This is a genomic window from Kribbella sandramycini, from assembly GCF_013131805.1.
GTDB classification, from domain to species: domain Bacteria; phylum Actinomycetota; class Actinomycetes; order Propionibacteriales; family Kribbellaceae; genus Kribbella; species Kribbella sandramycini.
This window is the reverse complement of record NZ_JABJRC010000005.1, coordinates 395778-510714: the sequence shown is the minus strand read 5'-3', so window position 1 is coordinate 510714 and position 114937 is coordinate 395778. Positions and strand designations below refer to the sequence as shown.

Here is a 114937-nt window from a genome sequence, read left to right as displayed (position 1 = left end):
CCGTCGGTCCGCGGGTAGAGGTCGATCCGGCTGATCGAGCGGGTCGCGCCGAAGTCCAGTTTGACCGACTGCTGGTCGGTCGCGCTCGCCGCGGCGGCCGACGTCCAGCCCATCGAGCTCGGGTCCGACGTCCGCCGGCCGTCCACGACGGTCGAGGGGCGCCAGCCGTCGCCGTCGTACGACGAGGAGACGGTGACGGCGGATCCTTCGGCCGGGTTGACCTCCGGGTTCAGCCGGACGTTGTCGAAGGACACGTTCACCCCGCCGCTGGCGAGGCCGACGCCGCCGGCCTTGAAGGCCGCGTCGGTCACGGTCAGCACCGGGGCCGACCCGGTCCCGGCGTACACGGTGATCTTGTTGCCACGGGCAATGACGCGGAGCCGGTTGACGGCGCCGGGTGTGTAGCCGGGCGCCTGGGCTCGGCCGAGGGTCGTGCCGGACCGGTAGACGAAGACCTCGCCGTTGTTGCGCTGGGCCACCAAGTAGCCGCTGTCCAGATCGGTCGGGTTCAGGTTCCGGACGACGAGCCCGGCCCAATTCGTGTTACCGCCGTTCGAGTTGACGCCCTTGATCTGCAGATCGACACTCGCGGCCACATCGCCGTACGCACGAGCCTCCAGACCCGCGACGTAGTTCCAGCCGTCGGTCGCCGTCTGGTTCAGCGTGCCGCCGGAGGCGGACCACGAGCCGGACGTCGCCTGCCAGGACTGCGAACCGGCGGCGAAGTCGTCGGCGTACGGGTAGGCCTGGTCGGGGCCGCCGGAGGCGAGCGCGTCGAGCACCTGCCGGTGGACGGCGTCGGCCGCGGCCCCCGAGCGGTCCATCGTGTAGGAGTTCGTCAGCAGTGAGTTGGCGAGCGCCTTCGCCAGCACCGGCTTGGTCTTGGCCAGCTGAGTGAACAGCTCGAAGTCCTCGACGCCGTCCAGCTGGGCTTCGCTGCGAACGCTGTCGTAGACGTCGTACGCCGCGCGGTTCGGGCGGACGATGAAGGCGTCCCCGTTCTGCGCGCCGTCGAAGGTGTCGAACCGCTCGTGGAGATCGTTGTGGAACCAGTAGTTCCAGCCCCAGTGCAGGTAGCCGACCGCCTCGGTCTTCCAGGCCAGCAACGGCGTCAGCCGGGTCTTGGCCAGGTGCGACATGATGAATCGGTTGAGATAGGTGCCCCGGGGGCTGATGCAGTTGTAGATCCAGAGCTCGTTACCGTTCAGCCGCTTGTTCTGGAAGTGGCCGATGTTGTTCTCGTAGAGGTCCAGGATCGGCGTGTTCGCGGTGACGTTGGCGGTCGGGTTCAGGACCGCCAGCTCGGCCTCGTTGAGCTTCGGGTTCGGGAAGTACCTGCGGTAGATGTCGTACATCCAGTTCGCGGCGTCGGTGTCGGCCCGGTGCACCGTCTCGTCGTTCGCGCTCATGTAGAAGATGTCGGTCAGGCCCTTGGCGTCCAGGTGCTGCTTGAGCGCCGGGAACAGCTTGTTCAGGTACGCCGTCCCCTCGGCGGAGCCGGACGGTACCTCGACCTTTTGCGTCGATCCGTCGGCCGCGCGCTTCAGCATTTCCAGCTTGCTGGGAGTAGCAGGGTTGGTGTTCGGATTGCTGCTCATCAGCAGGTGCGGGGTGTGGATCCACTGCAGGGCGCCGGCGTCCCGGTAGATCTGGATGAACCGGTCGAAGGTCTCCCAGCCGAACGTGTAGTTGCCGGCCGCATCGATCGTGGTGTTCGGGATCAGCAGCGCCTGGAAGTCCGCGAAGACGACGTTGTTCCGGTGCCGGGCGTGGTTGCGGGCCATCGCCTCGATCACCTTCCACCAGTTCGCGTCGTACATCTGGACGCCGTACTGGAGCGGGATCGCACGGATGGTTCCTTGGTAGTCCCACCCGGCCGACGTCGTCCAGTTGTTCAGCTTGAACGTCGACTGATTGGTCGGCGGCAGCGTTGCGTTGTAGACGGTCAGCCGGACCGGTACTACGACGTTCCCGGCGCTGCTCTGGACGGTCGCCGTCCCGGTGTACAGGCCGGGCGTCGCGCCGGTGGGCACGCGCACGCTGTAGTGATACGGCTGGGTGACGTTGGCGTCCAAGGTCCGGGGAGTGTTCTCGACGAGGGCGTCGTAGTACCTGGAGCCGGTGCCCTCGCGCTCGGCGGCGGGGGGCCAGTTGTCGGCCAGCGTGACATTGGGGTGCAGGTACTCGCGCCGGACGGTGACGTCGGAGATGGTCGAGCCGCCCGGTCCGGTCAAGTTGCTGACGGCAACCGAAACGTTCCCCGTCGACGCGGTCGGCCGGACGGCGATCTGCGCCGCCTCCGTCTCGTTCCGCGCGGCGTACAGGTCGATCGTGGCCGGCGCGCCCGCGGGCCGGGCGGTGTCGGCGAACAGCCGGTCGGCCGCGTTGTGCGTCCAGACCGGTGGCGGCGCGGCCTGAGCGGGCAGCGGTAGCAGCGTGCTCAGGACGACGGTGGACAGGGCTGTAGCGAGAGCCGGCTTGCGCATTCATGTCCTCCGGACGGAGAGGCAGAGTCAACAACGCAAGCAGTCTGAGCAGCCCGCTCAGAACGGGTCAAGACAAGTCCCTGACCACAATCGGTCAGGTCTCTTGACCATCCCTCGCCGAGGCGGCCATTTCCCCGATCGTTAGACCACTCAGCATCGATCGAGGTTCGATGCTGGTGATATCCCGTTCCGGATCGGCGTCGTCATCGCGGACCTTCACCAGCAGCCAGTCGGCGCCGGTGCGGGTGAAAGCCCAAGCACCGGTCAGCTTCACGCCGTACAACTGGAACTTGAAATGACCGCGCTCGATCGCCGTCGCGGGTTCGACCAGCTGCTGCCGGTCGTCCCGCGTGAGGTTGGTGTAGACCCCGGCGTCCCACACGATCACCGCGCCGCTGCCGTACTTGCTGTCGGCGTGGACGCCTTCGTACGACGCGTACTCGAGATCGTGGTCGGTGGTGAACACGGCCAGTCGCTTGACCGAAGGGTCCAGCGACGGGCCGCGCGGTACCGCCCAGGACTTCAGGACGCCGTGCACCTCCAGCCGGATGTCGTAGTGCAGTCGCCTGGCGTCGTGCAACTGCACTACGAAGATCGGCCGGTGGCTCAAGCGGCGGCTGCCGCGGGCGGTTCGAGTTGGTCGCGGAGGCGGTCGAGGATGCCGCGGAGCAGGCGGGAGACCTGCATCTGGCTGACGCCGATCTCGGCGCCGATGTCGGCCTGCGTCTGCCCTTCGACGAAGCGCAGCTCGAGGATGCGCCGTTCGCGGGGTTTCAGCTGGGTGAGCACCGGCTCGAGGACGGCGACCGCCTCGGTCCGCTCGAAGGGGCTGTCCTCGTCGTCGGCGATCGTGTCACCCAGCCGGGTGGCGGCGTCGCCGTCCAGCGGACGGTCCAGCGAGAGCACGGTGAAACAGCCGTCCGCGGCCACCGCGTCCTCGACTTCGTTGACCTCGGCCCCTATTTCGTCGGCGATCTCCTGCTGGGTGGGCTCGCGGTGCAGGTCCTGCACCAGCTGCGGCCGGACGGACGCGATCGAGCCCTGCAGCTCCTGCAGGCGGCGCGGGATCCGGACCGTCCAGGAGCAGTCCCGGAAGTACCGTTTCACCTCGCCGCGGATGGTCGGCACGGCGTACGCCAGGAACGGCGTCCCGCTGCTCGGGTCGAAACCCCGAGCGGCCTTGACCAGGCCCAGGTACGCGACCTGGTCCAGATCGTCGGTCTCCACACCGCGGCCCCGGAATCGGGACGCGATGCTGTGGGCGACTCCGAGATGCAACTCGATCGCTCGATCGAGGAGCTCGGAGCGCAGATTCTCATCGGTGCTGGCGGCCCGCCGGCTCAGGAGCTCCTGAGTCTCGGCGTCGCGCTGCTGATCGGCGCGCTGGGCGCCCTGGCTGGCAACTGCGGTGGGGTTCATGTTCTGACCTCGCGACGTGAGTCACGGCGCGGCACATGTCTGGACCACGGTCAGGACCTCTCGACATCATTCCTACCCCACCCGGATGCTCGTACACATCTCGATCAATCCGAGTTATCGCTAACACCGCGTCACAGAGCGGTTGTAGTCTTGTCGCTGCCACCCCTCGTCTCCGCCCCTGTTCCGAAGTCAGGTGCCATGCCTCTCGCCTCTTTCCCGGCCAAAGGTGTCCCAACCCCTACTGACAACGCCACGTCCGGTGACGTCCAGATCCGCGTCGGCGGCCGCTGGATCGCCGGTCACGAGCTGGGCCGCCGGTCCGGCGAGGTTCTGGTCAGCCATCACGGTCACCTGGTCTGGGTCGACAACGAATCCGTGCGCCCCGCCTCCTCCTAGTGTCGCGTGAGCGACACTGGTGCCTGCGCGGTGACAGACTGCCGTCGTGGAACTGCGGCAGTTGGAGTACTTCGTGGCGGTGGCGCACGAGCGCAGCTTCACGCTGGCCGCCCGCCGGTTGCACGTCGTCCAGAGTGCGGTGAGCGCCGCGATCGCTGCGCTGGAACGTGATCTGAAGGTCACGCTCTTCGAGCGGAACGCGCAGCGCGTCGTCCTGACCGAGGCCGGTACGGCGTTGCTGCCCGAGGCGCTCGCGGTGATGGACGCCGTCCAGGGCGCCCGCGATGTCGTCGACGAGCTCGGCACCGGGATGCGCGGTACGGTCCGGGTCGGCCTGTTGCCGGGTCTCGGTCTGATCGACCTGCCGGCCGCGGCCGGTGACTTCCGGCGCCGGTATCCGAACGTCGAGCTGCAGTTGCGGGTAGACGCCGAGGGTTCGGCCGGCATTGTGGTCGCGCTGCGTAACGGCGACATCGATGTCGGCTTTCTGGGGGTTGCGCAGGGTAGCGTCCCGCGTGAGCTGACCACCTGGGAGTTGCTGCGCGTTCCCCAGGCGCTGGCCGTCCCGGTCGGGCACCGGCTGGCCCGGCGGCGCTCGGTCACGCTGGCCGATCTCGCCGACGAGGCGTTCGTCGACTTCCCGCCGGGGTTCGGAACCCGGACGCTGATCGACCAGACCTTCGAGGCGGCCGGGATCGAGCGCCAGGTCGTCGTCGAGGCGCTCGGGATCGAGAACGGCGTCCAGTTCCTGGCGCATGGGGTCGGTCTCGGGATTCTCCCGGCGTACGCCGTCGCAGGGCTGGACACCGTCCGCGTCGTGCCGATCGCGGACCAGACCTTCGAGTGGTCGCTCTACATGGCGACGCTGCGGAAGCGGAAGCCGACCGCCGCGCTGCGCGCGCTGCTCGGGCTGGTCGGCGCGCATCTGCGGCAGCCGCCGGGGACCGAGTTGGGTGCGCAGATGCATCAACAGAACTGATCCATTCATCGACTTGAGTCGTTGGACTTGATCCATTGTCCGGAGCACGATCGAGGTGTCAGCAAGAACGACACCAAGATCAGGAGCACAGGACGATGACAGACAACAGCACTGCCGGGAGGGTCGCGATCGTGACCGGCGGCTCGAGCGGGATCGGCCGCGAGGCCGCGGTCCGGCTCAGCCGCGACGGTTTCGCGGTCGTGATCGGCTACTCCGGCAGCCAGGAGCGCGCCGAACATGCCGTCCAGGAGGTCGTCGCGGACGGCGGCCGGGCGATCGCCGTCCAGGCCGATGTCGCCGACGAGACCGCCGTGACCGCGCTCTTCGACCGGGCCGAGCAGGAGTTCGGCGGGGTCGACGTGGTCGTCAACGCGGCCGGCATCATGCCGCTCGCTCCGCTGGCCGAGCTCGACCTGGAGGTCTTCGACCAGATCGTCCGGACGAATCTGCGCGGCACGTTCGTGATCGACCAGCAGGCCGTCCGCCGGGTCCGCAGCGGCGGCGCGATCGTGAACATCTCCAGCTCGCTCACTCTGCTCGCGCGCCCCGGTTATTCGGCGTACGCCGCGAGCAAGGGCGGCGTCGAGGCGGTCACGCTGATCCTGGCCCGCGAGCTGCGCGGCCGTGACATCACCGTGAACGCCGTCGCACCCGGCCCGACCGCGACCCCGCTGTTCCTGGACGGCAAGCCGCAGGAGCTGATCGACCGGATCGCCGCCGAGCCGCCGCTCGAACGCCTCGGACAGCCGTCCGACATCGCCGAGATCATCGCCTTCCTGGCCGGCCCCGCGCGCTGGATCAATGGCCAGGTCATCTACGCCAACGGAGGTTCCGCAGCATGATCGTCCTCATCAGTGGCGCGTCCAGCGGGTTCGGCGCGCTCACCGCCCGCGCCCTCGTCGACGCCGGCCACCTCGTGTACGCCGGAATGCGCGACCTCGCCGGCCGGAACGCGACCGCCGCGGCCGACGCCACGGCCTACTCGCCCCACCTGCGAGCCCTCGAACTCGACGTCAGCTCGGAGGCGTCCGTCCAGCAGGCTGTCGACGCCGTCGTCCGCGAGCAAGGGCGAATCGACGTCCTGATCCACAACGCCGGGCACATGGTGACCGGGCCGTCCGAGGCGTTCACGCCCGAGCAGATCCTGGACATCTACGACACGAACGTCGTCGGCGCGCAGCGGCTGAACCGCGCGGCGCTGCCGGTGCTGCGGGGGCAGCAGGATGGGCTGGTCGTCTGGGTCGGCAGCTCGAGTACCCGGGGCGGAACCCCGCCGTACCTCGGCCCGTACTTCGCGGCGAAGGCCGGGATGGACGCGCTGGCGGCGACGTACGCGCTGGAGCTGGCCCGGTTCGGGATCGAGACGACCATCGTCGTCCCGGGCGCCTTCACCCACGGCACGAACCACTTCCTGCACAGCGGATCGCCGTCCGACACGGACGTCGTCGCGGCGTACGAGACGAAGTACGCCGGGCTGATGGACCAGGTCGGGCAGCGGCTGGCCGACCTGGAGCCGGAGTGGTCGGACGTCGGCGAGGTCGCGAAGCTGATCGTGTCGGTCGTCGAGACCGAGAAGGGCAAGCGGCCTTTCCGCGCCAGCTACGACCCGTCGGACGACGGCGCCGTCGTGGTCAACGCGGTCGCGGACCGGGTCCGCTCCGAGTTCCTGCACCGGATCGGCCTGGAAGATCTCCTCCACCCGACAGCATGACGATCCACCAGCACTACCTCCCGCCCGAGTACGTCGTGGCGGCGGAGCGAGCCGGGCATCTCCGTCCTGACGGGTTGCCCGGCTGGCCGGCCGCGCCGACCCCCGCCCCCGGCGTCCTGCTTTCGCTGCCGTCGCCGGGGGTGCATTTCGGCGACGATTTCCGGGCGCGGATCCTGGCCCGGCGGGTCAACGAGTACGCCGCCGGGTTGTCGTCGGGTTTCCTGGCCAGCCTCCCGCTCCCGGACGTCGAGGGGTCGCTCGTCGAGCTTGACCACGCCTTCGGGGCCCTGCGTGCGGACGGCGTCGTCCTGCTCACCAACGCGGCTGGGCAATACCCCGGTGAACCCGCCTGGGAACCGCTCTGGCGCTCGCTGAACGACCGTCGTGCGTTGGTGCTCCTGCATCCGACCTCACCGCCGCAATGGCGACAGGTAGCGCTCGACCGGCCGCGAAACCTGATCGAGTTCGGGTTCGAAACCGCTCGCGCGGTCACCGATCTGACGCTGACCGGCATCCTCAACCGCTACCCCGACATCCGCTTCGCCGTCGCTTCGGGCGAGCTCTTGCCGGCCCTCGCCGCTCGGGTCGAAGCCGCCGGCGGTGATGTGTCGGCGTGGCAGCGCTTCGACCCCGTGGACTGCTGCGCGCGTTAGGTACCCCGGCGGGCCCTGACAGCTCCGCCGGGGTGGCTCTGTTGATCACTCAACAAGCACCGGATCGTATGCGGTAAACCCTCTCCCGGGGAGGGGGTGTCTCAGAAAACCTGACGACGCGGGCTTATCGTTGGTAGTTGCAACCAAATCTGGCTGGGTGAGGACGACGCCGGCCGCTTCCGCCCCGGAGCAGCGAGTTTCGCTGCCCCGGCCGCAGCGACCCCGCGTACGAACGGAACCCGATGTCAGCCACCGCCACTTCGCGGCCCTCGCAGTACCGATCGATGTACGCCGCCGCGCCCCGCCCGGCCGCCGATCCGCCCCCGCCTCCGCCCGCGGATCCCGAGCTGACGCATCGGCAGATCCTGGAGATCCTCTCCGGGCTGCTGGCGGCGCTGTTCACCGCCGTGCTGAGCTCGACGATCGTCAGCAACGCGCTGCCGACGATCATCGCGGATCTCGAAGGCAGCCAGACCCAGTACACCTGGGTCGTCACCGCCAGCCTGCTCGCGATGACCGTCTCGACGCCGGTCTGGGGCAAGCTGTCCGACCTGATGAGCAAGAAGCTGCTCGTGCAGCTCGCGACCGTCATGTTCGTGATTGGCTCGGCGCTGGCCGGCCTCGCGCACAACGTGCCGTTCCTGATCGGGGCGCGGGTGTTGCAGGGGCTCGCGATGGGCGGGCTGATGGCGCTCGCGCAGGCGATCATCGGGGCGGCGATTCCGCCGCGCGATCGGGGCCGGTACTCCGGCTACATGGGCGCGGTGATGGCCGTCGCGACGGTCTCCGGGCCGCTGGCCGGCGGCGTCATCGTGGACACCTCGTGGCTCGGGTGGCGCTGGTGCTTCTACGTCTGCGTGCCGCTGGCCCTGGTCTCGATGGTGATCCTGCAGCGGTACTTGCAGCTGCCGGTGGTCAGGCGGCCGATCAAACTCGACTACTTCGGCGCGGTGCTGATCGCGGGGGCCGCGAGCCTGCCGCTGATCTGGGTCTCGTTCGCCGGGCAGCACTTCCCGTGGTGGTCCTGGGAGACCGGCGCCTACCTGGGCGGTACGGCGGTGCTCGCGCTGCTGGCCGTCGTCGTTGAGACCCGTGCGCGGGATCCGCTCGTCCCGGTCGCCGTCGTCCGGGAGCGGACGACGGCGCTGGCGATCCTGGCCAGTCTCGCGGTCGGGATCGCGATGTTCGGCAGCGCGGTCTTTCTCGGGCAGTACTTCCAGGTCGCGCGCGGGTACAGCCCGACCGAGGCCGGGCTGCTGACGATCCCGATGATGTTCGGCTCGTTCCTCGGATCGGTCGGCTCCGGGCAGCTGATCACCCGGACGGGGAAGTGGAAGCGCTACCTGGTGCTCGGCGGCCTCTTCTTGACGGCCGGGCTCGGCGCACTCGGCACCATCGACCACGAGAGCCCTTACTGGTACGTCGGCGCCGGCATGCTGGCGATGGGCGTCGGCATGGGCATGATGATGCAGAACCTGGTGCTCGCCGTCCAGAACAACGTCGACGTCTCGCAGGTCGGGGCGTCGAGTGCGACGGTCACGTTCTTCCGCAGTCTGGGCGGCGCGGTCGGGGTGTCGGTGCTGGGCGCGGTGCTCGCGAATCGGGTCACCGAGCTGATCGCGTCGAACCTGCGGGCCCAGGGGATCGCGCCGCCGAGTGGGGCGAGTGGTTCGGTCCTCGATGTGAACGCGTTGCCGGCGCCGGTGGCCGAGGTCGTTCGGCATGCGTACGGCGATGCGACCGGGCGGATCTTCGTCATCGCGGCGGCGTCCGCGGTGGTGAGTCTGCTGGCTGTGCTGTTCATCCGCGAGGTGCCGCTTCGGCGTACCGTCGCCATGACCGACGAGCTGGAGGCCGACGTGGCCGACGTGCCGACCCCGGAAGCTCCGATCGACCCGGCCGAACGGGCCGCGATCGTCGCCCTCGACGTCATCACCGCGGCCGAACGCACGGCCCGCGAACGCGAGCGCGAGGCGAGTGAACGCGTCCAGGCCGCGGCCAACACGATCCGTCAGATGCGCACCGACGTCGCCGACCTCTTCACCCGCGTCGACCAGCAGATCGCCGCCCTCGAGACCACCCTCCCCGACGCCGTCCCCCAACCCGCCGCCGCCCTCCTCGAGGCCCACCGCACCGACACCGAGCTGGCCACCGAACTCCGCCGCTACGAGCTCAGCGTCCTCAGCGCCAGCCAGCGCACCGCCGACCACCTCCGCGCCACCGCCAGATCCGAAGCCGACCACCTCCTCGCCGAAGCCCGCGCCGAAGAACAAGAAATCCGCACCCGCATCACCGAACTCCAAGCCGTAGAACACCACCTCCTCACCAAAATCCACGAAAGCCTCACCCCCACCCCAAGTCAGTCACCCCCGCCAGCACCTCCCGCCCCGGCAACTCCCCACACACCACCAGTCACCCTCCCCACCCCGACCTCCGAGCACCAGGTGCTTCCCCCCGCCCACCTGCACTACACCGGCAACGGCTACCCCGAACCCGACCCAGCCCACCGCCAACCCTTCGGGTGACAGGCGGCGCCAAGGACAGGAAGTAGCCGGCCATTCGCAGCTCCGGCGCAACCTCCCAGGCGGGGGAGGTGGCCGCCGCCGGACGTACTACCTGTCCTTCGTGTCGGTGGGACATCCGCTCGCGACTCGGGCGGACCGGCTGCAGCCGCCGTGGTCGCGTCGGCGCCCGACCATCAGATGCTTCCCCCGCCCACTTCCAGCGGTCGACCGGCAGCCGTTCGGGTGATGAGGGGCGCTAAGGACAGGTGGTAGTCGGGGTTTCGGGGTTGCGGCGGGTGCTTGGTGAGCGTGGGGAGGTGGGTGGGGGTGGGTGTACTACCTGTGCTTGGTGTCGGTGGGGGATGGTGGAATGTGGGGGTGGAGGTTTGGGGGGTGGAGCAGGTGCTGGGGTTGGCGCCTGATGCTGCGTCGGCCAAGGCTGGCCAGGGGTTGGGGAAGGCGGGGAAGTGGGCCGGGGTGGGGGCTTCCGGGCGGGCGGTGTGGGGGTTGTGCCAGGGGAGCGGGAAGGCGCCGTACCAGACCGCGGTGGATGTGAGTGGGCCGGCGTACAAGTGCTCGTGCCCGAGCCGGAAGTTTCCTTGTAAGCATGCGCTGGGGTTGTTGTTGCTGTGGGCCGGTGGTGAGGTCGCGGCGGGGGAGGAGCCGGAGTGGGTGGCTTCCTGGGTGGGGAAGCGGGCTGAGCGGCCGGAGCGGAAGCCGGGCGAGGTGGCTGATCCGATCGCGGCGCAGGAGCGGGCCGCGCGGCGGGCGGATCGGGTGTCGGCCGGGATGGCGGAGTTGGCGAGCTGGCTGGATGATCAGATGCGGCAGGGGCTGGGCGGGTTCGACCAGCGCGCGTACACCGAGCTGAGCCGGTTGGCGGCGCGTATGGTCGACGCGCAGGCGCCGGGGGTGGCGAACGCCGTACGCCGAGCCGCCGCGGTCGTCGGCCGTGGTCACGGCTGGCCCGGCGAGCTGCTCGAAGAGCTGTCGCTGATCCACCTGATCGTTGCCGCTCATGCCCGGCTCGACGAGCTCCCGCCTGCCCTCGCGGACACCGTCCAAGCGCGCATCGGCCGGACGGTCGAGACCGCGCGCGTCCTCGCCGAGGGCGAGCAGGTCGCCGACGACTGGCTCATCCTCGGTCGCGTCATCGAACCCGACGACCGCCTCACCACCCGGCGGGTCTGGTTGCGTGGAGCAACAACCGGCCGGGTTGCCCTGCTGCTCTCCTTCGCCGCTGCCGGCCGCCCCCTCGACCCGCTCCCCGCCCGCCCCGGCGAATACGTCCCTGGCACGCTCTCCTTCTATCCCGGCGCCCTCCCCCTCCGCGCAGTCCTCACCCAGTCCGCCCCGCGCCTCCCCGCCCCCACTCCCATCGGCTCCACCGCCCGCCAAGCCCTCGCCTCGTACGTCGAGTCCCTCGCCGCCGACCCCTGGAACGAACGCTGGCCCCTCGTCCTCCAAGACGTCCGCCCCGCCCCCCACGCCAACGGCTGGGCCCTCGTCGACCCCACCGGCGAAGCCCTCGAACTCCTCCCCGCCACCAACCCCTGGAAACTCCTCTCCCTCTCCGCCGGCGCACCCCTCACCGTCGCCGGCGAATGGAACCGAGCCGGCCTCCGCCCCCTCACCTGCTGGCTAAACAACCGCCCGGTGATCCTGTGAGGGGGTGGGAGGGGTTGGTTAGTTCGGCCTTGTTAGGGGTTGATCGGCGGCCGACGGATGTGGGGGCGTTGCCCGAGGAGGTTCGGGAGCGGCTGGGGGAGGGCGGATTGCTGGATGCGGCTGCGTTGGCGACTGTCTACCGGCGGGCTGGGCGGCGGCCGTTGCGGGGGGTTGAGGTGTTGGGGGTGGCTGGTGGGGAGGATCGGCCGTTGCCGGGGGCGGCTGCGGTGCGGCGGTTGGCGGCGATGCTCGGGGGGTTTCAGACGACTGCGTTGGGGGAGTGGTTGCGGGCTGCGGAGACGCGGGGGTGGGGAGTGCCGCCGGAGTACTTGCCGGAGTTGGCTGATCATGCTCGGCATCGGGCGGAGTACCGGCCGTTGGTGATTGCGGCGGCGGGGCGGCGGGCCAGTTGGCTGGCCGATCTGAACCCGGAGTGGCGATTCCTGCACGCTGTGGTTGCTGAGGGCAACAATACTGAACTGTGGACGCATGGGGACGGCGTCCAGCGGCGCAGCTGGTTGCGCGATCGGCGGCGGGCGGAGCCGGCTGATGCGCTGGAGGCGTTGCGCGAGGTGTGGCCGACGGAGTCGGCTGCTACCCGGGCCGACTTCCTGACGTTACTCGTCGACGGCCTCTCCCTCGACGACGAAGACTTCCTCGAGGCCGCGCTCGACGACCGGTCCCGAGAGGTACGCCGAGCCGCCGCGCGACTGCTCACCCAGCTGCCCGGTAGTCGCCTCCAGCAACGAATGACCGAGCGCCTGCACACACATCTCCTGGTCACCCAAGGTGTCCTGGCCATCGACCTCCCGCGCACCCTGACCCCCGCGATGGAGCGCGACGGCATCGAAGCCCGAGTCGAGGGCCTGGGCCAGCGAGCCGGGTTGCTCCGTCAGCTCATCGCGGCGACTCCCCTCGCCGAGATGGACCTCGAATGGTTAAGGCTGCCGGCCGAAGGGGTTGCGGTCGGGGTGCTGCAGAGTGGATGGACGGAGGCGGTCATCCGCGAAGGTAGCCAATCCGCGCCGAGCCGAGAGCAGGCAACAGCCTGGGCCCGCGAGCTGTTGCGCAGCTCGGCCAACACCGGCACACGCAGCCCGGCCGAGCTCCTGCGGCTGCTCCCACCCGACGAATGGGCCGCGGCAGTCGCCGCCCTCCGGAAGACCGTCGACATCACCGAGCTGGTCGGCGGCCTCCCCGTGCCCTGGCCCGAAACCCTGGCCACCGACCTGCTCGATCAGCTCGCCAAGGCCGGCACCGGCCGCGACTGGGCGCGCCTGGCCAGCGTGACCGCCCGCGCCGTCCCGCCCGAAGTACTCGATCACCCGATCACCCGCGAATCCACCGGCGAAGAAGACACCTGGCGTCGCCGCCTCGTCGAAACCCTGACCTTCCGCCGCGAAATGTACGAGGAGCTCTCATGACTGAAGTACTGCGGCCGCACGCCGAGACCGAGTACGCCGAGGAGCTCGCGGCCCTCGCAGCAGCAGACGATCGCGCCCGCCCACCGGCTTGGCAGCTGTCGCCGAGCGCCGTCGTGACCTATCTCCTCGGCGGTCAGGTGAACGGCGTCGAGATCACCCCCAAGTACGTCGGCCCGCGCCGGCTGATCGAGGTCGCGGTGGCCACGCTCGCGACCGACCGCGCGTTGCTGCTGCTCGGCGTCCCCGGGACGGCGAAGACCTGGGTCAGCGAACACCTGGCGGCTGCGATCAGCGGTGACTCGACGCTGCTCGTCCAGGGCACGGCCGGCACCGCGGAGGAGGCGATCCGCTACGGCTGGAACTACGCGCAGCTGATCGCGCAAGGCCCGAGCGAGGGCGCGCTGGTGCCGAGCCCGGTGCAGCGGGCGATGGCGGATGCCAAGATCGCCCGCATCGAAGAGCTGACCCGGATGCCCTCCGACGTCCAGGACGCGCTGATCACGATCCTGTCCGAGAAGACGCTGCCGATCCCCGAGCTGGCCACCGAAGTCCAAGCCCGCAAGGGTTTCAACGTGATCGCCACCGCGAACGACCGGGACAAGGGCATCAACGAACTCTCCAGCGCGCTCCGCCGCCGCTTCAACACCGTCGTCCTCCCGCTCCCGGAGTCCGCCGAGGACGAGGTCGGCATCGTCTCCCGCCGCGTCGCCCAGCTCGGCTCCGCACTCGAACTGCCACCCGCGGACGACGCCCTCGACGAGATCCGCCGGGTCGTGACGATCTTCCGCGAGCTGCGCGAGGGCCGCACCGAAGACGGCCGGACGGCGGTGAAGTCGCCCTCCGGCACGCTGTCGACGGCCGAGGCGATCAGTGTGGTCACCGGCGGCCTGGCCCTCGCCGCGCACTTCGGCGACGGCGTCCTCCGCCCGACGGACGTCGCCGGCGGCATCCTCGGCGCGGTCATCAAAGACCCGGCGGCCGACCGCGTCGTCTGGTCGGAGTACCTGGAGACCGTCGTCCGCGAACGCGACGACTGGGCGCCCTTCTACCGAGCCTGCCGAGAGATCTCCGGATGACCGTTCACCTGTTCGGGATTCGGCATCACGGGCCGGGGTCGGCTCGGGCGGTTGCGACGGCGCTGGCCGAGCTGCAGCCGGACGTCGTCCTGATCGAAGGCCCGCCGGAGGCTGACAAGGTGGTCGAGTTGGCCGCGTCGGCGGAGATGGAGCCGCCGGTGGCGTTGCTGGCGTACGCCGTCGACGACTCGACCCGCGCGGCGTTCTGGCCGTTCGCGGTCTTCAGCCCGGAGTGGCAGGCGATCAAGTACGGGTTGACGGCCGGGGTGCCGGTGCGGTTCTGCGATCTGCCGGCCGCCCATCAGTTCGCGTCGACCAAGGGCGAGGGGCGCCGCGGCCTGTCGATCGACCCGCTCGCGACCTTGGCGAACGCCGGCGGGTACGACGATCCCGAGCGCTGGTGGGACGACGTCATCGAATCCCGTCGTGAGGGCGCGGAGCCGTTCACTGTGATCGCCGATGCGATGCGCGAGCTCCGGCATGGCGAGGAGGCGACTGGTCGGGAGGCGCAGCGCGAGGCCTACATGCGAACCGTGCTGCGCAAGGCGATCCGCGAAGGGTTCGAGCGGATCGCGGTGATCTGCGGCGCCTGGCACGTCCCGGCGCTGGAGCAGCCGTTGCCCCCGGCAACTCACGACGCCCGCATCCTCAAAGGGCTACCCAAACGCAAGGTCGCCTGTACCTGGGTGCCCTGGACACACGGCCGGCTCGCGGCGACCAGCGGGTACGGCGCCGGCATCACCTCACCCGGCTGGTACCACCACCTGTTCACCGCGCCCGACCAGATCACCACTCGCTGGCTGACCAAAGTCGCCCAGGTGCTCCGCGCCGAAGACCTCCCGGTGTCGAGTGCGCATGTGATCGAAGCGGTCCGGCTGGCCGACACCCTGGCAGCGCTCCGCGGCCGGCCGCTCGTCGGGCTCAGCGAGGTCACCGAAGCAACGAGAGCAGTGCTCTGCAACGGGAACGATGTTCTCCTCGACCTCGTCACCCGCGAAGCCGTCGTCGGCGAGCTGCTCGGAACGGTCCCCGGCGCCACCCCGCAAGCGCCGGTCGCGGCCGACCTCGCGGCCCAGGCCCGACGGCTGCGGATGAAACGCGACGCGACCGAGCGCGTGATCGAGCTCGACCTGCGCAAACCGAACGACCTGGACAAGTCCCGCCTCCTGCACCGCCTGCGCATCCTCGGCGTCCACTGGGGTGTCCCCGCCACCGACGAACGCCGCACGCAAGGCACCTTCCGGGAAATGTGGCGCCTGGCCTGGGATCCGGGCCTGGAGGTCGAGCTGGTCGCCGCCGGCGCCCACGGTACGACGGTCGCCGGCGCCGCGACCACCGTCATGCTCAAGGTCGCCGCCGACTCCGCAACGCTGGCCGAAATCACCGCAGCGCTGGAGAAATCGCTCCTCGCCGACCTCGCCGGCGCCCTGCCCGAGCTACTCCGCGGCGTCGACACCAGAGCTGCCGCCGACGCCGACGTCGGCCACCTGATGGAGGCCCTGCCCGCCCTCGCCCGCTCGTCGAGATACGGCGACGTCCGCGGCACCGACGCCGCCGGGCTCGGCACGGTCGCGAGCCGGATGGTCTCCCGAGTCTGCGCCGGCCTCGGCCGAACCGTCCACGGCCTCGACCCGGACGCCGCGGCCGCCGTCCAAGAGCTGATCGACGGCGTCCAAGACGCAACCGCTCTACTCGCCGAACAGGTCCGCGACGAGTGGCTGACAACGCTGGAAGCGCTGAGCGACCGGCGGTCGGTCCCGCCGCTGATCCGCGGTCGGCTGACCCGGCTGATGCTCGACACCTCCCGCCTGCCGGACGACGAGGTCGCGCTCCGCCTCGGCCGCGCGCTCACCCCGGGCACGCCGACCGCCGACGCAGCCGGCTACGTCGAAGGTTTCCTGGCCGGCGGCGGCCTGCTGCTCATCCACGACGAGCGCCTGCTCACCCTCGTCGACGCTTGGCTCGGCGCGATCCCGGACGACGCCTTCACCGAGGTCCTCCCCTTGCTCAGAAGGACTTTCGGCACCTTCGCCGCCCCCGAACGCCGAACCATCGGCGCCCGCGCCAAAACCCTCACCGACCCGGCCGGCGCCGCCACCACCGAGGACGACGACCTGGACGCCGAGCTTGCCGCAACGACGCTCCCGGTCGTCGCCCAACTCCTGGGGGTCGGATGACCGACGAACGCCTCCGCCGCTGGCGCCTGGTCCTCGGCAGCGAAGCCGAGGAGGAGACCGGCGCAACCCTCTCCACGGCCGACCAGTCGATCGACAAGGCGCTCGCCGCCCTGTACGACGCCGTCCCCGGTGAACCCACCGGTCAACGGGCCGCCGGGCTCGGGTCGTCCGCGCCGCGGGTGGCGCGCTGGCTCGGCGACATCCGGCAGTACTTCCCGAGCACCGTCGTCCAGGTCATGCAGCGGGACGCCGTCGAGCGGCTCGGCATCACCCGGATGCTGATGGAGCCCGAGCTGCTCGGCGCGGTCGAGCCCGACATCCACCTGGTCAGCACGCTGCTCGCGCTCAACGAGGTGATGCCCGAGGAGACCAAGCAGACCGCCCGTGAGGTGGTCGGCCGCGTCGTCCGCGAACTGGAGGCCCGCCTCGCCGAGCGGACCCGCGCCGCAGTGACCGGAGCCCTCGACCGGGCCGGGCGCACCGGCCGGCCGCGGCACTCCGATATCGACTGGGACCGGACGATCCGGGCCAACCTCAAACACTTCTCGCCGACCCTCGGAACCATCGTCCCGGACCGGCTGGTCGGCTACGCGCGCCGCAACCACAGCGTCCAGCGCGACATCGTCCTCGCCATCGACCAGTCCGGCTCGATGGCCGAGTCGGTCGTGTACGCCGCTCTGTTCGGCGCGGTGCTCGGATCGATCCGCACCCTCCGGACCAGCCTGGTCGTCTTCGACACCGCCGTCGTCGACCTGACCGATCAGCTCGACGACCCGGTCGACGTCCTGTTCGGCACCCAGCTCGGCGGCGGCACGGATATCAACCGCGCGCTCACGTACTGCGAATCGATCGTCACCAAACCTTCGGACACCGTTCTCGTGCTGATCTCCGATCTCTACGAGGGTGGGGCGCGGGCGGAATTGTTGCGGCGGGCCCGTGGTTTGGTGGAGTCAGGGGTGCAGGTGATCGCGCTGCTGGCCTTGGCCGACTCCGGCGCCCCGTCGTACGACGCCGAGAACGCGGCCGCGCTCGTGGAGCTCGGCGTACCGACTTTTGCCTGTACCCCGGACCGGTTCCCGGATCTGATGGCGGCCGCCATCAGGCACGAGGACATCACCGGCTGGGCCGCGACCAACCTGACCTGAGAGGAACCCGATGACCACCGTCGAACTGACCCGCTTCCGCGTCCGGCCGGAGCAGGCCGAGGAGCTGCTCGCGGCGCGGGCCGACATGCTGGCGGACTTCGCGACCGACCGCGCCGGCTTCCGGAACGCGCGCCTGGTCCGCCTGCCGAACGACGAATGGCTCGACATCGTCGAGTGGGAGACCGCCGAGGACTTCGCCGCCTCCCGCGAAAAGGGCGGCAACCTGCCCGGTATCGCCCGCTTCTTCGCCGCGATCGACTCGCTGGTGACAGCGGAAGAGGGGACGATCGATTGAGTACTCCGGGGGCCGGCGCGGCCCCCGGAGTCAGCAGCCTCAGCTGTGGCTGACGCTCACGTTGTAGACGACGACCTCGCCGTAGTTGCTGGTGTCACACGGCGAGGAGTTCGTGCAGTTGGCCTGCGTGTAGACGCCGGCCTTGAAGTAGCCGCCGGTGAACGACTTCGGGATCGTTGCCTGCAGCACGTTGTTGTAGTACGCCTTGATCGAGCCGTTGCCGACCACGAACTTCGCCTGGAACCTGGTGCCCAGCTGGTAGTTGCTGGTGATCAGCTTGTAGCTGGAGTTGTTCTCGTCGGTCACGTACAGGCTGGAGCCGTTCAGGCGGAAGGTCGCCATGTCGTTGCCGTTGTGGATCTGCCCGGCGACGACCTGCGGTTTGTCGTTCGGCCGACGGGTGATGGCCTGGTCGATGACGAGTGTGTGCGTACCGGACGTCGACGACCAGGAGGCGGCCGACGAGCCGTTCATCTCGCGCAGCTCGGAGCGGGCGTACGTCGTGTTCGGCGTGGTCACGCCGTTGACGGCGTTCCGGAAGCGGACGCCGTTGCAGTTCGGCTGGTCGTTGAACCAGGGCGACAGCTCGAAGCTGTCGAGCTGCGGCTGCCGCACCTGGCGGACCTGCGTGCCGGACTGGTTCGGGTCGTCGACGGGCAGTTGCAGCGTCCAGTTGGTCAGGTTCAGTACGTCACCAGGTACTGAACAGGCGGCCGGGGCTGCGGTCGCCGTACCGGTGAGGGCCGTGGCGCTCACGAGGGCGGCGGTGAGGAGTGATCGGACGAACATGCGGTTCTCCTTCGGGGCGGGTCCTACCTGTCAATAGCGCTGGGCCTTGTCGACCTGGTTGATCAACGGTTCCCCAGCGAGGAATCGGCGTGCGTTCTCCAGCAGTACGGCGAAGCGGCGTTCTTCGGCGTGCGGCCCGGCGCCCGCCACATGTGGCGTGATCAGCACCTCGGGCCGGGCCCAGAGCGGATGGTCGGCGGGCAGCGGCTCGGTCTCGAACACATCGAGTGCCGCACCACGCAGCCGGCCGTCCTGCAAAGCCTGATCGAGGTCGTCGAGCCGGACCGTCGGCCCACGCCCCACGTTCACGAACAGCGCGCCCGGCTTGAACTGCCGCAGCCGCGCGGCGTCGATCAACCCCTCGGTCGCAGGTGTGTGCGGGACGGTCAGTACGACGACATCGGCGTCCGGCAGCGCGTCGTCCAACTCGTCGACCGGTCGCACCCGCGCAAACCCCGGCGGCGGCTCCGTGACCCGCGGATCAACCCCCTCGACCCGAGCCCCGAACTCGCTCAACAACCGGCCGATCTCGGCCCCCACCGCGCCTGCTCCAACCACCAGCACCCGCGACTCCCCGAGCACCAGCACACTCCCCGGATCCCAATCCGGAGCCCACGTCGCGGACTGCTGGGCGCGCACGTACCGCGGCAACCCCCGCGCCATCCCCAAGACCAGAGCCAACGTATGCGCCGCCACATGATCCGTGTACGTGTCGCGCATGTTCGTCACCACGACCTGATGCGTCACCAGCTCGGGGTAGTAGAACTCCGGCGCCGGGCCGGCCTGCGGCGCCTGCAACCACCTGAGCTGCCGGCAAGTCGCCAGCAACTCCGCAGGCAGCACCCCATAGACCGCATCCGCCTCCGGAAGCGCCTCCACCTCACGAACAACCCGTAGCCCAGGAAGCGCCGCCTCCAACCGGCCCGGCCAGTCGGCCGTCTCCGGAGTTGCAGGCTGCAGAAGTACCAGCGTGACGTTCATGCCGACGCCTCTCGGATCCGTTGCAAACGGTTCTTCGAGGCCAGGCCCGCGTGGTAGTAGCGAATCTCGCTCGCGCCCGCTTCCAGCAGTTCTTCCACCCCGTCCCAACGCTCCTCCAGCACCGTCACGTTCGCGATCAGCGGGACGTCGGTGCGCGCGGCCGCGGCCTTCACCTGCCGGGCAGCCGTTCCGACCTCACCCCAGCACTTCAGGACGTAGGCATCCGGCGCGTGCGCCGGCAGGTCGACACCGACATCCGGCCCGGTCACCCACGGGTCGTCGGTTGCCATCAGCAACAACCGACGATCGCCGGCCAGCGTCTTCGCCTCGCGAACCAGCTCACCGATGACGGCGGCGCGGTGGGCGAGGAGGGCGTCGGCGGGCGGGAGAACGGCCGGGCGGTCGCCGCGGAGCTCGGCGTCGACCGCTTCACGAACGGAGGCGGCGAGCGGATCGGCTGCTGAGCCGAGCGCCGACCGGCAGGCGGCGCAGAAGCAGATCGACAGCAGGCGGCGGGCGTTCACCGACAACTCGGCGCCCTCGGTCTTCTCGTGCAGGCTCCCGTGGTCGAAGCCGAGCCAGCCGCAGGCCTCGAGCATCAAGGCGTCGACGTCGTACTGCTCGACGACCTCCCGAATCAGTGTCAGCGCATAGGAGCGGACAGACTCGTGCGACGGGCACAGCGCATACCCGTAGCGCTCGCCGTACGCGTTCTGCACGGTCATCTCCGGATGCGCAGCCCCGACGGCGGACGAATGGGTGAGCACGAGCCAGGCCTCGACCCCGAGCCCGGCCGACCGCAGCGCCCGCGCCGCCGTCCCGAAGCGGTCCGGGTTATCCACACCCCAGCTGGGGACGAGCGGTCGCAGTCCGCCCCACGCGGCGTCGCGGATCGGGAAGTACGCCGCGGCGTGCGCAGCGTGGACGACGCGGTGCGTCGGGTGGAACGGCGTGATCCCGCGGACGGCGTGGTACGCCGCCTGCAGCGTCACCGTGTCGACTCCGAGCCCGGCGATCCGCTCGGCCGCGGCCGGATCGCCGACCAGATCCCAGGTGTACGCGAACACGCCGTGACTCACAGACCGGTCTCCTCAATCTGACGGTAAACGCTTGCCAATTCCCGATCAGAGTAGAACGGCGGGTCGCCCCCGGCAAGAGCTGAGAAAGCGGTTTCATATCTACAGGTTGTGCATTACCTGTGGATTAGCGATTCTGAGGAAGGGCTTTCAGGAGGAGGTGAGACAGTCGCGAGCGCGCACGCAGCGGGTCACGATCACCGACGTGGGGCACGCGGCCGGGGTGTCCCCGGCGACGGTCTCGCGCGTCCTGAACGGGACGGCGAAGGTCGACGCGGTGCTCGCCGGTCGCGTCCAGGCCGCCGTCCGGACCCTCGGCTACCACCCGAACGCCGCCGCCCAAGGGCTGGCGAAAGGGCGTTGGGGGACGATCGGCGTCCTGGTCCCCGACCTCGCCAATCCGTACTTCCCGGAGATCCTCAAGGCCGTCAGCGCCGTGGCCCGGGCGAACGGCCATCGGGTGATGATCATGGAGTCCGAGGAGAACCCCGCCGTCGAGCCGGAGCTGGTCGCCGACCTGCTCCGCAGCTGCGACGGCCTCCTGCTCTGCTCACCCCGGATGCGTCGCGACCAGCTCGCCGAGCTGGTCGCCCGTGCGCACCCGATGGTCCTGGTCAACCGGATCGTCCCGGGCCTCGCCGTCCCGGCGATCTCGGTCGACTTCTACGGCGGTACGACGTCCATCTGCGGACATCTCGCCCAGCTCGGCCACCGCGACGTCGCCTACCTCAGCGGCCCGGAGGCGTCCTGGGCCAACGGTGAGCGCATCCGCGCCCTCGAAGCGGCCGCGGCCTTCGGCCTGCGCGTCACCGTCATCCCGGCCGGCGCAACGGCCGCGGACGGCGGGGCAGCAGCCGAACAGGCACTCGCCGCCGGGGCCACCGCGGTGGTCACCTACAACGACCTGGTCGCCCAAGGCGCGCTGGCCCGCTATCGCCAGTTGGGTGTCGACGTCCCGACCGAGCTATCAGTGGTCGGCTTCGACAACCTCTCCCTCGACTGGTCGGGCCAAGCCACGCTCACCACGGTCGCGATGCCGCGGGACGACCTGGGCCGGCAGGCTGCCGAACTTCTCGAACGCCTGATGACCGGCAGCCCCGACACCGAGCCGAAACTGCTGCCGATGGAGCTCCTGATCCACGAGACCACCGGCCCGGCCGCGCGTTAACCAGCGATCTCCAGGATGTCGATCTCGGTGTACGGATCGGCCTCGGCGAACCGCAGCGCCCAGCGGACGGCGTCCTGCTTGGAGTCGACGCGGATGATCGACAGTCCGGCCACGAGCTCTTTGGTCTCCGCGAACGGGCCGTCGACGACCCGCGGCGGGCCCGGCTGGGCCACGGAGATGCGGGCGCCGCGCGAGCTCGGCATCAGCCCCTCGGCGACCTCGAGCACGCCGGCCTGACGCATCTCCTCGAGGACGGCGTCCGCCCGGGCCAGGATTTCCGAGTCCGGCGGGTTGCCCGCTTCGAGCGCGTCGTTCGTCTTGTGGAGCAGCATGAACCGCATAGGGCTGACCTTAGAGCAGCTGCGCCCAGAACGCCTCCGGAATGTCGTGCTCGAGCCAAGCGGCGACCTCGGTGATCTCCTGCGGGGTACGCGCGCCGACGACCACGGCCGGTACGACGGGATGCCGCAACGGGAACTGCACGGCCGCGGCGAGCAGCGGCACGTCGTACCGATGGCACAGCGCGCGGAGCTGATCGATCCGTTCCAGCAGCGCCGGTGGGACCTTCGCATACCCGTGCGGCGCGCCCGCCGCGGTGTCGGCCAGCACACCGCCCTGGAACACGCCCGCCGCGAGGACGGCGACGCCCAGCTTCTCGCAGAGCGGTAGCAGCTCCTCGGTCGCGCTCTGGTCGAGCAGGCTGTACCGCCCGGCGAGGAGGATCACATCCGGACCGTCGGCCCCGGTCTCGCGGAGGAACCGGGCGGCGACGTCCGCGTGGTTGATCCCGAGCGAGATCGCCCGGATGGTGCCGCGCCCGCGCAGCTCGCGCAGCGCTCGCAGGGCCTCGGTGGACGCCGTCGCGAAGTCGAGATCAGGGTCGTGGATGTGCAGGATGTCGATCCGGTCGATCCCCATTCGCTCCAGGCTGGCTTCGAACGAGCGGATGACGGCGGCGTACGAGTAGTCGAGACGCGGGCCGAGGCCGACCGGCGGCTCGGCCCAGATCGGCTGGATGTCCGGGCCGCCCGGCTCGATCAGCCGGCCGACCTTGGTCGAGAGCACGAAGCGCCCCCGCGGGCGGCCGCGCAAGGCCAGCCCGGCGCGCTGCTCGGACCGGCCGTAGCCGTACACGGGCGCAGTGTCGAACAGTCGGATGCCGAGCTCCCAGGCCCGGTCGATCGTCGCGATCGCCTGCGGCTCGGGGACGGCGGCGAACATGCCGCCTAGGGACGCGAGCCCCAGGCCCAGTCTGCTGACTTCCAACCCCGTCCGGCCCAGCTCCACAGTCCGCATGGCACGAACGCTAGGAGGCCGCACCGACAATCAGCTGCTCGATCCGGCTCGGTGCGTAGTACGTCTCGGGGGTCGGACAGACCGGCGCATCGGTGAGCTGCTCGGGCGTCGTCAGCAGTAGCGCATGACCGCGGGCGATCGGCCCGGCGAGGTATTCGTGACCGGGCAGCTCGGCGACCGCCGTCCGGCAGCCCAGCGCCATCCCTTCGAACAGCGCCGTCGTCGAAACCCCGACCTGGTACGTCGCCTGTGCCAGCAGATCGAGCGTGTTGCCGCCGGTGGAGAGCTCGACCCCGGCCGGCATCGTGTAGTCGGCCGCATGCTCACTCGGGTGCAGGCGGAACTGGATGGTCAGCTCAGGATGCGCCTTGGCGACGGTCTCGGCGATCTGGAGCAACCCGTGGCCGGTCGTGCCTTGGGACAGGAAGACCGCCAGCTTCGGGTCCTTCGCGGTGGCAGTCGGCAGGTACGGCGCGCCGACGACCTCCGTCCGCATCCCGGCCGGCAGCTCGGCGACGTCCGTCCAGTAATCGCCGAAGCACCACAGCTCGTCGGGCTGATCCGCGACGGCCGGGCGGCCGGGGTAGCTGTAGCCGAGGTGGAACGGACTGATCGCGCCGTGCTGCAGCTCGACGACCCGGATGCCGAGGTCGCGGGCCGCGCCGACGATGTGCTGATGGAAGTACGCGACGACGACGTACACGGTCTTGATGCCGTGCCGCTTGAGCAGCGCGCGATAGAGCGCTCGCAACCGCAGGTGCTTCGGGACCTCGCGCGCCAGCAGCGCACTCGTCGGTACGACGACGCCCGTCAGCTCCTGGAGGGCGGTCGTGATGCCGCGGTCGTCGGCGGCCCGCGCGTGGACGGCGCCGGCCGCGGAGGTGAAGAAGTCGAGATTCCGGCTGCCGGGGAGCGGGGTGCCGTTGATCCCGGAGTCGAGGATCAGCGTCGACGGGCCGAGCGCGGCGCGGAGCTCGTCGGTGTAGATCTCGACACCGTCCGGTTTCCGCGGATGCGGGACCACCATCGCGTCGTACCGGCCGACGAACGGATTACGGGTTGCGAGCCCGGCGACATGGCGGCCGACCAGCCCGAGTTTGTCGCTGGTGGAACGGCGTACCGGATGCGGGACACCGTGGATACCGCTGCGGCGGGTCAGCTCATGGAAGACGCGCATCCGGATGATCGGCCACGGGTGCATGCCCCGGATCTGCCAGTCGAGGAGACCCAGCTCCGCCTCCACCTGCCAGATCGCCCGGCACAGGCTCGCCACCGTCGCCGTGCCGCTCCCGGTACTCGTCATGATTGATCCCCACTATGCCCGCCAGGCTGCCGATACCGGAGAAGAACCGGCGGACCGCCTTGAGCAGATGCGTCTTCCGGCCGAGCAGCAGCCCGGCGAGCGCGTAGCCGATCGCCGAGACCACCCGGGCCGAAGCATAGGCCAGCACCAGCACGTAGCTCACCGCGCCCGGGCGGATCAGCAACCGGCTGATCGTGTCCCCGCTACCGCTCCGGAACGCCCGCCGGACCAGCCAGCTCAGCGTCGTCCGCGCCGGCGGTACCTCTTCGGCGATACACGCCTCCTCGCACCACACGATCCGGAACCCGGCCCGGTGCACCCGCAGGAAGAAGTGCAGATCCGACGACCCCGTGTACCGGAACGCGGGATGAAACCCGGGCGTCACCGTGTGGTAGACCCGGCGGCTGACCAGCGTGTTGTTCGTGTACGCCTTCCGCAACTCCAGCCCGGTCGGATGCCGCCCGGTCGAGTCGTGCACATCGCTGTAGTGGTTCCAAGCCGGCGCCCCGGCCGGCAGGTTCCCCTTCACCGGCCCGGTGACAACGTCGGCCCCGCTCGTCTCCCAGGCCTGCAACAACGTCGCCAGCCACCCCGGCGGCGCGACCTCGTCGTCGTCCACGAAGATCAGCGCATCGTCGTTCCAGCAGAGCTCCACCGACCGCTCCCGCGCGAACGGGATCCCCGGCTCCGGCTCCACCACCGACTCGATCGGATACCGGCCCCCGTCGAACCCCGCCACCACCGCGGCCGCCGTCGCGTCGGCATCGTTGTCGACCACCACGATCCGGACCGCGTAATCCGCTCCCGCCGGCAGTTCCTGCGCCTGCAAACTCGCCAGCAACCCTCGTAACAGAGCAGGCCGCCGAAACGTGATTACCGCAATGGCGACGCTCGTGCTCATAGACCCCGAGACTATCGGTTCCGTCCAGTCGGTGGAGACCTAGCCGGGTGTGTACCTCTGGGTACAGTTATCCGGGTGGAGACGGTGGAGCGGTTGATCCGGAGTACGCAGGAGTTGTTGTGGGAGCGGGGGTATGTGGGGACGAGTCCGAAGGCGGTGCAGCGGGCCAGTGGGGCGGGGCAGGGGAGCATGTACCACCACTTCAGCGGGAAGGCGGAGCTGGCGCGGGCCGCCATCGAGCGGTCGGGGGCGGAGATGCGTGCCAAGGCCGCGGAGGAGCTGGGGACCGAGGGGTCGGCGGTGGAGCGGATCTCGGCGTATCTGGGGCGGGATCGGGAGGTGCTGCGGGGGTGCCCGGTCGGGCAGTTGGCGGCAGATCCGGAGGTCGTGGCGGATCCGGAGCTGCGCGGGCCGGTGGACGAGACGCTGAGCTGGTTGTGCGGGCGACTGGCCGAAATAGTTGCTGAAGGCAAAGAAAACGGCGAGTTCCCGGCGTCGGTGGCGCCGGAGCGGCTGGCCGCGACGATCGTCGCGACACTGCAGGGCGGCTACGTGCTGGCCCGGGCAGCAGGCTCGGAAGAGCCGTTCGAGCTGGCGATCGAGGGGCTGCTGGAGTTGATCGCATGAGGATCGGAGCGGTGTTCCCGCAGCTGGAGATCGGCAGCGACCCGCAGGTGGTGCGGGAGTGGGCCCGAACGGTCGAGGACGCCGGGTACACGCATGCGCTCGCCTACGACCACGTGCTCGGGGCCGATCCGGCGCAGCGGCCGGGATGGACGGGGTACACCGACAAATCCTTGTTCCACGAGGTTTTCGTGCTGTTCGGGTATCTGGCGGCGATCACCACCGAGCTCGAGCTGGTGACCGGCGTCCTGGTGTTGCCGCAGCGGCAGACCGCGTTGGTCGCGAAGCAGGCGGCGGAGGTCGACCTGCTGTCCGGCGGGCGGCTGCGGCTCGGTGTCGGCATCGGGTGGAACCACGTCGAGTACGACGCGCTCGGCGTCCCCTTCGCCAAACGTGGGGCCCGGCTCACCGAACAGGTCGAGCTGCTGCGCAAGCTCTGGGCCGAGCCGGTCATCACCCACGACGGTCGGTTCGACCGGGTTGAGCAGGCCGGTCTGAACCCGTTGCCCGGCCGGCAGATCCCGATCTGGTTCGGCGGCACGGCGGACGCCGTCCTGCGTCGTACCGGTGCGATCGGCGACGGCTGGATGCCGCAAGGACCGCCCGACGACCGCATGCGCGCCCAGGTCGCGACGGTCCGCGAGGCGGCGGCCGCGGCCGGGCGCACGGTCGGTTTCGAGGCGCGGCTGACGCTGGCGCAGGTGCCCGAGAGCGAGTGGCGGGTGTACGTCGACGGCTGGCGCGAGCTGGGCGCGACCCATCTGTGCGTCAACACGATGGGCCTCGGGCTCGCCGACCCGGCCGACCATGCGCGGGTGCTGAGCGAGGTGCTGCCGAAGTTAGGGTGAGGATCATGGCTATCGAGGTGATCGGGACCCGGGGTGAGCGGTACGACGAGATCCTGACCGAGCCCGCGCTCGGCCTGATCGAGCGTTTGCACCGCGAGTACGACGGACGGCGGCAGGCGCTGCTGGCGCGTCGGCAGGAGCGGGTCGCGGAGATTACCGCCGGGGCGTCGCTCGGGTTCCGGCCGGAGACGGCGGCGATTCGGGCCGATCCGGAGTGGCAGGTGGCGCCGACCGCGCCGGGGCTGGTCGATCGGCGGGTGGAGATCACCGGGCCGACCGATCGGAAGATGACGATCAACGCGCTGAACTCCGGCGCCAAGGTCTGGCTGGCCGATCAGGAGGACGCGAACACGCCGGCCTGGGAGAACGTCGTCGGCGGTCAGCTCAACCTGCTCGACGCGATCACCCGGCGGATCGACTTCGCCACCGACGCCAAGTCGTACGCGCTGAAACCCGATGCCGAGCTGGCGACGATCGTCGTCCGGCCGCGCGGGTGGCACCTGCCGGAGAAGCACATCCTGGTCGACGGCACGCCGGTGTCGGGCGCGCTGGTCGACTTCGCGCTCTACCTCGCCGCCTGCGGTCAGCTGCAGCTCGACCGCGGTCAGGGGCCGTACTACTACCTGCCGAAAATGGAGTCGTACCTGGAGGCGCGGCTCTGGAACGACGTCTTCGTGACCGCGCAGGAGGCGCTCGGCATGCCGCGCGGCAGCATCCGCGCGACCGTGCTGATCGAGACCTACCCGGCGGCGTTCGAGATGGAGGAGATTCTCTACGAGCTGCGCGAGCACTCGGCCGGGCTGAACGCCGGTCGCTGGGACTACATGTTCAGCGTGATCAAGACGCATCGCGAGCGTGGCGCCGAGTTCCAGCTACCGGATCGCAACAGCGTGACGATGACCGTGCCGTTCATGCGCGCGTACACCGAGCTCCTGGTCCGGACGTGTCACCGGCGCGGCGCGCACGCGATCGGCGGGATGGCCGCGTTCATCCCGAGCAAGGACCCGGCCGTCAACGAGCAGGCCTTCGCCAAGGTCGAGGCCGACAAGACCCGCGAGGCCGGCGACGGTTTCGACGGCTCCTGGGTCGCGCACCCCGGCATGGTCGACACCTGCCGCGCCGTCTTCGACGCCGTCCTCGGCGCGGAGCCCAACCAGCTCGGCAAACTGCGCGCGGACGTCGAGGTCACCGCGGCCCAGCTGCTCGACGTCGCCGCCACGCCTGGCGCGGTCACCGAAGCGGGCCTGCGCAACAACATCAGCGTCGCCCTGCAGTACCTGGCCGCCTGGCTCGAAGGCACCGGCGCCGTCGGCATCTTCAACCTGATGGAGGACGCCGCCACCGCCGAGATCTCCCGCTCGCAGATCTGGCAGTGGCGCCGTAACAACGTCATCCTCGACACCGGCGCCCAGGTCACCACCGAGCTGGTCGAACGCATCGTCGACGACGAGATCAACGCCTTCGACGAATCCCTGCGCTACCAGTCCGCCCGCGCACTCTTCCTCGAAGTGACCCTCGCCGACGAGTACGTCGACTTCCTGACCCTGCCCGCCTACGAGCGGTTCAAGTAGTCGGTCAGCGTCTTGGCGACCGGGGCCAGCTCGGCGTAAACGCCGGGGTAGCCGGCCTCTGCGCAGCCGCGACCCCAGGAGACGAGGGCGAGCAGGCGGCCGTTGAGGACGAGCGGCCCGCCGGAGTCGCCCTGGCAGGCGTCGATGGTGCCGTCGAGATAGCCGGCGCAGACATTGGCGACGGCGGTGTAGCCGTTGTCGGCGTACCCGTCGATGTTCAGACAGGTGGCGTCGCCCAGAACGGGTAGCGCAGCCTTCTGCAGAGTGTCCTTGGGGCCGGTGTCCTTGGTGTCACCCCAGCCGTAGACGGTCGGGACGGCGCCGCGCCGGTCAGCCTTGGCGCTCGTCTCGAGCGGCAGCAGCGGTACGCCGGTCATCGGCTTCGCCAACGTGAGGACGGCGAAGTCGTTCCGCCCATGGGAGGTGCTGTACTGCGGGTGAACCCAGGCCTTCCGGACGGCGGACACCCGCCCGCCCGCGGCAGCCAGCTCGGCCCGGCCCTGAATGACGGCGAACGTCGACACCGCCGGCGTCATGCAGTGCGCCGCCGTCAGCACCTTGTCCGCCCGCACCAGCACCCCACCGCACCACCGCTTGCCGTCAGTAGTCAGCACGACCGCCCAAGGCGCCTCGCTGACACTCGCGAGCGTCCCGCCAACCACCATCCGCCGCCCCCCGCCGTCGGCCGCCGCCACGCCGGAGGTCGCCAGCAACAGCGCGCCGGTCAGCGCGATCATCCGCTTCAGCATGGCCATGAACTTACTGCAAGTAATCGTTTGAATGCGGAAAGTGCGATGGGATCGGGTGAATTCTGGACGCCAAAGCACCCCGCGATGGGGTTCGAAGGCGGGGAGGTGGCTACTGTCTTCAGGTGCAGAAATGGCCTGGCCGTCCTTATCCCCTCGGCGCCACGTACGACGGCGCCGGGACGAACTTCGCGGTGTTCTCGGAGGTGGCCGATCGCGTGGATCTGGCGCTGATCGGGGACGACGGGACCGAGCAGCTCGTGCAGCTGACCGAGGTGGACGGGTTCGTGTGGCACGCGTTCCTGCCGTCGGTGCAGCCGGGGCAGCGGTACGGCTTTCGGGTGCACGGCCCGTATCAGCCGGCCGAGGGGCATCGGTGCAACCCGTCCAAGCTGCTGCTGGATCCGTACGCGAAAGCGATCGACGGACAGGTGGACGCCGACGAGTCGCTGTTCAGTTACCGGTTCGAGAAGCCGGACGAGCTGAACACGATGGACAACCGCGAGCACACGATGCTGTCGGTCGTCACGAACCCGTTCTTCGACTGGGGTAACGACCGTCCGCCGGGGCACGCCTACCACGAGACCGTCATCTACGAGGCACACGTCAAGGGGCTGACCAAGACGCACCCGGGGCTGCCCGAGGAGATCCGCGGCACGTACGCCGGGATCGGGCACCCCGCGATCATCGAGCACCTCAAGGAGCTCGGGGTCTCGGCGATCGAGCTGATGCCGATCCACCAGTTCGCCCAGGACGGCCATCTGCAGGAGATCGGCCTCAAGAACTACTGGGGTTACAACACGATCGGCTTCTTCGCGCCGCACAACGACTACGCCGCCGGCGGGACGCGCGGCCAGCAGGTCACCGAGTTCAAGACGATGGTGAAGGCGCTGCACGAGGCCGATATCGAGGTCATCCTGGACGTCGTCTACAACCACACCGCCGAGGGGAACGAGTTCGGCCCGACGCTGTCGTTCAAGGGGATCGACAACGCGGCGTACTACCGGCTCGTCGACCAGGACAAGTCGCACTACTACGACACCACCGGCACCGGGAACAGCCTGCTGATGCGGCATCCGCACGTGCTGCAGCTGATCATGGACTCGCTGCGCTACTGGGTGACCGAGATGCACGTCGACGGTTTTCGCTTCGACCTCGCGGCCACGCTGGCCCGCCAGTTCCACGAGGTCGACCGGCTGTCGGCGTTCTTCGACCTCGTCCAGCAGGACCCGGTGGTCAGCCAGGTGAAGCTGATCGCCGAGCCGTGGGACGTCGGCGACGGCGGCTACCAGGTCGGCAACTTCCCGCCGCTGTGGACGGAGTGGAACGGCAAGTACCGCGACACCGTGCGGGACTTCTGGCGCGGCGAGAAGTACACGCTGGCCGAGTTCGCCTCCCGGCTGACCGGCTCGTCCGACCTCTACCAGGACGACAGCCGCCGGCCGCTGGCCAGTATCAACTTCGTCACCGCCCACGACGGCTTCACCCTGCGTGACCTGGTCTCCTACAACGACAAGCACAACGAGGCGAACGGCGAGGGCGGTAAGGACGGCGAGAGCCACAACCGCTCCTGGAACTGCGGCGCCGAGGGCCCGACCGACGACGCCCAAATCCTCGCGCTGCGCGCCAAGCAGCAGCGGAACTTCCTGACCACGCTGCTGATCTCGCAAGGCGTGCCGATGATCGCCCACGGCGACGAGCTCGGCCGGACCCAGGGCGGGAACAACAACGTCTACTGCCAGGACAACGAAACCGCCTGGGTGAACTGGGAGCTCGACGACATCCAGAAGGACCAGTTGGCGTTCACCAGCCTGCTGGTCAAGCTGCGCAACAACCACCCGGTACTGCGACGTCGACGGTTCTTCCACGGTGACACCGGTGTCGACGGCCTTGGTGACCTGGTCTGGTTCACGCCGAACGGCACCGAGATGCAGAACGGCGACTGGACCCGCGACGACGCCAGAGCAATTGCCGTCTTCCTGAACGGCGATGCGATCTCCGAGCCGGACCCTCGGGGTGAGCCGGTGATCGACGACTCGTTCCTGATCCTGCTGAACAGCGGCCACGAGCCGGTCGACTTCCTGCTCCCACCCGGGCAGTACGGCGACGACTGGACAGTGGCTGCGGATACGACCACTCCGCGCGGCGGCGCCAGCGAGGAGCCGCACAAGGCCGGCAGCACCGTTCAGCTCGAGTCCCGCAGCACGCTGGTCCTCACCCGTCCGAGGCAGGCAGCCGGATGAACGGCGTCCCGCAGGCCACGTACAGGTTCCAACTGCGCGCCGAGTTCGGTTTCGACGCCGCAGCCACGATCGTCCCGTACCTGAGCAGCCTCGGGATCTCCCACGCCTACCTGTCCCCGATTCTGCAGGCAGCGCCCGGTTCCACCCATGGGTACGACGTCGTCGACCACAGCCGGCTGTCCGAGCCGATGGGTGGTCGCCCGGCGTTCGACCGCCTGTCAGCGCGGCTCACCGAGCATCGGATGGGCGCAATCGCGGACGTCGTCCCGAACCACGTTGCCGTGCCGACACCAGCCCGGTTGAACAAGGCCCTGTGGTCAGTACTGCGGGATGGGCCGGGTTCGCCGTACGCCGAGTGGTTCGACGTCGACTGGGGTTCAGGCAACCAGCCGTTGCTCATGGCCGTTCTGGGCAATCGGATCGGCCAGGTGCTCGCTGCGGGTGAGCTGTCCGTCGACGGCGACGTACTGCGCTACTACGACCACGAGTTCCCCCTGCGGCCCGGTACGGCGGAGCTGCCGATTGCTGAGCTGGTGACCGAGCAGTGGTACCGCTTGGCGCACTGGCGGGTCGCTGACGAGGAGCTGAACTACCGACGCTTCTTCGACGTCGACACACTCGCTGCGGTCCGCGTGGAGACCCAGGAGGTCTTCGAAGCCACGCATGCGTTGTTGTTCGAGCTTCTGCAGGAGGGCAAGCTCAACGGCTTCCGCATCGACCATCCGGACGGCTTGGCCGACCCGCGCGGCTACCTGCGGCGGCTGGCCGAACGGACCCGCGGCGCGTGGGTCGTCGTCGAGAAGATCCTCGAAGGCGCTGAAGAGCTGCCGCACGACTGGCCCTGTGCCGGCACTACTGGGTACGACGCCCTGCTGCGCGTTGGCGGCCTGTTCATCGACCCTGCGGGCGCTGCGCCGCTCGCAGCGTTGCACTCCGAGCTGACCGGTGAGCCGGCCGCGTTCCACCCGGTCGTGCTGGAGGCGAAGCGCGAGATCGTCCGCCACGGCCAGTACGCCGAGGTCCATCGGCTGGTCGAGTTGCTGGCCCGCATCTGTCAGGACGACGTCAGACTGCGTGACCACACCCGGCGGGCGTTCCACGAGGTCGTGGTCGAGTTGCTCGTCCAGTTCGAGATCTACCGCGCGTACGTCGTACCGGGTGAGCAGCCGGATCCGACTGCGGTGCGGGCGCTGGAGCGCGCTGCGAGCAAGGCGCGCGAGCATCTGGACGACGACCGGCAGGAGACGCTCGACGTCGTACTGCACCTGCTGCTCGGTCGAGAGACTGGCACCGCGAGCCGGATCGACGAGCATGCGCGGCATGAGCTGATCGTGCGCTTCCAGCAGACGTGTGGGCCGGTGATGGCCAAGGGGGTCGAGGACACGGCGTTCTATCGCTGGTTCCGGCTGTCCTCGCTGAACGAGGTTGGCGGCGACCCGGAGCACTTCGGGGTCACGCCGGAAGAGTTCCACGCCTTTGCTGCGAACCTGAACCGGCACTGGCCGCGCACGATGACCACGCTGTCCACGCACGACACCAAGCGCTCTGAGGACGTCCGGGCCCGGCTGGGTGTGCTGTCGGAGCAGCCGGCTGTCTGGGCGGACGCCGTCCGCGAGTGGCGCCGGCTGTCTGAGGACCACCGGAGTCCGCTGCTCGACGGCAGTACGGAGTACCTCTTCTGGCAGACCCTGTACGGCACGTGGGGCGACGGGCCGATCGCTGAGGAGCGGATGCAGGCCTATCTGCTGAAGGCGATCCGCGAGGCCAAGCGGCACACCACCTGGACGGAGTCCGACGAGGAGTACGAGCAGGCCGTCGCACAGTTCACCACCGCGGTGCTGGCCGACGAGACCGTGCTGGACGCCGTACGCCGGTTCGCCAACCGGCAGTCCGACTTCGTCCGCGCTGCGACGCTCGGTCAGAAGCTGGTCCAGCTGACGATGCCCGGCGTCCCGGACGTCTACCAGGGCACTGAGCTGGTCGACCTCTCCCTGGTGGACCCCGACAACCGGCGAGCCGTGGACTACGAGGACCGGATCGCCCGGCTGCATCGGCTCGACGAAGGTGCGAAGCCGGATGACCTGTCCGACGAGAAGCTGCTCGTGACGGCTCGTGCGTTGCGACTGCGCCGGCAGTACCCGGAAGCCTTTGCCGGCAGCTACACGCCGCTGCCGACCTCCAACGGACATGCGGTCGCGTTCGCCCGAGGCGACGCGGTGATCACGATCGCGACCCGGCTACCGGCTGCGCTGTACCGGCTGGGCGGCTGGGGCGACAGCACGGTCGTACTGCCGAGCGGTGAGTGGAAGAACGTGTTGACCGGCCGGGTCGTGGGTAGTGGAGCGGCTCGGATTCACGAGCTGCTGGAGGACCTCCCGGTGGCGTTGCTCGTAAGGAGCTGAGTGCACACCTTCACTGTCTGGGCCCCGAACGCGTCGTCGGTCGATGTGGTGCTCCGCGACGGCGTACTGCCACTTCACACGGCCGACGGCGGTTGGTGGACCCGGGAGGTCGTCGAGGCCCACCACGGCACCGACTACGCGTTTGCTGTCGACGGCAGTGACCCACTGCCCGACCCACGCAGTCCGTGGCAGCCGGACGGCGTCCACGGGTTCAGTCGCGTCTTCGACGCGAGTCGCTACCAGTGGAGCGACGACGACTGGGCTGGGCGCGACGTCCGCGGCTCGGTCTTCTATGAGCTGCACATCGGGACCTTCACCCCAGAGGGCACTCTGCACGCAGCCGCAGAGCATCTGGACTACCTGGTCCTGCTGGGCGTCGAGGTCGTCTCCCTGATGCCGGTGGCCGCGTTCCCCGGTCGCCACGGCTGGGGCTACGACGGTGTCGACCTGTACGCCGTCCACGAGCCGTACGGCGGCCCAGAAGCACTGCAACGCTTCGTGGACCGCTGCCACGACGTCGGGCTCGCAGTCTGCCTGGACGTGGTCTACAACCACCTCGGCCCGAGCGGCAACCACCTGGGCTCGTACGGCCCGTACTTCACCGATCGACACACCACCCCGTGGGGCCCGGCGGTCAACCTGGATGACACCGGCAGCCACGAGGTCCGCCGGTTCATCTGCGACAACGCCCTCCGCTGGTTCCGCGACTTCCACATCGACGCACTGCGTCTGGACGCCGTCCACGCGCTGGTTGACGACAGCCCGACCCACCTCCTCCAGCAGCTGTCCAACGAGACCGCAGCGCTGTCTGAACAGCTGGGCCGCCCGCTCGGCCTGGTCGCCGAGTCCGACCTGAACGACCCGCAGATGGTCGACCCGGTGGCCGAGGGCGGCCGCGGGATGACTGCGCAGTGGAACGACGACTTCCACCACGCACTGCACACGCTGCTGACCGGTGAGCGGTCCGGGTACTACGAGGACTTCGCCAACCCCGGCGTCTTCGCGAAGGCGCTGACGCAGGTCTTCCTGCACAACGGCTCCTACTCGTCGTTCCGCGGCCGGGACTGGGGTCGCCCGGTCGACCCCGACCGCCATCGGGGCGGACAGTTCCTCGCCTACACCTCGGACCACGACCAGATCGGCAACCGGGCGCTGGGGGACCGGCCGGCGCTCACGCCCGGACAGTACGCGATCGGGGCCGCGCTGGTCCTCACATCGCCGTACACGCCGATGCTGTTCATGGGCGAGGAGTGGGGCGCCTCGACGCCCTGGCGGTACTTCACCGACCACGAGGAGCCTGAGCTGGCCGAGGCCGTCCGGACCGGCCGGCGGCGCGAGTTCGCCGCGTTCGGGTGGGACGCCGAGGAGATCCCCGACCCGCAGGACCCGGAGACCTGGCGCAGCTCGGTGCTGGACTGGTCGGAGCTCGACGAGTCACCCCATCGCGAGCTCCTGACCTGGTATCGCGACCTGTTGGCCCTCCGCGCCCGGACGCCGGAGCTGCGCGACGACAGCCTCGGATCGGTCGCCGTGACCGAAGGCCCGGAATCGTTGGTGATCAGCCGCGGCGACCTGCGGATCGTGGTCAACCTGGCCGCGGAGCCGGCGGAGATCGGTGTGGACGGCGTACCGGCGTACGCACTGCTCGCGTTCGGGACTGCGGAACTGATGACCGAACATGTGCGCTTACCCGGTCACGGGGTTGCTGTCGTGCTCGTGCGTGTTGATCCTTGGTGATTTCCGGAATCCCTTGTGTCCGGGGCGTCGGTGCCGGAGTGTTGAATCCGCCACCAGGGGCAGCAGGGGCAACGGGAGGACGTGCAGATGACAGTCGGCGGCGTCGATACCTACTACGACTACGACGAGAAACAATGGAAGAGCCGAAGGCTCGGCGGCGGCCCGATACCGCGCGGCCCGGTCTGTCCGGCTCCACGGAGCGCTGATCAGGCGGCGGCAACCCGCCACGATCGCCGTCCTACCAAACACGAGAAGCCCAAACAGCACTGAGCTTCAGCAGGGTGGCAAGGACCGCCAGACCGGGTCACCCTGATTTGCGCAGACCGGGCAGCAGCGTCCGGAGTTCGAGCGCGGCCTGCAGCCGGTCGAGCCAGGGCCGGCTGCGGAGCGCTCGCCGGACGGCGTGGACGCCGCTCCACGCCTGCTGCGCGATATCCGGCGTCGCCGGGCCGCCCGACCAGAGCGCGTGATCGACTGCTTGTGCGACGTTCGCGAGGGCCGGGCCGGTGTCCGGCAGTTCGCGAGCGGCATGCGCCAGGTCGCGGACCGTCATGCCCGGAGTCACCGGGACGCCGTGCGCCCGCAGCCGGTCCCGCGCCTCAGCCCAGGCGCCGACCACCGCCGCGCTCCCTGACCGCCGCCGGCGCCGCTGCGCCCGCAGCTGCTTGAGCAGTGGGACGCCGAGCAGCCACAGCACCAGCAGCGTCGCCAGCACCCCGAAGATCAGCCCCAGCGGCACATGCAGCCCGGTCGACGCCGACTCGTCCGTTTCGTCGCCCGTGGGCGGCGGCACGTCCGGGTCCTTGATCTCCTTCACCGGCGGCACCGACTGCCGGACCTGGTCGGTTATCGACGTGGCGCCCGTCGGGCTCGTGCTGCCACGGGCCGCGCCCTGGGCCGGGTCGAGCGGCCACCAGCCGACACCTGCCACGGCCACCTCGGGCCAGGCGTACGCGTCGCTGTTCCGCACGGTGTACCAGCCGTCCGCGTCGGGTTCGGCCGGCGTCCGGAAGCCGACCACGAGCCGGGCCGGGATCGCGTTCTGCCGCGCCAGCGCGACATACCCGGCGGCGAACTGTTCGCTGCTGCCGACCGTGCCCGGCTTCGCGAGGAACGTCGTCAGCTGCGGCCAGCTGTAGCCGGTCGGCGGCGTGCTCTTCTCGTCGGCCAGTTTGTGGTTGTCCCGGAAGTACTTCTCCAGCGCGACCGCGGTTTGGAAAGTGGCCCGCCGCCCCTCCAAGGGCTGCAGGTTGGCGATCTCCGGCGGCACCGGGCCGAGGTCGCTCAGCCCGCCCGGGGCGTTGGCGTCGATCCCGGCCGCCTTCAGATAGTCGGCGTCCACCTCGGGCTCGGCCCAGGTCAGGTTGTAGTGCGTCGGCTGCTGGGCTGCGACCAGCGTGCCGCCGATCGGCTCCACCTGCGGGTCGGTCACGTTGCTGACGGTCTCCGGCAGCAGCTGACCGGGCAGCCATGGCCCGTCCAGATCATCCGGCCGGATCATCGCGTGCTGCGGAAGCGTCGGAACGCGGACCTCGGGACCGAGCGCGAGTCGGGAACCCATCCGCAGGACCGGGTGATTGGTCGTCCAGTTCGCGCCGTCGAAGTTGTCGAGCGCGACCAGCCGCCAGCGTTCGACCGGCTGCGGCGACTGGTACCGGAAGGCCACCTTGTCCCGCGACTCCGGGCTCAGCCGGCTCGCGACCTCGTCGAGTGGGCTCGCCTGTCGCGCCGCGGGGGCTGTCGCCGACTGGACCCGCTGCAGCGAGTACGGCGTCCGCCCGTGCGGATCGATCCCGCTGACGATCAGCCCGCAGATGACCGCGAACAGCGTCACCGCAGCCGTCGTGGCCCACGGCATGACCTTGCGGTATTCGAAGTGGTCGGGGATCAGCAACGCGACCAGCAGCAGACCGAGGCCGACCGCGATCAGCACGGCATTCAGCCCGGTGGCCGCGACGTACAACTGGCTGACCCCGAGGACGCCGATCGCGGGCGCGAACGCGAACAGCGGCGGCGCGCGATCGACCAGCTCGACCGCGAGCACGCAGGCGACCAGCAGCAACAGCGGGACGAAGATCAGCAGCTCCGGCTCGGGGCGCGCCGGCCAGGTCGACTCCAGCGTCAGCCGCCAGGCGGACAGGCCGCTCCCGAGCGCGCGGAACGTCGCGAGGGTCGGGACGCCGAACCAAGTCGTTGCCCACAGCACCGATTCGATGATTGGCAGCAGGCCGGCGCCGATCATCAGCAACGGCCGCCAGGTCGCCAAGGCCGGCCACCGTCGGCAGCACTCGGTGACGATCAGCGCAGCTACGCAGATCAGTGCGGCCGGCAGCCACAGGTGCGCCGCCCCGAAGACGGGCGCGAAACACAACCCGCCGAGCAGGACTCCGCCCAGGACGGCGACGGTCCGGCGCCTCATCGCAGTACTCCGGTCCATTGCTGCAGGGCTTCGCGGGCGGTCGCGGCGAGCACGACCTGGGCGCCCAGGATCGGCGCCACGCCTTGGAGCGGGCCGAGCCCGATCGCGGTCACCGACGAGTAGCGGCTGAGCAGCGGCGCGAGATCGGCCGCGGAACCGCGGGCGCCGGTCACGACCACGATCGCCCCGCCCGCCGACGTACCAGTGGTCAGGACGGCGGGCACCAGCCCGGCGTCGTCGCGCTGCTGCACGATGCACAGCTCGTCGAGGAAGAGTCGCGAGGCGACGGCGCCGCCGGGCGCGGCGAAGTCGGCGCCCGCGGTGGTGACGAACCGGCAGCGGTGCCCGGCGGCCGAGGCCGCGACCAGGATCGAGGCGGCCACTTCCACCGCCTCCTCGAAGGTTGCTGCTGGCAACGGCTCGGTCCGGGTGTCGAGCAACACGGTCAACCGCGGCTGATCCGGGTCGGCGTAGTCGCGGACCATCAGCTGCCCGGTCCGCGCGGTCGCCTTCCAGTGCAGATGGCGGACTTCGTCGCCGACGACGTACGGGCGGACGTCGCGCAGATCGGCCGAGCCGCGCAGCGAGTCGTCCGCCGTCCGGCCGACGTGGTGGTGCCGGGGGCGCCCGGCCACGACGGTCTTGGTCGGATGCCGCTGCGGATGCACCCACAGCGTGCCGACCTCGCCGGTGGCTTTGCTGTTCCGGGTCAGGCCGAGCGGGTCACGGCGTTCCAGCGTGAGCGGGCCGACCTCGATCCGGCCGCGTCGTGAGGTCGGCAGCTCGTACCGGTACGTCGCCTCGATCCCCGGGCCCAACTGTCGGACGCGAACCTCTTTCCAGGCGTCGCCCGCGGAGTCCCGGGCGGCAAACGATGCTTGCCGCCGCGTGCCGTCGTTCCGCACCCGCAGCGTCGCGAGCGCGGGTCGGCCGCGTTCGACCCGGTCCGGTGAGAGCACTCGATGCACGGTGACCTGCGGCTGCCGCAGGGTCAGCACGACCGCGGCGAGGACCGCGCCGAGCCCGATCCCGGCGAGGGCCCGAAAGACGGCGTACCCGGCCAGCTCGCCCAGCCCGTAGAGGGCGAGCGAGCTCACCAGTACCGCGATCCCACGTCCGGTCAGTCGCATTCCTCGCCTACCAAATTACTTCGTTGGATCGGTACGACTCGCCGTTGCCCTCGACAGTCACGTAGACCCGGCCGCCTTGGTCGGAGTTGTAGAACTTGTTGACGGTCAGGTTGCCGTTGCCGTCGACGCGGAGATCGTCCTGGTGCAGGTGGCCGTAACCCGACGTCCAGCCGTGGAACGTGTAGGTCGCATTCGGCTTCAGATTGCGGGCGACGATCCGGATGTAGAAGCAGTAGTCCGGGTTGCAGGTGTCCGGATCGTCTCTGTAGGCAGGGCCCTTGGTGATCCGGACCGAGCCGTTGCGGCCGGCCGTGGTGGCCGAGACCGTCGCGATCGCGCCGAGCAGCAGCCGCCCGTTCGAACCGCGCGTCACTGCTCGTACCTGGAACGTGTAGCGCGTCGCGCTCGCCAAACCGGTCGCGGTGAAGCGGGCCGCGGTTGTGGTGCTGGACCGGCTGCCGGTCACCCGGACGACGTTGTAGCGGACGAACGTGCCGCCGTTCAGGCTCGGACGCTGCCAGCTGAGCGAGATCCGCCCGTCGCCGGGCGTCGCGCGCAGATTGCGCGGCGCGGCGGCCGGGCCGGCGGCGATCGGCGGCGGTGTGGGCCGCTGGGTCGGTCGTTGCGTGGGCCGTTGGGTCGGCTGCTGTGTTCGCGGTGGGTCGACCGGCCGGGACGTCGGTGGGCGCGCGGGCTCGGTGCGCCGCGGCGGCTCGACTCGCCGGGGCGGCGTCGTCCGCTGCCCGTTCGGATCCTGCGTACGCCGGGGCGGCAGGCTCTGATCGATGATCGGCGGGTTGCTGGTGGTGACGGTCGGCCGCGGCGCGGTCGGTTTGACCGGGGTGATCGGCCGCCGGCCCGGAGTCGTTGCCTCGACCTGGTCGATCGAGCCGTCCCGGTCCACCACGAGGGCGTGCTCGCCGGTCTCGCTGTCGACGTACAGCCGCTGGTCGGCCCCGCGGAAGAGCGCGGGCTGAACGCCCTTACCCGGCCTGGCTTTCGGCGAGCGCGGGATGTCGTGGGTGTCCTGTTGCTTGCCGTTGGCATCCAAGGTGACGAGCTTGCCGGCCGTCGGGTCGACCAGCGCGAGGCCACGACCGGAGGAGGCGATCTGGGTGAACTTGCCGGGCGGCAGTTGCTGCTCGATGGTCTGCGGTGCGCTGCTCTCCGTCCCGCTGATCACGCTCGCGTCGACCAGCCGCAGCTTGCCGGTGCCCGGGTCGAGGATCGCGATCCGCCCGGCGGTGTCGTTCGGCGCGACGATCGACTGCGGCGCGAGCTGGACGTCGGGCGCCGTGACCGACCGGCCGAAGCCGGACGAGGTGACCGTCAGCAGCCGGCCCGCGGTGGTGTCGACGAAGACGACGCGGTCGCCGACCACCGTCAGTGAGCCGATGTTCCCGCGCGGGACGACGGCCGGGCAGCTCAGGAGCTTCGCCCCGGTCGGCAGATGGCACAGCTCGCCGCTGAGCAGCCGATGCACCCACAACGTCCCGTCCGCGGTGACGACCGGCCGGCCGAGCGCGCCGCTGCCCTCCAAGGTCACGGCATTCTGGCCGAGCCGGGCGATAGCGCCGGCGTTCCGATAGACGGCGTACGCGACGCCGGGCGCCTCCAGCCCGATCGGCGGCTCGTCCGACGGCGCGACCTGCGGGTCGGCGACCTGCAGGTTCGACTTCTCGAACGCGGTGATGCTGCCCCGGGCCAGCACGAAGCCTTGGGTGTCGGTCTGGACGGCGATGGTGCCCGGCGCGAGCCCGGGGACCGGCACCGAGCCGTCGACGGTCTTGCTACCGCCGTCGATGTGGAAGACCTGGTTGAGCGCGCTGTTGTAGATCAGGTGGCCGGACTGGAGGAACTTCATCCCCGACGTGTTCGCACCCGCCCCGGTGACCGCCAAGGCCGTCGCGGTCACGCAGATCGCGACCACGCCGGCGAGCGCGGCGCGCGGGCGCCACGACGTCCGCGCATCGGCTTCGGTGGCCGGCCGGAGCCGGCGGAACAGCGCTTTCATCGGTTGCCTCCCCGTTCGTCGCAGCCAGGTGTCAGCCGGCGTTGACGCCTGCCGTCGGCGCCGGCGTCGCGGCGAGCACCTCGTCGACCACGGACGCCGGCGGCCGCTGCGCGAGCTCGGCGTCCGGGGTGAGGACGAGGCGGTGCGCGAGGACCGGCTGCGCGACCTGCTTGACGTCGTCCGGGGTCGTGAACGCCCGGCCGTCGGTGGCCGCGTAGGCGCGGGCCGCCCGGACCAGCGCGATACTGCCGCGTGGGCTCGCGCCGTACCGGACGGCGCCGTGCTCACGGGTCGCGGCGGCGAGTTTGACGGCGTACGAGCTGATCGCGGGGTCGACGTGCACCGAGCGGACGGCGGCGATCGCGTTTCGCAGCGCCGGGACGTCGATCACCGGGCTGAGCGAGTCGGGACCGATCCGGCCGGTGTCGCCGAGCACGATCCGGACCTCGGCGTCGTGATCGGGGTAGCCGACCTCGATCCGCATCAGGAACCGGTCCAGCTGGGCTTCGGGCAGCCGGTAGGTGCCTTCCATCTCGATCGGGTTCTGGGTGCCGATCACCAGGAACGGATCGGGGACGGCACGGGTGTTGGAGTCGACCGTGACCCGGCGCTCGGCCATCACCTCGAGCAGCGCGGACTGCGTCTTCGGCGTCCCGCGGTTGATCTCGTCCGCGACCACGACGTTGGCGAAGATGCCGCCTGGGTGGAACTCGAACGTCTCGTTGCCCTGGTGGTAGACCATCACGCCGGTGATGTCACCGGGCAGCAGGTCCGGGGTGAACTGGATCCGGTTCCAGCTCGCGTCGATGCTGCGGGCGATACAGCGGGCCAGCGTGGTCTTGCCCAGCCCGGGCACGTCCTCGATCAGCAGGTGCCCCTCGGCGAACAGCGCCGTCAGCGCCAGCCGGATCACCTCCGGCTTGCCGTGGATCACCCGGCCCAGGTTGTCGGCAACCAGCCGGTACGCCTCACCTGGTGGAATCGTTGCACTCATCTGTCGGTACTCCCCTCAGCATCTCGCCGAGAGTAGCCGCTCGAAGTCCAGCCGACGTCCAGAAAAGGTCCAGATGGCCGCTTACTGCAACACCGTCGGCAGCTGGAACTCGAAGATCGCCCCGCCCTCCTCGGCGTTGTAGACCTTCAGATCGCCGCCGTGGGAGAGCGCTACCCAGCGGACGATCGACAGGCCGAGCCCGCTCGACCCGCCGCCGCTGGTGAAGCGCTCGAACAGCTCGGCGCCGACCTCCGGGTCGATCCCCGGGCCCTGGTCGGCCACGGTGATCCGGCCGTCGGCGACGGTCACGGTGATAATCGCCTCCGCCGCGCCCGGCTGCCGGCCGTGCCGTAGGGCGTTGTCGAGAAGGTTGCCCACGGCCCGCTGCAGCAGCGTCGGGTCGGCGCGGACCATACTCGGCGCGGTCACCAGCGAGATCCGGGCGCCCTGGGTCGGGAAGTCCTCGACGACGCCGGCGACGAGCTGATCCAGCCAGACCGGCTGGACGGCGAGCTGCTCCACACCGGCCGCCAACCGTGCCCGAACGAGCAATCCGTCGATGATGTCGCCCATCCGGCCCGCGAGTCGGACGGTCCGCGGCAGCAGCTCGGCCCGCTGGGCCGGGTCCCGGACGGCGGTCTCCGACAAAGCTCGCAGCGCCGCCACCGGCGTCCGCAGATCGTGCGCGGTCTCGGCGAGCAGCGTCTCCTGTTGTTCGAGCGCTGCCATCGCTGGGCGAATCGCCCGCCCCGACAGCCAGTAGCTGCCGGCCGCGGCCAGCCCGATCAGCGCGGCGCAGAGCGCCAGCATCCACCAGACCAGCCGCTGATGCGCGTCGACCTTGTCCTGCACGTCGAGCCAGGTGACGACCGCGCCGCCGGGCCGGTTGTTCCCGGCGAAGCTGAAGGGCTCTGCGCGCAGCCGCACCGCTCGCCCGGAGGTGCTCGTCCGGTCGGCCAGGATGATGTCGCCGGACGTCGTCGCCTGGGTCGCCAGCGCGTCGAGCGTCGCCGGATCCATCGGCGTACAGGGCTTGCTGTACTCGGGTTTGAACGGATCGCCGACGCCGCCGGACAGGATCGCGAACTCCGGGCACTTGCCGTACAGCGGATCCTGGTTGAGCAGCGAGGTGTTGAGCACGTTGGTGCCGTTGACCAGGCGCAGCACGGCTGCGGTGACCACCTCGACCCGCGCATCGGCTTCCAGCTTGTTGCGTTCGGCGTCCTGGCGGATGACGACCGGGGCGAGCACCAGCAGGCCGAGTGTGTTGGCGACAGTGAAGACGGCGGTCAACCACCAGCGCAGGCGGCGCAGCCGGTCGGCGGCGGGGCCTTTCATCCGGCGCTGCCGGGGGCGATCAGCCGGTAGCCCTGACCGCGCACGGCCTGGATCAGATCGGGGCCGCCGCGCAGTCGCGAGCGCAGCCGGGTGATGGTGACGTCGACGACGTTGGACATCGGATCCGCGGCGGCGTCCCAGCAGTGCTCGAGCAGCTCGGTCCGGGAGACGGCCTGTTCGGGCCGGCTCATCAGGAACTCCAGCACGGAGAACTCCTTCGCTCGCAGGGTGACCAGGACGCCGGCCCGCCGCACCTCGCGGCGGCCGGTGTCCAGCTCGACGTCGGCGTACCGCAGGATCGGCGGCCGGATGGTCGGGCCGCGCCGGCTCAGGCTGAGCACCCGGACGATCAGCTCCTCGACCGCGAACGGTTTGACCAGGTAGTCGTCACCGCCGTGCTCGAAACCGTCGACCCGGTCGGCGAGCTGATCCATCGCGGTCAGGAACAGCACCGGGACCGACCAGCCGTCCTGCCGGCGGCTGCGAACGTACCCGATCGAGTCGCCGTCCGGCAGCATCCGGTCGAAGACGACGCAGTCGTAGGTATTCACCCACAACGCCTCGTCGGCGGTAGCAATGTCACCGGCCAGGTCGACCGCGAGCGCCGCCGAGCGGAGCGCCGCCGGGATCGCGACCTGCAGCTCGACGTCGTCCTCAACCACCAATACCCGCACTGCTCCCCCTGCCGGGTTCCGTGTCATCGAAATGTCATCGTCACCCCGGATCGTATGTGTCATGAACGGTCACTCAGCGCACTCACCGGCCCCGTCACTGGCCTTCCGCGTGCTGGGCCCGCTGGAGGTCGACGGCTCCGACGGGGTCCAGCTCGACGTCGGCGGCGGCAAGCCGGCCACCGTACTCGCCCTGCTCCTGCTGCACCGCAACGCCTGGGTCAGCACCGAGCAGCTCGTCGACGCGGTCTGGGCCGGGCTCGACGTCCCGGCGTCCGCTCAGAACAATCTGAAGACCTATGTCTGGCAGCTGCGCCGGGCGCTGCCGGATGACCGGATCGAGAGCCGGCCGGGTGCGTACCGGGTTCGGGTCGAGTCTGGTGAGCTGGACGCCGATGTGGCGTCGGCGCTGTGTGACGAGGCGCGTGCGCTGGTCAGCCGCGGTGCGGCCGCTGAGGCGGTCGCTGTTGTGCAGCAGGCGCTGGAGCTGTGGCGCGGTCGCCCGTACGACGGCCTCACGGACGACGCTGCCTCGGCTGTCGACCGGCTCACTGAGCTGCACCGGAGCCTGCGTGAGGATCTTGCTGACGCGCATCTGGCGCTGGGGCGGCCGTCCGAGGCGATCGCCGTACTGCGGGTGCTCACCGATGAGGAGCCGCTGCGGGAGCTGGCCTGGTCGCGTCTGATGGCGGCGTATCGCCAGGTCGGGCGACGGCACGACGCACTGGCCGCTTTCCAGCGGGCGCGGACGGCGCTCGTCCGCGACCTCGGCATCGAACCGGGCCACGAGCTGGCTGCACTGCACCAGGAGATCCTGAACGAGGATGCGCCCCGGCCGGTCGTCGCACCGGTCAGCTCGAACCTGCCGCCGCGGCTCACCACCTTCGTCGGCCGTGCGCCCGAGCTGCACGCGCTGCGCGGTGCGACCGGGGTCGTCACCATCGACGGGATGCCTGGCATCGGCAAGACCGCCTTCGCGGTCGAGGCTGCTGCGCTCTCCGGTCATGAGGTTCAGCAGTACGTCGACGTCCGCACCGCCGCGGTCGCGCCGACCGGCGTCGGCCTGCTCATCCTCGACAACGTCGAGCACGCCGACCAGGTCCAGCCGCTGCTGCCGAACAACCCGGAGGCGCTGGTCCTCGTCCTCAGCCGCGCTCGCCTGGCGGGCCTGGACCGCACGACCGCCATCACCCTCGCCCCGCTCGCCCCCGCCGAGGCGCGCGAACTCGCCGACGTCCCCCAAATCCTCGCCGCGGCCGGCGGCCACCCCGGCGCCATCCGCCACCTCGTCGAGCGCCTCCGCAACCGCCAGCCCTGGACCGTCACCCGCCTGACAGCCCAACTGGAACACCAGTCCGGCCGCTGCCAAGCCCTCGCCGACCTCCTCACCCGCTTCGACCCCGCCTACCAAGCCCTCCCCACCCCCGCAGCCAACCTCTACCGCCGCTGCAGCCCCCTAACCCACTTCGACCTAACCCAAGCCGCCCACCTAGCCGCAGTCCCCCCAAACCAGGTCGAACCCCTGATCGACCACCTCCTGGACCTCAACCTCCTATCCGAACCCGCCCCCGGCCTCTTCACCCTCCTCCCCATAGCCCGAGACCACGCCCACCACCTCCACCACTCAACCACCTCCCAGCCCAAACCGGAGCTGGTCGCATGACCACCCCCGCCCCCAACCACGCGCCCCCCACCCCGCACCCCTCCCCAGCCCCCCACCCCGGCCACACCCCAACCACCACACCCGCCGGCTACACCTCACCCGCCACCCCCGGGCCGACCGCCTACACCCCTTCCCCTTCAGTCAGAGGCCACTTCACCTCCGTTACTGGGCACAGCGTGGCCGCGCGCGGGGCTGCTTCGGCGGCGGTTGGGTATCGGGCGGTGGACGCGCCGCAGGTGCCGGCTGTGGTGCCGGCTGTGGTGCCGGCTGCGCCGGAGTATGTGTCGGCGCTTGCTGCGAGACCTGTTCGCCAGGAGAGCCTCGTGCAGCCGCCTGAGATGGATGTGGTGGGGCGCCCGGAGCGGGGGGTGCGGGTGGGGCAGGTGGTTTGTTGGCAGTTGGCTCTGGTGTTGATGGCGTTGGGTACTACGGGGCCGCGGACTGTTCTGGTGCTGACTTCGCTGGCGGCGTTGTCGCTCGTGTTGCTGACTGCGGTGCGGGTTCGTGGGCAGTGGCTGTATCGCTGGGTCGGCATCTTGGTGCTGTTCGCCGTACGACGCCGGCGGATTGATCTCGGCGACAGCGTCGCGGTCAACCTGGTCGCCGCGTTCCACGGCCGGACGTCGACCGACGTGGTCAGCGTGCGTGAGCAGCCGTACGGTCTGCTCAGCCGCCCGGCTGGGGTCAGCGCCGCGCTCCGGCTCGGCCCGGACGCCCAGCACCAACTGCTCCCGCAGCTCGGCTCACTCACGGACGCCGCCGACGAACAGCCCGTCGGCATCGGCCTGCAACTGATCCTGCACGCCGGCACCAAACAGAACCAGCGGCCACGCGCCTGGATCGCCGTCGCCGCCGAGCGGACGCCGGATATCGCCACCGACGACCAACTGCGCCAGGTCGTGGCCAACACTGTCCGCCGGCTGGTTCGCCGGTTCGATCGGGAGCAGGTCGAGTACCTCGCGCTCGACGAGGCCGACGTACTGGCGTCGATCGGGGCGCTGGCCCACGCGAACGCCGGCCGCGGCCGCATCCAGGAGCGCTGGTCCGGCTGGTCCTGCGGGCCGGTGCAGCAGCTGACCGTCCGCCTGACCGGTTCCGCATCGTTGCCTGCAGCAACCTTAGCCGCACTCGTCGCCACCTTGCTCGGCACCGGGACCGGCGCCGCGCAGACCATCGCCGTCACCGTGACGGCGGCCGCCGGAGGCCCCGCCTCCACTCGCCACGACGCCGTCCTCCGATTGGCCGCGGCCCACCCGGCCACGCTCGATTCGGCGGCGTCGGTCCTGCTCACACTGGCGCGGTCCTTCGGGGTCGAGCCGGAACGCCTCGACGGCCGGCACGCGCTCGGCGTCGCCGCCACGCTTCCTCTGGGGGTCCACTTCTCATGACCGTTACCTTGATCAACCGGCCCACCGGTTTTCACCACGTCCCCGCCCAGGGCGCCATCGCCGAACTGCTGGCCGGCGCGCAGGACGAGGTCATTGCCCTCAGCAACCTCACCCCCGCCGGCCCGGCCTTCGGCCCGCGCGACGTCAAACACGGCGTCCGCTACCGCGCGATCTACCCCGACACCGCCCGGACGACGCCGAACCTGTGCCGCCACCTCGGTGCGATGTCGCTGGCCGGCGTCGCGGTCCGCACGATGCCGCTGGTCCCGATGAACGCGCTCGTCATCGACGGTACGGTCGCCGTCCTCCCGGCCGACTCGGCCAACGGAAGCGTCGCGGTATTGCGGTTGTCGAGTGTCGTCATCACCGTGCTGGAGCTGTTCGAGCGCGTCTGGCCGGACGCCGTCCCGCTGGCCGCCGACGACCTGCCGGACGAGACCGACCTGTCGACGCGTGAGCACGAAATGCTGCGCCTGCTGTCACTCGGCGCCACCGACGAGGCGGCCGCCGCGCAGCTCGGCATCTCGGTCCGGACCGTACGCCGAATGGTCGCGCAGATCATGCACAGACTGGGCGCCCGCTCGCGCTTCCAGGCCGGTGTGAAGGCGGCAGACCGCGGCTGGCTGCTGGAACGGGCGAGTTGATGTCGCGAGTCCTCTCCGTGGCGGCCGACCGTCCGGGTGCGTATCCGACCATCGGGTCGGCCCTGCTCGACGCACCCGACGGCGCCACGATCCTGATCGCGGCCGGCACGTACGCCGAGACCCTCGAGCTGACCGGCCGATCCGTCGTACTGCGCGCGGAGCCCAAGGCCGAGGTGGTGATCGACGGCTCCGGCGCCGACTGGCCGACGATCCGGTCCGTCGACGGCGCGCTCGAGTTGCACGAACTCGTCGTCCGCTCGGCCGACAACCTGGCGGTGTCGACCGAGCGGACGGCGCTCACGCTGACCGGGTGCACGATCACCGGCGGCGCACGCCCCGCGGTGAGTGTGCACGCCGGGCCCGGCGTCCGGATCGACCGCTGTGTCGTCCGCGGCGCGGCGACCGGCATCGTCGTCGAAGGCGCCGGCGGTGAGATCTCCGATACGACCGTGCAGGACGTGTCGGGCGACGGCATCGTGATCGCGCTCGGCGCCGACCCGGTCGTCAGCGGTGGCAGTATCAGCGGCTGCGGTGGGCGCGGCCTGTATGTCTACCAGTACAGCCGCCCGACCGTGACCGATCTGGAGATCGGCAACACCGGCGCCGAGGGGATCGGCGTCGCCCACGGCAGTACGCCGTCCGTCCGGCGCGTCAGCGTGCACGACACCCGCGGCCCGGCGATCACCGTCGGCCCGGGCTGCGGCGGCACGATCGAGGGCCTCCGTCCGGCCAACACCGCTGAGCCCGCGCTGCAGCTCGCGCCCGGTGCGACCGTCGAGGTGATCGAGGCGAGTGCGGCGTCAGCTGTCTCCGGCGGACCGATCGACGAGTTGCTCACCGAGCTGGACACGATGGTCGGCCTGCCCGGTGTGAAGGCCGAAGTCCGCGCGCTGGTCGACGAGTTGCAGGTCAACGAGTGGCGGCGAACGGCGGGGCTGTCGATCGGCGCGGTCAGTCACCACCTGATCTTCGCGGGCGCGCCGGGGACCGGTAAGACGACCATCGCGCGGCTCTACGGCAAACTGCTGAAGGCCCTCGGCGCGCTGCCCGACGGCGGCTTCACCGAGGTCTCCCGGCGGGATCTGGTCGGGCAGTACATCGGCCACACCGCGGAGAAGACCGCGCAGGTGTTCGAAAAGTCGCTTGGCGGCGTGCTGTTCATCGACGAGGCGTACACGCTGTCGCGATCGGCGGGGAACGGCGGTGACTTCGGCCAGGAGGCGATCGACGCGCTGGTGAAGCTGATGGAGGACCATCGCGACGAGATCGCGATCATCGTCGCCGGGTACACCGCCGAGATGACCGACTTCCTGGCCGCCAACCCCGGGCTCGGGTCGCGGTTCTCGAAGACGATCGAGTTCGAGAACTACTCGGCGTCCGAGCTGCTGCTGATCACCGGCCGGATGGTGTCCGGCGGCGACTACCTGCTCGACCCGGCGGCGGACGTGCCGCTGACGTCGTACTTCGACCGGATCGCCGGCGGCCCGAACTTCGGCAACGCCCGCGAGGCCCGCCGGCTGGTCGAGGGGATGCGCAAGGCGCAGTCGCAGCGGCTGCGTTCCCTGGGCCGGATGCCGACCACGGCCGAGCTGCGCTCGCTGCTCGCGGACGACGTACACGCGGCAGCGGAAGCACGGTAGCGGGCCGGTCGCATAGAGTGACTGGATTGGGCGACGAAAGGATTTCCCGCGATGGCCGACGAGCAGGTGCCGGACACGCCGCCGTACCCCGGGTTCGACATGACCCGGCCGAGTATCGCGCGGACGTACGACTACCTCCTCGGCGGTAAGGACAACTTCGCGGTCGACCGGGCGTTCGGCGACCGGTTCGTGCACGAGCTGCCCGGCTCGCCGGTGATCGCGACCGACAACCGGGCTGCGCTGATCCGCGCCGTCCGCGAGATCGTCGCGACGACCGGGATCCGCCAGTTCGTCGACCTCGGCAGCGGGCTGCCGACCGCCGACAACGTGCACCAGGTCGCCCAGCGATACGCGCCGGAGACCAAGGTCGTCTACGTCGACAACGACCCGATCGTGCTCGCGCACGGCCAGGCGCTGCTCGCCGAGAACGACCACACCACGGTCATCCAGGCCGACCTGCGGGAGCCGAAGGCGATCTACGACCACGAGGGCACCCGCCGGCTGATCTCGTTCGACGAGCCGGTCGCGGTGATCTTCTCCGCGATCCTGCACCACGTGAACGACGACGAGGACCCGCACGGCCTGTTCCGGTTCTGGGCCGACCGGATCGTCCCCGGCAGCCACGTGTTCGTCAGCCACTTCCGCTCCGAGAACGACCCGCGCAGCGCCGAGATCGAGGCCGTTCTGCAGGGCTCGCTGGGCCGCGGCCGCTGGCGGACCGAGGCCGAGATCCGGGCCCTGTTCGGCGACGACTTCACCATCCTCGACCCGGGCCTGGTCCCCGCCGCGCGCTGGCGCAACCCCGAGCCGCCGGACGAGCTCGGCGACTACCAGCGGCTGATCGCCGCCGTGCTCGCCGTGAAGAAATAAAGCGGCTCGGTGAAACAAAACCCGGATTAGCAGGCTCTTACCTCTCCGACAGCGGTTGATGTCGGAAGGAGGAGCATGGGCGAGCCGAACGGATACGTCGAGTTCGTGGCGTCCCGCGGGACGCAACTGTTTCGGATGGCTTACCTGCTCACGGGTGAGCGGTACGCCGCCGAGGACCTGGCGCAGATCACGCTGGGCAAGCTGTACAGCGCCTGGGCGAAGGCCAGCCGGGCCGACAACCTGGTGGCCTACTCGCGGACGGTGATGATCCGCAGCTACCTGGCCACCCGGCGCAAGACGCGGCTGGAGGACGTGGGGGAGCCGCATCGCGAGCCGGTCGCGCCGGGCACCGACACCACGCTGCGGCTGACGCTGTTCGCCGCGCTGGCGGAGCTGAGTCGCGAGGACCGCGCGGTCGTCGTACTGCGGTATTGGCACGACCTCAGCGTCGAGGACACGGCTGCGCTCGTCAGGGTCAGCCCCGGGGCGGTCCGCACCCGCAGCATGCGCGCGCTGTCGCGGCTGCGTGAGCACCTCGGGAGCGACCTCAGCGAACTGACAGGAGGGCAGCTATGAACTTCGAATCCGAACTCAAGGACCAGCTCCACGCCGGCGTCGACGACGCGGACGTCGATATCGACCGCTTGATCGCGGGCGGACGGGCGACCGGCCGTCGCTTCACCCGGCGGCGCCGGATCGGTCAGGCGATGCTGTCGGTGACCGCCACCGCCGCGGTCGTCGGCGTGGTGGTCGCCGTCGGCGGCGCGCTGGCCGGGCCCGCGCAACCGTCGATCGGCCCGGCCGGCCCGGCCACCCAGGCGCCCGACGAGCCGATCACGCCCCAGGCAGCCTGGAAGATCGTGATCGACCAGCTGCCCAAGGGCGGCAAGTTCAAGGACGTGAAGGGCGGTCACGAAGGCCCGCTCGCGAACCCTGACATCGTCTGGGCGAAGGGCGTGTACACCGACGCCAAAGGACCGTCCCAGCTCTCGCTCAACCTCGACTGGCGCGACGACGTCGAACTCGGCTGCAACAGCGCCGATACCTGCAAGACGCAACCGCTGGCCGACGGCCGGACGCTCGTCCTGCTCAGCGACAGCGGCGATGCCGGGGAGAAGGGCAACGAGGCTCGCATCAAGCAGCAGGACGGCTGGATCCTCACCGTCCGCTCCGACAACGCGACGACCTGGAAGGGCGCCGGCACCCGCCCGGAGCCGCCGCTGAGCCAGGACCAGCTGCGCGCCATCGTCCTCAGCCTGCGCTGGCAGCAGCAGGTGCCGGCCGAGTTGGTGGCCGCCGCCGCGCCGCTCTTCGTACCGACCAGCATGCCGGTCATCCCGCCGCACACGCCCTCGAGCCCGACCATGACGGAGACCCCCCGATGATCACCGCACTTGTCGCCAGTTTCGGCCTCCTGGTCGCCCCGGCCACCGTGGGCTGGACCGAGCAGCCGAAACCCGCCAGCGGGTCGACGTTCGACTCGATCAGTTCAGTCGGCGGTGAGATGTGGGGCGTCGGCTCCAGCCGCGAGCACGGCAAGGACTGGGACCGCACGGTCGCGGCCCGCTGGGTGAACGGCGGCTGGCAGCCGACCGAGCAGCCGCGCCCGTACGGCCGCTTGCTGGACGTCGCCGTCGGACCGGCGGGCGACGCCTGGGCGGTCGGAGTCTGGGGTGGCCCGAACGGCTCCGCCGGGCCGTTGGTCCAGCGGTGGGATGGGACGCGCTGGAACGAGATCGGGCTACCGACCCATCCGCACGGCGTACCGCAATCGGTCGCGGTGCACGGCGACGAGATCTGGTTGGTCGGCGTCGAGGGCGAGGAGTCCAAGGTCTTCGTCGAGCGGTACAACGGCAAGAGCTGGCTCCCGCTGACGGACGACGTCCTCGGCGTCCCCGGCTTCGCCTCGGATATCGCCGTCCTGGCGCCGAACGACCTCTGGGTCGCGGCCTTCGACGACGGCCTCAAACACTACGACGGCGAACGCTGGACCAAGGCCGACCTCCCGGGCCCGGACGGCGCCTTCCTGAACGACCTCGCCGTCGTCGGCCCGAACGACATCTGGGCCGTCGGCCATCGCGAGGACCCGGTCCTCTTCCGGACGCCGGTCGCCTACCACTTCGACGGGCGGCGCTGGTCCGAGGTGCGGATGCCGAAACAGAGCGGCCAGCCGCTGGCTGTCGAGATGGTGAACGGCAAACCGTTCGTCGTCGGCGACGGCTGGACGGACGACAGCACGGCCTGGCGGTGGACACCGACCGGTTTTGTGAGTGTGCCGCTCCCGTCCGAGCCCACGGTCCTGTTCGGCGCGGCCGTCCACAACGGACAGTTCTGGGCCCTCGGCGCACAGCCGAGCAAGCTCGAAGGCGTCAGCGACGCCTACCTGGCCACGCCCGACGAGTAGCCCGGGGTACCGGTTTCACGTGAGCGAGAACGAGTGTGTGGTGGCAGCCTCGGTCGACGACGTCTTCGCCGTCCTCACCGACGGCTGGCGCTACGCGGCCTGGGTCGTCGGCGCCTCCCGAGTCCGGGACGTCGACGCCCCCTGGCCCAACCCCGGCGGCCGCATCCACCACTCCGTAGGCGCCTGGCCCTTCCTCATCGACGACCACACCGAGGTCCTCGCCCACGACCCCGGCCGCCGCCTCCGCCTCAAGGTCCGCGCCTGGCCCGTCGGCGAAGGCGAAGTCGAGTTCATCGTCAGCGAAGCCCCCGAAGGCTGCCACGTCCTGATGACCGAAAAGTCCACGAAGGGCCCCGCCGCCCTCCTCCCCGACGCCCTCGCCGACTTTCCCCTGCACGCCCGCAACGCCGAAACCCTCCACCGCCTCAAACTCCTCGCCGAACAACGCAACGACGCCTAGGCGCGGATCGACAGCGAGTGCTGGAACTGGTTGGTGGGATCCCAGATGCGCTTGACCTTCTGTAAACGGGGGTAGTTGGCGCCGTAGTACAGCGCCGGCCAGTTGGTCCGACGGAGGTCGGGATCGGGGTAGTTGATGTAGCAGCCCTGATTGCGGCTGTCGTGCCGCGGTACGCCGCCGGTGGTCCGGTAGACGTCGGCGTACAGGTTGCGGACCCAGGTGATCGCGGCGGCGTCGTCGGCCGGGGTGCTTCCGGAGGCTTGGTAAATGGCCTTCAGGACGGAATCGCGCTGGTTGACGGCGGTGGCGTCGGGCGCGGTCGCGTTGATCTGGCCGCCGAGTGAGACGAGCCAGACCGCACCTTGGGCGTCGTCGGCCGACAGGTGGCTCCAGAGCGTGGCGATCTGGCCATCGGTGAAGCGCTCGCGCAGGTAGCCGGTCTTCGCCACGAACCGGTTGCCGAGGATGTCCTCGCTGTTGCCGGCAGAGAGCACATTCTTCAACCAGGGCTTGCGTTGCTTCTCCAGCGTGTACTTCGCACGCACACCGGCCAGCAGGGCTGACACGTACGATGTCAGCAGTCGCTCGGATCCTGCCACTTGCCCCTTGACCGCGATTGCGCCGTACGGGCGGCTGAAGAGCAGCAGGGCGCTGTGCAACCGGTTCTCGGGATCGCCGGGTGCGCTGTGGGCGCGGTGCCAGTCGCCGTGCTGACGGACGAGCCGCGTGAACGACTCGTCGTCCAAGGTGTCCCAGGGCAGTGTGATCAGGAAGTCGAGGACCTCGCCGGGCGGTCGGGGCAGGAGGCCGGCCGGGTTGTTGCCATGGGCACCTGGTGTGCGCAGCCAAAACTTGGTGACGACGCCGAAGTTGCCGCCGCCACCGCCCGCATGCGCCCACCACAGCTCACGATTCGGGTCGCTGGGCTCCCGGGTTGCGACCGTCGTCCGCGCGGTCCCAGAGGCATCGACGGTGACGACCTCGACGGCGTACAGGTGGTCGATGCCCAGGCCGAACTGACGTGACAGCGCCCCGTGCCCGCCACCGAGCAGGTGACCGCCGGCGCCGACCTCGGGACTGGTGCCGAGTGGCAGAGTCACACCCCAGTCCAGGTAGAGGCGGCGGTACACCTCGCCGAGGGTGGCGCCCGGCTCGACCGCATCGGAGGTGAGGTGAAGGCCGGCAGCCACGCCGCCGAGACCGGCCAGGATGGATCGACGATGAATCTGCATGGGGCCGCCTAGGTGAAGAGCAGGACGACGGCGGCGTTGCAGGCCAGGCCGATGCCGAGGCCGCCGACGGTCCAGCCGAGGAGTTTGGGGTGTTGCGGGTGAGCCAGGCGTTGAGGCGTTCGAGGATCGGGTCGATCTTGGCGTGGGCGGTGAGACGTGCGACTCCGAGGACGACTGCGGGGAGGCACATCAGGAGGCAGTAGCCGAGCAGGGTGAGGCCCGTGTGCGGCCAACTGAGACCGGCCTGGCTGATCAGGGCGATGGCGGCCAGGTAGGGGACCATACTGGCGGCCTCGATCGCGGCGGCGAGCAGGGCGAGGCTCATCAGCGTCCGTGGGCTGCCTTGGCCGGACATCACCCGGGAGCGCCAACGCTGTACCTTGCCCGGGCCTTCGCCCTGGCGTTTGGCGCGGGCCTCCAACCAGTAGCTCAAGGCAACGAGTACGACGCCGATCACGAGCTGTGCGATCCGCAGTGCTTGCGGGGAGACGTTCGTCCGGATGCTGTCCAGGACCGGATCGAAGCCGAGCGTGAGCAGGATGCCGAGCACGAGGTAGAAGCTGACCACGGTGGCCAGGTAGACGGCGATCCGGCCGGCGTGCAGGCGGCCTGGGGTGAGTAACAGCCAGATCGGGATCAGGAGGGTTCCGAAACTCGTGCTGTCGATCAGGCTCAGGCCCGCCAGCCCCAGCAACAACGCGGCGCTCATCCGAAGACCTGATCCAGGTACGTCGTCAGCGCCGGTTGCAGGCTTTCCACGGGGTACGCCGGTGCGGTGGTCAGGTGATGCAGCGCCAGCCCGTCCACGAAGGCGACCAGTGCGGCTGCCTCCGCGGTCGGGTCGCGATCCGCGGCGACCTCACCGCGACGCTGGGCGCCCTCGAAGGCCTCCCGAAGTCCGGTCAGCAGTTTCAGTTGGGCCTGTTGATGGGTCGCGGCCAGCTCCGGGTCGGTCAGGCTGGTGTGCAGGAAGGCCAACCAGAACCGCAGCTCCCGGACGCGAGCCTCGTCAAGCGGCAGGAAGACCGCCATCAGCCGCTCGAGATAGCCCCGCACGGGCATCACGAACTCGACCTCTTGCGCGCGCTGCTCGGTCCGCTCGTACACATAGCCGACGCCGAACCGGATCAACTCCTCCTTCGTCCGGAAGTACCGCTGCACCAACCCGACCGAGACTCCGGCCACCCGGGCAACCTCGACCAGCCGGGCCTCCTTCAGCCCCACGTCGGCGACCACGACCAGCAGGGCTTCGGCGATCTGGCCGCGCCGGGTGTCGGCATCCGCATGACGAGTCGTGCCCGAAATAATACAGCATTATTTTTCTCCGGAGCCTCAGCCGGATTTCCAGGTGAATTTGTTGGAGGTGTAGGTGCCTTCGGGGCCGGTGACGGTGGCCCAGACGAGGCGGCCGACGCCGCTGCAGGGGAAGCGGTCGTCGACGAGGAGGTGGCCCTCGGAGCTGGTGCGGAGGGTGGCGCCTTCGTTGAAGGGCTCCCAGCCTTCGACGTGCGGGACGATCTTGTAGTTGGTGTTCGGGCGCAGGTTCTCGATGCGGACCTGGATGAAGGCGCAGGCCGGCGGTTCGCAGTTCTCGTACGACGTGCCGGCGCCGCGGGAGGCGACGACGCGTTTCGTCCGCTCGGGGGCGCCGACCGGAGCGGCGGACAGGCTCGTGTACTTGCCTTGGAGCTGTTGGCCGTCGGGTGCTCTGGTGATCGCGCGGACGTAGAAGGTGTAGGTCCTGCCGGTGGTGAGGCCCTTGATCGTGGCTTCGGTGCCGGTCACGTTGACGCGGGGCGCGGCGGTGGCCGAGCCGAGGCTGACGGCGTACCGGAGGAAGGTGCCGTCACCCATTGTCGGGCGGTCCCAGGCGAGGGTGAGCTCGCCGGGGGTGCCGTCCTTCGAGACGACGATCTCGCGGGGCGACTCGGCCGCGGCGTAGCTGCCCTTGACCTGGTTCGAGCGGGTGGCCGGGCCGTAGCCGATCCGGTTCACCGCGCGGACGCTCACGTAGTACCCGCTCTTGCCGGCGAGGTCGGCGACCGTCGCGGAGCGAGCGCTCGCGCTGACCGTGCGGGAGCCGCCCGTCCAGAGCAGTTGGTACCCGGTGATCGGGGCGCCGTGGGGCGCCGCGCCGCTCCACTTCACCAGTGGGCCTTCGGGATAGGCGCGGGCGGTCACCCCGGTCGGGGCGCCCGGCACAGTCGCCTTCGGCACGGCCGGTTTCACCGGCGGTTTCGACTTCGGCGGGTCCTGCCGCTCCGGCTTGTCGTTCCCTGGTCTGTCGTTCCCCGGTTTCACCGGCGTCGACGGCCTGTCGGTCTCCGGCGGGTCCTTCTTCTCCGGCTTCTCGGTCTCCGGGGGAGTGGTCTTCGGCGGCGGGACCGGCGTGTGCTCCGGCGGCCGCGGGGTGTTCGACGGCGTCGTCTTCGGTTTCGGCGGCGTGATCGGATCGTCGCTGGTCTTCCCACCGACCGGCACCGGCTCCGTCCGGCCCTGCCCGTCGACGACCACGACCCGGTCGCCCTTACCGCTCTCGACGTACACCTGGGCGTCGTCGCCGCGGATCAGCCGCGGCTCCTGCCGCCGACCGGGTGTCTGGTGCTCGTTGTCGATCTTCTGCTGGTGGACCTTGCCGTCGCGATCCAGCGTGACGAGGTCGGAGTCCTGCCGGTTCAGCAGCGCGAGGCCGTGCCCGGACGACGCCACCCGGTCGTACTTGCCCTGCGGGATCTTGGTCGTGGTCGGCGCCGCGGGTTTCGCTCCCGGCCGCTCCGGCAGGCTGACCAGGTGCACCTGGCCCTTGTCCCGATCGACGAGCGCGATCCGGCCGTCGACGTCGTTCCCCGCGACCAGAGCGCTGTCGGGGACGGCGAGCTCACCCAGGTCGCTGCGATCGTCCAGGCCGCCGGAGCTCAGGTCGTAGACCTTCTGCGCGGTCAGATCGACGAAGACCGCTTTGTCGCCGATCGCGACCAGCCCGCCCTTGTGACCCTGCGGCGCTGACGCCGGGCACGACATCCGATCGGCCGTCGGCGGCAGCTGGCACAGCTCACCCGGGCCGACCCGGTGCACCCACAGCGTGCCGTCCGAGGTGGCGACCGGGTCGCTCAGTGCGCCGCCCAGGAAGGCCGTCGTACGGCGTTCGCCCAGCCGGACGACGTGGCCGGACTGCTGGTAGACCGCGAAGACCGCCCCGGCCGCCTCGACACCGACCGGCTGCTCGTTGACCGGAACCTCGATCGGCTCGGCCACGGTCAGATCCGACTTGCCGAACTTGTCGATCCGGGACTTCGAGAGCACATAGACGTCGGTGTCGGTCTGAACGGCCTGCGCACCCTCCTCGCCGGTGCTCAGCGGGACCTGCGCGTCGATCGCCTTCGTCGCGCTGTCCAGGTGGAAAACGCGGCCGATCGAGCTGTTGTAGATCCAGTGTCCGGACTGGGTGAACTTGAGGCCGCTGGTCGGATTGCCGGCGCCGGTCAGCACGACCACGCTCAGCAATGCGACACAGCCGGCGACCACTGCGGCCAGCCCGGCGCGACCTTTGACGGGGCGAATCATGGTCGGCTTCACCTTCTCAGGGTAGGCGTCGAGGGTCCAGAAGTGATCCAGACGGCGTCCACTAGCTCTTGCAGGTGGCGCCCCGGATACTGCGCGGCGTGCTGTAGAAGACCTCGCGCCCGTCGGTGCCCTGGACCTCGAAGCAGTACTTCAATCCTGGACTGACCTGCACGGTCGACGTCGTCCCGCTGCCCCGATAGATCGACCGCGGCGCCTTCCCGCCCTGCTCGGCGACGAACACGGCGTACGTCAGCGGCTGCGGGAACGACCATTTCAGGACGACGGTCGTGCCCTTGTCCTGCGGCGGATCGAGCTGGATCCGCTGCACCGTCGCGGACGCCTGCGACGGCTGCGGGGTGACCGGCGCCGCGCCGGCCGGTCGCTGCTCGGTCGCCGTGGTCTCGGGTTTCGGACGTAACAGCATCGGCAGGACGACGACGAGCGCGAGTGCAACCGCGGCCCCGATCAGCACTTCCTTCCGTGGCCACCGGAGCTTCCGCCGCGGCGGACGGACGGTCGTTGCCACCGGCATGTTTCGGTGCGCGGGCAGCTCGTCGCGGAAGTCGTCGAAATCGAGCTCGTCGGCGGGCGCCGTCGTACCGCTCAGCAGAGTCTCGAACTCGCGCGTCACGGCCGCCGCATCCGGCCGCGTTGCGGCCTCCTTCGCGAGCATCCGGCGGATCAACGCGGTCAGCCCCGGCGGCACATCGCGCCCCGAAACCTCCGGCGCCGGCTCGCGCAGCACGCGCAGGACGACGTCGTCCGGCGTCTCACCCGGCCGGGTCGGGAACGGCGACTGCCCGGTCAGCGCGAGGTAGAGCACCGCGCCAAGCCCGTAGACGTCGGCCTCCTCCGAGAGTTCGCCGTCCCGCAGCACCTCCGGGGCCGTGTACGCCGCCGCGGTGGTCAGGTCGCGCGGGAACCGCAGCCGGAGCGCCAGCCCGAAATCGGCCAGCACGGGCTGCCCGTTCGGCCGTTCGAGCACGTTGCTCGGTGTCACCCCGCCGTGCACCAGCCCGGCCTCATGCGCCTCCGCCAGCACCGATCCCAGGATCTGCCCGAGGACGACGACGTCCCCGATCGGCAGCCCGCGGCCCTGCACCAGCTCGATCAGCGACTGCGGACAGAACTCCATCCGGACGCCCGTCCGCCCGTCGGGCAGTTCTTCGATCGCCTCGGCCAGCAGCACCGACCCGGCCACCCGGAGCCCGGCGAGCTTCGCCTGCTCGACCTCGACCGCGTTGAACGTGCGCCGATCGAGCCCGCGCGGGTAGATCTTCAGCACCCCGGTCGGCCGCTCACCCACCGGCGGCACCAAGAACACCGCGGCCACCGGCCCTTCGGCCCGCGGCACCAACGCATCCGGAGAAATCTCAGCCATCACCGTCATCTTCGCACCGATCCGGACACGTCAGCGAGCGTCGGCCACGTCGACGTACGCACAACCATGGGCCAGCAGGAACCGCAGATCCCCGAGCACTTCGGCGGCGACGGCGCCCGGATCGACCGGTTGGTCGAGCCGGCTGACCACCGAGGCCCGGACTTCGCAGCTGTGCCAGATCGTCGGAGCCAGCGAACCCCATTGCCACAGCTCGTAACAGGTCGGGTCGAGCAGGGCGGTCGCGCCCAGCCCCGGCAGCCCGACGGCGTGCAGGTCGGGTTGGTCCGGGCTGTTGCCCAGCCCGACGAACTGGACGTCGATCCGGTTGGCCTGCAAGAACTCGGCGTCCTGCGCGGAGACGGTGGCGAGCAACCCGAGGCTCGCCAGCTCCTCCAAGTGATCCGATACGTCGGTCAGACCGGCTTCGGCTCCGGCAGCGAGGACGTGCTCCGCCGTCCACGGCTGTTTGCCGTTGTCCGGCGTACCGTGGCTGAGAACCCAAGCACCGAAGGTGTCTTCGGCCAGTTGGTGTAGGCGCCAGCCGCGGCGGACGGTGCGGAACTGCCGCCCGGCCTCGTCGGTCCGCAGGCCGGTGTAGTGGCCGATCGGGAAGAGCATCATCAGTGGGTCCGCCGATCGAGGTACGCCGCCCGGACGCAGAGCAGGCCGTGGACTGAGGTGAGGATGCCGGCCAGCACGCGGTGCGGGTCCGTCTCGTCGGCGGTCGTGATCCCCGCCGTCCGGGCGACCTCGGCGGCGTCCTCGCAACCCGCCCACAGTTGCGGCGCGAGATGAGCCCAGGTCCAGACGTCGTACACGGCGGTGGAGACCTGGACAACGGGCTGGTTCAGCAGGCCGATGTTCTGCATCCAGGGTTGGTCCGGATCCGGTCCGAGACCGGTCAACAGCGGGATCAGTTGGTGCGTCTGGGCGAAGCCGGTCGCGTCTTCCGGGTCGACTGCGGCGAGCAGCCGATCGGATTGCAGTTGGTCGATGACCGCGGCCGCTTCGTCCGGGTCGATCCCGAACCGCTCCGCGCCGTCGATCAGCGACGTCCGGGTCGGCTGATCGCGATCATCGATGCCGTGCGCAAGCATCCAGATCGCGAACTCGGTGTCGCTGAGCTCGGCCAGGTCCGCGCCGGCTCGCACCTGATGACGGCGCGCCGTCCCGCCGGCGGCGTACAAGGCGCCCAGATCATGACCGATCGGCAGCAGCAATGCGTCCACGGCATCCTCCTTTTCCTTCTCTGCCAGCACGTTAGGCCTGCGGACGACGCCGTCGAGGGGAGCGGCAGGAACAGGACGCGGGCCCCTTCGGCACCCCGCGCGCCGGGCACCGTGGAGTTGGCCCTCCGTGGCCCCGCGAAGCCGCAGAGCAAGGAAGAACACCATGAACATCACCGGACTGCTCCGGGTCACGGTCGCCGCGCCGCAACGCCGGCTCGACCTGGCCCTGCCCGAACAGGCCTCGGTCGCCGAGGTCCTGCCCGGCCTGCTCACCAAGGCGGGTGAGCATCTCGCCGATCAGGCCGCGCCCGACGGCGGCTGGGTGCTCCGCCGCGCCGACGGCACCGAGCTCAGCCTCGGCCGGACCCTCGGCTCGCACCGGATCCGGGACGGCGAGATCCTGCACCTGGTGCCGCGCGAACTCGACTGGCCGGAACTCGAGTACGACGACCTCGTCGATGCCGTCGCGTCCGGCGCCGGGCGGCTCGGCGCGATCTGGACCGCCCGGCACACCCGCGCGGCCGGGCTGATCGGCGCCGCAGCTTCGCTCTTGGTCGGGCTGACCGCGATCCTGCGGCACGCGTCGCCCTGGGCCGAGACCGCGACCTGGCTGCTGCTCAGCGCCGTCCTGTTGATCGCGTCCGGCGTCTCGCTGGCGCGCGTCGTCGGGGACTCCGGCGCCGGTGCGCTCGTCGCCGGAATCGGCCTGCTGTTCGCCGGTCTCGGGGGCCTGTTGTTGCTGGCCGGAGTTGGCCCGTGGCCCGCGATCGGCGCACCGCAGGTTTTGGCCGGTGGGACGGCGTTGATGCTGGCGGGGATCGCCTGCTACCTCGGCGTCGTCGACAAGGCCACCCTCTTCGCGGGGGCGACGAGTACCGGGCTGCTCGCGTTGATTGCGGGCTGGATCGGTACGGCGGAGTCCTTGGGCGGCCCTGATGTGGCGGCGCTCGTGGGGTCGGCGGCGTTCGCGTTCTCGCCGTTCTACAGCCAGCTGTGCCTGCGGCTCGGTCGGCTGCCGATGCCGATTCTGCCGCGGACGACGGCCGATCTGGTCCGCGATGATCCGCAACCCGCGCGTCGTGAGGTGTACGGCGCCGTACTGCGCGCGGACGGCCTGCTCACCGGCGCGCTGATCGGGATGGCGCTCACTGTGTCGACCGGTCTGATCCTGCTGACGCTGGACCGTGGCGTTTCCGCGAACCTGCTGACCGGTCTGCTCGCCGCCGGGTGCTTGCTCAGGGCAAGGATCTATCCGGTGGTCAAACATCGGCTGCTGTTCCTGGTGCCGGGCCTGGTCGGCCTGGCCTGTCTGGCGCTCGGCCCACTGAGCCGGAGCGCGAGTGACCCGATCGCGATGGTGGTGCCGATCGCGATCCTCTTCGCGGCTGCCACGATCTTCCTCGGCTTGCGCTACAGCGGCAAGCTCCCGAGTCCGTACCTCAGCCGGTACGCCGAGATCGTCGAAGTCCTCGTCACGCTGTCGCTGATTCCGCTCGCCTGCTCGGTGCTCGGTCTGTACGCCGTCGTCCGGGGCTGGGGAGGCTGAGATGGCGACCAGGAAGGATCAGCTGCAGTCCCACCAGTTCTCCGTCCAGCGGATGGTGTCGGCTCTGGTTACGCGGGAGACCGATCCGGAGACGCCGCCGTTCAAACGGGTCGGCCTGTCGGCGATCTGGAGTGTCGGCGTCCTGGTGCTCGCGCTCGCGGTCGTCTGGGTCTACGGGATGATCGTGCCCGGCGGGAACAAGGCGTGGAGCAAGGGCGACGGCGTCATCGTCGAGAAGGAGACCGGCACCCGGTACGTCTACCTCGACCAGCATCTGCACCCGGTGACCAATTACGTCTCCGCACTGCTTGCCATCGGCAAGAAAGGCGACACCCGCCGGGTGTCGCAGAAGTCGCTGGCCGGCGTCCCGCGCGGGCCTCGGATCGGCATCGAAGATGCCCCGGATGCCTTACCTGCAGCCAAGAAGCTGCTGACCGGCGGCTGGACGCTCTGCTCGCAGCCGACGATCGACCTGGCCGGCGCCCGGAGCAGCGAGTCGGTGCTGATGATCGGGCAACAGCCCGGCGGCGGCCAGGCCCTGGCCGACTCGGTGATGCTCGTCGAGGTGATCGGGACCGGTGACCGCTACCTGCTCCGCAACGGCTACCGGCATCGCATCGTCAAGGCGGACGCCGTCTCGGTCGGCCTGGCGCTCAACTCCAAACCGTGGGCCCGCGTCGGCTCGGCCTTCGTCGACGCGCTCCCGGACGGCGAGCCGCTCGCCCCGATCAAGATCGCCGCCATGGGCAAACCGTCGTCCGCCGTCCCCGGTCGCAAGGGGACCGCGATCGGGCAGCTCTTCGTCGTCCGCTCGTCGGGCGGCGGCGTCCAGCACTACCTGGCGACCAAGAACCGGCTGCTCGCGATCTCCGCGCTGCAGTTCGACATCCAGGCCGAGTTCCCGGCGACCGTGGCGGCGTACCGCGGCAAGCGCCCCAAGCCCATCGAGCTCAGCCCGGCCGAGGCCGCCACCGCCGACGACCCGGCCCCCACCGTCGAAGAAGGAATGGCCCCCCGCAGCCGCCCCGCCTTCATCGCCCCCCGCGACGGCCTCGGCACCATCTGCGCCACCTTCGCCCCCGGCACCACCCCACCCGCCATCACCGTCGACGCCCCCCTCCCACCCCGCGACCCGATGACCGTCACCCCCAAGATCGGCCGCCGCGGCACCGGCCTGGCCGACCGCATCCTCATCACCCCCGGCACCGCCGCCGTAGTCCGCGCCGCCCAATCCGACCGAGCCCCCAGCGGCGCCATCTCCGTCATCACCGACACCGCCCGCGCCTACCCCCTCATCACCCCCGACCTCCTCCCCACCCTCGGCTACGAAAACATCCACCCCACCCCCATCCCCGCCGCCCTACTGGCCCGAGTCCCCCAAGGCCCCGGCCTCTCCCCCCAAGCCGCCCTAAAACCCACCCCCTGAACAGAAGAACGGAAGAACGGAAGAATAAGATCGCGGCCGCGGAGGCTGGAAGGCCGCGTCTCCTGGATGATGACGAGTGGAACACAAGCGACTGCCTGCCACGCATGCGCGGGTTGACGTCGCTCGAGCAGCATCCAGGTCTGCCCGCACCTGCGCGGCTGCTTCTCAGCCGGACGCGCCGCTCTGAAGGCCTCGGCGTTCCTGAGGGGACGGTGGCGTGGTCGGCGGCCGCGTCCTACCTGATGCGCCCTGACGCCTTCCTGTCGCTCGTTTCCGCCCCGAGGCGCCTGGAGTTCTTCAAGTCCGCCGAGGGTGTTCAGGTGGCCATCTGGGGCTATTCGGCGAACACGCCGGTGGATCCGACCGGTATCCGCCGGATCACCTACGCCGCGTCCTGATAGTCGCCTGACGCAACGAGTAGCCAGGACCTCCGAAGAGGCCTGGCTACTCGTCGTTGTGCAACTTCGAGACGCGGGAGGAAGGCGCCCGAGGGGGCGGGTGTCCCCTGCCCTCTGCAAACTCAGAACCAACCGCCCTCGTCCTCGTCCAGCGGCTCCGTAGGCCAAGGCGACCACTGCGCGCCCTGCGGAAGCCGTTCGGCGCCAGATGCAAGGAAGTCAGCCGCCACCGTCAGGAGAACGTCCAGTTCAACCAGCGAGTCGGCCGGGAACAGGTCCAGGTGTCCGGCGTACTGGTACCGGATCGGGTCGGGGTCGGCTACGCCTTTGGCGTAGTGCCGATCCTTGCCGCTGATGAAGCTCACGCTGCCTACCTTGCGGTCCGCGAGTACACCTATCCGCAACTCATGGTCAGCTCCACCGATGTCCAGCTTGGGACGCTCCGCGACGTAAAGCGTGACGATCGACGAGTCTTTCGGCTGGGTCAGCATGGCATCGAGCAATCCCCGCACATCGTCGGAGGTCCGGATCTCGACAGGGTTTTCATCGTGCTCGTGCAGGTAGTAGGCCCTGGCGGTGAAGTTCATTGCTTCCCCCTCCCGTAGAACGTCCACGGACCTCCGTTGGGCCAATGGACCGTGAGTCTCGCTCCCGGCGGAAGGAACAGCTCAACCCACTCCGAGCAGCTCCGCTCACCCGGACACGGCCGGTTGTTGATGAAGATGGTCTCATTCCGTAGTCCCCGCTCTCGCATGAACATGGCGAACTTCATCTCAACGTGCGATGTGCTGGACATAGGTGGGAGGCCCAGCCGTCGGGTGTGTTCGTCGGCAAGCTTCTGGTAGTGGCCGTTCCCGCTGACCAGGGGCCTGTCCCGACCGTCGCCGTCCGTCCACAATCCGCGCGTCTTTCCCTCGTCGTTCTCCCGTACCGGTAGCCGCCGAATGACCGTCTGCGCGTCCGAGTCGCCACCATCGTCCGGCGGGCGTGGCGCCGTCGATCCCGGCTTTGCCGGTGCGGTTGGCTTTGTGCCGCTGACTGCCGGATCGCCCGTGGGAGCATCCCGGCTTCCAGCCGACGTGGACCCACCGCCCGTGTCGCCCACCATCTGCGCGGCCCAGTCCCGCGCCTGCCGACGGGCGATCTCGCAGAGGTGCGCTGCCTTCTCACACTCGTTCGCGGCGGCGTCCAGTTGGTAGGCCGCAGCCTGCAATGCAGGACTCCCGCCCGACAAGCCACCGACAAACCCGGCCATCTCCCGACATCGGCGGGCACGCGTCTGCAATGCGTCTATGACCCGTGGCATCATGTCGAGGCAGGCCACCAGGTCCCCGGCGACCCTCTGCAACTCCGACGGCATGGGCAGCTAAAGCTGCTGGGCGTACTGCCCGCACTTGTGTGAGGCGATCTGGAGCGATTCCACCGCCGATGCCAGCGACTTGGACGCGGCATCCAGCACCTCAGCAATCTCACGGTCCGCTCCGGTCGCTGAACCCTGGATCAACGACTGAACATGTTGGCTCGCCTGGCTGAACTTGTTCTGGAAACCGCCGAGGCCGGCGGCGCCTTGATCGGCTTCCTGAGCGACGGCGTGCAGTTGCCCTTTGAGTTGTTCGACCACGGACATGTTCTCTCCTCACGTTGACTGTTTGGCCTCATGGCCGTGAACTAGTCGCGGGGATCGTGGACGTCCTCGGCGTTGACCACGTGCACGACCGTGGCCAGGTCGTCCTCCAGCTCGGCGAGGCGCTTGTCCTTCTCGTCGCCGAAGGCGTCCAGGGAGGGCACCACGACTCCGGTCACGCCGGGATGCCTGAGGCCGGCAAGAAGACTTGTGTACGCCGGAGCTGGGTCGGCGTGGTCAAACAGGGGAAGCGAGCCGGTGCGCTCGAAGTAGACCGTTCCGAGTTGGAGTCCGGCCTCCTGAGCGTACGTGGTCAGTTGCGCCTGTACCGCTGTGTGTTGCCCGTGACCGGCGAATGGTGCGAGCCGGGCATAGCCCAACACCAAGGGCCGCAGTTGGACGACTTCCCCCATGACAGCGCTCGCCTCCTGGTTCCGTTGGTTGGCGTGTGAACGGCGGCCCGCCACCCCCCATGCGGTGGGATTGCCGGGGGTGGCGGACACCGTCGCCCGAGAGGCACTCGCCTGCTTCTCGGAAGTGGAACGGCGCACGGGCGGACGCCTCACGCAGTGCGCCCGTGCACCGGGTCTTGGGAGTCCCCGGCGCCGTGCCGCGAGGTGGTTGGGGCACGGCGCCAAGGAACTCGCTCGGGCGACCGGCGAGACGCAGCACAACGCCGCCCCGCGCGACCACGGCTATGCCAGCCGCCCGCCGCATCAGTCGCCCTCGGGTTCGGATGGCAGAACGTGATGGCCGGAGGGCGCCTTCAGCTCCTCCACGAGGGCGGACACGTCGCCATAGGGCTTGAGGTGATCCACATTCGGGACAACGACCGCTGCTTTGTCCGCCAGTACTGCCTTGCGGAGGGCGTTGAAGCCAGCGGGGGCCTCGTCGAGAAACAGAACCTCCGTTGCGCCACCATGGCCGTGGATGCGCTCGATCGCCGCAATGCCTCCGGGCCAGTACGCCACTGTGGGATCAGCTCCACGCCACCGCACGGAGGCCGAACCATCGGTCCATTGCGTGCCTTCGGCCACAACACCCGTGCCACTGACCTGCGACGGGTCGTGATGCCGCAGGAGAACGAATGCCCGTGGCACTTCAACCAAGTTGCCTCTCCCCCTCAGCAAGCCTTCATGACTTTCTGTAGTCGATGCTGCGGGTTGCGTGATGGTCTGGGCCATCCCACGATGGGATATCGCTTTGGTTGAGCCCCGCCGGTGGCGCCGTGTTCAGCCTGAGATGGACGGTTACGATGCCAGTACAGCGAGCGACAGGTTGGGCGATGGAAGACGCCACCGTGGGACTGATCGAGCTGCCCGCCAGCTTCTGGCGATCAGCCGCAGTCGCGCATGCCTTGGCATCCAGGGATATGAGCTTGCTGCTTCGTGAGGCGAACCAGCGAGGCGTCAGCCAGACTCGGCTTGGCGAGGCGGTCGGCCTGAGTCAAGGGCGTATCAGCGAGACGCTTCGTGGAAGACGCCGGATCACCCGGCTTGAAGTCATTGAGAGAATTGCATCAGGACTGAACATGCCTCCTGAGGCACGAGTCCTGGTTGGTCTCGCGGCAAGCACTCCAGCACTGAGCCCAACGCCAGCCGACCCACTCCGCCAGGGCCAGCAGGAGATCGACGACATGAACCGCCGTGAACTCCTTCGTTTGCTTGCGGTGGCTGGTGCCACCCTGGCGGTGCCTCCAGCTAGTGCATCCGTCGATTGGGATCGCGCCACCGAGCCGATCAAGGGCGCTGTCGCGGGCAAGGCCGCGTTGGCTGAGCTGTCTGATCTCAATACACATCTCTGGCAGCTCTATACGAGCGCTTCATCGAAGAGTGCGGCGTACCCTCTCGTCAGAAATCAGCTATCCGTCCTCATGGACAACCTTGGCAAGGCGAAGCGCCCGGACGAGCGGCGCGAACTTGCCCGACTCGTCGCCGACCTGTTCCAACTTGCGGGTGAGATCTCGTTCGACGCGAGCAAGTACACCGACGCGGCGCAGTGCTACACCTTGTCGGCTACGGCGAGCAAGGAAGCTGACGATTTCGATCTCTGGGCCTGCGCCATGACCCGGCACGCCTTCCTTGGCCTGTACGGTCACGAGTACAGCAGGGCACTACCCATGCTCCAAATAGCTGGCAACCTGGCCCGAAACGGCAGCAGAAGCCTCTCAACGCGGTACTGGGTGAGCTGTGTCGAGGCGCAAGCACTAGCAGGACTCGGCGATGTCGCAGGGTTCGAGCGCGCAATGGGCTACGCCGAGGGAGTCCACGAACTGTCCGCGCCCCACAACAACGGCGGCTGGCTCCGGTTCGATGGGTCACGCATCGCCGAAGAACGCGGCGCAAGTTACGTGTCTCTGAAGCTTCCGGATCGAGCGGAAGCAACTCTGACCGCAGCGCTTCAGACCGCGTTGTCTGCGAGGCGGCGAGGATGTGTGCTGTCCGACCTGGCCATGACCGGTGCCCAGTGCGGCGATGCTGCGCGGGTCGTGAGTTACGGAAACGCTGCACTCGAAATGGCCCAGCGAACACGGTCCGGAGTGATCGCGCAGAAGCTTCGGACGCTGCAACCGCATTTGGCTCCCTTTGCTTCCGTTCGGGACGTGCGGCATCTCAACGCCGAGATCTCCGCGCTTGCCAACCGTTGAACGACAACCCCTGAGGAGAACCCACAGTGGCGCTTGAGCCCGGCCGAATCTTCCGCGACGCCTGGATTGCAGGAGTCAAGAAACACTTCCCCGGCGAGCCCAAAGCAAGCTATGTCACCCCTTGGGAAGACACCCCTGAATGGGAGCGCAGCAGCGCGGCCAGTGTCTACACGCAGGTGGCCGAATTCATCGAAGTCAGCGCCGGCAACACCTCGAAGCTGACCCGAGACCAGAAGGGTCGCTTCGTCGCCCTGTGCTGGATCGCTCAGATCTACAAGCACATCCCCGACCCGAAACCCGCATACGTCGCCGATTGGCATGAACTGCCCGACTGGCAACGCGAGACCGACGCCGACATCTTCGAGGCCATCGAGGCCGCCACGGCCTAGGCGGCCCGCTCCCGTCCAGAGGTCCAGCCAGATCCTCCGGCCGGACCTCTTCGGCGCGCCCGCAACTCGCGGACACCGTGGCGGACCACCGCGTCTCCGGCAGAGACGTTGTCGAACAGTCAAGATGTCATTCCTGGCCCGTCGGTGCGGTCGACCTTGGTGAAGAACTCCGGGATGAATTCTTCCCGCGGCACGTCGGGAAAGCCGCCCGCAGAGCCTGGCAGATCTGCTCGGGGCTCCACCGCTGGTTCAGCCACTCCTGGATGAAGTCCCGCAGTACGAGGTTGGATCCGACCTTGCCCTGTTTGGGACGGGGCCGGCGCCTGTCAGCACGATCCTGAGCGGCGTAAGGCCGGTACTGGCCCTTGACCGGGTGCCGGTTGCGGCGGACCTCGCGGCTGATCGTGGACAGATACCGCGAGGACGCACAAGACGGCACCACCGAACCGGTCGGTGATGCCGCCTTGTTCCTGCCCGACGCGCCCCGGCCGTTAGGCCCACGACGGCCGGTCTTCGAGTTGATACCGACAATCCGGCACGCCTCTTTGTCACTCAAGCCCTGCTGCATGAGCCCGGAGTATGCCGCCCGCTCAGCCGCAAGCTTCTTACGCCCTTGCGGCCCCCGGTCTGCCCGGATCTCGAAGCCCATCGCAACTCCCAAAGCTAGGAGTTGCTACGACCACTAGAACCCAAGGGGGTTGAGTCGGGCCCCTGGGGTTGGTTAGGTGGCGTGGCGGTGGGGGGTGGGTGGGGGTGCTGGTTCTGGGTGTTCGACTTTCCAGAGGTCTTCGTCGAGGAGTTGGAGGGTTTGGGCTTGGGGGTCCTTGTCTGGGCGGCGTCTGGGGGTGGCGGGGGGTAGGGGGAAGGCGGCGGGGAGGTCTCGGCCGGAGCGTCCTCGGAGTTCGGAGGGGACGCCGGGGGTTTCGTCGCGGCGGGTGCGTTTGCGGGCGGGTGGGCGGATGGTGCTTGCGCCGGGTTTGCCGGCTCGACCGCCGGGGCCGGCGCCGGCTGCGCCGCCGGGGGGCATCATGGGCGGGGGCATGCCGCCGCCCGCGCCGGCGGGCCCGGCGGTGGATGTTGAACTGAGGCCGTTCGATGGGGCTTGGCCTCCGCTCAAGGCGGGCGGTGCCTGGAGGGGGTGGGCGGCTCGGGCGACCTGGTCGCTGCCGAGAGTGCCGGGTAAGCCGATACCGGGCTTTCCGAGGCCCTTGATGCCACCTAGGCCGCCGATGCCGGCTCCTCGTGGCAGGCCGGCTCCGCCGCCTCGGGGTCCGCCGCTGGGCGGTACTCCGATCCCACTCATCGCCGGCGGACCGGCTGGGGGGATCGGATGCGTCAGGTCCGGTAGTACCGGCGGGGTCAGCGGTGGTAGCACCGGGGGCTTCGGCAACGTAGCGCCTGGCGGCATACCCGCCAACGAAGGACCGCCCGGCGGCATTCCGCCAGGGGGCATTCCGCCGGGCGGCATCCCGCCCGGAGCTTCTGCGGGCATCTCGGCAGGCGTCTCCCCCGGTGTGTCCTGGCCGGGCTGCGGGCCGGCCGCCTGGTCGGTCGACGGCGTCTCGCCTGGCCCGGCCGGGCCACCGCCGGGCGGCGCGCTCGCGGTCCGGTTCGGCGCCGGAGACCCCTTCGGTCCGCCTGGGCCGTCCCACTTGAGCGCCTGTGCGGCCTCCTGCGTGCTCCTGCCGATGGCGCTGTACCAGACGGCGAGCATGTTGAGTTGGTTGCCAACAGCAACGACGGCGCTCCGTAGATTGTTGGTGTTCTCGGTCTCGTACTTGCGAACCAGCTCCGACGTCCACGGGGATTTGGGCGCCTCGATGGTTCCGCATTCCGCGCGAAAGGTGCTGACGCCGTGCTCGAGGTTGGTCAGCACGGGAGTGCTCGCGGTTGCCACGTCGTTGATCACCTGCGCCAACTGCCGCAGGCCCGCCGGGATGCCGCCGCCCGCCGGTCCGCCGGTCCCCTCGCCGACCGACACCGCGATGCTGTCGTGTCCGGCCTGCAACGACCGGACGGAGGCCTCGGAGGCGTCCCGGTACTCGCCGGAGTCGCTGGGACTTCGCCACTTGTTGTCGAGCAGTCCCTGATTGAAGGTCCGGAACTGGATCGCCGTCTTCTGCATCCCGCCAGCGGCCGTCTGCCACATGTCGGCGGACATTTGCAACGGGCCGCGCAAGTTCAGCTCGGCTTGGGCGAAGCGGTCGATTTCGCGCATCGCGGCGAGCAGCGGATCCAGCAGCTGTGCTGTCTTCGCCGCCGCGGCGTAGTCGCTCTGGTCAGCCATCAGGATCCCTCCATCGGGGGCCGCGGCGGGAACAGCTCGGGGTGCGCGGCCTGGTGGGCGAGTACCCACTGCGGGTCGAAGGCCGAGTTGACCTCGGCCGGCGCGTCGGTCGGCTTCAGCAAGGCCCGTGCGCGCTGCAGAGTCAGCTCGTGCAGATTGCCGTAATTGGCGAAGACCGCCTCGACGGCTTGGTCGTAGCCTTTCAGCCCTTGGAGCATCTTCGACATCACCTGGGCGAGGGTGTCCCGCGCCTCCCGCTCGACCTTCATGAAGGCCACACCTTCGGGCATCTGGCCCGGTGCGGACTTCGTGGCGGACAGGGTCCCGGTGTCCTGGACGGCGGTACTGAAGGTCTGCAGCGCGCCGTTGCGGAACTCGGTGACCCACCGTTCGGCCAGGGAGGCATCTGCGTCTCCTCCGGATAGCGCCATGGTTTCTCCTTTCGTTTTCAGATCGCCGGGGGTTCCGGCGGGGGTTGGGTTAGTTGGATGAGGTGGGTGGTGCCTTGGCGGCTGATGAGCCAGCCGCGGCCGGGGGGCATGGGTTGGGCGCGGAGGCCGCCGAGGAGAGGGCCTTCTTCGCGGCTGCCGGACATCAGGAGGCCGGGGGAGCCGACGTCGCGGATGCGGGCCAGGACCGGTTCGAAGAGGCCGCGCATGGCGCCGCCGGTACGGCGGGCGGCGTAGATGCGCAGGCCGATGTCGGCGGCTTGGGGGATGAAGGGCAGCAGTGGGATCAGGGGGTGTGCCTCGGAGGAGGCGACCAGGTCGTAGTCGTCGATGAGGACGAAGATGTCCGGGCCTTCCCACCAGGAGCGGTCGCGGAGTTGCTGCGGGGTGATGTCGGCGCCGGGCAGCCGGGCTTGCAGGATGTTGGCCAGGCCGGCGATCAGTTCGGCCGTGGCCTGGTGGTTGCTGCCGTAGCCGAGCAGGTGGTCGCTCTCGACGGCGCCGAGCAGGCTGCGGCGGTGGTCGACGACCAGGATGCGGGCTTCCTGCGGGGTGTGGGTCTCGCGGATCCGCGTGGCCAGCGTCCGCAGGAAACCGGACTTCCCGGCGCCGGTGTCGCCGAGCAGGATGAAGGTCGGGTTCTGCGCCGGATCGAGGAGCACCGGTTCGAGGCTGCGTTCGGCCACGCCGATCGCCAGGCCGTGCTCCTTCGAGCTCGCGCCGTCGACGCTCTGGTAGCTGACCTCGGTCGGCAGCAACTTGATCGTCGGCGCGGCCTTACCCGGCCAGGCCTCCCGTACGACGTCGACCAGTGCGCCCAGCCCCACCGCGACGCGCTCGTCGCTGTCCTGCAGCCGGGGCGCGGCGATCAGGAAATGGTGCCGCGAGGTCAGGATGCCGCGCCCGGGCGCCCGCTCCGGCACGAGCGTCGCCGTACGCCGATCCACCAGCGAGTCGATCGGATCGCCGAGCCGCAGCTCGAGTTTGGTGCCGCACAGGTCGCGAATGTTGGTCCGCATGTCGAACCATCGGGCCGCGGTGATGATCAGATGGACGCCGTACGCCAACCCGCGGGTCGCGATATCGCCCAACGCCTGCTCAAGATCGTCGTAGTCGTTGCGGATCGTCTGCCAGCCGTCGATCACCAAGAACACATCGCCGTACGGCGAGTCCCCGGCCCGGCCCGTCCGGCGTAGCTCGCGATAGGTCTCCATCGAGTCGACGCCGGCCTCGGCGAAGGCGCGTTCCCGTTCGGCGATGATGCCGAGCAGCTCCAGGACGGTCCGCCGGACGGCGTTGGTGTCCTGCCGGCCTGCGATGCTGCCGACGTGCGGCAAGTCGCGGAGCGCGGTCAATACGCCGCCGCCGAAGTCGAGACAGTAGAACTGGACCTCTTCCGGCGTGTGCGTCAGCGCCAAGCTGGTCAAGATGCTCACGACCGCCGTGCTCTTCCCGCTCTGCGGGCTGCCCGCGATCGCGACATGCCCGCCGGCGGCGGACAGATCGAGGGTCAGCGGATCACGGCGCTGATCGAGCGGCTTGTCGACCACACCCGCGACGACTACCAAGCGACCAGGCTGAATGGACGGCGTCCCACTCTGATCGCCGAAGCCAGGCAGCAGCTCGCCCAACGCAGGGGCCTTGTCCAACGGCGGCAGCCAGATCTGGTGCGCGGGATCGCCCTTGCCGTCGAAGCGGTCGACCAGGACGTCGAGGAGCGACTCACCGACGTTCTCGTCGAAGACGCCGTCCGGATCGGCCGGCTCGTCGTCGTTGTCGTCCTCGAGAACCGGCGCGACGTACGCACTGGAGTAGTCGAACAACTCGACCGAGTTGTCCGGGGTGACCTGCAACCCGCCGGCGGTCGGACGCCGATGCACACCGGACACGTACGCCGATCGGAACCGGTCCATCTGCTCCGTCCCGACCCGCAGGAACCCGTGACCAGGAGCCCGCGGCAGATGGAACGCGTCGTTGACGCCGAGCACCGTCCGGCTGTCGATATCGGAGAACGTCCGCAGTCCGATCCGGAACGACAGGTGCGTCTCCAGACCCCGCAGCCGCCCCTCTTCGAGCCGCTGGCTGGCCAGCAACAGGTGGACGCCGAGCGATCGGCCGACCCGGCCGATCTGGACGAACATGTCGATGAAGTCCGGCCGAGCGGTCAGCAGCTCGCTGAACTCGTCGCAGATCACCAGCAAAGTAGGGACTTCCGGGAGCTGTGCACCGGCGGCGCGCGCCTTCTCGTAGTCGCGGAGCGAGGAAAAGTTGCCCGCGGTGCGGAGCAGTTCCTGACGGCGGAGCAGCTCGCCGTTGATCGCGTCCGTCATCCGGTCGACCAGGTGCAGCTCTTCGGCGAGGTTGGTGATCACCGCGCTGGTGTGCGGCAATTTGTCGAGCCGGGTGAAGGTCGCGCCGCCCTTGAAGTCGACCAGCGCGAAGTTCAGCGAGCGCGGCGGGTGGGTGATCGCCAGCGCGAGCACCAGCGTCCGCAACAGCTCCGACTTACCCGAGCCGGTCGCGCCGATCAGCAAACCGTGTGGACCCATACCCTCCTGGGCCGACTCTTTCAGGTCCAGCTCGATCGGCTGGCCATCGGCCCGGAGCCCGAACCGGACGCGGAGCCGGTCCCGGCTCGGCCGCGGCAACCAGGTGTCCTCGGGGTCGAAGTCGTACGGGTCGCCGAGATCGAGCAGCTCCGCCAGTCCGAGGTCGGCGCTCAGCGGCTGGTCGCCCTGCGCCCCGGCGGTCAAGCGCAGCGGGGCCAGCTGCCGGGCCAGGCCCTCGGCCGTGGCCAGGTCCAGCGAATCCGCCTGGCCGAGCCGCTCGTCGCCGTCCATCGTCTCGGCCTGAATGTTGCCATCAGCATCGACATCGAGGCTGATCGCCGTCGAGTCGATCGCGCGCGGCGGGAGCAGCGTCAGGTCCAGGACTGTGACGCCTTCGACGCCCGAGCCCGCCAGCAGGTGATCCGATCCTTCGAGATCACCGCCGTCCAGGACGACGACCAAGTGCGGCCCGGTGACGCGGGCTGCCGTATCGGGGTCGAACCGAGGCCGGTCGGCGATCACGTCGTCGAGAAGCGCCTCGATCGCGGTGATCGACGAAGCAATCAGACGCAGCGGCCCCAGCGCATCCGTGCGCTCCGGGTGTAGTGCGTGCGGCAACCACTTCGCCCACTCCCACTCGCCGCGATTCGCCGGTGCGGTGCAGACGGCAATCCGCAGGTTGTCGGGCGCCTGGAACGTCGCCAGCTGACCCAGCATCGCCCGTACCAGACCGATCGAGCGCTCCCGATCCCCGGGGAGATAGATCCGGCTGAAACCGGTCACCGCGATGGCCAATGGCAGTCCGGGCACGGCGGCGTACGTCGAGACGAAGCGCCGCAACGCCAAGGCAGACAGCGGTTCCAGGCGTTCAAGTGGTTGCGTGTCCGGCGGTACGACGGAGGTCGCGGGGTTCTGGGCGCCGACGCCGATCCGGGTGACGCCGAAGTCGCCGTCGTCCTGGCGCCGCTCCCACAGGCGGTAGCTGGCCGCGAGCGCCCACAGGGAGCCGGGGTCAGGGTGGTGGTAGCTCAACGTGCCGCGCTGCTGATCGATGGAGCGCCCGAGCCGTAGTCGCTGCTGGGCAAGGTGCCGCAGGTACGTCCGCCGGGCCTGCCCCATCTCGGACTTGCCGCCACCGGTCCGGCTGAACATCGAGACGACGATCATCGCCACCATCGCGAGCCCGAACAGGCCGAAGATCACATACCGCAAGCCACTGGCGACGCTGCCGGTGAACATCAGCATCATCGCGCCCATCATCGCGACCATCGGCAGCACCATCAGCATCTGCGCCCATTGCCGGCCGCCGGGCTCGGGGACCTCCGGAGGTGCCTCCAGCAACAGTTCGCCCGTGGGCAGCTCCGGAGCCGGCCGTCGCATCGGCCGTCGCACCATCATCGTCGCCATCGTCATCTGCCTTCCGTCGGACCTGTCCGCTCTGATCTTGCGGCGGCCGCGTGCTGTTGCGGGGCCCATGGCAGGAAGGTGTCGTCACCGGTCCGCGGTGGTCCGTGATTCCTACCGTGTGATTGGAAGTTCCAACCCAGGAAGGAGAAAGTGATGGCCGGACCCTTCATTCAAGGTCTCACCGAAGAGATGGCGCACCACGCCAACCAGACGAGCCAGTACGCCCAGCTGCTGGGCGACAACGTTCGTCGCTCGGAGGGCGCGACCCTCGATCTCGGCGCCGCGATGCGCGGTGAGGCCTACCAGGCCAACGTTCAGGGGCACGACAACTGGTCACAGTCGGCGGCGCTGCGCGGCCAGCTGCAGGCCGAGGTGCAGGCGGACGGCACCTCGCAGATCGGCGGCCACTACGGCCAGCTGAGTATGAACAACGTTCAGTCGCTCAACGCGGCGCAGCCGACCGCCTGAGCCGCAAACCCTTCAGCAGAGAGGAATGACACCCGATGCCTGAGATCTTCCAGCAGTTCGGCGGCATGCTCGACGCCGCGCACTCGTACCGCACGATCGGACAGGACCGGATGGCCGCGGCCGAGGACCAGCTCAGCCTGGCCAACGGGCTGTCGTCCGGCGCCTGGATGGACTCGTCGTTCGACGACTACTTCGCGAACGTGAACATCCAGGTCAACCAGACGACCGCGCACGCGAACGACGCTGTCACCCGTGGCAACGTCATCGACCAGTGCCAGATGGACGGCCAGGCGACGCTGGCCACCTGCCGTGGGATCGCGGCCGGCCTGCGCGTCTGATCCCCGCAACGTGTGAGCCCCAGCCGATCCGGCTGGGGCTCATCTTGCGTTCGCTGTCAGGTGTCCGAGTCGCGTCGGGCGAAGAGGAACTCGGGCGGCAGCTCGGCCTGCCGCGGCACGCCGCGCTCGATCGCCGAGCGGCGGACGACCCAGCCCCGGCGACGGCCGACTGTCAGCAGCACGCTGACCAACAGGACGATCAAAGCGACTGCGGTGGCGAGAAGCGTCAGATCACGTGCCGTGCTGCTCTGCCCTTGCCACCAAGCGCTGTGCGCCACCTGAAGCGGGTCGACGGGCGGTACGACGGCGCCGGGCATCGGCTGGGCGGCGCCCTTCGGCATCGCCTCGGTGACAGCCCGATAAGGATCGACGATGCCCGCGCCGTACTCCTGGCTGTTTGCTCCACCGCGCGCGGGAGTGGCGGTTGCCAGCAGGCGCTTGATCACCTCTGCGGCCGGCATCGTCGGCCAGGCGGACCGGACGAGCGCCGCCGTCCCGCTCACGTACCCGGCGGCGAAGCTGGTGCCGGATTGATAGGCGTGACCGGCGATCCGGGTGCTGGTCAGCACCGAGTCGCCCGGTGCGACGAGATCGACGTACCGGCCGATCTGCGAGGCGTCCATGCGGGCGCCATTGACGTCGATCGCGCCGACGCCGATCACGCCGGGATAGTCGGCCGGATAGGACCGGAGCGGGCCGGCGGAGTTCGCCTGTTGGTTGCCGGCCGCGGCGACCACCACGACGTCCCGACGGACGGCGTACGCGATCGCGTCCCGGACCGGCTTGTCGTCGCGGGACCCGGCGATCGACAGGTTGAGCACCCGGGCGCCGTGGTCGACGGCGTAACGGATGCCGTTGGCAAGGATCGACGGCGGGATCACCTCGGTGCGCCCGGTGTTGTCGGCCTCTCGCTCGCTGACCTTGACCGGCAGGATCCGGGCACCGGGAGCGACTCCGCTGAAGCCCAGACCGGCATGGCGATCGGCAGCGATGATCCCGGCGATACCGGTGCCGTGGGACACGCAGTCGTAACTGCCGGGAAGTTTGCCCTGATGGTAGAAGTCCCGTCCGGTCAGGACCTTTCCGCGCCGCCGGAGCTGCGGATGATCCCGATCCACCCCGGAATCGACGACGCCGACCGTGACGCCGGCGCCGGTGCTGAACGGCCAGGCTCGCTCCGGTTCGAGCAGTTGCTGGGCCCACGGCAACATCCGCTCGACCGGGTGCGCCGGTTCGGCGGTTCGGCAAGTGCCCTTGGGTGGCGCGGCGCGCGCCGCCGGGGCATCGATCAGCGACAGCGGTGTCATCAGAAGCGCTGTGGTGACCAGCGCGGCACCGAAGCGTGCGGGCGTCATGGTGTTCACGCTGCCCAGCGTGCGCGGACGCGCGGCGGCCACCCGGCTCATGGCCGGAAGAGGTCAGCGGCCGCGACGGGTGCGGAGCCGATCGGAGACTGGGGCCATCCGAACAAGGAGGCGCAGATGTCGGACTGGCAGCACGATTCCTCGATCGACTGGTCCTGGGTCGGAAAGTTCGACGAGTTCGAGCGGGAGGCCCAGCAGTTGCGCCGATCCGTCCAGGACACCGTCGGCGTCGCCGAGTCTCCGGACGGTCTGATCGAGGCGAAGGCCGGCGTGTACGGCGAGGTGCACGAGCTGTACCTGGACGCCCGCGCGCTGCGCGAACCCGATGCGGCCGCGCTCGCGGAGCAGATTCGCGACACGATCAACGCGGCCGGCCGGGACGCCCAGGATCAGGTGCGCGGCGGGATGCCGAAGTACGTGGCACCGGATGACGACGACCCCGCGGAGCTCGCGTTCGGCTCGTTCCTCGGGCTGCTCGGCAAGGCGGCGAAGGAGACCCGGCGATGAGCGGCGACTTCGACATCTTCCCGGAGGAGGCGAACACGATCGTGCTCAAGTTCGAGGCGATCGGCCAGGCCTTCGCGGACACCTGGCGCCGGATCGGCCCGGAGTTGCTCGGCAAGGAACAGCAGGCCGGCGGTGGGATCAACGAGGAGAGCGTGGCGTTCCGGGCGGCGTACAACGAGGCGAAACCGCTGCTGGAGAAGGCCTCCGACGGCGTGGGTTCGAACTTCCGGGCGATCGCGGCGACCGGGAACAAGATGATCATCCAGGTCGCCGAGATGCATCAGCTGCAGACCGACCGGCTCCGCCGACTGCAGTGATTCCCGAACCCAACACCTACCTGTGGACCGAGCTGCAGCGCTTCAGCGACGCCTACATCTTCCCCCGGACGAACGAGGACGCCGTCCGCGACCTCGGGAACCTGTGGAACGACCTGTCGGTGGCACTCAAGGCGGCGCTCGGGGACGCGGGGGCGGTGAACGGCTCGCTGGCGATGGCCTGGAAGGACTCGCTGGCCATCGGCTACCGGTACGACGTCGACCAGATCGTCAATGGGGCCGAGGGATATCAGACCCTGGCCAAGGCGTACTTCGACGTCGCGCAGCTGTGCTGGGGACACGCCAAGACGGTTGCCCAGATCAAGAGTCAGATCTGGTCCGAGGTCATCATGACCGGCGTCTTCTTCGTGGCCACCTTGCTGTTACCGCCGGGGATCGGGGACCTGGTCCGGTTCCAGTTGCTGCGGACGCTGATCACCCGGTTCTCCTCGATCATCCGGACCGCCGCGGGACTGGCCCGAACAGCGGGCCGCTCGCCGCTCGGCAACCTGGTGCGTGAGCTCGGTCAGGAGTCCATCGAGGAGTCGATCACCCAACTCGTTGCCAACGGCATTGATATCGCCCGCGGGTACGAGGACAAGATCGATCTCGGAAAGCTTGCGGTCGCCGCGGCGGCCGGACCGCTCGGGGCCGGGATGGGCAAGATCATCAACCCGGTGGGCCGGCTCGGCAGCGCGCCGGCGCTGCGGGTCGCCGACACGTTGCGGATCAGCGGTCGCGCGCGCGATGTCATCGGGATGTCGGGGCACACCTTCGTGGTGAACGGCATCACCTCACCGGTCTCGAGCCTGGTCGCGCAATCGGCGTACGACGGGACGTTCTTCCAGCAGGGCTTCGGCGACTACCTGCACGCGGTGGCCACCGGCGGCCCGATGGCCGGCCTGCTCGGCGCCGGTCGCGTCGGCGCGGTCCACACCGCCGACGCCATCGGTCAATGGGCCGGCGGGAAGCTGGGGATCACGCCGCCCAACATCACCCTCGACACGATCCCACCCGGCGGTGGCCCGCCCGGTGGTTTCGAGACCGCCGTCCCGCCTGCGACCACGACACCAGGTGGCGCACAGCTCGAAGGCGCCCCGAGTTCGCAGCCGGGTTCCTCGGCAGGTGCGGCTGGTAGCAACGCGGTCGCGGACGTCGACGGTTCCAGGCCTGCTGGGCTGGCGGATCATTCGAACCCCGGTCGGCAGGGCGGGGTCGACGTCGATGGGCATGCCAATCGGCAGCAGAGTGCTGCGCAGCAGGAGCAGCAGGAATACGAGCTGCAGGAGGCGGTTGACGACACTGCCGATGCGGTGGACGGGGCAACTTCGGATGAGTCGACTGCGGGTGGGGTTCCGGTGTCTGACCTGGAGTCCGGGGCGCCGGCGGAGCTCGGCGATCGGAGTAGCGCGCAGGCGCCGGAGGCCGGGGCGCACAGGGATGGGACGCAGGCGTCGACCGATGGGCGCGGCGGCACCACGGTCGAGGGAGATTCGCGGAGCGACGCTGTAGCCGAGGGTGGGTCGCGGGGCGAGGTCGTGGTCGAGGGGGCGGACAGCGCCACGGTCGAGGGTGGGTCGTGGAGTGACGTTGTGGTCGAGGGTACGGACGGCGGGTTGGTCGAGCAGCCGGGTGTCGAGTCGGGGGTGGTCGGGACGCAGGCGCGCGCGGACGCGGTCGACGTCCGGTCGTCGGAGGCGCGAGCGGCCGAGCCCAGGGCGACGCGGGTAGGACGGGACGAACTGACGGAGTCCGAACAGCCCGCTGAGGAGACCGGCGCCACGCTGGCGTCGGAGGACAGCAGCCCCGCCACCGTTGCTCCGGTGGTCGAAGACGCTGCGGTCAACGAGTCCGCGGTCGAGCCTGAGGCTAACGAGGCGGCGGTTGACGAGTCCGCGGTCGAGCCGGCGGTTGATGAGGCTGCGGAGGCGACGGGCGTGCTGGCTGTTGCGCCGGCTGCTGGCGTTCCGGCGCCTCCTGGGCCGCCGGGACGGCCGCCGGATGGGAACGCTGCCAGGCTGCCGGACTTCGTGGCGGACGGCCCGCTCCAGGATCACCGCACGCTGTTGCGACTGATTGCCGAGCTCGTGCGCTCACCAGTACTGCGGGTGTTCGCGGACGTCCGGGCGATCGTGCCGACCGGGCCGTCGACGGTCGACGTGATCACCCGGACAGGTGAGCGGGTCGAGGTGGTGATCGAGGTCGGGCCGGTCGCGGACAGGCATCCGGCCGAGTTCCGCCTCGCCGCCGACGGGACGCCGCAGGCGATCGTCCGGATCTCCGAGCAGATCAAGGATGCGGACGTCGGGCGGGCGCTCGTCCACGAGCTCCGGGAGCTGGGTCATCTGTTCGGCGGCCGGCCGGTAGACGGGCCCGCGTTCGACGCACATCAGCAAGGCCGGTTGGGCGAACTGCTGCTACTGCACGACGAGTTGAAGCAGGAGGTATCGCCGTCGGAGGCTCGCAGAGCGGAGTACGCCGCGAAGATGCGGCAGCTCCTGGACGATATCGGCTTGGCGCGGCCGGAGAGCGACCAGCGGCTCGATGCGCTGAACGTCCGCGACCGGGCCGGCGTCCGGCGGGCCGCGGCCTTCGCGCTCGACCCCACACCGGAGGCAGCCCCCGAGGAAGCTGCCGAGTTCGGCTGGTTCAACGAAGCCTCGCCGGTGGTGACCGAGGAGCAGGCCGGGCCGACCGCCGAGGTGACGCCGTGGGTCTCCAGCGGCCTGCCCGGAAAGGACTCCGAGGTCGGGCCGAACTGGGCCCGCTGGGTGGTGGACAAGGTCACCGGATTCCCGCGGATCGCCGAGGCCCGCCTGTTCGCGGACTTCGGACAAACCCGTCGGCCGAACGCGGATCGGGTCGAGCGGAAACGAGCCGTCGCCCGCGGCGAGGGACACCCCGGGGCCGGCAAGGACGACGGCGGGCACGCGATCGCCTGGCGGTTCTTCGCGAAGGTCGCGGCGACGATGAACTACTTCCCGCAGGCCGGCAGTTTCAACAAGGGCGCGTTCGAGAGCCTGGAGAACGAGATCGGCGATTGGCTCGCACAGGGCTGGCGAGTGGATCTGAAGGTGTTCTTCCCGCCGAACGAGCCGCGGCCGACGTCCGTCACGGTGGTGTACGCCGTCTCGGACCCGGCGAACCCGGACCACGTGATCTGGACCGGCGGGCGGACCTGGGAGAACACCGACGTACCGCACCGAGCGGAGCTGACCGGGCCGAACCACACGCGGAGTCCGTTGCCGGAGGGGCGGCTCGAAGGCACGCAGAAACGGACGGACGCGCAGTACCAGCGGTACCAGAAGCGAAGTATCGAGGCCTTCGATCCGGACCGCAGCAACCTGTTCGAACCGGACGCGGTCGTCGGCAACGCGGAGCGGCTCGGACCGTTCGAGGCGACCGGGGAGGTCAAGGAACACCAACAGCTGTGGGCGCAGATCGCTACCGAGCTGGGGTTGGCGAAGTTGGCGCAGTTCGTGGACGTGCGGTGGATCCAGGTCGCGCCGGATGGGCGTTCGCTGATCCTGCAGCCGTGGTCCGGGCGGCCGATCAGCATTCAGCTCGAGGTCGGGCCGGTTGCCGATGGGCACCCGGCCGAAGTGCGGCTGCGGCAGGCGCGGCGGCTTGCGGTCGTGCGGATCTCCGAGCAGATCGAGTTTGCGGATGTCGGGCGAGCGCTGGTCCATGAGCTGCGGGAGGCCGGGCATGCCTTCAGTGGGCGGCCGGACGGCGGTCCGCGGTTCTCCGATCACCAGCAGGGCCGCGTCGCCGAGCTGCTCTACCTGGATCACGAGCGCCGGATGGCCGAGGGGAACGAACAACTTCAGGCCTGGTACGCCGAGCGGATGCGCGAGCTGCTGCACGATCTCGGGTTGCAGCGGGCGGCCGGTGATGCGCGCGTCGACGCGTTGGAGCGGCATCACGACCGCGCCGCCGTACGCCGAGCCGCGGCCGCGCTGGATCCGGTGCCGCAGCCGATCCCGCTGGACCCACCGACGGTGCCGGCGCAGCCGCTCACCGATCCGCCGACCGTCGGGATCATCCGAGGCGTCGTCCGGTCCTTGCTGCATCTCGATGGCCTGGCCCGGTGGTTCCCGAATATTGATCAGGTCGAGTACGAGATGACGGCGGCGCTCAGCGATCCGGCCGTGCTCGCGGCCGCTGGGATCACCGCCGTCCAGCCTGGGCCGGGCAACCTGCTGCATCTGCAGTCCGTGCACGGATGGATCACCGTCGAGCTGAGCGCCGGTCAGGTCGAGCGCGGGCTGGCGGGGGAGTTCGTCGTCGAGAACGACGGCCGGACGCCGATCCGGCTGGTCGTGTCGAGTCGGGCGGCGGATCGGTCGGTGGCCCGGATCATCGCCAATCTCCTGAGCCAGTTGGTGAATCTCGACAGCAGCGGCGTACCGAACGCGTTGGAGAGCGGCAGTGAGGTGAAGCGCCCGGTGCCGTTGAGTCAGGAGGACAACGGCCGATTGGCCGAGGCCCGGTTGCTCAACCATCGCCTGGCCACCACGCCGCGCGCTCGCCTGATCGAGCGGCTGCAGCTGCGGACCGAGCTCCGGGCGCTGTTGGAGGAGCTGGCGGTCGTCCATGGGCAGAAGCAGGCGTCTTTCCGGCGGCTCGCTCTTTCGGACGCCGACGCGGCGATGCTGAAGCAGCATCTGAAGGGCTGGCAGGTCGGAGACACCCGGCTGCAGCAGCGCACGTATCTGCGGCGCGACGCCACGGCCGGGTTGGTGCCGACCACAATCGCCGCGGCCGGCGTACTGGTGCTGACCGGCAACGTCGGCGCGGCACTGGGCACGCTTCTGCCGACAGCGGTGGTGACGGCCGCGTTGGCGGTCGGTCAGCGTTGGCTCGACGCCGCCAAGCAGTGGGCCGCCGACGAAGGCGGCCGGAAGCGTAAGGCCGCACACGCGAAACACCTGCCCAGCCTGGCCGATGCGATCGAGGCCGACCCACGGACCGTGGCAGGGAAGCCATTGCCCGAGCTGGAAGGGAAGGCGCTGATCCCGGCTCGGTGGCGGTACCTGGTGAAGATCTGGGTGCCGGCCGGGCTCGGAGTTGGGACGGCGTTGCTGCTGGCGCCGCTGTTCCCACCGCTCCCGGTGATCGTGGGAACGGTCGGCGTCGCGCTGCTGCGGAGCTTCACCGAGCAGTACACCGACGGCCGGAAGAAGGAGCTCGAAACGCTCCGGAACGAGGAGCTTGCATTGCGGTTCGCGGCCGATCCGGCGGCGTACCACAACCAGCTCGGGGCTTGGCTGGCTCAGCTGTACGAAGCGATCACCGGACGCCCGGCCACCTTCGCCACCGGCCGACCGGACGGCCCGCTGCCGTCGCTGGACGAAGAGAGCGTGTACTCCGATGCGCCGGACCACCTCGGTCTCGCCGCCCGCCGGGCCGTCGGGCCTGCCCAGCCGGGTGCAGATCCCGACACCACGTCGCTGGGGCGTCAGCTCGATGAGATGGGCGAGATGCTGGTGCTGGGCATTCTGACGATGGCGGCGTCGGTGGTCGCTTCGGGAGTGGCGAACGCGGTGATTCAGCGGTTCACCGACCGAGCGAGTGCTGCGGTGTCGGAGTACAACCTCGAGGTGGCGGGCGCGCGCGAGGCGCAGGAGGTGAACGCGGCGCTGGGTCGGCTGTTGCAGGAGGCGGTCGCGTTGTCCGAGCTGGCGTCCCGGTTGCGCGGCGGGCCGCCGGTGCCGGAGCGGCTTGCGGATCGGACGGTCGATCGATTCCGGGGCCGGTTCCCGGTGGTGCCACAGCCGCCTGCGGTTCCGGACCCGTACGGCGGGCCGTCGGGGCGGACCCCGCGGTGGGTGTTCGCGTTGTACGGCGCTGGGGCGGTGGTCACGGGCGGTGTGCTGCTTTACGTCGACAGCCTGGTGCAGCTGGGGCCGACGACTTACACGACGGTCTTGCTGGCCGCGGCCGCGCAGTTGTTTGCGGCGCCGATCGCCCAATGGCTGTGGAACAAGGCTGATGCGGAGCGGAGTCTGCATCGGGCGCGGGCGGACAACAAACGCGCGCCGTCCCGACAGGCGGTTGCTGATCAGGTCGGGTTGCTGCGGTACCAGTTGGACCGGCTCGGCCTGGCGGCCGGGGACGTGCTCGCCTCGGCGGCGGACACGGCCGAGCTGCCGGTGCCCGGGGCCGACCTCAGTGCGTCGACCGATCGAGTACGGGCGGCGGCGCGGACGGCGCGATTGGCGATCGTGCCGCGGGTATCGGAGCCGCCGCGCGTCGGCTTCCAGGAGCGCCAGGACCTGCACGCGAGTCTGGACGAGATCGAGCAGCAGGCGGACACCGTCGACGAGCTCACCGAGGCCGTCAGCCGAGGCGAGCCCGGAGCCGAGGCGCGCCTCGCCGAAGCGCGGGACCGGCTCGACGAGCTACTCGCCGAGAACGCCGTCCATCCGGACCACCGGGTTCGGCTCCCCGCACTCGAGACGGTCGATCCGTCGGCAGGCGCCCGCATCGTCGGCAACCCGCTGCAACGAGCGCAGGCACTAGCGGCCGAAGCGTGGCGCCGGCTGATCGCCGAGCCGGAGGGCACGCCGTACCGCGTCCGACGAGCAACCGCCCTGGAGCGCGTCGGCAAGTCGCTCGACATGCTCGAACAGTTCCTGGCCGCCGCCACCCCCGGCCGTCGAACCGACGCCGTCGAAGCTGCCCTCACCGAAGCCGTCAAAATGATCAACGCCTTCAAAGCAATCCAGCGCCGAGCCGGCGTCCCCGGCGACACCCGCCTGGACGACCTCGCCCTCCGCCGCTACATCCACGACCTCCTCCGGGCCCGCGATCGCCGGCCGCCTATACCTCCGGCTTGAGTTGGTCCCAGTCGGTGACGATGGGGGCGAGGTGGCCGCGCAGCCAGAGGGGGAGTTGGTCGTGGTGGTGCGGATGGCCGGGCAGGCCGGAGGCGCCTAGGGGGACGATCCAGCGGCTGTTGGCGCGGTTGGTGAGGTCGAAGGCGTAGCGGGCTACGGAGGCGCGAAGGCAGAGGTCCGTGCCGGGGAGGCTGGAGGTGGACCAGACGCAGTTGTGGTCGCCGGAGAGGGCGAGGTCGATCGGGGTCTCGGTGGGGGTGAAGAGGGGCGTGCGGAGGGCGCTGAGCGGGGAGAGCTGGTGGGTTTCGCCCCAGGGCGGGCGGGGGTTGTCGGCGGCAACGGATTCGAGGGCTGCCTGGACCAGCGCGGTGGCGTCGAGGTCCGGTGATTCGAGGAGGGACTCGAAGCCGAAGGAGACCTGGGAGAGCAGGCCGAAGTAGCCGGCGAAAAGCGGCGGCGCGTCGGCGTTGTCGAGGAGTGCGAAGCGCTCGGTGATCCGTGCGATGGCGGCTTTGCGCAGGGCGGCGTACGCCGACGCGGTGGTGCTGCCGGCGTCCATCCGCCGATCCCAGGCGAGCAATTCGGTGCGTAGGGCAACGGCCTTCGGAGACAGGCCGGTCAGCCCGGGCAGGCGATCGAGCAGCCGGTACGCCGCCCCGAGGTAGGTGTCGGTGTGGATGTCGGCCATGTCGTCGATCGACCAGTCGGCCCGCTCGGCCAGCAGCTCCCGGATTCGCCGGGCCCGGTACGGCGCGGCGAACTCTACGCCCAGTGGCGCCGCGATCTCCCGCGCGTTCGCCATCGCCTCCGGCCCCTCGACAGTTGCCCGCGGCATCGGGTGCCATCCGTCCCACGCGTACGCCGCCTCCCAGCCCGGTACGACGCGCAACGAGTTGGCCGCGTGCCGCTGCGGCACCACCCCCGCGACCCGATGCAGCAACCCACCCTCGGCATCCGCCGCGAACACGACGTTCACCGGCTCGACCCAATCTTCAAGCGCAGCATCGATGTCGGCCGCAGTAGTTGCCTGCAGCAACCGCGGCATCACCTCGAACCCCAATCGCCCCAGCGCGCGCGGCGGATACCGCAGGCTCAGCGTCTGCCCCGCATGGTCGACGACGATCGGACCACGCTCGGTCTCGATCACCTCGATCGCGACCGGATCCGCCCCGGCCACCTCGATCACCTCGTCGTGCCGGGTGGCAGGCTCCCACCCGCCCGGCCCGAGCGCCTCGATCGTCGTCCCGCTCCGGCGGAGCTGCTCGGCGTACAGGTCCTGATAGTCGGACTGCGCATTCGTGATCGCCCAAGCGACCTTCCCGGCGTGCCCGAAATGAGCAACCCCCGGTACGCCGGGAACGCCGAACCCGACGACGTCGTACGCCGGGCACGCGAGCCGAATCTGCTGATAGACACCCGGGCTCTCGACGAACCGATGGGGGTCGCCGGCAACGATCGCCTGACCGGTGGCGGTGAAATCACCAGGGATCACCCAGCCGTTGGAGCCTGCGGTCTGCGGCCCGGCGGCGTTGAAGAGATCGAGGTACTCCTCACCCAAGCGGGCGGCGACATGCGTCCGCCAGAGCTTGTTCGGGAAGCCGGCGAACAGGATGTGCACCGCGAGCCAGATCGCCAGCGGCGTCCACGGCTCCCACTTCTGCACGGTGACCCCGGTCTGCGCGAACTCGGGCGCCTGCTCGGACGCCGCGGGCAGCGCGCTGTTGACGCCGTCGACGTACGCCGAGACCCACGCGCGGGTCGTGTCGTCGAGGGCGGCGTAGCAGCGCTGGGCGGTGTCGGCGAGCCGGGCCTGCCGGGCGAAGGTGTCCCAGGGGACGGCATCCGGGCCGAGGAACGCGGCGGTGCTCCCGAGCGCGCGCCGGCGGATCAGCTCCAGTTGCCAGGCCCGATCGCGGGCCGTGACGGCGCCTTGGAGCTCGGCGAGGGCGAGGTGGTCCCCGGCTCGGAGGTGGGGAACGCCATACGCGTCACGGAAGACCTCGCCGTTCACTCAAAGGCTCATTTCAGTTAGGTTAGCCTCAGCTAACTTTGACTGTCAGGTGCTGACACCAACGTACGAAGCGCGGCGCGCCCGTCGCAACGGCAATTCACCGGAGGTGCATCGTGGGGCACGGCTGGGAAGGCGTGGTGCTCAAGCTCTTCCGCGGGAAGGACTTCGTGTTCACCGTGACGGGCGCCGAACACGTCACCGACCGGTACCGCCGGGTGCACTTCACCGACGGCGGCCTGCTGCGGGCGATCGGCGTCCATCCGACGATGTGGGTGCGGCTCTGGTTCGACAACGCGGGGAAGCCGCATCAGCGCGCGTACACGCTGGTCGATCCCGATGTCGAGAACGGGACGTTCAGCATGGAGTTCGCGCTGCACGAAGGTTGTGCGAGCGACTGGTCGCTGAAGGCGCAGCCCGGTGACACGATCGAGGCGACCGTGCAGGGCACCGGTTTCGAGATCCCTGATCCGCTGCCGGGCCGGATGCTCGTGATCGGCGCGCCGGCCTCGCTGCCGGCGATCAACTCGCTGCTCGCGGTTGCGCCCAAGCTGCCCGCGACGATCTGGTTCGAGACGACCCATGAGGATGACCGCGAACTCCCGTTCCGGATCAACCCCGACCGCCACGAACTCCGCACGCTCGACGCTGCCGAGCTCCTCGACGGCGTCAAAGCCGAGCTCCGGGAGGCGATCGGCCAGCCCGGCGACGCCTACGTCTGGATCGCCTGCGACACCCGCACGACCCGAGCTCTCAGCAGCTACGTCACGAAAGAACTCGAGGTCCCCAAACATCGGGTCAAAGCCCTCGGGTATTGGCGCGCCGCCTGAAACTCGCTCTGTCAATAACTAACCACTGTCTGTACCCTCCTGGGTGAAAACCTTCATCTTCGGTTCCGCCTCACTGGAGGATGAGATGATCCGCTGGATTGTCGTGCTGGGTTTGGCGTTGTCGGTAGTGGCTGTGCCCGCGCAGGCCGAGGAGTTGGCCGGGCCGAGTGCCGCGCAGCTGAAGGCCCGCGCCGCGGGTTGTGAGACGCAGCTGTCGAACGGGAAATACGCACATGACGCAGGTGGTTCGCGCACGGTTGCGATCTGCCGGTCCGGCGATGCCGTGCATTGGACGGCGGATTTCGATGTGGATTGCGACGGTCAGCGGACCACGCAGTGCAACGAGAACACCGACCCGTCGTTCCAGCCGAACACCTCGTGGAACCAGTCGGACGGCCGGCCGCTGAACTCGGCCGGATTGCCGTTCGTCGTCGTCCCGTTGTCGAGCTCGATCTGGAACTTCCGGACCGCCGGGATCGACGGCGGCACGATCGCCGCGGTCGTCTATCAGGACAAGGTCGCCTACGCCGTCGTCGGCGACCAGGGCCCGAGCACGATCGCCGGTGAGGGGTCGTACAAACTCGCGCAGCAGCTCGGTATCAACCCGAACCCCTCGACCGGCGGGGTCTCCGGCGCGGTCGTCACGTACATCCTGTTCCCGGGCGTGTCCGCCGTACCGATCGAGAACCAGTCGCAGGCGCTCTCGAAGGGTGAGTCGGCGGCGACGGCGTTCGTGAACAGCACGCAGACGTGCGCGTCCACGAACCTCGACTTCACCGCCTACCCGGCCATCCAGGCCGGTTCGACCGGCGGGCGGCGCTGCAAGCAGGGAAGTAGCGGCGCCAACGACAGGACGTAGTCGTCCAACTGGCAGCCCGACCGGGCGGCGCCGAGCGTGAGGGCGCTGCCCGGTCGGTTGGTATGTCCTGTTCTTAGCGCTCGGAAGTTGGGCGGCGGAGGGCGGTGGGGGTGAGGTGCGGGGACTGCCAGGCGGCGTTGGAGTCGTAGACGTTGGCGCCGGGTGGGACGATCTTGTCGATCCGGTCGAGGGTGTCGTCGTCGAGGGTCAGGTCGGCGGCTTTCAGTAGGCCGGTGAGCTGGTCCATCGTGCGCGGACCGTTGATGACCGCGGTGACGGCCGGGTGCGTGGTGACGAAGGCCAGGGCGAGTTCGGGGAGCGTCACGCCCAGGTCGTCGGCGACCTCGATGAGCTGTTCGACGGCGTCGTACTTGGCGGCGTTGGCCGGGAGCGCCGGGTCGAACCGGTCGGGAGCGAGCGCGGCCCGGCCGGTGGTGAGGTCGATGGGCTGGTTCTTGCGGAGTTTGCCGGTCAGGAAACCCCAGGCCAGCGGGCTCCAGGTGAGGACGCCGAGGTTCAGCCGCCGCGCGGTCGGCAGGACCGAGCGCTCGATCCCGCGGCTGAGGATCGAGTACGGCGGCTGTTCGGTGCGGAACTTCCCGTACCCGCGGCGTTCGGCGACGTGATGGGCCTCGACGAGCTCCTCGGCCGGGAAGGTCGACGTCCCGAAGGCGCGGATCTTGCCCTGGCTGACCAGGTCGGTCAGCGCCCAGAGCGTCTCCTCGATATCGGTCCGGTGGTCGGGGCGGTGGATCTGGTAGAGGTCGATCCAGTCGGTGCCGAGTCGGCGCAGGCTGTGCTCGACCTCCTGGACGATCCAGCGCCGCGAGTTCCCGCTCCGGTTGCGGGTGTGCTCGTCATCCAGCGGGAAGTGCACCTTGGTGGCCAGGACGACGTCGTCCCGGCGGCCCTTGAGCGCCTTCCCGACGATCTCCTCGGACTCGCCCGACGAGTACATATCGGCCGTGTCGACGAAGTTGATGCCCTGGTCCAGCGCGGCGTGCACGATCCGCGCGCAGTCGTCGTGATCGGCGTTGCCGACCGCGCCGAACATCATCGTGCCGAGGCAGTGCGTGCTGACCTCGATCCCGGTCCCACCCAGCGTGCGGTAGCGCATGAAACTCCAACCCCTCGATGCCGATACGTCTCGCACGCTAAGAGCTAGAGCGCTGTCTAGGTCAAGTCGCTCGTAGGGTGGGCGGCATGGAACAGTTCGCGGATCTGTGGGATCCGGTGCCCGGCTGGCTGAACACCGCCTCCTACGGCCTGCCGCCGCGCCCGGCCTGGGAGGCACTGCAGAGCGTCCTGGCGGACTGGCGCGTCGGCGCCACCAGCTGGGAGCCATGGGACGAGTCGACCAGCAGATCGCGCGCGGCCTTCGCCCGCCTGATCGGCGCCGACGTCGCGGATGTGTTCGTCGGCAGCACGGTCTCCGGCGCGGTCGCCCCGATCGCGGCTGCCCTACCGGACGGCGCGCGCGTGCTGACCGACGACGTCGAGTTCACGTCGAACGTGTTCCCGTGGAAGACGCACGAGGATCGCGGCGTCGAGGTGATCGGCGTCCCGACCGCGGAGCTGCTGGACGCGATCCGCCCGGGGGTCGACGTGGTCGCGGTGAGCGTCGTCCAGTCCTCGACCGGTACTGTCCTCGACGTCGCGAAAGTCGTTGCTGCCAGCAAGGAAATTGGCGCGTTGGTGGTCCTCGACGCGAGTCAGGCGATGGGCTGGCTGCCGCTGACGGTGGATGGCGTCGACGCGCTGATCGTGCACACCTACAAGTGGTTGATGTCGCCGCGCGGCGCGACCCTCGGCTACCTGTCGCCGCGGCTGCAGGAGCGCTGTCGCCCCGCGGCCGCCGGTTGGTACTCCGGCGTCGGCGGCGGCCGCTCGTACTACGGCACCGAGATGGAGCTGTACGCCGATGCCCGTCGCTTCGACCAGTCGCCGTCCTGGTTCTGCTTCGTCGGCGCAGCCCCCGCGCTGGAGCTGGTCGAACAGATCGGCGTCGAGACGATCAATCGGCACAACGTCGCACTGGCCAACGAGTTCCGGGAGGGGCTCGGGCTGCCGCCGTCCGACTCGGCGATCGTCAGTACGACGCTGGCCGGCGCTGAGGAGGCGTTCGCCGCGGCCGGGATCCGCGCCGCCGTCCGCGACGGCAAGCTTCGGGCGTCGTTCCACCTCTACACGACCCGGGCCGACGTCCATCAGGCCCTGGCCGCTCTCAAGCCGCTGACCTAGAGCCTGATCTAGGGTTGCCGGTATGGGGCTGAGTATCGGGCAGGTGGCAGAGCGGACCGGGCTGAGCGTGCACGCGTTGCGCTTCTACGAGCGGGAGGGGCTGCTCGCCGATCCGGTCCGCCGGGAGTCGAACGGCCGTCGCGTCTACACCGAGGACGACGTCGACTGGCTCGCGATGTGCATCAAGTTCCGGTCGTCCGGGATGCCGCTCGACACCATCCGCCGCTACACCGACCTGGTTCGCCAGGGCGCCGGCAACGAGGCCGATCGCCTGGAGCTGCTGCGCAGTCACCGGGCCGCGGTCGAGGCCCAGATTCGCGACCTGGAGAACTGCCTGGCCGTCATCACGCATAAGGTCACCATCTACGAAGAACATCTCGCGGACGGGACGGCGTACTGCCTTTGGGTGCCGCCGGAGCAGCAGACGGATCCCGCGGCCTGGTAAATCGTTGTGCGTGTGCACAGCGTTAATGGTGCCACAAGCGCTTGTTGGGCTCTAAGGTTGGGCCCGTGCAAGATGGATTCGTAGCTGAGTTGGAAGCCGCGGTCGCGGAGCTGCCCGCACCGCCCGGTGGTCCGCAGTTGCTGGAGCTGCGCCGCCGGTTCGTGACGGCGCTGGTCCGGCGGCTGGTCGGCCTGAAGAGTTCGGACGACGTCCCGGCGGCCGAGGCCGCGCACGCGGTGGTCGCGGCGGACGTGCCGCCGGATGCGGTGATCACCGGGTTCCGGGCGGCCGCGTCGGCGGTCTGGACGCTGGCCCGCGATCTGGGTCGGCAGCGCGACCAGGCGAAGTACGTCGCGATGCTGGAGAGCGCCGGCGAGATCTGGGTCGAGTACGAGCAGTGGGCGTCGGCGTTCGTCGCGGCGTACGAGGTCGAGGCGCGGCAGCGGGATCGGATCGCCGCTCAGGAGCGCGAGGCGCATCTGCAGGCGGTGCTGAGTGGCGCCGGCGGGCTCGAGCGGAGCGCCGAGGCGCTCGGGATGCCGCTCATCGGGCAGTTCTGCGTCGTCGTCCTGGAAGAGGCGCTGCCGGACGCCGAGCAGCGGCTCAGCGCCAAAGGTCTGCAGTCGTGGTGGAGCCTGAATGTCGGGATCGTCAGCGGCGACCCCGGTGACCTGGCCGGCGGTCGAGTCGGCGTCAGCCCGGACTACGAGCAGTTGGCCGACACCCCGCGGGCGCTGCGGCTCGCGCGGATCGCGGTCGACACGATCCCGCCGGGCAGCAGTGCGATCAGCCGGTACGGCGACCGTCCGTTGGAGGCCCTGCTGGTCAGTGCGCCGGAGGCGGCTCAGTCGTACGCGGACGCCGTCCTCGGGCCGCTGTTCGACCTGCCGACCGACGATCGGCAGACGCTGCTGCAGACGGTCGACGTCTGGTCCAAGGCCGGTGGCAATGTCACTGACACTGCGGCTGAGCTGAGCTGTCACCGCAACACCGTGCGGCACCGGCTCGGCCGGATCGAGACGCTGACCGGTCGTTCGCTGTCGGAGCCGCGCGGGATCGCCGAAGTCCTGACGGCCTTGCAGGCCTACGACCTACGAGTTCCGGAGCACGCGCAGCACGATTGAGGGTTTGAGCAAGGCCGGGGGCGTGGCGAGCAGATTGGCGACCTCCAGGAAGCGCCGCCCGACGACCACATCGTGTTCGGTGGCCTTGTAGAGCCGGGAGAGGTAGCTGACGAGCAGTCGGGAGGTCAGCGGCTGCTTGCCGACGGTCTGGTCGAATCGGAGGTCGTTGCTGACCGACATCGTCCAGGCCGTCTCGATGCGCTTGTTCATCCCGGCGAAGTAGCGCCGGGTGAGCTGGTCGCCGCCCGCCGCCAGCAGTTCGCCGAGGTGTTCGGCGGCCAGCGCGGCGATCGTCATGCCCTGCCCGTACGCCGGATTGAAACAACAGAGCGAATCACCGGACGCGATGAACCCCTCGGGCAGCCGGACCTTCTCGTACCGGCGCCGGACGCTCGGGCCGATCCGGAACCGAACCGGGTCGGTCAGCGGAGTCGCCTGGGAGATCAGTTTGTACAGCTCTGGGCCGTCGAGTTGGGCGGCGTACTCCTCGAAGGCGCCTGGCTCGGCGGGCGGTGGGTTGTCGTCCAGGCCGACCAGGGTGACGAGCCAGCGGTCGCCGTCGTTGGCGCCGGTTCCGGTGCCGAGCGGGTTGCCGGGGTAGTGGCCGGAGATCACGCCGGTGAAGTCGGCGTCGCCGGGGATGCGTTCGTACTCGCGGGTGCTGTAGAAGATGCCGGCGCGGACTTCGTCCTCGGGTGCGGCGTCGTAGCCGAGCTCGCGCAACCAGGTCGGGCCTCGGTTGCTGCGCCCGGTCGCGTCGACGACCAGGTCGGCGTCCAGACGCTCGCCGTTGATCCGGACGCCGGTGAGCCGGTCGCCGTCCGCGATCAGGCCGTCGACCGGTGTGCTGGGGCGGAAGGTGATGTTGCCGACCTGGGCGACCATCGTGCGCAGGACGGATTCGATCAGCGGGCGGCCGGCGAGGAGGCCGGTCAGGTCGGAGGGGGCGCGTTTGAGCAGGCGGCCCTCGTTGTACCAGAGGACGTCGTTGTGCAGGTCGTTCGCGACCGCGCCTCGGCGGAGCATCTCGGCGCGGAAACCGGGGACGAGTTTCTCGATCGTCTGATGGCCGCGGGCGAGCAGCCCGTGCGCGTGTCGGCTCTGCGGGACGCCCTTGCGATGGACGGCGTCCAGCGGGAGCTGATCCCGGTCGAGGACGACGACCTCGGCGTACCAGCGGCTCAGCACCTTGGCGGCCAACAGCCCGGCGATACTTCCACCTGCGATCACGGCTCTCATGCTGTTCAGCCTCTGCCGCGGGGCGATGGAAATCCCGCGCCATCGGGCAGATCTGCGGGCAGGGCGGGTTGATAGACAGCGGCTATCACGTCATAGGCAGCATTGCTTTGACCCTGCGCTGCGGGTGACGGAATGTTGTATACATGACGAGTGAGGTAGTGGCCGCCGCCTCTGTCCCAGTACCTGGACGTGCCCAGCGGGTGCGCGAGATAGCCACTGAACGCCGTGGGCTCCGAGGCGCGTTACTGCCGATCCTGCACGCCGTCCAGCACGAGCTGGGGTACGTCGATCAGCCCGATGTGGCCGTGATCGCCGACGTCCTCAACCTGTCGGTCGCCGAAGTGCACGGCGTCGTCACCTTCTACAAGGACTTCCGCCGAGCCCCCGCCGGCCGCACCACCGTCGCCATCTGCCAAGCCGAAGCCTGCCGCTCCGTCGGCGCCGTGGCCCTCGCCGACCACGCCCGCGCCGCCCTCGGCTGCGCCTTCGGCGAAACCACCCCCGACCAGCGCATCACCCTCGAAGAGATCTTCTGCTTCGGCAACTGTGCCCTCGGCCCCGCGGTCCAAGTAGGCGACCGCCTGCACGGCCGAGTAACCCCCACCCGCCTCGACGCGTTGCTGGGAGAAGCCCGATGACCAAAGTCTTCGTGTCCAGGGATTCTGCGGCGCGTTCGGTAGGCGCGGACGAGGTTGCGGAGCGGATCACGTCCCTCGCACCTGACGTGACCGTGGTGCGGAACGGGTCTCGGGGGATGTTGTGGTTGGAGCCGTTGGTTGAGGTTGAGACTGCGGCGGGGCGGGTTGCTTATGGGCCGGTTGCGCCGGAGGACGTGGACGGGCTGGTGGCTGGTGGGCTGCTTGCTGGGTCGACCGATCTGGGTGCGTATCTGGGGGTTACTGAGGAGCTGCCGTGGATGCAGCGGCAGCAGCGGTTGACGTTTGCTCGGGTCGGGGTGACTGATCCGCTGTCGATTGAGGACTACGTGGCGCACGGCGGGTTGGCGGGCTTGCGCAAGGCGCTCGCGATGACGCCGGGGGACGTGGTGGAGAGTGTGGTGGGGTCGGGGTTGCGTGGGCGTGGCGGCGCCGGGTTTCCGACCGGGATCAAGTGGCGGACGGTGCTGGGGGCCGAGTCCGAGCTGAAGTTCGTGTGCTGTAACGCGGATGAGGGCGACTCCGGCACGTTCGCGGACCGGATGCTGATCGAGGGTGACCCGTTCACGCTGATCGAGGGGATGACGATCGCGGCGTACGCCGTGGGTGCGTCCGAGGGGTATGTGTACCTCCGCTCGGAGTACCCGGATGCGGTGGCCACGCTCAGGGCCGCGATCGACCTCGCCCGGGAGGCGGGCTGGCTGGGCGCCGACGTCCTCGGCTCCGGTTTCAGCTTCGACCTGTACGTCCGGGTCGGCGCCGGCGCGTACATCTGCGGCGAGGAGACCTCGATGCTGGAGAGCCTCGAAGGGAAGCGCGGCATGGTCCGCGCCAAACCCCCGATCCCCGCCCTGCAAGGGCTTTTCGGCCGCCCGACCGTTGTCAACAACGTGTTGTCGCTGGCCACTGTCCCGATCATCCTGAAGGACGGCCCCGAGGCGTATGCCGCCTACGGCACCGGCCGGTCGCTCGGCACCAGCGTCTTCCAGCTCGGCGGGAACGTCGCCCGCGGTGGCATCGTCGAGACGGCGTTCGGCATCACGCTGGGCGAGCTGGTCAACGACTTCGGCGGCGGGACGTCGTCCGGCCGGCCGGTCCGCGCCGTCCAGGTCGGCGGCCCGCTCGGCGCGTATCTCCCGGTCGACCAGTTCGACCTCCCGATGGACTACGAGGCGTTCGCCGCGGCCGGCGCGATGGTCGGGCACGGCGGCATCGTGATCTTCGACGACACCGTCGACATGGCGTCGATGGCCCGGTTCGCGTTCGAGTTCTGCGCCGCGGAGTCGTGCGGCAAGTGCACGCCGTGCCGGGTCGGCGCCGTCCGCGGGGTCGAGACGATCGACCGGATAGTTGCCGGTGACAACCGGAAGCAGAACCTCGTCGTCCTCGACGACCTGTGCGACCTGATGACCGACGGATCCCTGTGTGCGATGGGCGGGCTGACACCGCTCCCCGTCCGCAGCGCGGTCCGCCACTTCGGAGAGGACTTCGCGAAATGACCCTGCTCAAGGAACCTGACTTCGGGACGCCGGCCCGCCCCGGCGAGGCGACGATCGAGCTGACGGTGGACGGCGTCGCCGTCCAGGTGCCGCCGGGGACATCGGTGATGCGGGCCGCGAAGCACGCGGGCGTCGACGTGCCGAAGCTGTGTGCGACCGACAACCTGGAGGCGTTCGGGTCGTGCCGGTTGTGCATCGTCGAGATCGACGGCATGCGCGGGACCCCGGCGTCCTGTACGACGCCGGTCGCACCGGGGATGAACGTCCGGACGCAGAACGAGAAACTCGGCAAGCTGCGCCGCGGCGTGATGGAGCTCTACATCTCCGACCACCCGCTCGACTGTCTGACCTGCTCGGCCAACGGCGACTGCGAGCTGCAGGACATGGCCGGCGTCACCGGTCTGCGCGAGGTCCGCTACGGATCGGGTGTGGACGCCGGTGCGAACCACATGGCCGCGCCGACCGACTCGTCCAACCCGTACTTCGATTTCGAGGCGTCGAAATGTATCGCCTGCTCGCGCTGCGTCCGGGCCTGCGACGAGGTCCAAGGCACGCTGGCGCTGACGATCGAGGGCCGCGGGTTCGACTCGAAGGTCGCGGCCGGTGCTGGGGTTTCGTTCTTCGAGTCCGACTGTGTGTCGTGCGGTGCGTGTGTGCAGGCCTGTCCGACGGCGACGCTGCAGGAGAAGTCGGTCATCGAGCTGGGGATGCCGACGCGATCCGTCATCACGACCTGTGCGTACTGCGGTGTCGGTTGCTCGTTCAAGGCCGAGCTGCGTGGTGACGAGCTGGTCCGGATGGTGCCGTACAAGAACGGCGGTGCCAACGAGGGGCACTCGTGTGTGAAGGGCCGCTTCGCGTTCGGGTACGCGAGTCACCCGGACCGGGTGCTCGAGCCGATGGTCCGCGACTCGATCGCCGACGAGTGGCGCAAGGTGTCCTGGGAGGAGGCGATCTCCTTCACCGCACGGCGGTTGCGCGAGATCCAGGCGCAGTACGGGCAGGGCTCGATCGGCGCGATCACCTCGTCGCGGACGACGAACGAAGAGGTGTACACGGTTCAGAAGATGGTCCGGGCCGTGTTCGGGAACAACAACGTCGACACCTGTGCGCGGGTCTGCCACTCGCCGACCGGGTACGGCTTGAAGCAGACGTTCGGTGAGTCGGCCGGCACCCAGGACTTCAAGTCGGTCGACGAGGCCGATGTGATCCTGGTGATCGGCGCGAACCCGACCGATGCGCACCCGGTCTTCGGATCGCGGATGAAACAGCGGATCCGCAAGGGCGCCAAGCTGATCGTGATCGACCCGCGGCGGACGGACCTGGTCCGCTCGCCGCATATCGAGGCCGCCTACCACCTGGAGCTGCGGCCCGGGACGAACGTCGCGATCATCAACGCGATCGCGCACGTCGTCGTCACGGAGGGGCTCGTCGACCGCGAGTTCGTGGCGAGCCGGTGTGAGGACTTCGAGGCCTGGGAGGAGTTCATCGCCCGGCCGGAGCACGCGCCCGAGGCGGTCGACGAGTTGACCGGGGTGTCGGCGGAGAAGATCCGCGCGGCGGCCCGCCTGTATGCGACCGGCGGCAACGGCGCGATCTACTACGGCCTCGGCGTCACCGAGCACAGTCAGGGCTCGACGATGGTGATGGGGATGGCCAACCTGGCCATGGCCACCGGGAACATCGGCCGGCGCGGGGTCGGCGTCAATCCGCTGCGTGGGCAGAACAACGTGCAGGGCTCATGTGACATGGGGTCGTTCCCGCACGAACTGCCGGGCTACCGGCACGTGTCGGACGACGGCGTCCGCGAGGTGTACGAGCAGCTGTGGGGGACGCCGTTGCTCAACGAGCCCGGGTTGCGGATCCCGAACATGTTCGACGCCGCGATCGACGGATCGTTCCGGGCGTTGTTCGTCCAGGGCGAGGACATCGCCCAGTCGGATCCGAACACCCAGCACGTGTTCGCTGCGCTCGGGGCGCTGGAGCTGCTCGTCGTCCAGGACCTGTTCGTCAACGAGACCGCGAAGTTCGCGCACGTGTTGTTGCCGGGGACATCGTTCCTGGAGAAGGACGGGACGTTCACCAACGCGGAGCGGCGGATCAACCGGGTCCGGCCGGTGATGGCGCCGCAGACCGGGAAACAGGAGTGGGAGATCATCTGCGAGATCGCGCAGGCGATGGGCTACCCGATGCACTACGACTCGGCGGCGCAGATCATGGACGAGATCGCGCTCACCACGCCGACGTTCATGGGGGTGTCGTTCAAGGCGCTCGACGAGGCCGGGTCGATCCAGTGGCCGTGTAACGTCGAGCACCCGGACGGGACGCCGATCATGCACGAGGAGGAGTTCACTCGCGGCAAGGGCCGGTTCATGGAGACGGTCTACGTGCCGACGAGTGAGCGGTCGACGCGGAAGTACCCGTTGATCCTGACCACCGGGCGGATCCTGTCGCAGTACAACGTCGGCGCCCAGACGCGGCGGACGGCGAACGTCGCCTGGCACCCCGAGGACATCCTCGAGCTCCACCCGCACGACGCCGAGGTCCGCGGTATCGAGGACGGCGACACCGTCGCCCTCAGCAGCCGCGTCGGCCGCACCACCCTGCACGCCAAGCTCTCCGACCGGATCCCGGTCGGCGTCTGCTACACCACCTTCCACCACCCCGTCACCGGAGCCAATGTCATCACCACGGACAACTCCGACTGGGCCACCAACTGCCCCGAGTACAAGGTGACCGCCGTCCAGGTGGATCTCCTCGCCGAGCCGGCCGCGCACGCCGCAACCCAGGAAGCGCTCGTCACCGGCGGCACCCGATGAGCTCATCTCTCCCACCGCACGTTCGCCTCGCCAACGAGATCGCCGCGCAGTTCGCGCACCGCCCACCCGCTGAAGCGGCTACTGCCATCGCCACCCATATGAAGACCGTGTGGGATCCCCGGATGAAGAACGCCCTCATCGCCCACATGCAAGCCGGAGCCCAAGACCTCGACCCAGTAGCCGCCCTGGCCGCCCAGCACCTAGCAGCAGCCAAGTGACACACGAGGGCGCTGGTGGAGTGCGGGATGGCCAGGTGAGTGCGCCGGCGGTGCACGGCCGGCGGCAGGTCACGGGTGCGGCATCTTGGGATTCGGCTCGACGGGTGGCGCATCTGGTAGCTCGGGTGGGAGCTGGGGTTTCCGTCGGGTTGCAGGATGCCGTGGGGTGTGTGTTGGCCGGGCCGTTGGTGGCCACGGCGCCGGTGCCGCCGGTTGATCGGGCAGCCATGGACGGGTATGCGGTGTGTGGGGTTGGCCCTTGGCGCGTTGTGGGGGAGGTTGGAGTGGCTTCCCCCAGCGTGCGTGGGTTGGTCGACGGAGAGGCGTACGGGATTACTACCGGCGCCGCGGTGCCTGCTGGGGCTACCGGGGTCGTGCGGGAAGAGGACGTACTGCGGGACGGCGAGTGGGTTCGGGGAAGTGTGGTGGTCGGGCGGCACATCCGGCGGGCTGGCGAAGAGTGCCGGGCCGGAGAGGTGGTGCTGCCGACCGGAGTCGTGGTGGATGGGCCCGTGGTCGGGCTGGCGGCCTCGTTGGGGCTCAGCCGGCTGGTGGTCGTGCCGCGGCCGGTGGTGGATGTGCTGGTGACTGGGGACGAGCTGGTGCAGCGGGGAAGTTCTGGCGTCGGGCGGGTGCGGGATGCGATCGGGCCGATGATGCCCGAGTTGGTGACCCGGGCAGGGGCAGAGCTGGGCGTTGTGCAGCAGTTGGCGGATTCGCGAGCTGCGCTGCGGGAGGCGATTGCGGGGAGTTCGGCGCAGGTGGTTTTCGTGTCGGGGTCGTCGGCAGCTGGGCCCGCCGATCATCTGCGGCCGGTGCTGAATGAGTTGGCAGCAGAACTGCTGGTGGACGGCGTGGCTTGTCGGCCAGGGCACCCGCAGGCGTTGGCTCGGCTCCAGGACGATCGGCTCGTGATCGGCCTGCCAGGTAACCCGTTCGCCGCGCTGACCGCCTTTCTGACGCTCGGCGTCGCGGCGATCACCGGCCGCAGAGGGCTGCCGCTCGCCCGGCTACCGATCGCTCCGATCCCAGGAGGCATCGACTGCCATCCGCACAGCACCAGGCTCGTGCCCGTTCGCGTCACCGACCAAGGCGCCGTACCGGTCGGCCACGCCGGCTCCGCGATGCTGAGAGGCGCAGCAGCCGCGGACGCGTTGGCAGTGGTCGATCCCGGCCCGGCCCAGGCGATCGCCGCGCGGCTGCTCCCACTCGACCCAGGAGCGCGACCGTGGGCCGGCTGATCGCCCGCCGTCCCGTCGTCCGGATCGGGCCGGACGGCGATCGCACCCGCCCTGACTCGCTCGCCGTCGAAGAACCCCTGGAAATAAGGGTCGACGGCAAACCGCTCGCGGTCACGATGCGTACCCCGGGCCACGACGTCGAGCTCGCCCACGGCTTCCTGCACACCGAAGGCGTGATCGGCAGCGTCGACGACATCCGCGACGCCCGGTACTGCGATTCCCGTGACGACGAAGGCCGCAACACCTACAACGTCCTCGACCTCGGTCTGGCCCCCGGCGTCCCGCCACCCGTGACCGGCGTCGAGCGCAACTTCTACACCACCTCGTCCTGCGGAGTCTGCGGCAAGGCATCCCTGGACGCCGTCCGGCTGAAGACCAGGTACTCCCCGGCGGACGACGACGTCCGGCTCCGCTTCGGCGTCCTCGCTGAGCTTCCCGACGCGCTCCGCAAACGCCAGCAGGTCTTCGACCGCACCGGCGGCCTGCACGCCGCCGGCCTCTTCACCCCGAACGGCGAGCTACTCGTCGTCCGCGAGGACGTCGGCCGGCACAACGCAGTCGACAAGGTCATCGGCTGGGCGCTGCTCGCGAACCGCATCCCGGCCACCGGCCTGATTCTGATCGTCTCCGGCCGGGCCTCCTTCGAGCTCGTCCAGAAGGCCGTCATGGCCGGCATCCCGGTGCTGGGCGCGGTCTCCGCCCCCAGCTCACTCGCCGCCGACCTCGCGGACGAATCCGGCCTAACGCTCGCCGGATTCATCCGCAACGGCTCGATGAACCTCTACACCCACCAGCACCGCATCACGAGCTGACGACCCTGACGGCCACCCGACATCGCACATTTGGTGGGCGGGCCCAGCAACGGGTGGATGTGGCATGACCGAGGTCGGGCGGCTCGGTGTCGCATTTCGTGGGTGGGCCCAGGGCGTGGTGGTTGGCCAGTTGCCTGCGGTTTGCCCACCCGCCGTCTGGTGGGTGGGCCCAGCAACGGGTGGATGTGGTGTGAACGGGGTGGCGGCTTGGTGTCGCGTTTCGTGGGTGGGCCCAGGGTGTGGTGGGTTGGCCAGTCGCCTGCGGTTTGCCCACCCGCCGTCTGGTGGGTGGGCCCAGCAAACGCCGGGGGCGGGCTTGGCGAAGGTGAGGGGCGGCCGGTGAGTGGGTGGCGGGGGTGTGGGGAGGGACGAGGGGGATCAGGTGGAGGGGGCGAGCGATCCGCCCCAGTTGTCGGTGACGAGCTGGTTCGTCGCGTCGATCGTGAAGCGGTGTTCGAGCGATCCGTTGGCGATGCGGTAGAAGACGTGATGCGCATCGGGTGTGGACAGGCCGATCGGGTCATCGGTCACGACGCCGACGGCGCCCCAGTTGTCGGCCCGCGGCGGATCGACGGTCGGCGACCAGTAGAAGTGGATCAGATCGCCGTTCGCCTTCCGGGCGAAGACGTGTTGCTGGGTCTTGTGCGCGATCGCATGCGGGTTCCCGACGAACGGGCCGCCGGTCCAGACGTCACCGAGCACCTGCCCGTTGGACAGCGAGAACCGGTGCTGCAGCTGGCCGTCGCCGTTCCGGAAGAACACGTGCGCCTGCGACCCGTTGCTGAACCCGGTCGGATCCGAAGCCACCCCCGACGACACACCCCAGTTGTCGTGGGCCGGGTTCTGCCCGGGCGCCCACCACCAGTGCTTGAGCTCGCCGTTCGGCCCGCGCCCGAAGATGTGTTGCTGATCGCGATGGACGAGCGCGAACGGATTCCCGACGAACGGCCCGCCCGCCCACACCCCGGTCGTGATCTGGTTCGTCCCCTGGTCCCAGAACTTGTGCTCCAGATTGCCGTCCGGGTTGCGGTAGAACAGGTGCTGCTGATTGCGGTACGCGAACCCGGTCGGGTTCGACAGCACCCGGCCCTCGGTTCCCCAGGTGTCGAGCACCGGGTTGCCGGTGCCGGCCTGCCACCAGTGCCGCACGGTGTTGTTGTTGCCGCGGGCAAACACATGTTGCTGGCCGTTGTGCACGAAGCCGACCGGCTTGCCGACCAGGCCGCTCGAACCCCAGTCCTGCACCAGTTTGTCGGTCGACGGCGACCACATCATGCTGACCAGGGTGCCGCCGGCGCCGACCGCGGCGACCCGTTGCTGATCGCGGTACCGATAGGCCTGGCCGGCATTCCCGTTCAGCAGCGCCGTCACGTCGGCCCGCATCACGTCCAGATCGATGAACGACGGGTCGATCTTGTCGCGGGGTTTCGTCTCCCGATGACCGCGCACGTAGCTCGCGTCCTTGCCGAGCTGCTGCAGGACGGCGACGGTCGCGCGCAGCGACGCGTCGTACTGGGCCGGAGTCATCTCCTGCACGATGCCGATCTTGGACTGGTCGCCGGCGTAGTCGATCTCCCAGCCGATCAGCATCGTGTTGCCGTCACCGGCCGGGATCGAGCCGCTCGCGACCGCCGAGCCGGCGTGGTTGGCGCGGTTCGCGGAGATGATGTGGAAGACGCCGTGGTAGTCGACCAGCGCCTGGCACAGCGGGCCCTGCAGGTCGGGCCGGCCGTTGATGCAGATGCCGAGCGACGGATGCGGGTTGGTCGCACTCGACAGACCGGCGGTGTGATGCCACAGGACGCCGATCGGATTGAACGACCCGGCCACGCCCCGGGCCTTCCAGTTACCCTCCTCGACAACCTGAAGACCGGCAGCTCGCAGGACGTCGGCGAGCCAGGGGATACTCGCCATCAGGAAGCGCCGATGAGGTCGGCCAGACAGTCGGGCGCCTTCTTCAAGGCCTCAGCCGGGGCCGCCGGCAGGCCGATTTGGGCGGCGAGCGCCACGGCGGGAATGCTGAGCAGAACACGACGACGGGACAACCGGGGCAGGGTCATGGGGTCCTCCAACGATGGCGGTCGGTGGAGAAATGGCACCAGGCACTCATGGCCGCGGCAATCGATGCAATTCAGGTGGAACGACCGATACTGCCGGTGACGAAAGGCTTGTGTCCGCGGCTACAGCGTGGCAGGGCCGTAGATCGCGTGCGGGCGCTCCTCGCTGAAGGCCCAGTAGCGGTCGCCGAACGACCAGTGCCACCACTCGGTGGGGTAGTTCACCAGGCCGGCCGAGCTGAGGACGTCGGCGAGCAGCTCACGGTTGTCCCGGGCCTCGCGGGTGATGTTGGCGGCCGCGAAGAAGCACGCGCCGTCGCTCTGCTCAGGGGTGGCGTCGATCTCGGTACCCAGGTCGAGCGGGCCGCTCGCGCCGACCAGCGTCAGGTCCACCGCGGCGCCCGCGACATGCGGTGCGACCTCGATCGGCGAGACGAATCGGCTGGCCAGCGTCCGGACCTCGGCCTCAGGCATCCCCGGGTTCAGCATGCGCAGCTCGGCGCAGTACCCGTCGTAGATCGCGCGCTGCGACTCCAGCGGCCGCAACCCCTCGACGACGTGCAGCCGGATGCCGGACGGCAGGAACGCGTCTGCGATCGCGAGCCGCTCGACGACACCCTCCCGGGCGTACTGCGTCCCGGTCGCGGACAGGCCGCGGGTCGCCAGGTCGACCAGCGGCTCACCGCTCTCGACGACGCCGATCCGGGTGATCCGCTCGTCGCTGATCAGCACTGTCACCGCTGGGCCACCGCGGTGTCGATCAGCACTCCGATGATGTCGGCGTACGAGTAGCCGTTCGCGGCCCACATCCGCGGGAACTGCGAGGCCGGCGTGAACCCGGGCAGCGTGTTGATCTCGTTGACCACCGGGCCGCCGTCCGCGGGCAGGAAGAAGTCGATCCGGGCCAGGCCGGCGCAGCCCAGGATCTCGAAAACCTCCAGCGCCGTCCGCTTCAGCTGCTCGGTCAGCTCGGGCTCGAGCGGCGCCGGGATCAGGAACTGGGTCGCGCTCTCGGCGTCGTACTTCGCGGTCGCGTTGAAGAACGGCTGGGACGGGTCGGAGATGATCTCCAGCGCCGGCCCGACCTCGACCCGGCCGTCGGGGAACTGCAGGACGGCGAGGTCGACCTCACGGCCGATCATCTCCTTCTCGACCAGGACCTGCGGGTCGAGCTCGGCGGCGGCGGTGATCGCCGCGCCCAGCGAGGCCAGGTCGGTCGCGCGGCCCACGCCGAAGCTGGAGCCGCCGTTGGCCGGCTTCACGAAGACCGGGAAGTCGACGTCCGCGGCCTTGAGCTTCTGCAGCGCGCCCTCGGCGTCCCGCGTCTCGGCGCCGAACAGGCGGACGCCGGGCGTCACCGGGATGCCGTGCGCGCTCAGCACGGCCTTGGTCAGGTTCTTGTCGAGGCCGACCGCGCTGGCGGTGACGCCGCTGCCGACGTACGGGACCTTGAGCTGCTCGAGGAAGCCCTGGAGGCGGCCGTCCTCACCGCCCTCGCCGTGCAGACCGATCAGCACGACGTCGACCGAACGGAGGATGTCGATGGTCTCGTGCAGGCCGTCGGCCCACTCGTCGCTGCGGTCGAGGACGAGCGGTACAGCGGTGTGCCCGAGCTCGGTCACCGCATCCGCGATCCCGCGGCCGCTGGCCAGTGACACGTCGTGCTCGGGGCTGGCGCCGCCCATGACGACCGCGACCTTCATCGAGTTGCCTCCTGATAGCGGCGCGGCACCCGGGTGCCGATACCGCAGTAGATGTCATGCGGGATGGTGCCGGCCCAGTCGGCCCACTCCTTGGCGGTGGGCTCACCCTGCGAGCCGTCGCCGAAAATGGTCACCGGTTCGCCGGCGTCGACCGCGACGGCACCCGCGTCGACCACGAACTGGTCCATCGCGATCCGGCCGACGACAGGCATCCGGACCCCGCGGCACAGCACACTAGCCTGCCCGGCGGTGACCCGCGGAATCCCGTCGGCGTACCCGATCGGGACCAGCAGCACGGTGGTGTCGCGCTCGGCGACGAAGTCGTGCCCGTACGAGACGCCTTCACCGGCCCGGATCCGGCGGACCTGGGCGGCCTTGCTCATCAGCCGCATCGCGGGCCGCAGGCCGATCCCGGTCTCGTCGATGCCGTACAGCCCGGCGCCGATCCGGATCAGGTCCATCTCGGGGGCGTCGAGGGTGATCGCGCCGGCCGAGTTGGCCAGGTGCAGCACGCTCGGCATCAGGCCTGCGCGCCGGGCCAGCAACACCCCGGTCCGGAGCAGCTGCAACTGCTTCCGGCTCTGGACGGCGTCGGGAGCGTCGCCGTGCGACAGATGCGACCAGATTCCCCGGACCACGAGCGTGCCGAGAGCCTCGTGGCGCGCCGCGGCCCGGGTGAGTTCGATCCACTGGTCGGGGGTGCTGCCGGCCCGGTGCAGACCGGTGTCCAGTTTCAGGTGGACATATTTCACGGCGGGTACGGAGGCTACCTGCTGCAGTTCGGCGACGGTGGAGACACTCACGTCGACATCCATGTCGCCGAGCAGCATCAGCTCAGCGGCGTCGTACAGCCAGGTCAACAGCGGGGCGGTCAGACCGGCGGCGCGCAGCTGCAGCGCCTCGTCGGCCCGGGCCACGCCCAGCCAGGTCGCGCCCGCCTCGATCGCGGCCCGGGCCACCGGGACGGCGCCGTGCCCGAACGCGTCGGCCTTCACGACCGCGAGGACATCCTGCCGCGGGGCCAGCCGACGGAACGTCCGCACGTTGTCACGGATCGCCGACAGGTCGATCACCGCCTCGGAGAGGCCGGCGATACCCACCGGCGCCGGACGCTGCCGGGCCTGGACCACGTTCATGTTCCTCATTGTTGTAGCTGGCAACCATCAACTGCATCGGATCGCGGACGGATGTTGCGGAGATCTTGCGTACGACCTGGGTCGTACCTCTGATCTGACGCCGAGCTCCCACTCATGGTTCACCGTTCGCCCCCAACACCTTCGCCGGGCTCGGCCGCTGAGACAAATCCGCTACTTCGAGTAGTCAGATACTACTGAGAGTCTCCGTCAGTTCGGCGCGAGCCGGAGTCGGGCCGGTGGCGGTGACCAGGATCGCTTCGGTCGACCAGCCCAGCGCGCGGTACAGGTGCGTGCCGACCTCGGTGGCCATCAGCAGGCCGTGCTCGGCGCCGCGCTCGACCCCACGCTGGACCAAGGCGCCCATCACGACCCGGCCGAGGCCGCGCCGCCGGTGGGTCGCTTCGGTCTCGATATCGTGCATGACCACATCCGTGCCGACCACGGCGGCCATCCCGTGAGCGGCGATGCTGCCGTCCGCGGCGTGCACATGCACATAGATCAGCGGGCCCTCGTCGACGACGAGGACGTCGTACGCCGGCGGCGCGGTCGCGACCGGATGGCCTGCGAGCGGCCGGGTCATCAGCGTCTTCAGCTCGTCGAACGGCTGCAACCCGACGGCGCTGAACTGCTCGGCGACGGCCGCGGCATCCTGCGCAGTCGTTGTGACGGTGAGCCAGGTCGTCTCGGTGGCAAGCGGCGCCAGGCGCTCGACGTAGTCCGCGGAGGAGGCGAACAGCTCGCGTTCCCGGCTAGGCGCGTTGATCTGGGCGAAGGTCGCCTCGGCGTACTCCACTGGGGGTTCGAGTCCTCGACACAGCCGCCAACCTGCGATCCAACGCCTCACCAGCTCCATGGCCGGGAGTGTATTTCGCGCTCAGGTCCCCAGGACGAAGGTCTGAATGGCGACCACGGCCGCTCCGCGGGCCCATTCGGTGAAGTCGGCGGGCTGGAGCACCATCGGCAGTTCGACGCCGGACGGATGCCGGTCGGCGTGCAGACCGGCGAGCAGCTCGGCCCGGGCGACCTCGGCCAGCCGGACGCCCTCGCCGCCGAGGACGACGAGCTCGGGCATGGTGAAGTTCGCGGCGGCGGCGATGAGTCGGCCGAGCGCGCGACCGGCCTCGCTGATCACGGGCTGGGCCGCGGGATCGCCCTTCGCGGCCAGGTCGAGGCACTCCTCGTAGTCGACCGGCCGGCCGAGCGCGGCGCCGATCCGGCCGGTGATCGCGCCGACCGTGAGCAGGCTCATCGCGCAGCCGCGGTGTCCACGGTCGCAGCGTGGGCCGTTCGGGACGAGCGGATGGTGGCCGATCAGGCCGATGCTGGTGTCCGGGCTCTCGACGGTCCGGTTGTGGACGACCAGGCCGTAGCCGACCCCGGCGCCGATCGTGATCAGCGCAAACCGGTCGGTGCCCCGGCCCGCGCCGAACCAGTGGGTGGCCTCGGTCAGCGCGTTCAGGTCGTTCGCGACCACGACCGGCGTACCGGTGCCGGCGGCAAGCAGCTCGCCGAGCGGGACGTCGACCCAGTCCAGATACGGGCCCCAGCGGACCTCCGAGCCGTTCGCCACCCGGCCGCCGAGCGTGACGCCGAGCCCGCTCAACGGCCCAGGCGCTTGGGCGGCCAGCTCATCGGTCAGTTCAAGGACCAACGTGGCCACCTCGGACGGCGTGTGATCGATCAACGGCCGTTCGACACTCGCGATCACCTCGGCCCGCAGCGTGGTCAGGACGCCGATCGCGGTGTCGCCGGTGAGCTTGATGCCGACGAAGTGGTGGGCAGCCGGATCCAGGTCGAGCGGCTGCGACGGCCGGCCGACCCGGGCGTCCGGCGTCTCGACGTCCACCTCGACCAGCAGCCCGGACTCGACCATCGGCTTGGTCAACCGGGTCAGGCTCCCCGGGGACAACCCCACTCGCCGCGAGAGCTCAGCGCGCGACAGCGGTCCGTCCAGCAGGATCTCCAGCGCAACCTGCTGGGAAGGCCCTTCCAGCGGTCGCCAACTCCCCATTTGGTCAGCTTAGATCTTTGATCCTGCGTTCCAGCCGCCGGAGCCGGGTTGCGCGGCTGCTGGCCGCGGCGAGCGCGAAGAGCGCGCACAGCATCACCAGCAGGCCGGGCATCGGGTGCGAGATCACGAACAGCATCACCAGCCCGGTGCAGATCAGCAGCCCGGTGGCGATCCGCAGCCGGATGATGTCCGTCCGCAGCCGCCGCGCCACCCACTCCAGTTCGATGCTCATCAGGCCGAGCATCCCACCTGGCCGGGGTCTCAGTGCGGAAGCTTGCGGGTGTCGATCAGCTGCTGGGCGACGTCGCGGAGTTTGGTGTTGGTGTCCTGGGAGTAGCGCTTCAGGATCGCGAAGGCGCGGTCGCCGTCGACGTCGAACCGCTCCATCAGGATGCCCATCGCCTGGCCGACCAGCTTGCGGGCGTCGACCGCCTGCGCCATCGTCTCCTCGTGCCGGGCCGCGGCCAGCGCGACCGACGCGTGCCGGGCGAGGATGTGGGCGACCGCCTCGTCGTCCTCGGTGAAGGCGTCCGGCTGCGGGCTGTAGAGGCCCAGGACGCCGACCGTCAGGCGCGCCGCGTCACCGGTCGCGAGCGGGACGTCGAGGCTGCTGCGGACGCCGAGCTGGGCGACCTTGGTCGCCCAGTCCGGCCAGCGACCGTCGGAATCGGTGTCCCGGATCAGGATCGTCGTCCGATCCCGCAAGGCGGTGACGAGCGGACCCTCGTCATTGGTGATCTGCAGGCCGTAGACGTCCGCGACGACCGGATCGGTCACCGCGGCGATCTCCGGGCTGCCACCGCGCGTGTACAGCGCGACACCGGCGTACGTACAGCTCAATGCCTGGAGGGCGAACTGCACCACGGCATCGATCGTCTCCTCGACGCCGGGGGCGTCGTGCATCTCGATCGCCAGCCGGGCAAACGCATCCGCCGACGCCGCGGCGAGATCCTGCTCGGTCAACGGGGGCTCCATCGGTCTCAAGTGCTTGGGCACACCCCGGGCCGGGGCGGTCCGCAGGAGACATCATGCAGCCTCGACCCTGGCTCGCGGCAGTAGGGTTGCAAATATGGCGGACTTCCCGGCCTTGCCGAGCGGCCGGACGAATTGGCGGCGGGAGTTCGCGGCGCCGATGCGCTCCTTCCTACGCACCGAGGCCGGTAGCTCCGGAGTCCTCGCGGCGGCCATCCTGCTCGCGCTGCTGTGGGCGAATCTGGCCCCGGCGTCGTACGACGATTTCTGGCGCACCGAGCTCTCCTTCGCGTTCAACCACCGCGAGTTCGGCCTGGAGCTGCGCGAGTGGATCAACAGCGGGCTGATGACGCTGTTCTTCCTGGTGGTCGGCCTGGAGGCGCGTCGCGAGTTCGACCTCGGCGACCTGCGCGACCGGAGCCGGTTCGTGCTCCCGGTGCTCGCCGGCGTCTCCGGGATGGCCGCGCCGATCCTGATCTACCTGGCTTTCAACGCCGGGACGGAGACTGCGCACGGCTGGGGTGTCGCGATGTCGACCGACACCGCGCTCGCACTCGGCTTGCTCGCGCTGGTCGGCCGCGGCGTCCCGGATCGGGTCCGCGTCTTCCTGCTCACCGTGTTCGTCGTCGACGACCTGCTGGCGCTGGTCGTGATCGCGGTCGTCTACAGCGAGAACATCAAGTTCATGCCGCTGGCGATCGCGCTGATCGCGTTCGGCGTCGTCCTCGCGCTCTCGCTGCTGCGCGTCCGCAAACCCTGGGTGTACGTCGTGCTCGGCGTGATCACCTGGGCCGCGTTGCTCACCAGCGGCGTCGATCCGGTCGTCGCCGGTCTCGCGATCGGGCTGACGGCCCCGGCGTACTCGCCTGGTCGCGAGGAGCTGGAGCAGGCGAGCGGGCTGTTCCGGGTCTTCCGCGAGCAGCCGACGCCCGAGCTGGCGCGCTCGGCGACGGTCGGGCTGACGGCCACGATCTCGCCGAACGAGCGGCTCCAGTTCCTCTACCACCCCTGGACGTCGTACCTGATCGTCCCGCTCTTCGGCCTGGCCAACGCGGGCGTGACGATCGACGCGGCCTTCCTCGGCCGGGCCTTCACCTCGCCGGTCACGCTCGGCATCCTGATCGGTTACGTCGTCGGCAAACCGCTCGCGGTCACGCTGGTCTCCTGGTTGCTCGACCGGTTCTCCCGTGGCCGCTACGGGCCGCAGGTCGGCTGGGCGGCGGTGGCCGGCAGCGGCACCATCGCCGGCATCGGCTTCACCGTCTCGTTGCTGATCGCAACGATCGCGTTCGAGGGGCCGGCGCTGGCCGAGGCGAAGATCGGGTTGCTCTCGGCGGTCGTCGTGTCGTCCGCGGCGACCTGGGCGATCTTCCGTGCGGTCAAACTGCTCAGCCCGCCGCGGAAGGCGCTCGCGCTGCTCGGGCGCGCGGACGAGTTGATCGACCTGGTCGATCCGGTCGACCCGGAGATCGACCACGTCCGGGGCCCGGAGAGCGCGACCGTGACCCTGGTCGAGTACGGCGATTTCGAGTGCCCGTACTGCGGGATCGCGGAGTCCGTCGTCCGGGATCTGCTGACCGATGACGACCTGCGGTACGTGTGGCGGCATCTGCCGCTGTCCGACGTCCATCCGCGGGCGCAGATCGCGGCCGAGGTCGCCGAGGCCGCGCACGCGCAGGGCGCGTTCTGGGAGATGCACGACCTGCTGCTGGCGAACCAGGACAACCTGCAGCCGCGGGATCTGATGGGCTACTCCCAACAGCTCGGCCTCGACGACGACCGGATCCACGACGAGGTGAAGCGGCACGTCGCCGCGGCGCGCGTCGCGCGGGACGTCGAGTCGGCCGATCTGAGCGGGGTGTCCGGGACGCCGACGTTCTTCATCAACGGCCGCCGGCATTACGGCGCGTACGACGTCGAGACGCTCAAACAGGCGATCAAGGTCGCGCGGGCCCGGGCGAAGATCGACCAGCGCTATGGCTGAATTTTGAGGTAGAGGGTCTTTTCTGCCACTTCTCAGCCTGGCGGTGGTCTTCGATGCTGAGGGTATGACCGAACAGAGCGCAGCCGTCGCCCACTTCGCCGGGCGGTTGGCCTTCGAGACCGACGTATCCGATGTGGCGGCCGAGATCGGCGCCGGTACGCCGGGGTGGGTGCTGATCGACAGCCGGAGCCAGGAGAGCTGGGATCAGGGACACGTGCCCGGTGCGGTTCATCTGCCGACGCGGGAGATTGCGGCGCGGGCGGCGGACGTCGTCCCGGCCGGCGTGCGGGTGGTGACGTACTGCTGGGGGCCGGGGTGCAACGGCGCGACCCGGGCGGCGCTGGAGTTCGCGCGGTTGGGGTATCCGGTCAAGGAGATGATCGGCGGCTTCGAGTACTGGGCACGGGAGGGTCTGCCGGTCGAGACCGCCGCCGGGATCGAGCGGCGGCAGTCCGACCCGCTGACAGTCCCGCTCGGGATCGCCTGTGCCTGCTAGAGCCCGGCCAGGTATTCCGCGTTGCCGCGGATGGCGGCCTCGTAGCGCTTGATCTCCGGGGTCTCCAGGCGATCCGCGATGATCAGCAGCAGCGTGGCGAGCGCCTTGTCCTTGTGGTCGGCGGCGTGCAGGGTCAGGGCTTTGAAGACCCGCAGCGAATCCGACTCGGGGAACTCGGCGCAGGCCTGCTTGAAGACGGCGAGGGACTCGTCGAACCGATCGAGGTTGCGCAGGGTGCTGCCGTACTGCAACAGGCACCTGCGCTTGGTCTCGCCGGACAGGCCGGGCAGAGCGCGCTCGTAGTACCCGACGGCCTTCTCCTCCTGACCGTCGGTGTCGTACGAGCCGCCGACCTCGTAGAGCACGTACGGGTTGTCCGGGTGCTCGCGGAGCAGCGCTTCGAAGAAGTCGATCGTCGGCTGCATGTTCGCGCGGTCGCGCCGGCTGAACGCCGCCTCGATCGTCGCCACCAGGTCGGGGGTCAGCTCAGTGGTCACCTGGATATCCTACGAGTGCATAAGTATTCAATCTGTTGCAATTCGATCCGGGCGGTTCTAGGCTCGTGGAGGTGATGACCACCGCTGGGATCGACCACCTGATGAACCGGGGCTGGCCTGCCGTGCACAGCACCGAACTCGACGGCTGGCTGATCCGACGAACGGCCGGTATCACCCTCCGGGCGAACTCGGTGCTCCCTGCCGGCGCGCCGTACGATCTCGGCAAAGCCTTGGACTACGTGGAAACGCTGTACCAGGCGCAGGGCATCACGCCGTCGTTCCAGATCAGCCCGGCGGCCCAGCCGGCCGACCTGGACGATCAGCTCGCGGCCCGCGGCTACCAGTCGAAGAATCCGACGCTGGTCCAGTCCGCCGCGATCGCGGCGGTGCTCGCGAACCTCTCGGCGCCGGATGCCGCAGTGAATATTTCGACCGTGCCCGACGAGGCCTGGATGGCGGCGTGGTGGCAGACCGACGGGCACGGCGGCGCCGCCGAGCAGGCGACCGCCCGGCAGATCCTGGTCGGCGGCTCCGCGTTGTACGCCGATCTCCGGATCGACGGCCGGATCGCCGCGATCGGCCGGCTCGCGCTCGTCGACGGCGGCGCCTTCGAGGTCGACGCCACCGGCTGGTCGGGGCTCTACTGCATCGCGGTCGACCCGGCGTACCGCCGTCGCGGTCTGGCCCAGGCCGTCATCCACGGCTTGTTGCACGAGGCAACAAACCGCGGTTTCGACCAGGTCTTCCTCAGCGTGCTCGCCGACAACGCCCCGGCACTGGCCCTCTACGAGCGCCTCGGCTTCAGCACCGTCTCCCGCTACCACTACCGCACTCTCGTCGGACCGACGAACGGGTAGAAGTCGGCCCCAGGGCCGGCTGCCGCGCTCAGCGTCGCCCGGCTCGGGCGACTATTACCCGTTGGTCCGTACGCGCTACAGCGTGATCTTCTCCAGGTGATCGAGGACGACGAACTTGGCGCCGCTCTGCTCGACGGAAGTGCGGAGCGGGGTCAGGTCGGTCCAGGGGACGCTCGGCTCGCCGAGGGGTTTGTCGAAGTCGTCCCAGTGCGTGGCCAGGGCGGTCTCGACCGGGCGGATCGTCTCGAACAGCCGGTCGGTGATCCCCGGTTCGCCGCCGGGGGCGACGAAGACGACGTCCACCTCGAGGCCGCGCAGCGCGTTCGGGTCGAAGTTCGCCGTACTCAGGCTGAGGATGCGCAGGCCGCCGATCGTGATCACGTAGGCGAGCGTGCCGCCCTCGACGAGATCCTCGATCACGCGCGGCCGTGGCGGGATGCCGTCGAGGTGATAGCCGGGCCAGACGTAGTTGTGCCGCTTGCCGCCGCACGAGTGCAGCGACGGGAAGACCTCGATCGTGAACCCGCCGAAGTCGAAGTACTCACCGCCGCGGACCGGTGACATCAGCTCGGCCGGCGTCCGCATCGCCTTGAGCTGGTTGACGTGCGTCTGGGTGCCGATCACGGTCGCGTCGGTCTTCGCGGCGACGTACGGGACGTCGGCCATGTGGTCGTAGTGGCCGTGGTGGACCAGGATCGCGTCGGCGGTGCTCAGGTGCCGGTCGATGACCGCGCGGTCGATCACCAGCTTGGCCTTCGGGTTCACGCCCTCCGGCGAGAAGGTCCCGGTCTTGAATCGGGTCAGCCAGGGGTCGGTCAGCACGATGTGCTTGCCGCAGCGGATCTGCCACGCATGCGTCCCGAGCCAAGTGAACTCGACCGGCTCTCTCGTCTGCTTGGTCGCTGCTTTGGGCGCCTCCGCGGCAGTTGACTGCCGGATCGCCCCCGCGCCGACCGCGGCCGCACCTGCCGCCGCCGCGCCCGCCAGCATCCCTCGTCGACTCACACTCACTTGCCCGTCTCCTCACAGCTCGGCGTTCGGAGCCTCCAGTGAAAGCGAGCGTTCGACTGTATGTCGAATATGCTCTGGAGCATGAGGCAAGTTGCTGCAGCTATCACCGCAGGTCAGCGGCATCATGCTGACTGAGCGGCACCTGCAGATCTTCGTCGCGCTCGCCGAGGAACAACACTTCGGCGACGCCGCCCGCGTCGTCGGCATCACCCAGCCACCGCTCTCCCAGGGCCTGCGCCGCCTGGAGGCCCTGATCGGCGCGAAACTCTTCGAACGCGGCTCGGGCGGCGTCGAGCTGACCGCCGCCGGCGCCGCCCTGCTCCCGTTCGCCCGCCGCGCCCTGGGCTCGATCGACGAGTTCCGCCAGGCCGCGGTCGCCCGCGACGGCGAAGGCCCAGAGATCCGGCTCGGCCTGGCGCCAGAGGTGCCACCCGCCGCCGGTGCAGCGATCGCAGCGGCCTGCGGTACGGCGCTCCCAGGCTCCAGAGTCACCGTCGTCTCCGGCCCGACCTCCTCCCTCGTCAGCCAGGTTTCAGCGGGCCGGCTCACGCTGGCCGTCGTACTGCACCCAGCGGTGCTGGACGGGCTGGAGGCCGGCCCAGTGCGCCTACTACCGACCTGGGCGCTGGTGCCCGGCGACGGTGACGGCGAGTCGGCCCTGTCGGACCTAGGTGGCCTACCGATCGCCGTACGCCCGCGGGCCGAGGCCCCCGCGGCGCGAGACCTCTTTCTGGACACTCTGGCGCTACACCGGCCCGACGGCGGCACAGTAGTGGTCACCGACGACAGAGCCGCGCTCGCGATGGCTGCGGCGGGTCAAGCGATCCTGGTGACCGCAGACCCGCTGTTGGCTGCTCCCGGCGTCGGACGGCGCCGTCTGACCGGCGATCCACTACCGACCCGGCTGCGGCTCGTCTGGTCGCGCACCCGGACGCCGTTCGCGCGCCCCGCCGATGTGATGGGCCAACTCACCGAGGCGCTGTCATGAACGCCTTCCGAGCTGTCTTC

General features: G+C 69.6%; 100 protein-coding genes and 1 pseudogene (2 of these 101 only partly in view). 54 read left to right on the top strand and 47 right to left on the bottom strand.

The features are described 5' to 3' along the window. The 3 genes from HPO96_RS23055 to HPO96_RS23045 all read right to left on the bottom strand — a co-directional run. Positions 1 to 2486, bottom strand: the 5' portion of a protein-coding gene (locus tag HPO96_RS23055; protein ID WP_171675801.1) for a glycoside hydrolase domain-containing protein. 685 nt of this gene lie to the left of the window's left edge; only the first 2486 of its 3171 coding nucleotides appear in the window; it begins with the start codon at positions 2484 to 2486; its stop codon lies off the left edge, out of view. 94 nt (positions 2487 to 2580) lie between these two features. Next, entirely contained in the window at positions 2581 to 3072 is a 492-nt protein-coding gene (locus HPO96_RS23050; RefSeq protein WP_337796767.1) for a DNA polymerase ligase N-terminal domain-containing protein, read from the bottom strand. A 20-nt stretch (positions 3073 to 3092) separates the two neighbouring features. After that, the gene (locus HPO96_RS23045; protein WP_171675797.1) at positions 3093 to 3905 is read right to left on the bottom strand and encodes a SigB/SigF/SigG family RNA polymerase sigma factor; all 813 of its coding nucleotides are present in this window, start codon (positions 3903 to 3905) and stop codon (positions 3093 to 3095) included. A 198-nt stretch (positions 3906 to 4103) separates the two neighbouring features. Between HPO96_RS23045 and HPO96_RS23040 the strand changes: the two genes are divergently transcribed. The 12 genes from HPO96_RS23040 (at position 4104) to HPO96_RS22985 (ending at position 17933) form a co-directional block, all read left to right on the top strand. After that, positions 4104 to 4301 (top strand): hypothetical protein, encoded by a 198-nt coding sequence (locus HPO96_RS23040; RefSeq protein ID WP_238355389.1) that lies wholly within the window; start codon positions 4104 to 4106, stop codon positions 4299 to 4301. 46 nt (positions 4302 to 4347) lie between these two features. After that, the gene (locus HPO96_RS23035; RefSeq protein ID WP_171675793.1) at positions 4348 to 5280 is read left to right on the top strand and encodes a LysR substrate-binding domain-containing protein; all 933 of its coding nucleotides are present in this window, start codon (positions 4348 to 4350) and stop codon (positions 5278 to 5280) included. A gap of 95 nt (positions 5281 to 5375) precedes the next feature. Beyond that, entirely contained in the window at positions 5376 to 6122 is a 747-nt protein-coding gene (locus HPO96_RS23030; RefSeq protein ID WP_171675791.1) for an SDR family oxidoreductase, read from the top strand. Further along, positions 6119 to 6991: an SDR family oxidoreductase gene (locus HPO96_RS23025; RefSeq protein ID WP_171675789.1), complete on the top strand. Its 873-nt coding sequence runs from the start codon at positions 6119 to 6121 to the stop codon at positions 6989 to 6991. Before HPO96_RS23030 ends, HPO96_RS23025 begins: the two co-directional genes overlap by 4 nt. Beyond that, positions 6988 to 7644, top strand: a complete 657-nt coding sequence (locus HPO96_RS23020) for an amidohydrolase family protein (protein WP_171675787.1) — start codon at positions 6988 to 6990, stop codon at positions 7642 to 7644. The genes HPO96_RS23025 and HPO96_RS23020 overlap by 4 nt, the downstream gene beginning before the upstream one ends. A gap of 242 nt (positions 7645 to 7886) precedes the next feature. Next, positions 7887 to 10169, top strand: coding sequence for an MDR family MFS transporter (locus tag HPO96_RS23015; RefSeq protein WP_238355388.1), 2283 nt, complete (start codon positions 7887 to 7889; stop codon positions 10167 to 10169). 372 nt (positions 10170 to 10541) lie between these two features. Further along, positions 10542 to 11816 carry an SWIM zinc finger family protein gene (locus HPO96_RS23010; protein ID WP_337796766.1) on the top strand — a complete coding sequence of 425 codons (1275 nt, stop codon included), beginning with the start codon at positions 10542 to 10544 and terminating at the stop codon, positions 11814 to 11816. Between the two features lie 59 nt (positions 11817 to 11875). Next, the gene (locus HPO96_RS23005) at positions 11876 to 13240 is read left to right on the top strand and encodes a DUF5691 domain-containing protein (RefSeq protein ID WP_337796765.1); all 1365 of its coding nucleotides are present in this window, start codon (positions 11876 to 11878) and stop codon (positions 13238 to 13240) included. Beyond that, on the top strand, positions 13237 to 14316 hold the full coding sequence (locus HPO96_RS23000) for an ATP-binding protein (RefSeq protein WP_171675781.1): 1080 nt from the start codon (positions 13237 to 13239) through the stop codon (positions 14314 to 14316). Before HPO96_RS23005 ends, HPO96_RS23000 begins: the two co-directional genes overlap by 4 nt. Continuing rightward, positions 14313 to 16493, top strand: a complete 2181-nt coding sequence (locus HPO96_RS22995) for a DUF5682 family protein (protein WP_171675779.1) — start codon at positions 14313 to 14315, stop codon at positions 16491 to 16493. Before HPO96_RS23000 ends, HPO96_RS22995 begins: the two co-directional genes overlap by 4 nt. After that, a complete protein-coding gene (locus HPO96_RS22990; protein WP_171675777.1) occupies positions 16490 to 17638 on the top strand; it encodes a VWA domain-containing protein in 1149 nt (382 codons plus the stop codon). The genes HPO96_RS22995 and HPO96_RS22990 overlap by 4 nt, the downstream gene beginning before the upstream one ends. A gap of 10 nt (positions 17639 to 17648) precedes the next feature. Continuing rightward, positions 17649 to 17933: an antibiotic biosynthesis monooxygenase family protein gene (locus HPO96_RS22985; RefSeq protein ID WP_171675775.1), complete on the top strand. Its 285-nt coding sequence runs from the start codon at positions 17649 to 17651 to the stop codon at positions 17931 to 17933. Between the two features lie 39 nt (positions 17934 to 17972). On the opposite strand, the gene HPO96_RS22980 is transcribed toward HPO96_RS22985, so the two are convergent. The 3 genes from HPO96_RS22980 to HPO96_RS22970 are packed head-to-tail and all read right to left on the bottom strand — an operon-like array spanning position 17973 to position 20782. After that, complete coding sequence (locus tag HPO96_RS22980) at positions 17973 to 18722, bottom strand: polysaccharide lyase family 7 protein (protein WP_171675773.1); 750 nt, start codon at positions 18720 to 18722, stop codon at positions 17973 to 17975. A 30-nt stretch (positions 18723 to 18752) separates the two neighbouring features. Further along, positions 18753 to 19703, bottom strand: a complete 951-nt coding sequence (locus HPO96_RS22975) for a D-2-hydroxyacid dehydrogenase (protein WP_171675771.1) — start codon at positions 19701 to 19703, stop codon at positions 18753 to 18755. Next, on the bottom strand, positions 19700 to 20782 hold the full coding sequence (locus tag HPO96_RS22970; protein ID WP_171675769.1) for a hypothetical protein: 1083 nt from the start codon (positions 20780 to 20782) through the stop codon (positions 19700 to 19702). The genes HPO96_RS22975 and HPO96_RS22970 overlap by 4 nt, the downstream gene beginning before the upstream one ends. A 157-nt stretch (positions 20783 to 20939) precedes the next feature. Here HPO96_RS22970 and HPO96_RS22965 point away from each other — a divergent pair, with 157 nt between their 5' ends. After that, entirely contained in the window at positions 20940 to 21947 is a 1008-nt protein-coding gene (locus HPO96_RS22965) for a substrate-binding domain-containing protein (protein ID WP_171675768.1), read from the top strand. Here HPO96_RS22965 and HPO96_RS22960 read toward each other — a convergent pair. Genes HPO96_RS22960 through HPO96_RS22945 form a run of 4 tightly spaced genes read right to left on the bottom strand, consistent with a single transcriptional unit; the run spans position 21944 to position 25447 of the window. Then, positions 21944 to 22288, bottom strand: coding sequence for a YciI family protein (locus HPO96_RS22960; RefSeq protein WP_171675767.1), 345 nt, complete (start codon positions 22286 to 22288; stop codon positions 21944 to 21946). The two genes, HPO96_RS22965 and HPO96_RS22960, sit on opposite strands and share 4 nt — an antisense overlap. A 10-nt stretch (positions 22289 to 22298) precedes the next feature. After that, positions 22299 to 23243, bottom strand: coding sequence for an aldo/keto reductase (locus HPO96_RS22955; protein ID WP_171675765.1), 945 nt, complete (start codon positions 23241 to 23243; stop codon positions 22299 to 22301). 10 nt (positions 23244 to 23253) lie between these two features. Then, positions 23254 to 24420 carry a hypothetical protein gene (locus tag HPO96_RS22950; RefSeq protein WP_171675939.1) on the bottom strand — a complete coding sequence of 389 codons (1167 nt, stop codon included), beginning with the start codon at positions 24418 to 24420 and terminating at the stop codon, positions 23254 to 23256. Continuing rightward, on the bottom strand, positions 24404 to 25447 hold the full coding sequence (locus tag HPO96_RS22945) for a glycosyltransferase family 2 protein (RefSeq protein WP_171675762.1): 1044 nt from the start codon (positions 25445 to 25447) through the stop codon (positions 24404 to 24406). The genes HPO96_RS22950 and HPO96_RS22945 overlap by 17 nt, the downstream gene beginning before the upstream one ends. Before the next feature lie 75 nt (positions 25448 to 25522). Between HPO96_RS22945 and HPO96_RS22940 the strand changes: the two genes are divergently transcribed. The 3 genes from HPO96_RS22940 to aceB are packed head-to-tail and all read left to right on the top strand — an operon-like array spanning position 25523 to position 28490. Then, on the top strand, positions 25523 to 26074 hold the full coding sequence (locus HPO96_RS22940) for a TetR family transcriptional regulator C-terminal domain-containing protein (protein WP_171675760.1): 552 nt from the start codon (positions 25523 to 25525) through the stop codon (positions 26072 to 26074). After that, positions 26071 to 26919, top strand: coding sequence for an LLM class F420-dependent oxidoreductase (locus HPO96_RS22935; protein WP_171675758.1), 849 nt, complete (start codon positions 26071 to 26073; stop codon positions 26917 to 26919). Before HPO96_RS22940 ends, HPO96_RS22935 begins: the two co-directional genes overlap by 4 nt. A 5-nt stretch (positions 26920 to 26924) precedes the next feature. Beyond that, positions 26925 to 28490 (top strand): malate synthase A, encoded by a 1566-nt coding sequence (aceB, locus tag HPO96_RS22930; protein ID WP_171675756.1) that lies wholly within the window; start codon positions 26925 to 26927, stop codon positions 28488 to 28490. Here aceB and HPO96_RS22925 read toward each other — a convergent pair. After that, positions 28472 to 29245: a S1 family peptidase gene (locus HPO96_RS22925; RefSeq protein WP_238355386.1), complete on the bottom strand. Its 774-nt coding sequence runs from the start codon at positions 29243 to 29245 to the stop codon at positions 28472 to 28474. The genes aceB and HPO96_RS22925 overlap by 19 nt on opposite strands. Before the next feature lie 116 nt (positions 29246 to 29361). Between HPO96_RS22925 and glgX the strand changes: the two genes are divergently transcribed. Genes glgX through treZ form a run of 3 tightly spaced genes read left to right on the top strand, consistent with a single transcriptional unit; the run spans position 29362 to position 35618 of the window. Beyond that, positions 29362 to 31479, top strand: coding sequence for a glycogen debranching protein GlgX (gene glgX, locus HPO96_RS22920; protein WP_171675754.1), 2118 nt, complete (start codon positions 29362 to 29364; stop codon positions 31477 to 31479). Further along, positions 31476 to 33881 (top strand): malto-oligosyltrehalose synthase, encoded by a 2406-nt coding sequence (gene treY / locus HPO96_RS22915; RefSeq protein WP_171675752.1) that lies wholly within the window; start codon positions 31476 to 31478, stop codon positions 33879 to 33881. Before glgX ends, treY begins: the two co-directional genes overlap by 4 nt. Next, the gene (gene treZ, locus HPO96_RS22910; RefSeq protein ID WP_171675750.1) at positions 33882 to 35618 is read left to right on the top strand and encodes a malto-oligosyltrehalose trehalohydrolase; all 1737 of its coding nucleotides are present in this window, start codon (positions 33882 to 33884) and stop codon (positions 35616 to 35618) included. A 304-nt stretch (positions 35619 to 35922) separates the two neighbouring features. Here treZ and HPO96_RS22905 read toward each other — a convergent pair whose 3' ends face one another. The 6 genes from HPO96_RS22905 to HPO96_RS22880 form a co-directional block, all read right to left on the bottom strand. Further along, positions 35923 to 38037: a transglutaminase TgpA family protein gene (locus tag HPO96_RS22905; RefSeq protein ID WP_171675748.1), complete on the bottom strand. Its 2115-nt coding sequence runs from the start codon at positions 38035 to 38037 to the stop codon at positions 35923 to 35925. Continuing rightward, positions 38034 to 39167, bottom strand: coding sequence for a DUF58 domain-containing protein (locus HPO96_RS22900; RefSeq protein WP_171675746.1), 1134 nt, complete (start codon positions 39165 to 39167; stop codon positions 38034 to 38036). The genes HPO96_RS22905 and HPO96_RS22900 overlap by 4 nt, the downstream gene beginning before the upstream one ends. Before the next feature lie 7 nt (positions 39168 to 39174). After that, on the bottom strand, positions 39175 to 41181 hold the full coding sequence (locus tag HPO96_RS22895; protein ID WP_171675744.1) for a fibronectin type III domain-containing protein: 2007 nt from the start codon (positions 41179 to 41181) through the stop codon (positions 39175 to 39177). A gap of 31 nt (positions 41182 to 41212) precedes the next feature. Then, positions 41213 to 42175, bottom strand: coding sequence for an AAA family ATPase (locus HPO96_RS22890; protein WP_171675742.1), 963 nt, complete (start codon positions 42173 to 42175; stop codon positions 41213 to 41215). An 81-nt stretch (positions 42176 to 42256) separates the two neighbouring features. Then, positions 42257 to 43513: a sensor histidine kinase gene (locus tag HPO96_RS22885; protein ID WP_171675740.1), complete on the bottom strand. Its 1257-nt coding sequence runs from the start codon at positions 43511 to 43513 to the stop codon at positions 42257 to 42259. Then, a complete protein-coding gene (locus HPO96_RS22880; RefSeq protein ID WP_171675738.1) occupies positions 43510 to 44214 on the bottom strand; it encodes a response regulator transcription factor in 705 nt (234 codons plus the stop codon). The genes HPO96_RS22885 and HPO96_RS22880 overlap by 4 nt, the downstream gene beginning before the upstream one ends. A 34-nt stretch (positions 44215 to 44248) precedes the next feature. Between HPO96_RS22880 and HPO96_RS22875 the strand changes: the two genes are divergently transcribed. The 9 genes from HPO96_RS22875 (at position 44249) to HPO96_RS22835 (ending at position 53253) form a co-directional block, all read left to right on the top strand. Continuing rightward, positions 44249 to 45847, top strand: coding sequence for an AfsR/SARP family transcriptional regulator (locus HPO96_RS22875; RefSeq protein ID WP_171675736.1), 1599 nt, complete (start codon positions 44249 to 44251; stop codon positions 45845 to 45847). Positions 45848 to 46296: 449 nt separating this feature from the next. Continuing rightward, complete coding sequence (locus HPO96_RS22870; protein WP_171675734.1) at positions 46297 to 47235, top strand: hypothetical protein; 939 nt, start codon at positions 46297 to 46299, stop codon at positions 47233 to 47235. After that, positions 47232 to 47879 (top strand): helix-turn-helix transcriptional regulator, encoded by a 648-nt coding sequence (locus HPO96_RS22865; protein ID WP_171675732.1) that lies wholly within the window; start codon positions 47232 to 47234, stop codon positions 47877 to 47879. Before HPO96_RS22870 ends, HPO96_RS22865 begins: the two co-directional genes overlap by 4 nt. Next, a complete protein-coding gene (locus tag HPO96_RS22860) occupies positions 47879 to 49519 on the top strand; it encodes an AAA family ATPase (RefSeq protein ID WP_171675730.1) in 1641 nt (546 codons plus the stop codon). Before HPO96_RS22865 ends, HPO96_RS22860 begins: the two co-directional genes overlap by 1 nt. Positions 49520 to 49570: 51 nt before the next feature. Then, a complete protein-coding gene (locus HPO96_RS22855) occupies positions 49571 to 50389 on the top strand; it encodes an SAM-dependent methyltransferase (protein ID WP_171675727.1) in 819 nt (272 codons plus the stop codon). A gap of 75 nt (positions 50390 to 50464) precedes the next feature. Beyond that, on the top strand, positions 50465 to 50965 hold the full coding sequence (locus HPO96_RS22850; RefSeq protein WP_171675725.1) for a SigE family RNA polymerase sigma factor: 501 nt from the start codon (positions 50465 to 50467) through the stop codon (positions 50963 to 50965). Continuing rightward, a complete protein-coding gene (locus HPO96_RS22845) occupies positions 50962 to 51774 on the top strand; it encodes a hypothetical protein (protein WP_171675723.1) in 813 nt (270 codons plus the stop codon). The genes HPO96_RS22850 and HPO96_RS22845 overlap by 4 nt, the downstream gene beginning before the upstream one ends. After that, entirely contained in the window at positions 51771 to 52793 is a 1023-nt protein-coding gene (locus tag HPO96_RS22840; protein WP_171675721.1) for a beta propeller repeat protein, read from the top strand. Before HPO96_RS22845 ends, HPO96_RS22840 begins: the two co-directional genes overlap by 4 nt. 19 nt (positions 52794 to 52812) lie before the next feature. Then, on the top strand, positions 52813 to 53253 hold the full coding sequence (locus HPO96_RS22835; protein WP_171675719.1) for an SRPBCC family protein: 441 nt from the start codon (positions 52813 to 52815) through the stop codon (positions 53251 to 53253). Here the strand turns inward: HPO96_RS22835 and HPO96_RS22830 are convergent. The 7 genes and pseudogenes from HPO96_RS22830 to HPO96_RS22800 form a co-directional block, all read right to left on the bottom strand. After that, positions 53250 to 54485, bottom strand: coding sequence for an FAD-binding oxidoreductase (locus tag HPO96_RS22830; RefSeq protein ID WP_238355385.1), 1236 nt, complete (start codon positions 54483 to 54485; stop codon positions 53250 to 53252). The genes HPO96_RS22835 and HPO96_RS22830 overlap by 4 nt on opposite strands. 148 nt (positions 54486 to 54633) lie before the next feature. Beyond that, positions 54634 to 55194 (bottom strand): annotated as a pseudogene (locus tag HPO96_RS39910) (GAP family protein); the annotation flags it as partial. Then, positions 55191 to 55721 (bottom strand): TetR/AcrR family transcriptional regulator, encoded by a 531-nt coding sequence (locus tag HPO96_RS22820; protein ID WP_337796764.1) that lies wholly within the window; start codon positions 55719 to 55721, stop codon positions 55191 to 55193. The pseudogene HPO96_RS39910 and the gene HPO96_RS22820, both read right to left, overlap by 4 nt. A gap of 96 nt (positions 55722 to 55817) precedes the next feature. Beyond that, entirely contained in the window at positions 55818 to 58061 is a 2244-nt protein-coding gene (locus HPO96_RS22815) for a fibronectin type III domain-containing protein (protein ID WP_171675715.1), read from the bottom strand. A gap of 49 nt (positions 58062 to 58110) precedes the next feature. Continuing rightward, the gene (locus HPO96_RS22810; RefSeq protein ID WP_171675713.1) at positions 58111 to 59430 is read right to left on the bottom strand and encodes a protein kinase domain-containing protein; all 1320 of its coding nucleotides are present in this window, start codon (positions 59428 to 59430) and stop codon (positions 58111 to 58113) included. Positions 59431 to 59460: 30 nt separating this feature from the next. After that, positions 59461 to 60051, bottom strand: coding sequence for a hypothetical protein (locus tag HPO96_RS22805; RefSeq protein ID WP_171675711.1), 591 nt, complete (start codon positions 60049 to 60051; stop codon positions 59461 to 59463). Then, positions 60051 to 60659, bottom strand: a complete 609-nt coding sequence (locus tag HPO96_RS22800; RefSeq protein ID WP_171675709.1) for a hypothetical protein — start codon at positions 60657 to 60659, stop codon at positions 60051 to 60053. Before HPO96_RS22800 ends, HPO96_RS22805 begins: the two co-directional genes overlap by 1 nt. A gap of 163 nt (positions 60660 to 60822) precedes the next feature. Here HPO96_RS22800 and eccD point away from each other — a divergent pair, with 163 nt between their 5' ends. The 3 genes from eccD (at position 60823) to HPO96_RS22785 (ending at position 64029) form a co-directional block, all read left to right on the top strand. Then, positions 60823 to 62205, top strand: a complete 1383-nt coding sequence (gene eccD / locus HPO96_RS22795) for a type VII secretion integral membrane protein EccD (protein ID WP_171675707.1) — start codon at positions 60823 to 60825, stop codon at positions 62203 to 62205. Position 62206: 1 nt separating this feature from the next. Next, the gene (gene eccB / locus HPO96_RS22790) at positions 62207 to 63631 is read left to right on the top strand and encodes a type VII secretion protein EccB (RefSeq protein ID WP_171675705.1); all 1425 of its coding nucleotides are present in this window, start codon (positions 62207 to 62209) and stop codon (positions 63629 to 63631) included. 104 nt (positions 63632 to 63735) lie between these two features. Beyond that, the gene (locus HPO96_RS22785) at positions 63736 to 64029 is read left to right on the top strand and encodes a hypothetical protein (RefSeq protein ID WP_171675703.1); all 294 of its coding nucleotides are present in this window, start codon (positions 63736 to 63738) and stop codon (positions 64027 to 64029) included. A gap of 122 nt (positions 64030 to 64151) precedes the next feature. On the opposite strand, the gene HPO96_RS22780 is transcribed toward HPO96_RS22785, so the two are convergent. The 5 genes from HPO96_RS22780 to HPO96_RS37640 form a co-directional block, all read right to left on the bottom strand. Then, on the bottom strand, positions 64152 to 64616 hold the full coding sequence (locus HPO96_RS22780) for an Imm1 family immunity protein (protein WP_171675701.1): 465 nt from the start codon (positions 64614 to 64616) through the stop codon (positions 64152 to 64154). Beyond that, positions 64613 to 65137, bottom strand: coding sequence for a DddA-like double-stranded DNA deaminase toxin (locus HPO96_RS22775; protein WP_171675933.1), 525 nt, complete (start codon positions 65135 to 65137; stop codon positions 64613 to 64615). Before HPO96_RS22775 ends, HPO96_RS22780 begins: the two co-directional genes overlap by 4 nt. Positions 65138 to 65395: 258 nt before the next feature. Continuing rightward, the gene (locus tag HPO96_RS22770) at positions 65396 to 65656 is read right to left on the bottom strand and encodes a hypothetical protein (RefSeq protein ID WP_171675699.1); all 261 of its coding nucleotides are present in this window, start codon (positions 65654 to 65656) and stop codon (positions 65396 to 65398) included. 41 nt (positions 65657 to 65697) lie between these two features. After that, positions 65698 to 65832, bottom strand: a complete 135-nt coding sequence (locus tag HPO96_RS39205; protein WP_272954659.1) for a hypothetical protein — start codon at positions 65830 to 65832, stop codon at positions 65698 to 65700. A gap of 537 nt (positions 65833 to 66369) precedes the next feature. Further along, positions 66370 to 66837: a hypothetical protein gene (locus tag HPO96_RS37640; protein ID WP_184999603.1), complete on the bottom strand. Its 468-nt coding sequence runs from the start codon at positions 66835 to 66837 to the stop codon at positions 66370 to 66372. A 101-nt stretch (positions 66838 to 66938) separates the two neighbouring features. Here HPO96_RS37640 and HPO96_RS22760 point away from each other — a divergent pair, with 101 nt between their 5' ends. Together HPO96_RS22760 and HPO96_RS22755 are read left to right on the top strand one after the other, a co-directional pair. Then, a complete protein-coding gene (locus tag HPO96_RS22760; RefSeq protein ID WP_171675697.1) occupies positions 66939 to 68300 on the top strand; it encodes a helix-turn-helix domain-containing protein in 1362 nt (453 codons plus the stop codon). 26 nt (positions 68301 to 68326) lie between these two features. Further along, positions 68327 to 68689, top strand: coding sequence for a hypothetical protein (locus HPO96_RS22755; RefSeq protein WP_171675695.1), 363 nt, complete (start codon positions 68327 to 68329; stop codon positions 68687 to 68689). A gap of 721 nt (positions 68690 to 69410) precedes the next feature. Here the strand turns inward: HPO96_RS22755 and HPO96_RS22750 are convergent. From HPO96_RS22750 to eccCa, 3 genes are read right to left on the bottom strand one after another with little or no spacing between them, the layout of a single operon-like run. Next, the gene (locus tag HPO96_RS22750; RefSeq protein WP_171675694.1) at positions 69411 to 70976 is read right to left on the bottom strand and encodes a hypothetical protein; all 1566 of its coding nucleotides are present in this window, start codon (positions 70974 to 70976) and stop codon (positions 69411 to 69413) included. Continuing rightward, positions 70976 to 71407 carry a hypothetical protein gene (locus tag HPO96_RS22745; protein ID WP_171675692.1) on the bottom strand — a complete coding sequence of 144 codons (432 nt, stop codon included), beginning with the start codon at positions 71405 to 71407 and terminating at the stop codon, positions 70976 to 70978. Before HPO96_RS22745 ends, HPO96_RS22750 begins: the two co-directional genes overlap by 1 nt. Before the next feature lie 17 nt (positions 71408 to 71424). After that, positions 71425 to 75387 (bottom strand): type VII secretion protein EccCa, encoded by a 3963-nt coding sequence (gene eccCa / locus HPO96_RS22740; protein ID WP_238355384.1) that lies wholly within the window; start codon positions 75385 to 75387, stop codon positions 71425 to 71427. 147 nt (positions 75388 to 75534) lie between these two features. Between eccCa and HPO96_RS22735 the strand changes: the two genes are divergently transcribed. Further along, the gene (locus tag HPO96_RS22735; protein ID WP_171675690.1) at positions 75535 to 75849 is read left to right on the top strand and encodes a hypothetical protein; all 315 of its coding nucleotides are present in this window, start codon (positions 75535 to 75537) and stop codon (positions 75847 to 75849) included. Between the two features lie 35 nt (positions 75850 to 75884). Further along, on the top strand, positions 75885 to 76187 hold the full coding sequence (locus HPO96_RS22730; RefSeq protein WP_171675688.1) for a hypothetical protein: 303 nt from the start codon (positions 75885 to 75887) through the stop codon (positions 76185 to 76187). A gap of 56 nt (positions 76188 to 76243) precedes the next feature. On the opposite strand, the gene mycP is transcribed toward HPO96_RS22730, so the two are convergent. Then, on the bottom strand, positions 76244 to 77593 hold the full coding sequence (gene mycP, locus HPO96_RS22725; protein ID WP_238355383.1) for a type VII secretion-associated serine protease mycosin: 1350 nt from the start codon (positions 77591 to 77593) through the stop codon (positions 76244 to 76246). 75 nt (positions 77594 to 77668) lie between these two features. Between mycP and HPO96_RS22720 the strand changes: the two genes are divergently transcribed. The 3 genes from HPO96_RS22720 to HPO96_RS22710 are packed head-to-tail and all read left to right on the top strand — an operon-like array spanning position 77669 to position 85214. Next, positions 77669 to 78058 (top strand): YbaB/EbfC family nucleoid-associated protein, encoded by a 390-nt coding sequence (locus tag HPO96_RS22720; RefSeq protein ID WP_171675686.1) that lies wholly within the window; start codon positions 77669 to 77671, stop codon positions 78056 to 78058. After that, a complete protein-coding gene (locus tag HPO96_RS22715) occupies positions 78055 to 78375 on the top strand; it encodes a hypothetical protein (RefSeq protein WP_171675684.1) in 321 nt (106 codons plus the stop codon). Before HPO96_RS22720 ends, HPO96_RS22715 begins: the two co-directional genes overlap by 4 nt. After that, positions 78372 to 85214: a WXG100-like domain-containing protein gene (locus HPO96_RS22710; protein WP_171675682.1), complete on the top strand. Its 6843-nt coding sequence runs from the start codon at positions 78372 to 78374 to the stop codon at positions 85212 to 85214. The genes HPO96_RS22715 and HPO96_RS22710 overlap by 4 nt, the downstream gene beginning before the upstream one ends. Here the strand turns inward: HPO96_RS22710 and HPO96_RS22705 are convergent. Beyond that, entirely contained in the window at positions 85198 to 87225 is a 2028-nt protein-coding gene (locus tag HPO96_RS22705) for a penicillin acylase family protein (protein WP_171675680.1), read from the bottom strand. The two genes, HPO96_RS22710 and HPO96_RS22705, sit on opposite strands and share 17 nt — an antisense overlap. Positions 87226 to 87338: 113 nt before the next feature. On the opposite strand from HPO96_RS22705, the gene HPO96_RS22700 reads away from it, so the two are divergent. Both HPO96_RS22700 and HPO96_RS22695 read left to right on the top strand, forming a co-directional pair. Further along, positions 87339 to 88052, top strand: coding sequence for an SIP domain-containing protein (locus HPO96_RS22700; protein WP_171675678.1), 714 nt, complete (start codon positions 87339 to 87341; stop codon positions 88050 to 88052). 85 nt (positions 88053 to 88137) lie between these two features. Further along, positions 88138 to 88911 carry a glycoside hydrolase family 75 protein gene (locus HPO96_RS22695; protein WP_171675676.1) on the top strand — a complete coding sequence of 258 codons (774 nt, stop codon included), beginning with the start codon at positions 88138 to 88140 and terminating at the stop codon, positions 88909 to 88911. A gap of 73 nt (positions 88912 to 88984) precedes the next feature. Here the strand turns inward: HPO96_RS22695 and HPO96_RS22690 are convergent, their stop codons facing one another. Next, positions 88985 to 90028 carry an aldo/keto reductase gene (locus HPO96_RS22690; RefSeq protein ID WP_171675674.1) on the bottom strand — a complete coding sequence of 348 codons (1044 nt, stop codon included), beginning with the start codon at positions 90026 to 90028 and terminating at the stop codon, positions 88985 to 88987. An 86-nt stretch (positions 90029 to 90114) separates the two neighbouring features. Here HPO96_RS22690 and HPO96_RS22685 point away from each other — a divergent pair, with 86 nt between their 5' ends. The 3 genes from HPO96_RS22685 to HPO96_RS39695 all read left to right on the top strand — a co-directional run bounded on the left by HPO96_RS22685 (position 90115) and on the right by HPO96_RS39695 (position 92721). Continuing rightward, complete coding sequence (locus tag HPO96_RS22685) at positions 90115 to 91152, top strand: aminotransferase class V-fold PLP-dependent enzyme (RefSeq protein WP_171675672.1); 1038 nt, start codon at positions 90115 to 90117, stop codon at positions 91150 to 91152. A 22-nt stretch (positions 91153 to 91174) separates the two neighbouring features. Further along, positions 91175 to 91597, top strand: coding sequence for a MerR family transcriptional regulator (locus tag HPO96_RS22680; protein WP_171675670.1), 423 nt, complete (start codon positions 91175 to 91177; stop codon positions 91595 to 91597). Between the two features lie 65 nt (positions 91598 to 91662). Then, positions 91663 to 92721: a helix-turn-helix domain-containing protein gene (locus HPO96_RS39695; protein ID WP_171675668.1), complete on the top strand. Its 1059-nt coding sequence runs from the start codon at positions 91663 to 91665 to the stop codon at positions 92719 to 92721. Here HPO96_RS39695 and HPO96_RS22670 read toward each other — a convergent pair. Beyond that, positions 92689 to 93960, bottom strand: coding sequence for an FAD-dependent oxidoreductase (locus HPO96_RS22670; RefSeq protein WP_171675666.1), 1272 nt, complete (start codon positions 93958 to 93960; stop codon positions 92689 to 92691). The two genes, HPO96_RS39695 and HPO96_RS22670, sit on opposite strands and share 33 nt — an antisense overlap. Positions 93961 to 94160: 200 nt before the next feature. Between HPO96_RS22670 and HPO96_RS22665 the strand changes: the two genes are divergently transcribed. From HPO96_RS22665 to fdhD, 6 genes are read left to right on the top strand one after another with little or no spacing between them, the layout of a single operon-like run. Next, a complete protein-coding gene (locus HPO96_RS22665; protein ID WP_337796763.1) occupies positions 94161 to 94598 on the top strand; it encodes an NAD(P)H-dependent oxidoreductase subunit E in 438 nt (145 codons plus the stop codon). Further along, entirely contained in the window at positions 94595 to 96115 is a 1521-nt protein-coding gene (locus HPO96_RS22660; RefSeq protein ID WP_171675662.1) for a formate dehydrogenase beta subunit, read from the top strand. Before HPO96_RS22665 ends, HPO96_RS22660 begins: the two co-directional genes overlap by 4 nt. Further along, entirely contained in the window at positions 96112 to 98934 is a 2823-nt protein-coding gene (gene fdhF, locus HPO96_RS22655) for a formate dehydrogenase subunit alpha (protein ID WP_171675660.1), read from the top strand. Before HPO96_RS22660 ends, fdhF begins: the two co-directional genes overlap by 4 nt. Next, complete coding sequence (locus HPO96_RS22650; protein WP_171675658.1) at positions 98931 to 99152, top strand: formate dehydrogenase subunit delta; 222 nt, start codon at positions 98931 to 98933, stop codon at positions 99150 to 99152. Before fdhF ends, HPO96_RS22650 begins: the two co-directional genes overlap by 4 nt. Continuing rightward, positions 99149 to 100393 (top strand): molybdopterin molybdotransferase MoeA, encoded by a 1245-nt coding sequence (locus tag HPO96_RS39690; protein WP_337796762.1) that lies wholly within the window; start codon positions 99149 to 99151, stop codon positions 100391 to 100393. The genes HPO96_RS22650 and HPO96_RS39690 overlap by 4 nt, the downstream gene beginning before the upstream one ends. Next, positions 100381 to 101205: a formate dehydrogenase accessory sulfurtransferase FdhD gene (gene fdhD, locus HPO96_RS22640; protein WP_171675656.1), complete on the top strand. Its 825-nt coding sequence runs from the start codon at positions 100381 to 100383 to the stop codon at positions 101203 to 101205. The genes HPO96_RS39690 and fdhD overlap by 13 nt, the downstream gene beginning before the upstream one ends. A 378-nt stretch (positions 101206 to 101583) precedes the next feature. On the opposite strand, the gene HPO96_RS22635 is transcribed toward fdhD, so the two are convergent. The 9 genes from HPO96_RS22635 to HPO96_RS22595 all read right to left on the bottom strand — a co-directional run bounded on the left by HPO96_RS22635 (position 101584) and on the right by HPO96_RS22595 (position 109087). Continuing rightward, entirely contained in the window at positions 101584 to 103119 is a 1536-nt protein-coding gene (locus HPO96_RS22635) for a DUF8189 domain-containing protein (protein WP_202886268.1), read from the bottom strand. After that, entirely contained in the window at positions 103119 to 103265 is a 147-nt protein-coding gene (locus HPO96_RS22630) for a hypothetical protein (RefSeq protein ID WP_171675654.1), read from the bottom strand. Before HPO96_RS22630 ends, HPO96_RS22635 begins: the two co-directional genes overlap by 1 nt. 120 nt (positions 103266 to 103385) lie before the next feature. Beyond that, positions 103386 to 104000, bottom strand: coding sequence for a M15 family metallopeptidase (locus tag HPO96_RS22625; RefSeq protein ID WP_171675652.1), 615 nt, complete (start codon positions 103998 to 104000; stop codon positions 103386 to 103388). Further along, entirely contained in the window at positions 103997 to 104965 is a 969-nt protein-coding gene (locus HPO96_RS22620) for a D-alanine--D-alanine ligase family protein (protein WP_171675650.1), read from the bottom strand. Before HPO96_RS22620 ends, HPO96_RS22625 begins: the two co-directional genes overlap by 4 nt. Next, on the bottom strand, positions 104962 to 106101 hold the full coding sequence (alr, locus tag HPO96_RS22615) for an alanine racemase (RefSeq protein ID WP_171675648.1): 1140 nt from the start codon (positions 106099 to 106101) through the stop codon (positions 104962 to 104964). The genes HPO96_RS22620 and alr overlap by 4 nt, the downstream gene beginning before the upstream one ends. Positions 106102 to 106285: 184 nt before the next feature. Next, positions 106286 to 106894: a GNAT family N-acetyltransferase gene (locus tag HPO96_RS38460; RefSeq protein ID WP_171675645.1), complete on the bottom strand. Its 609-nt coding sequence runs from the start codon at positions 106892 to 106894 to the stop codon at positions 106286 to 106288. A gap of 81 nt (positions 106895 to 106975) precedes the next feature. Further along, positions 106976 to 108112 (bottom strand): ROK family transcriptional regulator, encoded by a 1137-nt coding sequence (locus HPO96_RS22605; RefSeq protein ID WP_171675643.1) that lies wholly within the window; start codon positions 108110 to 108112, stop codon positions 106976 to 106978. A 4-nt stretch (positions 108113 to 108116) separates the two neighbouring features. Continuing rightward, complete coding sequence (locus HPO96_RS22600) at positions 108117 to 108344, bottom strand: hypothetical protein (protein ID WP_171675641.1); 228 nt, start codon at positions 108342 to 108344, stop codon at positions 108117 to 108119. A 29-nt stretch (positions 108345 to 108373) separates the two neighbouring features. Continuing rightward, positions 108374 to 109087 carry a GAF and ANTAR domain-containing protein gene (locus tag HPO96_RS22595; protein WP_171675639.1) on the bottom strand — a complete coding sequence of 238 codons (714 nt, stop codon included), beginning with the start codon at positions 109085 to 109087 and terminating at the stop codon, positions 108374 to 108376. 94 nt (positions 109088 to 109181) lie between these two features. Between HPO96_RS22595 and nhaA the strand changes: the two genes are divergently transcribed. Next, positions 109182 to 111068 carry a Na+/H+ antiporter NhaA gene (gene nhaA, locus HPO96_RS22590; protein ID WP_171675637.1) on the top strand — a complete coding sequence of 629 codons (1887 nt, stop codon included), beginning with the start codon at positions 109182 to 109184 and terminating at the stop codon, positions 111066 to 111068. 64 nt (positions 111069 to 111132) lie between these two features. Next, positions 111133 to 111564, top strand: coding sequence for a rhodanese-like domain-containing protein (locus tag HPO96_RS22585; RefSeq protein WP_171675635.1), 432 nt, complete (start codon positions 111133 to 111135; stop codon positions 111562 to 111564). Here HPO96_RS22585 and HPO96_RS22580 read toward each other — a convergent pair. Then, positions 111561 to 112061 carry a tetratricopeptide repeat protein gene (locus HPO96_RS22580; protein WP_337796761.1) on the bottom strand — a complete coding sequence of 167 codons (501 nt, stop codon included), beginning with the start codon at positions 112059 to 112061 and terminating at the stop codon, positions 111561 to 111563. The two genes, HPO96_RS22585 and HPO96_RS22580, sit on opposite strands and share 4 nt — an antisense overlap. 74 nt (positions 112062 to 112135) lie before the next feature. Between HPO96_RS22580 and HPO96_RS22575 the strand changes: the two genes are divergently transcribed. After that, positions 112136 to 112918, top strand: a complete 783-nt coding sequence (locus HPO96_RS22575) for a GNAT family N-acetyltransferase (protein ID WP_171675922.1) — start codon at positions 112136 to 112138, stop codon at positions 112916 to 112918. Positions 112919 to 112993: 75 nt separating this feature from the next. Here the strand turns inward: HPO96_RS22575 and HPO96_RS22570 are convergent, their stop codons facing one another. Then, a complete protein-coding gene (locus HPO96_RS22570) occupies positions 112994 to 113929 on the bottom strand; it encodes an MBL fold metallo-hydrolase (RefSeq protein ID WP_337796760.1) in 936 nt (311 codons plus the stop codon). A 124-nt stretch (positions 113930 to 114053) separates the two neighbouring features. Here HPO96_RS22570 and HPO96_RS22565 point away from each other — a divergent pair, with 124 nt between their 5' ends. Both HPO96_RS22565 and HPO96_RS22560 read left to right on the top strand, forming a co-directional pair. Further along, complete coding sequence (locus HPO96_RS22565) at positions 114054 to 114917, top strand: LysR family transcriptional regulator (RefSeq protein ID WP_171675633.1); 864 nt, start codon at positions 114054 to 114056, stop codon at positions 114915 to 114917. Next, positions 114914 to 114937: the start of a serine hydrolase gene (locus HPO96_RS22560; protein WP_171675631.1), read on the top strand. The gene runs 852 nt beyond the window's last position; only the first 24 of its 876 coding nucleotides appear in the window; it begins with the start codon at positions 114914 to 114916; its stop codon lies off the right edge, out of view. Before HPO96_RS22565 ends, HPO96_RS22560 begins: the two co-directional genes overlap by 4 nt.

Bases quoted from the DNA above. Each gene is read 5' to 3' on its own strand.
- HPO96_RS23045 (WP_171675797.1), bottom strand. From the start codon at position 3,905: ATGAACCCCACCGCAGTTGCCAGCCAGGGCGCCCAGCGCGCCGATCAG.
- HPO96_RS23040 (WP_238355389.1), top strand. From the start codon at position 4,104: ATGCCTCTCGCCTCTTTCCCGGCCAAAGGTGTCCCAACCCCTACTGAC.
- HPO96_RS23030 (WP_171675791.1), top strand. From the start codon at position 5,376: ATGACAGACAACAGCACTGCCGGGAGGGTCGCGATCGTGACCGGCGGC.
- HPO96_RS23025 (WP_171675789.1), top strand. From the start codon at position 6,119: ATGATCGTCCTCATCAGTGGCGCGTCCAGCGGGTTCGGCGCGCTCACC.
- HPO96_RS23020 (WP_171675787.1), top strand. From the start codon at position 6,988: ATGACGATCCACCAGCACTACCTCCCGCCCGAGTACGTCGTGGCGGCG.
- HPO96_RS23015 (WP_238355388.1), top strand. From the start codon at position 7,887: ATGTCAGCCACCGCCACTTCGCGGCCCTCGCAGTACCGATCGATGTAC.
- HPO96_RS23000 (WP_171675781.1), top strand. From the start codon at position 13,237: ATGACTGAAGTACTGCGGCCGCACGCCGAGACCGAGTACGCCGAGGAG.
- HPO96_RS22995 (WP_171675779.1), top strand. From the start codon at position 14,313: ATGACCGTTCACCTGTTCGGGATTCGGCATCACGGGCCGGGGTCGGCT.
- HPO96_RS22990 (WP_171675777.1), top strand. From the start codon at position 16,490: ATGACCGACGAACGCCTCCGCCGCTGGCGCCTGGTCCTCGGCAGCGAA.
- HPO96_RS22985 (WP_171675775.1), top strand. From the start codon at position 17,649: ATGACCACCGTCGAACTGACCCGCTTCCGCGTCCGGCCGGAGCAGGCC.
- HPO96_RS22980 (WP_171675773.1), bottom strand. From the start codon at position 18,722: ATGTTCGTCCGATCACTCCTCACCGCCGCCCTCGTGAGCGCCACGGCC.
- HPO96_RS22975 (WP_171675771.1), bottom strand. From the start codon at position 19,703: ATGAACGTCACGCTGGTACTTCTGCAGCCTGCAACTCCGGAGACGGCC.
- HPO96_RS22960 (WP_171675767.1), bottom strand. From the start codon at position 22,288: ATGCGGTTCATGCTGCTCCACAAGACGAACGACGCGCTCGAAGCGGGC.
- HPO96_RS22955 (WP_171675765.1), bottom strand. From the start codon at position 23,243: ATGCGGACTGTGGAGCTGGGCCGGACGGGGTTGGAAGTCAGCAGACTG.
- HPO96_RS22950 (WP_171675939.1), bottom strand. From the start codon at position 24,420: ATGCGCGTCTTCCATGAGCTGACCCGCCGCAGCGGTATCCACGGTGTC.
- HPO96_RS22945 (WP_171675762.1), bottom strand. From the start codon at position 25,447: ATGAGCACGAGCGTCGCCATTGCGGTAATCACGTTTCGGCGGCCTGCT.
- HPO96_RS22935 (WP_171675758.1), top strand. From the start codon at position 26,071: ATGAGGATCGGAGCGGTGTTCCCGCAGCTGGAGATCGGCAGCGACCCG.
- aceB (WP_171675756.1), top strand. From the start codon at position 26,925: ATGGCTATCGAGGTGATCGGGACCCGGGGTGAGCGGTACGACGAGATC.
- HPO96_RS22925 (WP_238355386.1), bottom strand. From the start codon at position 29,245: ATGGCCATGCTGAAGCGGATGATCGCGCTGACCGGCGCGCTGTTGCTG.
- treY (WP_171675752.1), top strand. From the start codon at position 31,476: ATGAACGGCGTCCCGCAGGCCACGTACAGGTTCCAACTGCGCGCCGAG.
- HPO96_RS22905 (WP_171675748.1), bottom strand. From the start codon at position 38,037: ATGAGGCGCCGGACCGTCGCCGTCCTGGGCGGAGTCCTGCTCGGCGGG.
- HPO96_RS22900 (WP_171675746.1), bottom strand. From the start codon at position 39,167: ATGCGACTGACCGGACGTGGGATCGCGGTACTGGTGAGCTCGCTCGCC.
- HPO96_RS22895 (WP_171675744.1), bottom strand. From the start codon at position 41,181: ATGAAAGCGCTGTTCCGCCGGCTCCGGCCGGCCACCGAAGCCGATGCG.
- HPO96_RS22890 (WP_171675742.1), bottom strand. From the start codon at position 42,175: ATGAGTGCAACGATTCCACCAGGTGAGGCGTACCGGCTGGTTGCCGAC.
- HPO96_RS22885 (WP_171675740.1), bottom strand. From the start codon at position 43,513: ATGAAAGGCCCCGCCGCCGACCGGCTGCGCCGCCTGCGCTGGTGGTTG.
- HPO96_RS22880 (WP_171675738.1), bottom strand. From the start codon at position 44,214: ATGACACGGAACCCGGCAGGGGGAGCAGTGCGGGTATTGGTGGTTGAG.
- HPO96_RS22875 (WP_171675736.1), top strand. From the start codon at position 44,249: ATGAACGGTCACTCAGCGCACTCACCGGCCCCGTCACTGGCCTTCCGC.
- HPO96_RS22865 (WP_171675732.1), top strand. From the start codon at position 47,232: ATGACCGTTACCTTGATCAACCGGCCCACCGGTTTTCACCACGTCCCC.
- HPO96_RS22860 (WP_171675730.1), top strand. From the start codon at position 47,879: ATGTCGCGAGTCCTCTCCGTGGCGGCCGACCGTCCGGGTGCGTATCCG.
- HPO96_RS22855 (WP_171675727.1), top strand. From the start codon at position 49,571: ATGGCCGACGAGCAGGTGCCGGACACGCCGCCGTACCCCGGGTTCGAC.
- HPO96_RS22850 (WP_171675725.1), top strand. From the start codon at position 50,465: ATGGGCGAGCCGAACGGATACGTCGAGTTCGTGGCGTCCCGCGGGACG.
- HPO96_RS22845 (WP_171675723.1), top strand. From the start codon at position 50,962: ATGAACTTCGAATCCGAACTCAAGGACCAGCTCCACGCCGGCGTCGAC.
- HPO96_RS22840 (WP_171675721.1), top strand. From the start codon at position 51,771: ATGATCACCGCACTTGTCGCCAGTTTCGGCCTCCTGGTCGCCCCGGCC.
- HPO96_RS22830 (WP_238355385.1), bottom strand. From the start codon at position 54,485: ATGCAGATTCATCGTCGATCCATCCTGGCCGGTCTCGGCGGCGTGGCT.
- HPO96_RS22810 (WP_171675713.1), bottom strand. From the start codon at position 59,430: ATGGCTGAGATTTCTCCGGATGCGTTGGTGCCGCGGGCCGAAGGGCCG.
- HPO96_RS22805 (WP_171675711.1), bottom strand. From the start codon at position 60,051: ATGATGCTCTTCCCGATCGGCCACTACACCGGCCTGCGGACCGACGAG.
- eccD (WP_171675707.1), top strand. From the start codon at position 60,823: ATGAACATCACCGGACTGCTCCGGGTCACGGTCGCCGCGCCGCAACGC.
- eccB (WP_171675705.1), top strand. From the start codon at position 62,207: ATGGCGACCAGGAAGGATCAGCTGCAGTCCCACCAGTTCTCCGTCCAG.
- HPO96_RS22785 (WP_171675703.1), top strand. From the start codon at position 63,736: ATGCGCGGGTTGACGTCGCTCGAGCAGCATCCAGGTCTGCCCGCACCT.
- HPO96_RS22780 (WP_171675701.1), bottom strand. From the start codon at position 64,616: ATGAACTTCACCGCCAGGGCCTACTACCTGCACGAGCACGATGAAAAC.
- HPO96_RS22775 (WP_171675933.1), bottom strand. From the start codon at position 65,137: ATGGTGGGCGACACGGGCGGTGGGTCCACGTCGGCTGGAAGCCGGGAT.
- HPO96_RS22770 (WP_171675699.1), bottom strand. From the start codon at position 65,656: ATGTCCGTGGTCGAACAACTCAAAGGGCAACTGCACGCCGTCGCTCAG.
- HPO96_RS37640 (WP_184999603.1), bottom strand. From the start codon at position 66,837: ATGGCCCAGACCATCACGCAACCCGCAGCATCGACTACAGAAAGTCAT.
- HPO96_RS22760 (WP_171675697.1), top strand. From the start codon at position 66,939: ATGGAAGACGCCACCGTGGGACTGATCGAGCTGCCCGCCAGCTTCTGG.
- HPO96_RS22750 (WP_171675694.1), bottom strand. From the start codon at position 70,976: ATGGCTGACCAGAGCGACTACGCCGCGGCGGCGAAGACAGCACAGCTG.
- HPO96_RS22745 (WP_171675692.1), bottom strand. From the start codon at position 71,407: ATGGCGCTATCCGGAGGAGACGCAGATGCCTCCCTGGCCGAACGGTGG.
- eccCa (WP_238355384.1), bottom strand. From the start codon at position 75,387: ATGACGATGGCGACGATGATGGTGCGACGGCCGATGCGACGGCCGGCT.
- HPO96_RS22735 (WP_171675690.1), top strand. From the start codon at position 75,535: ATGGCCGGACCCTTCATTCAAGGTCTCACCGAAGAGATGGCGCACCAC.
- HPO96_RS22730 (WP_171675688.1), top strand. From the start codon at position 75,885: ATGCCTGAGATCTTCCAGCAGTTCGGCGGCATGCTCGACGCCGCGCAC.
- mycP (WP_238355383.1), bottom strand. From the start codon at position 77,593: ATGAGCCGGGTGGCCGCCGCGCGTCCGCGCACGCTGGGCAGCGTGAAC.
- HPO96_RS22720 (WP_171675686.1), top strand. From the start codon at position 77,669: ATGTCGGACTGGCAGCACGATTCCTCGATCGACTGGTCCTGGGTCGGA.
- HPO96_RS22715 (WP_171675684.1), top strand. From the start codon at position 78,055: ATGAGCGGCGACTTCGACATCTTCCCGGAGGAGGCGAACACGATCGTG.
- HPO96_RS22695 (WP_171675676.1), top strand. From the start codon at position 88,138: ATGATCCGCTGGATTGTCGTGCTGGGTTTGGCGTTGTCGGTAGTGGCT.
- HPO96_RS22690 (WP_171675674.1), bottom strand. From the start codon at position 90,028: ATGCGCTACCGCACGCTGGGTGGGACCGGGATCGAGGTCAGCACGCAC.
- HPO96_RS22685 (WP_171675672.1), top strand. From the start codon at position 90,115: ATGGAACAGTTCGCGGATCTGTGGGATCCGGTGCCCGGCTGGCTGAAC.
- HPO96_RS22680 (WP_171675670.1), top strand. From the start codon at position 91,175: ATGGGGCTGAGTATCGGGCAGGTGGCAGAGCGGACCGGGCTGAGCGTG.
- HPO96_RS22670 (WP_171675666.1), bottom strand. From the start codon at position 93,960: ATGAGAGCCGTGATCGCAGGTGGAAGTATCGCCGGGCTGTTGGCCGCC.
- HPO96_RS22660 (WP_171675662.1), top strand. From the start codon at position 94,595: ATGACCAAAGTCTTCGTGTCCAGGGATTCTGCGGCGCGTTCGGTAGGC.
- fdhF (WP_171675660.1), top strand. From the start codon at position 96,112: ATGACCCTGCTCAAGGAACCTGACTTCGGGACGCCGGCCCGCCCCGGC.
- HPO96_RS22650 (WP_171675658.1), top strand. From the start codon at position 98,931: ATGAGCTCATCTCTCCCACCGCACGTTCGCCTCGCCAACGAGATCGCC.
- HPO96_RS22635 (WP_202886268.1), bottom strand. From the start codon at position 103,119: ATGGCGAGTATCCCCTGGCTCGCCGACGTCCTGCGAGCTGCCGGTCTT.
- HPO96_RS22630 (WP_171675654.1), bottom strand. From the start codon at position 103,265: ATGACCCTGCCCCGGTTGTCCCGTCGTCGTGTTCTGCTCAGCATTCCC.
- HPO96_RS22620 (WP_171675650.1), bottom strand. From the start codon at position 104,965: ATGAAGGTCGCGGTCGTCATGGGCGGCGCCAGCCCCGAGCACGACGTG.
- alr (WP_171675648.1), bottom strand. From the start codon at position 106,101: ATGAACGTGGTCCAGGCCCGGCAGCGTCCGGCGCCGGTGGGTATCGCC.
- HPO96_RS22605 (WP_171675643.1), bottom strand. From the start codon at position 108,112: ATGGGGAGTTGGCGACCGCTGGAAGGGCCTTCCCAGCAGGTTGCGCTG.
- HPO96_RS22600 (WP_171675641.1), bottom strand. From the start codon at position 108,344: ATGAGCATCGAACTGGAGTGGGTGGCGCGGCGGCTGCGGACGGACATC.
- HPO96_RS22595 (WP_171675639.1), bottom strand. From the start codon at position 109,087: ATGGAGCCCCCGTTGACCGAGCAGGATCTCGCCGCGGCGTCGGCGGAT.
- nhaA (WP_171675637.1), top strand. From the start codon at position 109,182: ATGGCGGACTTCCCGGCCTTGCCGAGCGGCCGGACGAATTGGCGGCGG.
- HPO96_RS22585 (WP_171675635.1), top strand. From the start codon at position 111,133: ATGACCGAACAGAGCGCAGCCGTCGCCCACTTCGCCGGGCGGTTGGCC.
- HPO96_RS22575 (WP_171675922.1), top strand. From the start codon at position 112,136: ATGACCACCGCTGGGATCGACCACCTGATGAACCGGGGCTGGCCTGCC.
- HPO96_RS22565 (WP_171675633.1), top strand. From the start codon at position 114,054: ATGCTGACTGAGCGGCACCTGCAGATCTTCGTCGCGCTCGCCGAGGAA.